The organism is Chitinophaga sp. CCNWYY40, from assembly GCF_037483205.1.
Taxonomy (GTDB): Bacteria; Bacteroidota; Bacteroidia; order Chitinophagales; family Chitinophagaceae; genus Chitinophaga; species Chitinophaga ginsengisegetis.
In genome coordinates, this window is sequence record NZ_JBBHLF010000005.1 from 580,115 (window position 1) to 695,457 (window position 115,343).

100 protein-coding genes and 1 tRNA gene are annotated in these 115,343 nt (G+C 46.6%); 62 read left to right on the plus strand and 39 right to left on the minus strand.

Translation table 11 applies throughout. The features are described 5' to 3' along the window. Nucleotides 1-135 precede the first annotated feature (135 nt). On the minus strand, nucleotides 136-1,059 hold the full coding sequence (locus V7S65_RS21375; RefSeq protein ID WP_336387685.1) for a hypothetical protein: 924 nt from the start codon (nucleotides 1,057-1,059) through the stop codon (nucleotides 136-138). Nucleotides 1,060-1,336: 277 nt separating this feature from the next. On the opposite strand from V7S65_RS21375, the gene V7S65_RS21380 reads away from it, so the two are divergent. Continuing rightward, the gene (locus tag V7S65_RS21380; RefSeq protein WP_336387684.1) at nucleotides 1,337-1,564 is read left to right on the plus strand and encodes a hypothetical protein; all 228 of its coding nucleotides are present in this window, start codon (nucleotides 1,337-1,339) and stop codon (nucleotides 1,562-1,564) included. A gap of 59 nt (nucleotides 1,565-1,623) precedes the next feature. Beyond that, nucleotides 1,624-1,902, plus strand: a complete 279-nt coding sequence (locus tag V7S65_RS21385; protein ID WP_336387683.1) for a hypothetical protein — start codon at nucleotides 1,624-1,626, stop codon at nucleotides 1,900-1,902. Nucleotides 1,903-2,074: 172 nt separating this feature from the next. On the opposite strand, the gene V7S65_RS21390 is transcribed toward V7S65_RS21385, so the two are convergent. Next, nucleotides 2,075-2,148: transfer RNA gene (locus tag V7S65_RS21390), tRNA-Ile, on the minus strand. Nucleotides 2,149-2,264: 116 nt separating this feature from the next. Here V7S65_RS21390 and V7S65_RS21395 point away from each other — a divergent pair. Continuing rightward, nucleotides 2,265-2,894, plus strand: a complete 630-nt coding sequence (locus tag V7S65_RS21395) for an HAD family hydrolase (protein ID WP_336387682.1) — start codon at nucleotides 2,265-2,267, stop codon at nucleotides 2,892-2,894. A 46-nt stretch (nucleotides 2,895-2,940) separates the two neighbouring features. Here the strand turns inward: V7S65_RS21395 and V7S65_RS21400 are convergent, their stop codons facing one another. Genes V7S65_RS21400 through V7S65_RS21410 form a run of 3 tightly spaced genes read right to left on the minus strand, consistent with a single transcriptional unit; the run spans nucleotide 2,941 to nucleotide 3,924 of the window. Further along, on the minus strand, nucleotides 2,941-3,231 hold the full coding sequence (locus V7S65_RS21400) for a DUF4834 family protein (RefSeq protein WP_111577169.1): 291 nt from the start codon (nucleotides 3,229-3,231) through the stop codon (nucleotides 2,941-2,943). Nucleotides 3,232-3,266: 35 nt separating this feature from the next. Next, nucleotides 3,267-3,617 carry a TM2 domain-containing protein gene (locus V7S65_RS21405; protein ID WP_079471574.1) on the minus strand — a complete coding sequence of 117 codons (351 nt, stop codon included), beginning with the start codon at nucleotides 3,615-3,617 and terminating at the stop codon, nucleotides 3,267-3,269. Between the two features lie 10 nt (nucleotides 3,618-3,627). Next, complete coding sequence (locus V7S65_RS21410) at nucleotides 3,628-3,924, minus strand: DUF2752 domain-containing protein (protein ID WP_336387681.1); 297 nt, start codon at nucleotides 3,922-3,924, stop codon at nucleotides 3,628-3,630. A gap of 166 nt (nucleotides 3,925-4,090) precedes the next feature. Here V7S65_RS21410 and rimP point away from each other — a divergent pair, with 166 nt between their 5' ends. The 6 genes from rimP (at nucleotide 4,091) to V7S65_RS21440 (ending at nucleotide 13,931) form a co-directional block, all read left to right on the plus strand. Continuing rightward, on the plus strand, nucleotides 4,091-4,555 hold the full coding sequence (gene rimP / locus V7S65_RS21415) for a ribosome maturation factor RimP (RefSeq protein WP_227024441.1): 465 nt from the start codon (nucleotides 4,091-4,093) through the stop codon (nucleotides 4,553-4,555). 16 nt (nucleotides 4,556-4,571) lie between these two features. Continuing rightward, nucleotides 4,572-5,819 (plus strand): transcription termination factor NusA, encoded by a 1,248-nt coding sequence (gene nusA / locus V7S65_RS21420; protein WP_079471571.1) that lies wholly within the window; start codon nucleotides 4,572-4,574, stop codon nucleotides 5,817-5,819. 130 nt (nucleotides 5,820-5,949) lie between these two features. Then, nucleotides 5,950-9,621, plus strand: coding sequence for a translation initiation factor IF-2 (gene infB / locus V7S65_RS21425; protein ID WP_111577439.1), 3,672 nt, complete (start codon nucleotides 5,950-5,952; stop codon nucleotides 9,619-9,621). Nucleotides 9,622-9,840: 219 nt separating this feature from the next. Next, on the plus strand, nucleotides 9,841-11,223 hold the full coding sequence (locus tag V7S65_RS21430; protein WP_159454384.1) for a peptidylprolyl isomerase: 1,383 nt from the start codon (nucleotides 9,841-9,843) through the stop codon (nucleotides 11,221-11,223). 274 nt (nucleotides 11,224-11,497) lie between these two features. Beyond that, on the plus strand, nucleotides 11,498-13,225 hold the full coding sequence (locus tag V7S65_RS21435) for an amidophosphoribosyltransferase (RefSeq protein ID WP_227024442.1): 1,728 nt from the start codon (nucleotides 11,498-11,500) through the stop codon (nucleotides 13,223-13,225). A gap of 211 nt (nucleotides 13,226-13,436) precedes the next feature. Then, nucleotides 13,437-13,931 carry a SixA phosphatase family protein gene (locus V7S65_RS21440; protein ID WP_079471568.1) on the plus strand — a complete coding sequence of 165 codons (495 nt, stop codon included), beginning with the start codon at nucleotides 13,437-13,439 and terminating at the stop codon, nucleotides 13,929-13,931. On the opposite strand, the gene proC is transcribed toward V7S65_RS21440, so the two are convergent. Then, on the minus strand, nucleotides 13,928-14,725 hold the full coding sequence (proC, locus tag V7S65_RS21445) for a pyrroline-5-carboxylate reductase (protein WP_079471567.1): 798 nt from the start codon (nucleotides 14,723-14,725) through the stop codon (nucleotides 13,928-13,930). The two genes, V7S65_RS21440 and proC, sit on opposite strands and share 4 nt — an antisense overlap. A gap of 88 nt (nucleotides 14,726-14,813) precedes the next feature. Here proC and V7S65_RS21450 point away from each other — a divergent pair, with 88 nt between their 5' ends. Beyond that, a complete protein-coding gene (locus V7S65_RS21450) occupies nucleotides 14,814-18,104 on the plus strand; it encodes an AAA domain-containing protein (RefSeq protein WP_336387680.1) in 3,291 nt (1,096 codons plus the stop codon). 104 nt (nucleotides 18,105-18,208) lie between these two features. On the opposite strand, the gene V7S65_RS21455 is transcribed toward V7S65_RS21450, so the two are convergent. After that, complete coding sequence (locus V7S65_RS21455; RefSeq protein ID WP_079471790.1) at nucleotides 18,209-18,778, minus strand: NUMOD4 domain-containing protein; 570 nt, start codon at nucleotides 18,776-18,778, stop codon at nucleotides 18,209-18,211. Between the two features lie 43 nt (nucleotides 18,779-18,821). Next, nucleotides 18,822-19,889, minus strand: a complete 1,068-nt coding sequence (dusB, locus tag V7S65_RS21460; protein ID WP_336387679.1) for a tRNA dihydrouridine synthase DusB — start codon at nucleotides 19,887-19,889, stop codon at nucleotides 18,822-18,824. 183 nt (nucleotides 19,890-20,072) lie between these two features. Between dusB and V7S65_RS21465 the strand changes: the two genes are divergently transcribed. The 5 genes from V7S65_RS21465 to V7S65_RS21485 all read left to right on the plus strand — a co-directional run bounded on the left by V7S65_RS21465 (nucleotide 20,073) and on the right by V7S65_RS21485 (nucleotide 23,285). Next, complete coding sequence (locus tag V7S65_RS21465; RefSeq protein WP_336387678.1) at nucleotides 20,073-21,020, plus strand: type II CAAX endopeptidase family protein; 948 nt, start codon at nucleotides 20,073-20,075, stop codon at nucleotides 21,018-21,020. A 29-nt stretch (nucleotides 21,021-21,049) separates the two neighbouring features. Then, nucleotides 21,050-21,301, plus strand: a complete 252-nt coding sequence (locus V7S65_RS21470; protein WP_079471563.1) for a putative signal transducing protein — start codon at nucleotides 21,050-21,052, stop codon at nucleotides 21,299-21,301. A 112-nt stretch (nucleotides 21,302-21,413) separates the two neighbouring features. Continuing rightward, nucleotides 21,414-22,298, plus strand: coding sequence for a phosphatidate cytidylyltransferase (locus V7S65_RS21475; protein WP_079471562.1), 885 nt, complete (start codon nucleotides 21,414-21,416; stop codon nucleotides 22,296-22,298). 87 nt (nucleotides 22,299-22,385) lie between these two features. Next, nucleotides 22,386-23,039, plus strand: coding sequence for a phosphatidylserine decarboxylase family protein (locus V7S65_RS21480; RefSeq protein ID WP_111577174.1), 654 nt, complete (start codon nucleotides 22,386-22,388; stop codon nucleotides 23,037-23,039). A 27-nt stretch (nucleotides 23,040-23,066) separates the two neighbouring features. Beyond that, nucleotides 23,067-23,285: a hypothetical protein gene (locus tag V7S65_RS21485; protein WP_079471560.1), complete on the plus strand. Its 219-nt coding sequence runs from the start codon at nucleotides 23,067-23,069 to the stop codon at nucleotides 23,283-23,285. Nucleotides 23,286-23,324: 39 nt separating this feature from the next. Here the strand turns inward: V7S65_RS21485 and V7S65_RS21490 are convergent, their stop codons facing one another. Next, nucleotides 23,325-24,020, minus strand: a complete 696-nt coding sequence (locus V7S65_RS21490; protein WP_336387677.1) for a YjjG family noncanonical pyrimidine nucleotidase — start codon at nucleotides 24,018-24,020, stop codon at nucleotides 23,325-23,327. A 95-nt stretch (nucleotides 24,021-24,115) separates the two neighbouring features. On the opposite strand from V7S65_RS21490, the gene V7S65_RS21495 reads away from it, so the two are divergent. The 3 genes from V7S65_RS21495 (at nucleotide 24,116) to V7S65_RS21505 (ending at nucleotide 27,710) form a co-directional block, all read left to right on the plus strand. After that, a complete protein-coding gene (locus V7S65_RS21495; protein WP_336387676.1) occupies nucleotides 24,116-24,817 on the plus strand; it encodes an SDR family oxidoreductase in 702 nt (233 codons plus the stop codon). Nucleotides 24,818-24,964: 147 nt separating this feature from the next. Further along, a complete protein-coding gene (locus V7S65_RS21500; RefSeq protein ID WP_336387675.1) occupies nucleotides 24,965-26,908 on the plus strand; it encodes a BatD family protein in 1,944 nt (647 codons plus the stop codon). A gap of 19 nt (nucleotides 26,909-26,927) precedes the next feature. After that, entirely contained in the window at nucleotides 26,928-27,710 is a 783-nt protein-coding gene (locus V7S65_RS21505) for a tetratricopeptide repeat protein (protein ID WP_336387674.1), read from the plus strand. Here V7S65_RS21505 and V7S65_RS21510 read toward each other — a convergent pair. The 7 genes from V7S65_RS21510 to V7S65_RS21540 all read right to left on the minus strand — a co-directional run bounded on the left by V7S65_RS21510 (nucleotide 27,705) and on the right by V7S65_RS21540 (nucleotide 33,500). Beyond that, complete coding sequence (locus V7S65_RS21510; protein ID WP_111577177.1) at nucleotides 27,705-28,451, minus strand: LytR/AlgR family response regulator transcription factor; 747 nt, start codon at nucleotides 28,449-28,451, stop codon at nucleotides 27,705-27,707. The genes V7S65_RS21505 and V7S65_RS21510 overlap by 6 nt on opposite strands. A gap of 118 nt (nucleotides 28,452-28,569) precedes the next feature. Next, the gene (locus tag V7S65_RS21515; protein ID WP_336387673.1) at nucleotides 28,570-29,376 is read right to left on the minus strand and encodes a sensor histidine kinase; all 807 of its coding nucleotides are present in this window, start codon (nucleotides 29,374-29,376) and stop codon (nucleotides 28,570-28,572) included. A 226-nt stretch (nucleotides 29,377-29,602) separates the two neighbouring features. Next, on the minus strand, nucleotides 29,603-30,313 hold the full coding sequence (locus V7S65_RS21520; protein ID WP_079471554.1) for a response regulator transcription factor: 711 nt from the start codon (nucleotides 30,311-30,313) through the stop codon (nucleotides 29,603-29,605). A 62-nt stretch (nucleotides 30,314-30,375) separates the two neighbouring features. Continuing rightward, nucleotides 30,376-31,395 carry a sensor histidine kinase gene (locus tag V7S65_RS21525; protein WP_079471553.1) on the minus strand — a complete coding sequence of 340 codons (1,020 nt, stop codon included), beginning with the start codon at nucleotides 31,393-31,395 and terminating at the stop codon, nucleotides 30,376-30,378. Then, a complete protein-coding gene (locus tag V7S65_RS21530) occupies nucleotides 31,392-31,880 on the minus strand; it encodes a gliding motility lipoprotein GldH (RefSeq protein WP_336387672.1) in 489 nt (162 codons plus the stop codon). The genes V7S65_RS21525 and V7S65_RS21530 overlap by 4 nt, the downstream gene beginning before the upstream one ends. A 15-nt stretch (nucleotides 31,881-31,895) precedes the next feature. Then, the gene (locus V7S65_RS21535) at nucleotides 31,896-32,771 is read right to left on the minus strand and encodes a YicC/YloC family endoribonuclease (RefSeq protein WP_079471551.1); all 876 of its coding nucleotides are present in this window, start codon (nucleotides 32,769-32,771) and stop codon (nucleotides 31,896-31,898) included. A 132-nt stretch (nucleotides 32,772-32,903) separates the two neighbouring features. Further along, nucleotides 32,904-33,500 carry a pseudouridine synthase gene (locus tag V7S65_RS21540; RefSeq protein WP_079471550.1) on the minus strand — a complete coding sequence of 199 codons (597 nt, stop codon included), beginning with the start codon at nucleotides 33,498-33,500 and terminating at the stop codon, nucleotides 32,904-32,906. Nucleotides 33,501-33,554: 54 nt separating this feature from the next. Between V7S65_RS21540 and V7S65_RS21545 the strand changes: the two genes are divergently transcribed. From V7S65_RS21545 to V7S65_RS21610, 14 genes are all read left to right on the plus strand, one after another. Then, nucleotides 33,555-34,265, plus strand: coding sequence for a Crp/Fnr family transcriptional regulator (locus V7S65_RS21545; RefSeq protein WP_079471549.1), 711 nt, complete (start codon nucleotides 33,555-33,557; stop codon nucleotides 34,263-34,265). Between the two features lie 97 nt (nucleotides 34,266-34,362). Further along, complete coding sequence (locus V7S65_RS21550) at nucleotides 34,363-34,914, plus strand: hypothetical protein (RefSeq protein ID WP_336387671.1); 552 nt, start codon at nucleotides 34,363-34,365, stop codon at nucleotides 34,912-34,914. Next, nucleotides 34,914-37,352, plus strand: a complete 2,439-nt coding sequence (locus V7S65_RS21555; protein ID WP_336387670.1) for a heavy metal translocating P-type ATPase — start codon at nucleotides 34,914-34,916, stop codon at nucleotides 37,350-37,352. The genes V7S65_RS21550 and V7S65_RS21555 overlap by 1 nt, the downstream gene beginning before the upstream one ends. Before the next feature lie 193 nt (nucleotides 37,353-37,545). After that, complete coding sequence (locus V7S65_RS21560) at nucleotides 37,546-37,836, plus strand: cupin domain-containing protein (RefSeq protein WP_168771268.1); 291 nt, start codon at nucleotides 37,546-37,548, stop codon at nucleotides 37,834-37,836. Between the two features lie 6 nt (nucleotides 37,837-37,842). Further along, nucleotides 37,843-38,001, plus strand: coding sequence for a cbb3-type cytochrome oxidase assembly protein CcoS (gene ccoS / locus V7S65_RS21565; RefSeq protein ID WP_079471545.1), 159 nt, complete (start codon nucleotides 37,843-37,845; stop codon nucleotides 37,999-38,001). A 30-nt stretch (nucleotides 38,002-38,031) separates the two neighbouring features. Further along, on the plus strand, nucleotides 38,032-40,176 hold the full coding sequence (gene ccoN, locus V7S65_RS21570; protein WP_336387669.1) for a cytochrome-c oxidase, cbb3-type subunit I: 2,145 nt from the start codon (nucleotides 38,032-38,034) through the stop codon (nucleotides 40,174-40,176). A gap of 11 nt (nucleotides 40,177-40,187) precedes the next feature. Next, nucleotides 40,188-40,367, plus strand: coding sequence for a CcoQ/FixQ family Cbb3-type cytochrome c oxidase assembly chaperone (locus V7S65_RS21575; protein WP_111577181.1), 180 nt, complete (start codon nucleotides 40,188-40,190; stop codon nucleotides 40,365-40,367). Nucleotides 40,368-40,377: 10 nt separating this feature from the next. Next, nucleotides 40,378-41,445, plus strand: coding sequence for a cbb3-type cytochrome c oxidase N-terminal domain-containing protein (locus V7S65_RS21580; RefSeq protein WP_159454383.1), 1,068 nt, complete (start codon nucleotides 40,378-40,380; stop codon nucleotides 41,443-41,445). Beyond that, a complete protein-coding gene (gene ccoG / locus V7S65_RS21585) occupies nucleotides 41,414-42,841 on the plus strand; it encodes a cytochrome c oxidase accessory protein CcoG (protein WP_336387668.1) in 1,428 nt (475 codons plus the stop codon). Before V7S65_RS21580 ends, ccoG begins: the two co-directional genes overlap by 32 nt. Before the next feature lie 37 nt (nucleotides 42,842-42,878). Then, nucleotides 42,879-43,316, plus strand: a complete 438-nt coding sequence (locus V7S65_RS21590) for a FixH family protein (RefSeq protein WP_336387667.1) — start codon at nucleotides 42,879-42,881, stop codon at nucleotides 43,314-43,316. 38 nt (nucleotides 43,317-43,354) lie between these two features. Next, complete coding sequence (locus V7S65_RS21595) at nucleotides 43,355-44,083, plus strand: sulfite exporter TauE/SafE family protein (RefSeq protein WP_336387666.1); 729 nt, start codon at nucleotides 43,355-43,357, stop codon at nucleotides 44,081-44,083. After that, complete coding sequence (gene hemN / locus V7S65_RS21600) at nucleotides 44,067-45,425, plus strand: oxygen-independent coproporphyrinogen III oxidase (RefSeq protein WP_111577185.1); 1,359 nt, start codon at nucleotides 44,067-44,069, stop codon at nucleotides 45,423-45,425. The genes V7S65_RS21595 and hemN overlap by 17 nt, the downstream gene beginning before the upstream one ends. A gap of 594 nt (nucleotides 45,426-46,019) precedes the next feature. Continuing rightward, complete coding sequence (locus V7S65_RS21605) at nucleotides 46,020-46,967, plus strand: UDP-3-O-(3-hydroxymyristoyl)glucosamine N-acyltransferase (RefSeq protein ID WP_111577186.1); 948 nt, start codon at nucleotides 46,020-46,022, stop codon at nucleotides 46,965-46,967. A 67-nt stretch (nucleotides 46,968-47,034) separates the two neighbouring features. Further along, nucleotides 47,035-47,709 carry a hypothetical protein gene (locus tag V7S65_RS21610; RefSeq protein WP_111577187.1) on the plus strand — a complete coding sequence of 225 codons (675 nt, stop codon included), beginning with the start codon at nucleotides 47,035-47,037 and terminating at the stop codon, nucleotides 47,707-47,709. Between the two features lie 173 nt (nucleotides 47,710-47,882). Here the strand turns inward: V7S65_RS21610 and V7S65_RS21615 are convergent, their stop codons facing one another. The 3 genes from V7S65_RS21615 to pheS all read right to left on the minus strand — a co-directional run bounded on the left by V7S65_RS21615 (nucleotide 47,883) and on the right by pheS (nucleotide 50,900). Beyond that, entirely contained in the window at nucleotides 47,883-48,878 is a 996-nt protein-coding gene (locus V7S65_RS21615; protein WP_336387665.1) for an NAD-dependent epimerase/dehydratase family protein, read from the minus strand. 51 nt (nucleotides 48,879-48,929) lie between these two features. Then, on the minus strand, nucleotides 48,930-49,781 hold the full coding sequence (locus V7S65_RS21620) for a 3-hydroxyacyl-CoA dehydrogenase NAD-binding domain-containing protein (protein ID WP_227024444.1): 852 nt from the start codon (nucleotides 49,779-49,781) through the stop codon (nucleotides 48,930-48,932). A 90-nt stretch (nucleotides 49,782-49,871) separates the two neighbouring features. Next, nucleotides 49,872-50,900: a phenylalanine--tRNA ligase subunit alpha gene (gene pheS / locus V7S65_RS21625; RefSeq protein WP_079471535.1), complete on the minus strand. Its 1,029-nt coding sequence runs from the start codon at nucleotides 50,898-50,900 to the stop codon at nucleotides 49,872-49,874. 102 nt (nucleotides 50,901-51,002) lie between these two features. Between pheS and V7S65_RS21630 the strand changes: the two genes are divergently transcribed. Next, nucleotides 51,003-51,839, plus strand: coding sequence for a sensor histidine kinase (locus V7S65_RS21630; protein ID WP_336387664.1), 837 nt, complete (start codon nucleotides 51,003-51,005; stop codon nucleotides 51,837-51,839). On the opposite strand, the gene V7S65_RS21635 is transcribed toward V7S65_RS21630, so the two are convergent. Next, the gene (locus V7S65_RS21635) at nucleotides 51,836-52,522 is read right to left on the minus strand and encodes a response regulator transcription factor (RefSeq protein WP_079471533.1); all 687 of its coding nucleotides are present in this window, start codon (nucleotides 52,520-52,522) and stop codon (nucleotides 51,836-51,838) included. The two genes, V7S65_RS21630 and V7S65_RS21635, sit on opposite strands and share 4 nt — an antisense overlap. A gap of 17 nt (nucleotides 52,523-52,539) precedes the next feature. Further along, nucleotides 52,540-53,979, minus strand: coding sequence for a sensor histidine kinase (locus V7S65_RS21640; protein ID WP_159454382.1), 1,440 nt, complete (start codon nucleotides 53,977-53,979; stop codon nucleotides 52,540-52,542). 191 nt (nucleotides 53,980-54,170) lie between these two features. Here V7S65_RS21640 and V7S65_RS21645 point away from each other — a divergent pair, with 191 nt between their 5' ends. After that, nucleotides 54,171-54,962 (plus strand): GLPGLI family protein, encoded by a 792-nt coding sequence (locus V7S65_RS21645; RefSeq protein WP_111577191.1) that lies wholly within the window; start codon nucleotides 54,171-54,173, stop codon nucleotides 54,960-54,962. A gap of 43 nt (nucleotides 54,963-55,005) precedes the next feature. Then, on the plus strand, nucleotides 55,006-57,873 hold the full coding sequence (locus V7S65_RS21650; RefSeq protein WP_079471530.1) for a TonB-dependent receptor domain-containing protein: 2,868 nt from the start codon (nucleotides 55,006-55,008) through the stop codon (nucleotides 57,871-57,873). A gap of 72 nt (nucleotides 57,874-57,945) precedes the next feature. On the opposite strand, the gene V7S65_RS21655 is transcribed toward V7S65_RS21650, so the two are convergent. Then, a complete protein-coding gene (locus V7S65_RS21655; protein WP_079471529.1) occupies nucleotides 57,946-58,227 on the minus strand; it encodes a hypothetical protein in 282 nt (93 codons plus the stop codon). Between the two features lie 240 nt (nucleotides 58,228-58,467). On the opposite strand from V7S65_RS21655, the gene V7S65_RS21660 reads away from it, so the two are divergent. Both V7S65_RS21660 and V7S65_RS21665 read left to right on the plus strand, forming a co-directional pair. Then, nucleotides 58,468-59,334, plus strand: coding sequence for a hydroxypyruvate isomerase family protein (locus V7S65_RS21660; protein WP_336387663.1), 867 nt, complete (start codon nucleotides 58,468-58,470; stop codon nucleotides 59,332-59,334). 58 nt (nucleotides 59,335-59,392) lie between these two features. Next, a complete protein-coding gene (locus V7S65_RS21665; protein ID WP_079471527.1) occupies nucleotides 59,393-60,847 on the plus strand; it encodes an amino acid permease in 1,455 nt (484 codons plus the stop codon). On the opposite strand, the gene V7S65_RS21670 is transcribed toward V7S65_RS21665, so the two are convergent. From V7S65_RS21670 to mqnC, 3 genes are all read right to left on the minus strand, one after another. Continuing rightward, complete coding sequence (locus V7S65_RS21670; RefSeq protein ID WP_079471526.1) at nucleotides 60,844-61,386, minus strand: GNAT family N-acetyltransferase; 543 nt, start codon at nucleotides 61,384-61,386, stop codon at nucleotides 60,844-60,846. The genes V7S65_RS21665 and V7S65_RS21670 overlap by 4 nt on opposite strands. A 138-nt stretch (nucleotides 61,387-61,524) precedes the next feature. After that, nucleotides 61,525-62,148, minus strand: coding sequence for a hypothetical protein (locus V7S65_RS21675; RefSeq protein WP_079471525.1), 624 nt, complete (start codon nucleotides 62,146-62,148; stop codon nucleotides 61,525-61,527). An 858-nt stretch (nucleotides 62,149-63,006) separates the two neighbouring features. Beyond that, nucleotides 63,007-64,131, minus strand: a complete 1,125-nt coding sequence (gene mqnC, locus V7S65_RS21680; RefSeq protein WP_079471524.1) for a cyclic dehypoxanthinyl futalosine synthase — start codon at nucleotides 64,129-64,131, stop codon at nucleotides 63,007-63,009. Between the two features lie 163 nt (nucleotides 64,132-64,294). On the opposite strand from mqnC, the gene V7S65_RS21685 reads away from it, so the two are divergent. From V7S65_RS21685 to V7S65_RS21715, 7 genes are all read left to right on the plus strand, one after another. Then, nucleotides 64,295-65,497, plus strand: a complete 1,203-nt coding sequence (locus V7S65_RS21685) for an aspartyl protease family protein (RefSeq protein ID WP_079471523.1) — start codon at nucleotides 64,295-64,297, stop codon at nucleotides 65,495-65,497. Nucleotides 65,498-65,510: 13 nt separating this feature from the next. Next, nucleotides 65,511-66,428 carry a retropepsin-like aspartic protease gene (locus tag V7S65_RS21690; RefSeq protein ID WP_079471522.1) on the plus strand — a complete coding sequence of 306 codons (918 nt, stop codon included), beginning with the start codon at nucleotides 65,511-65,513 and terminating at the stop codon, nucleotides 66,426-66,428. A 69-nt stretch (nucleotides 66,429-66,497) separates the two neighbouring features. Continuing rightward, nucleotides 66,498-67,736: a M16 family metallopeptidase gene (locus tag V7S65_RS21695; RefSeq protein ID WP_079471521.1), complete on the plus strand. Its 1,239-nt coding sequence runs from the start codon at nucleotides 66,498-66,500 to the stop codon at nucleotides 67,734-67,736. A 43-nt stretch (nucleotides 67,737-67,779) separates the two neighbouring features. Further along, nucleotides 67,780-69,060: a M16 family metallopeptidase gene (locus V7S65_RS21700; RefSeq protein WP_079471520.1), complete on the plus strand. Its 1,281-nt coding sequence runs from the start codon at nucleotides 67,780-67,782 to the stop codon at nucleotides 69,058-69,060. A gap of 115 nt (nucleotides 69,061-69,175) precedes the next feature. Then, nucleotides 69,176-69,982, plus strand: a complete 807-nt coding sequence (locus V7S65_RS21705; protein WP_336387661.1) for a class I SAM-dependent methyltransferase — start codon at nucleotides 69,176-69,178, stop codon at nucleotides 69,980-69,982. 1 nt (nucleotide 69,983) lies between these two features. Next, nucleotides 69,984-70,388: a lysozyme inhibitor LprI family protein gene (locus tag V7S65_RS21710; RefSeq protein ID WP_336387660.1), complete on the plus strand. Its 405-nt coding sequence runs from the start codon at nucleotides 69,984-69,986 to the stop codon at nucleotides 70,386-70,388. Between the two features lie 65 nt (nucleotides 70,389-70,453). Beyond that, nucleotides 70,454-70,855, plus strand: a complete 402-nt coding sequence (locus tag V7S65_RS21715) for a lysozyme inhibitor LprI family protein (protein WP_111577196.1) — start codon at nucleotides 70,454-70,456, stop codon at nucleotides 70,853-70,855. 45 nt (nucleotides 70,856-70,900) lie between these two features. Here V7S65_RS21715 and V7S65_RS21720 read toward each other — a convergent pair whose 3' ends face one another. Both V7S65_RS21720 and V7S65_RS21725 read right to left on the minus strand, forming a co-directional pair. Beyond that, nucleotides 70,901-72,040: a formimidoylglutamase gene (locus V7S65_RS21720; protein ID WP_079471516.1), complete on the minus strand. Its 1,140-nt coding sequence runs from the start codon at nucleotides 72,038-72,040 to the stop codon at nucleotides 70,901-70,903. A 119-nt stretch (nucleotides 72,041-72,159) separates the two neighbouring features. After that, on the minus strand, nucleotides 72,160-72,408 hold the full coding sequence (locus V7S65_RS21725; RefSeq protein WP_079471515.1) for a hypothetical protein: 249 nt from the start codon (nucleotides 72,406-72,408) through the stop codon (nucleotides 72,160-72,162). Between the two features lie 371 nt (nucleotides 72,409-72,779). Between V7S65_RS21725 and V7S65_RS21730 the strand changes: the two genes are divergently transcribed. After that, nucleotides 72,780-73,874, plus strand: coding sequence for a glycosyltransferase (locus V7S65_RS21730; protein ID WP_079471514.1), 1,095 nt, complete (start codon nucleotides 72,780-72,782; stop codon nucleotides 73,872-73,874). A gap of 72 nt (nucleotides 73,875-73,946) precedes the next feature. On the opposite strand, the gene V7S65_RS21735 is transcribed toward V7S65_RS21730, so the two are convergent. Then, on the minus strand, nucleotides 73,947-74,276 hold the full coding sequence (locus tag V7S65_RS21735) for an arsenate reductase family protein (protein ID WP_079471513.1): 330 nt from the start codon (nucleotides 74,274-74,276) through the stop codon (nucleotides 73,947-73,949). Between the two features lie 99 nt (nucleotides 74,277-74,375). On the opposite strand from V7S65_RS21735, the gene polA reads away from it, so the two are divergent. The 3 genes from polA to V7S65_RS21750 all read left to right on the plus strand — a co-directional run bounded on the left by polA (nucleotide 74,376) and on the right by V7S65_RS21750 (nucleotide 79,136). Beyond that, on the plus strand, nucleotides 74,376-77,189 hold the full coding sequence (polA, locus tag V7S65_RS21740) for a DNA polymerase I (RefSeq protein WP_336387659.1): 2,814 nt from the start codon (nucleotides 74,376-74,378) through the stop codon (nucleotides 77,187-77,189). A gap of 149 nt (nucleotides 77,190-77,338) precedes the next feature. Beyond that, the gene (locus V7S65_RS21745) at nucleotides 77,339-77,863 is read left to right on the plus strand and encodes a GNAT family N-acetyltransferase (RefSeq protein ID WP_079471511.1); all 525 of its coding nucleotides are present in this window, start codon (nucleotides 77,339-77,341) and stop codon (nucleotides 77,861-77,863) included. Nucleotides 77,864-77,990: 127 nt separating this feature from the next. Then, nucleotides 77,991-79,136, plus strand: coding sequence for a C1 family peptidase (locus V7S65_RS21750; RefSeq protein ID WP_336387658.1), 1,146 nt, complete (start codon nucleotides 77,991-77,993; stop codon nucleotides 79,134-79,136). 204 nt (nucleotides 79,137-79,340) lie between these two features. Here V7S65_RS21750 and V7S65_RS21755 read toward each other — a convergent pair whose 3' ends face one another. Together V7S65_RS21755 and V7S65_RS21760 are read right to left on the minus strand one after the other, a co-directional pair. Beyond that, nucleotides 79,341-79,709, minus strand: coding sequence for a hypothetical protein (locus V7S65_RS21755; protein ID WP_079471509.1), 369 nt, complete (start codon nucleotides 79,707-79,709; stop codon nucleotides 79,341-79,343). A 4-nt stretch (nucleotides 79,710-79,713) separates the two neighbouring features. After that, on the minus strand, nucleotides 79,714-80,331 hold the full coding sequence (locus V7S65_RS21760) for an L-threonylcarbamoyladenylate synthase (RefSeq protein WP_079471508.1): 618 nt from the start codon (nucleotides 80,329-80,331) through the stop codon (nucleotides 79,714-79,716). A 75-nt stretch (nucleotides 80,332-80,406) separates the two neighbouring features. Here V7S65_RS21760 and mtgA point away from each other — a divergent pair, with 75 nt between their 5' ends. Next, nucleotides 80,407-81,123 (plus strand): monofunctional biosynthetic peptidoglycan transglycosylase, encoded by a 717-nt coding sequence (mtgA, locus tag V7S65_RS21765; RefSeq protein ID WP_079471507.1) that lies wholly within the window; start codon nucleotides 80,407-80,409, stop codon nucleotides 81,121-81,123. On the opposite strand, the gene V7S65_RS21770 is transcribed toward mtgA, so the two are convergent. From V7S65_RS21770 to V7S65_RS21785, 4 genes are all read right to left on the minus strand, one after another. Beyond that, entirely contained in the window at nucleotides 81,124-81,648 is a 525-nt protein-coding gene (locus V7S65_RS21770; protein WP_336387657.1) for an ATP-binding protein, read from the minus strand. Continuing rightward, nucleotides 81,645-82,268 (minus strand): nicotinamide riboside transporter PnuC, encoded by a 624-nt coding sequence (gene pnuC / locus V7S65_RS21775; protein WP_079471786.1) that lies wholly within the window; start codon nucleotides 82,266-82,268, stop codon nucleotides 81,645-81,647. Before pnuC ends, V7S65_RS21770 begins: the two co-directional genes overlap by 4 nt. Before the next feature lie 70 nt (nucleotides 82,269-82,338). Next, nucleotides 82,339-84,036 carry a PNGase F N-terminal domain-containing protein gene (locus tag V7S65_RS21780; protein ID WP_336387656.1) on the minus strand — a complete coding sequence of 566 codons (1,698 nt, stop codon included), beginning with the start codon at nucleotides 84,034-84,036 and terminating at the stop codon, nucleotides 82,339-82,341. A gap of 113 nt (nucleotides 84,037-84,149) precedes the next feature. Next, nucleotides 84,150-84,746, minus strand: coding sequence for a NifU family protein (locus V7S65_RS21785; RefSeq protein ID WP_079471504.1), 597 nt, complete (start codon nucleotides 84,744-84,746; stop codon nucleotides 84,150-84,152). A gap of 154 nt (nucleotides 84,747-84,900) precedes the next feature. Here V7S65_RS21785 and V7S65_RS21790 point away from each other — a divergent pair, with 154 nt between their 5' ends. The 4 genes from V7S65_RS21790 (at nucleotide 84,901) to V7S65_RS21805 (ending at nucleotide 89,467) form a co-directional block, all read left to right on the plus strand. Beyond that, nucleotides 84,901-85,416 carry a ferritin gene (locus V7S65_RS21790; protein ID WP_336387655.1) on the plus strand — a complete coding sequence of 172 codons (516 nt, stop codon included), beginning with the start codon at nucleotides 84,901-84,903 and terminating at the stop codon, nucleotides 85,414-85,416. A 48-nt stretch (nucleotides 85,417-85,464) separates the two neighbouring features. Next, entirely contained in the window at nucleotides 85,465-85,917 is a 453-nt protein-coding gene (locus tag V7S65_RS21795) for a methylglyoxal synthase (RefSeq protein ID WP_079471502.1), read from the plus strand. A 49-nt stretch (nucleotides 85,918-85,966) separates the two neighbouring features. Further along, nucleotides 85,967-87,835 (plus strand): mechanosensitive ion channel family protein, encoded by a 1,869-nt coding sequence (locus V7S65_RS21800; protein WP_336387654.1) that lies wholly within the window; start codon nucleotides 85,967-85,969, stop codon nucleotides 87,833-87,835. Between the two features lie 90 nt (nucleotides 87,836-87,925). Continuing rightward, entirely contained in the window at nucleotides 87,926-89,467 is a 1,542-nt protein-coding gene (locus tag V7S65_RS21805; protein WP_079471500.1) for a glycoside hydrolase family 10 protein, read from the plus strand. Between the two features lie 18 nt (nucleotides 89,468-89,485). Here V7S65_RS21805 and V7S65_RS21810 read toward each other — a convergent pair whose 3' ends face one another. Further along, on the minus strand, nucleotides 89,486-90,565 hold the full coding sequence (locus V7S65_RS21810; protein ID WP_339546368.1) for a hypothetical protein: 1,080 nt from the start codon (nucleotides 90,563-90,565) through the stop codon (nucleotides 89,486-89,488). Nucleotides 90,566-90,918: 353 nt separating this feature from the next. Between V7S65_RS21810 and gltB the strand changes: the two genes are divergently transcribed. The 6 genes from gltB (at nucleotide 90,919) to tamL (ending at nucleotide 106,614) form a co-directional block, all read left to right on the plus strand. Continuing rightward, nucleotides 90,919-95,448: a glutamate synthase large subunit gene (gene gltB / locus V7S65_RS21815; protein WP_079471498.1), complete on the plus strand. Its 4,530-nt coding sequence runs from the start codon at nucleotides 90,919-90,921 to the stop codon at nucleotides 95,446-95,448. Nucleotides 95,449-95,511: 63 nt separating this feature from the next. Beyond that, nucleotides 95,512-96,987: a glutamate synthase subunit beta gene (locus V7S65_RS21820; protein ID WP_079471497.1), complete on the plus strand. Its 1,476-nt coding sequence runs from the start codon at nucleotides 95,512-95,514 to the stop codon at nucleotides 96,985-96,987. 252 nt (nucleotides 96,988-97,239) lie between these two features. After that, complete coding sequence (locus V7S65_RS21825) at nucleotides 97,240-97,851, plus strand: hypothetical protein (protein WP_336387652.1); 612 nt, start codon at nucleotides 97,240-97,242, stop codon at nucleotides 97,849-97,851. Between the two features lie 108 nt (nucleotides 97,852-97,959). Beyond that, nucleotides 97,960-98,790 (plus strand): DNA damage-inducible protein D, encoded by an 831-nt coding sequence (gene dinD / locus V7S65_RS21830; RefSeq protein ID WP_336387651.1) that lies wholly within the window; start codon nucleotides 97,960-97,962, stop codon nucleotides 98,788-98,790. Between the two features lie 269 nt (nucleotides 98,791-99,059). Then, nucleotides 99,060-104,144, plus strand: a complete 5,085-nt coding sequence (locus V7S65_RS21835) for a translocation/assembly module TamB domain-containing protein (protein WP_336387650.1) — start codon at nucleotides 99,060-99,062, stop codon at nucleotides 104,142-104,144. Continuing rightward, nucleotides 104,128-106,614 (plus strand): translocation and assembly module lipoprotein TamL, encoded by a 2,487-nt coding sequence (gene tamL / locus V7S65_RS21840; RefSeq protein WP_168771271.1) that lies wholly within the window; start codon nucleotides 104,128-104,130, stop codon nucleotides 106,612-106,614. The genes V7S65_RS21835 and tamL overlap by 17 nt, the downstream gene beginning before the upstream one ends. A gap of 46 nt (nucleotides 106,615-106,660) precedes the next feature. On the opposite strand, the gene V7S65_RS21845 is transcribed toward tamL, so the two are convergent. Next, complete coding sequence (locus V7S65_RS21845; protein ID WP_336387649.1) at nucleotides 106,661-108,397, minus strand: thiamine pyrophosphate-dependent enzyme; 1,737 nt, start codon at nucleotides 108,395-108,397, stop codon at nucleotides 106,661-106,663. 150 nt (nucleotides 108,398-108,547) lie between these two features. Between V7S65_RS21845 and V7S65_RS21850 the strand changes: the two genes are divergently transcribed. After that, on the plus strand, nucleotides 108,548-108,937 hold the full coding sequence (locus tag V7S65_RS21850) for a septal ring lytic transglycosylase RlpA family protein (RefSeq protein ID WP_336387648.1): 390 nt from the start codon (nucleotides 108,548-108,550) through the stop codon (nucleotides 108,935-108,937). 37 nt (nucleotides 108,938-108,974) lie between these two features. Here the strand turns inward: V7S65_RS21850 and V7S65_RS21855 are convergent, their stop codons facing one another. Continuing rightward, complete coding sequence (locus V7S65_RS21855) at nucleotides 108,975-109,571, minus strand: type 1 glutamine amidotransferase domain-containing protein (protein WP_336387647.1); 597 nt, start codon at nucleotides 109,569-109,571, stop codon at nucleotides 108,975-108,977. 266 nt (nucleotides 109,572-109,837) lie between these two features. Between V7S65_RS21855 and V7S65_RS21860 the strand changes: the two genes are divergently transcribed. Together V7S65_RS21860 and corA are read left to right on the plus strand one after the other, a co-directional pair. Continuing rightward, on the plus strand, nucleotides 109,838-111,097 hold the full coding sequence (locus V7S65_RS21860) for a DUF3472 domain-containing protein (protein ID WP_336387646.1): 1,260 nt from the start codon (nucleotides 109,838-109,840) through the stop codon (nucleotides 111,095-111,097). Between the two features lie 291 nt (nucleotides 111,098-111,388). Beyond that, nucleotides 111,389-112,495, plus strand: coding sequence for a magnesium/cobalt transporter CorA (gene corA, locus V7S65_RS21865; protein WP_336387645.1), 1,107 nt, complete (start codon nucleotides 111,389-111,391; stop codon nucleotides 112,493-112,495). Here corA and V7S65_RS21870 read toward each other — a convergent pair. After that, on the minus strand, nucleotides 112,492-112,998 hold the full coding sequence (locus V7S65_RS21870) for a DUF2480 family protein (RefSeq protein ID WP_079471491.1): 507 nt from the start codon (nucleotides 112,996-112,998) through the stop codon (nucleotides 112,492-112,494). The two genes, corA and V7S65_RS21870, sit on opposite strands and share 4 nt — an antisense overlap. Nucleotides 112,999-113,138: 140 nt before the next feature. After that, a complete protein-coding gene (locus tag V7S65_RS21875; protein ID WP_111577209.1) occupies nucleotides 113,139-115,229 on the minus strand; it encodes a SurA N-terminal domain-containing protein in 2,091 nt (696 codons plus the stop codon). Nucleotides 115,230-115,343: the final 114 nt, after the last annotated feature.

The following is a 115,343-nucleotide window of genomic DNA, read 5'->3' on the forward strand; positions in this document are numbered from 1 at the left end:
GCGAGCGATGTGTTCAGTATTAAAGATTATAATTTCGTTATCTCCCAATAACACTGCGAATGTACTAAAATTTCAAATATCTCAAAAATTCAGGTGCCGCATTGGATTACCCGAACTCAAAATTTATATTGCCAGTTACCTCAACTTATTTATTTTCAATCTATTAAGCCTTTCAGCATGCTTGATAAAACTATTATCCTGTCTAAATTCTGAGAGAAATGAGCTGAATTTAGCAATACTATTCCCACTGTAAGTGAAATAAGCCTCAAATACCTGATCTAACGAATAGGCTTGCACGAAATAATTGCGTTGGTAGAAGAAATCGATCATGGCAGCAATGCAGCCATTAAAGCCATGCGGGTTCCTATTATCCTTTGATTTCTTAACTGGTAGAAATATATCAAACCGGAATTCTGCCTCCAGTAACCTGTCTTTAATGAATTGTAGCGTTTCGAGTGTACTACCATTTGTAGGAACAATCATATCTAAGAGGGTAGGGGCTGAATTTACCTCCTGGACTAAACTTTCCTGTTCGGATAGCGTTGGGGCAATGGCCCTTTCTTCCAAAGCTAATTTAATCGCCTCTCTGTTCTCCTGGTCAAGGCGATACATCTCCTCATATTTTTTCGATTCCCGTAAAGATTTATCCTTCAGGAAGCAAAATTGCAGCTCCTCATCTGCCTCTGGAAGCCTAGCCTTATCATATGGGAGATAGTTCTCTGTCAAAAGCTGTAAACTATGACCCAACACTGTAGAAGATAATATAGGGATCTGCTGGACAAGCTTTATTCTGAAGCTCTTATTAAATGTCCAGAAAATGTATTTGGCAATATCTTCGAAGTAATTAATATTCCAGAAAGAGTCTACTGTAATAGAGTAAGGGTTACTAAGTAGGGTTATGCAGTTACCGGTTCTTATTATTTGTGCAGCATATAGGTCATACCAACCAATTTTGAAGTTAAACTTACTGGTCGCTTTTCCTTCAACAGGAACTTCATTTAGGTAATGATGATTGGATAAGAATTTTGTTGGGTAACTAACTTTAATACGGTTTTTCATGGAATTCAAATATTACTTATTACGATATTCCTTTAAATCAATATCCGTTTATTTTAGATTAAATATAGACAGAAAAAACCTAAATATTAAGGGCAAACAGGTTCCCAATACTCTGTTTGATTTAATCTTACATGCAATTATTTTTGCGTGGATAAGTCACGTTAACATCCACTAAACATATTGCATATACTAAATGCTGATCTTACGCGTCCAGTAAAAGCCACCGGTTATATCAAAAAGATAAACAATTCAGCATTTATCATAAAAAATATACAACATGTGTACAATCAAAGAATTAGAAGGTCTTAGAATGGATCTCCTGAAAAAATTAGGCGATCTGCTTAAAATTGAAACCGAACTCTACTTAGGAAGTAAAGGTCTATTAGATACCGTAATATTCGATAATTATAGACAGGCAAAATATAATCATCTTCAGGCCCAAAATAGATATGATGAATGCTTTTCTAAGCTGTTAAACGATGGCAGTTTTAATAATAATAGGTAATCACTATATTCAAACCAGATTACAGCTTTAGAGGATTTTAACTTAAAAAAATTTTTTTTATGGCACAAATCAATATTACGATAACGGATAGCAATGGAACTAATGGCAAAAGTTATGTTACACTTAATTCAGAAGTTCCTATAGGTCCCAATGGTATTGATTACCCAATTAATTGGAGTGGTCACATTAATAATGAAGAGGTTACGGTTATCCAAAAAGATAGTTTGAGTTGGTCTCCTAATTCATACGATTTTGCGGGAACACCCAAAAAATTTTCTCACCTTCAGAAGCATATAATAGACTCAATTAGTAATTACATGGATAGTATGTTAAATTAAGTCGTAGTTGTTTTGGCGTAAACTGAATGAATAGATTTAACAATTGAGGGCCTCGTATTGTCAAACTCTGGTAAAATTAACTTTTCTCCAATTTTCAAAAACATGTATCAAAACATGTATCAAATGAAAAAAGGCTTCCCGCGTCAATCCGCTGAAAGCCTTTCCTACTGCGTGGTCCCACCTGGGCATGATCCAGGGACCCCCTGATTATGAGTCAGGTGCTCTAACCAACTGAGCTATAGGACCTGTTCCGAAGAACCAATTCCCCTTTTCAGGGGACGGCAAAATTAATTATTTTATTGAATTAACCTAAATTTTTTTTTAATACCAACGCTTACGCATATACTTAATAAATTTGCGGCATGCAAGGCATAAAGAACATTATTTTCGACCTGGGTGGCGTTATTCTGAACATCAACTACCAGCTTACCAACGACGCATTTGTTGCTCTTGGCGTGAAGAACTTTAATGAGTTGTATTCACAGTTTCATGGTTCCAGCCTATTTAACGGCCTGGAAACGGGGCATGTTTCCGTGGAGGAGTTTTTGGCGGAAATGCAGCGGCACGTGCCGGAGGGGATTACAGGTGGGCAGATAACGGCAGCATGGAATGCGATGTTGCTGGATTTTCCGTTACAGCGGCTGCAGTTATTGCAGCAGTTGCGGCAGCATTATAACCTGTATTTGCTGAGTAATACCAATGCGATACACCTGGAAGCTTTCAACCGGTTGTTGCAGGAAAGCAGGGGAATTCCTTCGCTGGGCAGCTTTTTCGACAGGGCTTATTACTCGCACCTGATGGGTTACCGCAAGCCGGATAAGGAGTCGTACCTGATGGTGATGGAGGAGAATGGGTTATTGCCGGAAGAAACATTGTTTATAGATGATACGCTGCCAAATATAGAAGGAGCGAAGGCTGTGGGGTTGCAAACCATTCATTTGCAGTCGCCCCGAACGATTATGGATATTTTTCAGCCCAAAAAGGCGTTATAAAAAAGGCCGGTGATGCACCGGCCTTTTTTTATTTAATTTCTTCTTTTTATTTAATTTCTTCAAAATCGATGTAATCTCCCTTATCCACATTTTTGGGTTGTGGGGTGGGAGGAGGTGGTGAACCTTTTTGTCCGCCGTTTTGCTGTTCATACTGCTGACGCATATGATCCTGCATATCGCTCATTTGTCTGCGCACTTGCTTGGTAACTCTGTAGCCTGGTATGATCAGGTCGAATACCAGTTTGTACAGCAGCCAGGCCAGAAATATAGAAATTATAAATCTTAACATAATGACACGAAGGTAGCGGAATATACATTCCGACTTCCTGAAAATCACCTCATTTTAAGGTTTTTTTAACTTTCAGGGAGAGATTAAAGTCCGAGTAAAGCTGCGGATGCCAGGGCTTCTTTTTTATTGAACTGCCAGGTCATTTTGCGGGCGTTGATGGCGTCTATAATGGTGCCGATGCCGCAGAAGCCGAGAGTAATGAAGTATACAATTCCCATAGCGATCTGGTCTACCAGGAAGCGTTGTACGCCGGCTACACCCAGGAAACCTATGAGGCTGCAGATAAGAATTGTTTGGGGATCTTTACGTCTGCCCTGGTATACGGCCAGAAATCTTTGCTTGTTTTCGGCGGAATAGCCCTTGGTAAGTTCCTGTAGCCACATCATTTCCTCGGCTTCGATTCCGGGGAGCATCGCAAATGAAAAGTCGTTCATAGTGTTGGGTTTATGATTGTTTGAAATCAGCGTATTGATACCGGGCCAGTTGAAGGATGCGATACAGCAGCACTGCTACTACCAGGGGAGCAAGCCAGTGGTGTTGGATGGAGGCGGCCCATTGTCCGTGTAAAAAATAATGAATACCGTGACCTAATCCGCAGCCGGGGCAAATGGGGATACCTATATTTTTGAACAAACACAGGCTGCCTGCATTTTCGTCGGGCTTCATCACATACAGGAGGGTAAGGCCCAGGGGCCATGCCAGCAGTTCGGTATTTATTTTTCGCCAGAAAGCGGCGGTCACGTCAGATATTTTAAAAATACATATGAATGATGGCAGAGCATCTTACACAAAGATTTAGATACAAGTTAAAGAAATAGTTTTTCAATCAAAATAAAATCCTAATTTTGTAGAAGGAAAAATGATTCAAACGAAGGGGACGAGATATTGTCCCCTTCGCGCTTTTTGTATGGCAAACGAACACGTGATAAAAACTATCCGGGAGATGGCAGAAGGACTGCTGGCGAATGATCCCGACAATTTTTTGGTAGACATCAGAATTAAGCCCACTAACAATATCAAGCTCTTTCTGGACGGGGATAAAGGGGTGCCGGTGGCTACGCTGGTGTCATTCAACCGTCAGTTATATCCTTTGCTGGAAGCGGCTGAACTGTTCCCAAATAACGATTTCTCCCTGGAAGTTTCGTCCGCAGGCCTGGATGAACCGCTCAAACTGCACAGACAATACCTTAAAAATATTGGACGCAAAGTGGAAGTTACCCTGCTGGATGGCTCTGTAAAAGAGGGCACCCTCCAAACGGTAACCGAAGATGCTATTAATATCGAGGAGCTGATTGGCAAGAAGAAAGAAAAGAAATCAACTGATTTAAAACTTAATGAAATAAAGCACACAAAGGTGTGCATCGTGTTTTAAAATATAACAACTAAACATGGCTAGTATTAACTTGATTGAGTCATTTACCGAGTTCAAGGAGGCGGAAAACATTGACCGTCCTACATTGATGAAGGTCCTGGAGGATGTGTTCAAAACGCTTCTGCGGAAAAAGTATGGCTCAGATGAGAATTTTGACGTGATTGTAAATACCGAAAAAGGTGACCTTGAAATATTACGCCGTCGAACCATTGTAACGGATGGGGAAGTAGAAGATGATAATGCCCAGATTGCCTATTCCGAAGCTATTAAGGTAGAACCGGATTACCAGGTAGGCGAGGATTTATATGAAGAGGTAGAGATCATGGATTTCGGCCGCAGGGCTATCCTGGCGGCGAAACAAACTTTATCTGCCCGTATCGGCGATCTGAAAAAGAACATCCTGGTAAAGAAATATGCCGACAAAGCAGGTGAAATTGTAAATGGTGAAGTATACCAGGTTTGGAAAAAAGAAGTTTTATTGCTTGATGATGAAGGGAATGAGTTAATTTTGCCTAAATCTGAACAAATCCCCACAGATTATTTCAAAAAAGGGGAGAACGTAAGAGCGGTGGTGAAGAAGGTGGAAATGAAAAACAACGCACCACTCATCATTCTCTCCCGCACACATCCATCCTTCCTGGCTAAATTGCTGGAAATTGAGGTGCCTGAGATCTTTGACGGGCTTATAGTGATCAAGAAAATTGTTCGTGAACCAGGAGAAAGAGCCAAAGTGGCTGTTGAATCCTACGATGACCGTATAGATCCGGTAGGAGCCTGTGTGGGTATGAAAGGAAGCCGTATTCATGGCATCGTACGCGAACTGAGAAATGAAAATATAGATATCATTAACTTTACCACCAACATTCAATTGTTGATTCAGCGTTCATTAACACCCGCCAGGATCAGCCGCATGGAAGTGGATAACGAAAACAAATACGCTTCCGTTTACCTTAACCCCGACCAGGTATCACTGGCTATCGGTAAAAAAGGAGTAAACATTAAGCTGGCTTGTGAACTGACTGGTTTTGAGATTGATGTATTCCGTGATGAAGCGCAGGAACAGTCTGAATTTGATATCGATCTGGAAGAATTCTCGGATGAAATCGAAGAATGGATAATAGATGAGCTTAAACGAATAGGTTGTGACACTGCCCGCAGCGTATTGGAGCTGACCGTTGAAGAACTGGTTCGCCGTTCCGATCTGGAAGAAGAGACAGTGCAGGATGTAAGAAGAATATTACAGGAAGAGTTTGACAAAGAATAAAGCCGAGCCACAACCCTTCCCAGGTAAAGGCCTTATTAGAAAGGGAATTGATTTTTTCGAGTTATTGTTTAAACGTAAAAAAACATCCCGTTTTGAAGAAACGGGAAACAGGGGAGGCCCGAAATACGATATGCCTGAAACAACAAACAACACACCACGATTGCTGGCTGCAGCCAAAGAGTTTAATATTGGTAAGGAAACCCTCATCGATTTCCTTGGCAATAAAGGCTTTGATATGGACGGCTTTGGTTCTCCCAATGCCCGTCTTACGGCTGTTATGTACACAGCACTGCAGTCGGAGTTCCAGCAGGACAAGGCTAACAAGCGCAAAAGCGACCAGATAGCCCTGCCTAAAGGAAGCGTGTTAGAAACGATGAAGAAGAAAGAGAAGGAGGAAGCGGAAGCGGCGGCTAAAAAGAATACCACTAAAGAAAAAGAAGAGGCAGCTCCTGCTCCTAAACAGGAAGCAAAACCTGAACCTAAACCGGAACCAGTTAAGGAAACTCCTAAACCGGAACCGCAACCACAGGCGAATGTTGCCCAGGCAACCCCGCCTCCCGCAAAGGAAAAAGCTGAACCGAAGCCTGAACCACCCGTTGTTACAGCTCCCCCTGTTGCGGAAGTTCCCAAAGCACCGGCAACGCCTCCTCCGGCAGAACCAGACGCAGTGAAGAAAACGGATTCGCCGAAAATCAACGGCCCTAAAGTAATCACCACTATCGATCTGGACGCATTAAACCGCAATAAAAAACCAGTTGCTAAAAAAGCAGACCAGGAAGAAACCCCGGCTCCGCAACCAGAAGCAGTGAAACCACCGGTAAAAGAAGAAAAACCGGCTCCCGTTACACCCGCTCCTCCCGTTGCTGAAAAACCGGAACCTAAACCCGTTCCTGCCCCTCCCGTACAGGAAGCAACTACAGCACCAACTGAGAAACCAGTTGAAAAAGCTGATAAAGCTGATAAAGTGGAACAGGCCCCTAAAGCCGAAACCACTCCACCGGCAGAGAAAGTAGCGAAAACAGATAAGACCGATACGACAGAAAAAACGGAAAAAGCCGCACCGGTTGAAGATAAACCTGTAGTTAATAAAGTGGAAGAAGTATTACAAGAGGCAAAACCGGCTGCAGTCAAAGAACCGGCGCACATTCCTGTTAAACATGTCGTAAAGACGGAAAATCGCAAACCCTCTACTGCCGAAAACACCCCACCAACACCTCCTCCCGCAGCCCCACAGGCACAGGACGAGGCATCTGGTGCTGCTGTGATTGAAAATATCCAGGCCGAAAAATTAACCGGCCCTAAAGTAATCGGCAAAATTGAGCTGCCAGTTCAGTCTGACAGACGCGATAATAATAAGAACAGCAACTTTAGCAGGGACGAGAAACGCAAACGCAAGCGTATCATCGTAGAAAAGAAACCTGAACCCGTTCAGCCTAAAGACTTTAAAGAAGGTGACCGCAAAGAAGGCGGCGCCCCAGGCGAACATCGCCCGCATCAACATGGTGGACAAGGCGGCAACCGCCCTCACCACAATGATAACCGCGGAGGTGGACATCAGGGCCAGGGCGGCGGAAATCGTCCGCAAGGCGATAACCGTAACCATAACCGTCCGGGCGGCGCCAACACAGGCACCGGCGGCGGTAACTACAACAGACCTGCCGGACAAGGCCAGGGTCAGGGCGGAGGCTATAACAGGCCAGCCGGACAAGGCGGTCCAGGCGGCGGAGGTAACAGACCAGCCGGACAAGGTGGCGGTTACAACCGTCCAGGCGGCGGACCAGGTGGTGGTGGCAACAGACCCGGACAAGGCGGAGGCTATAACAGGCCAGGCCAGGGTCAGGGCGGCTACAACAGACCAGGTCAGCACCGCGGTGAGGATAAACGTACTACCGAAGAAAAAGAAATCGATAAGAACGAGATCCAGAATAAGATCAAGGAAACAATGGCCAAGCTCGGTGGCGGCGGTCGCGGTAAAAACGTGAAAGCTAAACACCGCAGAGAAAAACGTGAAGAAAGAGCCAACCAGAAAATTAACCAGGGCGATGGAGACAACAAACTCCAGGTAACAGAATTCGTTTCTGTATCCGAACTGGCTAACCTGATGGATGTAAGCTTCGCGGAAGTTATCTCTAAATGTATGGGCCTCGGTATCATGGTATCTATCAACCAACGCCTCGATGCGGAAGTAATAGAACTGGTGGCCGGCGAATTCGGATACGAAGTTGAATTCATTGGTCTGGAAGATGCAGAAGAAACCGATGATGAAGACGAAGTAGACGATCCTGCAGATCTGGAACCACGTGCACCGATCGTAACCATCATGGGTCACGTCGATCACGGTAAAACCTCCCTGCTCGATTACATCCGGAGTGCAAACGTGGTAGCCGGTGAAGCCGGTGGTATCACCCAGCACATCGGTGCGTACCAGGTAACAACTGCCAGCGGCAAAAAAATCACCTTCCTGGATACTCCGGGTCACGAAGCGTTTACCGCAATGCGTGCCCGTGGTGCCAAAGCAGCAGATATCGCTGTAATCGTGATCGCTGCTGATGATGCTATCATGCCGCAAACAAAAGAAGCAATCTCCCACTCACAGGCGGCCGGGCTGCCAATGGTATTCGCTATCAACAAAGTGGATAAAGAAGGCTCCAACCCTGAGAGAATCAAAGAACAACTGGCCGGCATGAACCTCCTGGTGGAAGACTGGGGCGGTAAATACCAGAGCCAGGAAATATCTGCCAAAAGCGGGTTAAATATCGATGTGCTCCTCGAAAAAATATTACTGGAAGCGGAACTGCTGGAATTGAAAGCCAATCCCGACCGCGAAGCCTCCGGAAGTATCGTGGAAGCTACCCTGGATAAAGGTCGCGGTTACGTTGCCTCCCTCCTGGTACAAAATGGTACCCTCCGTCAGGGCGATACCATCGTATCCGGCTCCTTCTTCGGAAAAATCAAAGCCATGTTCAACGAACGCGGCCAGAAAATGGAAGAAGCAGGACCATCCATGCCAGTACAGGTACTCGGCCTGAATGGTGCGCCACAGGCAGGTGAGAAGTTCAAGATGTACTCCGAAGAATCTGAAGCCAAAGAAGTGGCTAACCGCAGAGCACAAATCGTTCGTGAACAAGGTATCCGTACCAAGAAACATATCACCCTGGATGAAATCGGCCGTCGTTTGGCACTGGGTAACTTTAAACAGCTCAACCTCATCATCAAAGCCGACTTTGATGGTTCCGTAGAAGCGTTGAGTGACTCCCTGCAGAAACTGTCTACCGAAGAAATCGTGATCAGTATCGTTCATAAAGCAGTAGGTCAGATTACAGAATCCGACGTATTGCTGGCAACCGCTTCTGATGCCATCATCCTCGGATTCCAGGTACGACCTTCCTCCCAGGCTGCCAAGCTCGCAGAGAAAGAGAATATCGAAATCCGTAACTACTCCATCATCTATGACGCGATTGATGAAATCAAGAGCGCGATGGAAGGGATGCTGGAACCAAAAATCGAGAAGAAAGTGGTGTGCAACGTTCAGGTGCGCGAAACTTACAAATTCGAGAAGGTTACCGTGGCAGGTTGCTTCGTTATCGATGGCAAGCTGACAAGAAACACCCGTATCAACGTGGTGCGCGACGGTATCGTGGTTCACACCGGCGAACTCGGCTCACTGAAACGTTATAAAGATGATGTGAAAGAAGTGGCCGCCAACATGGAGTGTGGTTTGAGCGTTCGCGGATACAGTGACCTGAGACCTAACGATAACATCGAAGGGTTTGAAGAAGTAGAAGTGAAGAGAACTTTATAAGAAGCCTGTAGCCCAAAACTACCCGCTTTAGAATAACATACAGCGAAGAAAAGAACGATCCGTAGTGTAAAACCTATCATCGTTATTTTCTTCGCTGTTTTTTTGGCTAAGATGCTTATGGCTAAAAGGCGGCAGCTTATCTAAACTTTTGTTAAATCCATCGACATTCCCTATGCTACTGACTTTTAAATGGTTATTTTTGGTTTTTACCGCTTTTGTATGAAGAAACTTTTAGCATTATCCGCAGGCGCTTTGCTGCTATGGCAGGCTTCTACGGCCCAGAAACTGGTGGCAGACAAGATTATCGGGGTTGTAGGGGATAAAATTATCCTCAAATCCGATATGGACGGAGCACTCAGCGATCAGCAACACAACTCGCCCGATGGCAATCTGGCGCCCGATGCTGCGTGCAAAACACTGGAAATGCTGATTTCCCAGAAAGTAATGGTGTTACAGGCGGAAAGAGACAGTTTACCGGTAAGTGACGGCGACGTGGAAGCCCAGATGGAAAACCGTATCCGCTACTTTGAATCCATGTACGGCAGTAAGGAGAAAATGAAAGAAGTTACCGGCTACTCCATTTACCAGCTCCGCGAACGCTTCCGTCAGCCTATCAAAGAAGGTTTGCTGGCCCAGGCAATGCGCAACAAGATCATTGAACCGGTAAAAGTAACGCCATCAGAAGTAAAACGCTTCTTTGACGCCATCCCGAAAGATAGTCTTCATTTTTACGAGTCAGAACTGGAAATAGGTACCCTCGTGTTGCAGCCAAAAGCTACCCGCGAAATGGACCAATACGCCATCGACCGCCTCCTCGATTTCAAAAAACGTGTTCAGAATAAAGAATCCGATTTCGGCTCCCTCGCTATCCTCTACTCCGAAGATCCGGGCGTAAAAGATAACAAAGGCGTATACACCCTGAACCGTAACGATAAAAATACCTGGGATCCCGACTTCCTGGCATCCGCTTTCCGTTTGAAAGAAGGAGAAATTTCCTCCCCGGTGAAGTCGCAACACGGATACCACCTGATCATGATGCTGAAACGCTCCGGCGATAACGTTACTGTACAACACATCCTCGTAAGAGCCGCAGTAACCAAATCCGACCTGGCAGGCAATACCGCCAAACTGGATTCTATCCGTAAAAGCATCGTGGCTGGCAAAATCACTTTCTCGGAAGCAGTAGCCAAATACAGCGACGCGCCAAGCGCCAAATTTGATGGCGGTATGATGCAGTCCAAAACAGGCGACGGAAGCACCCTGATCACCATCGACCAGCTGGATGACCCTACCGAAAGGGATATCGTAATGATGCTCGATACCCTGAAACCAGGTCAGATTTCCGCCCCGGTACAGTTTACAGATGAAAACGGCCGCACAGCAGTACGGATCGTGTACCTGAAAACACGTACCCAGCCGCACCGCGAAAACCTTACAGATGACTATTCCCGCATCCAGCAGAGAACTCTGGATATTAAACGCGCGGAAGCCATCAATAAATGGCTCATCGAAAAGATCCCGACCTTCTACGTACACGTAGACGATCAATACAAAGAATGTAATCATATCAGCCAGTGGATGGCTGCACTTGCCAAGCAATAATCAAACTATTTATATAAAGCGGAGATAGGAGCAGGAGCTTTTATCTCCGCTTTTTTTATGCCCTGATACTGAATAGGCAAAGGCTGATAGCTTTACCAATCGCTTTCTGGTTTTCTCCTTTTTTGGCGTACCTTTGCGACTTCAATTTTCTGCCATGAGTGATGCGATCAAACATGAATGCGGTCTGGCATTTATAAGATTAAGAAAACCGTTTTCCTACTACCAACAAAAATATGGGAGTGTTTTCTATGGGCTGAACAAACTATACCTGCTCATGGAAAAACAACATAACAGGGGCCAGGATGGCGCTGGTTTGGCTACCGTGAAACTGAACACCGAACCAGGCGTTCCCTTTATGCACCGCATCCGCAGTGCTGCTCCGCAGGCCATCGGAGATATTTTTGCGAAAGTACGTGACGAAATACAGGAGATAGAAAAATATCAGCCGGAAATCACCAAATACCCCGGCCTGATGAAAGGCCATGTGCGTTTCCTTGGTGAACTCATGATGGGACATATCCGTTATGCCACCCAGGGTAAAAACAACGTGGAACTCTGCCATCCTTTTGTACGCTACAACACCATTCCTGCCCGCAACCTCGCTATGGCAGGAAACTTTAACCTGATAAACACCGATGAACTGTTTGAGTTTTCCAAGGCACAACCTGGTGAAGTTCACAAAAACAGTGATCTGGCCGCCATGCTGGAAGTGGTACACCATTTCCTCGCCAAAGAAGACAATGAAGGCAGCAACGACCTCGATATCAAAAAGATTCTCCAACAGGCATTTTCCATGTTCGACGGAGGGTACCACACCTGCGGCCTGATCGGCTCCGGTGATGCTTTCGTGATCCGCGATGCACACGGTATCCGTCCTTCTTACTATTATATTAATGACGATGTAATTGTAGCTGCCTCAGAAAGGGCCGCGATCCGCACTACCTTCAACGTAGGCGAAAATGAAGTACTGGAACTGATGCCGGGTAATGCGCTGATCGTTAAAAACAACGGCGACTACTCCATCGAACAAATTCTCGAACCCAAAGAACGTAAAGCCTGCAGCTTTGAAAGAATTTACTTCTCCCGTGGTAACGATGAAAAAATATACAAGGAACGTACTGATCTGGGCCGTCACTTATCCGGTACCGTATTGAAGGCCATCGACAATGACCTCCGCAATACTATCTTCTCCTTTATTCCAAATACTGCTGAAGTAGCCTTCTATGGCCTGTTAAAAGGACTGGAAGAATATCTCAACAAAATAAAAGTAGAACGCATCCTCTCCTGGGGTAACGATTTTGATGAGGAAAAGCTCACCGAAATGGTGAACCGCCGGATCCGCATCGATAAAATAGCTACCAAGGACGTGAAAATGCGTACGTTCATCACCGAAGACTCCAGCCGTAATGAAATGGTACAACACGTGTACGATATCACCTACGGTAAGGTAAGACCCGGTATTGACTCGCTCGTGGTAATTGATGATTCTATTGTACGTGGTACCACCCTGAAGGAAAGTATCGTGAAGATGCTGGATCGCTTAGGACCCAAAAAGATCATCATCGTATCTTCTGCCCCGCAAATCCGCTACCCGGACTGCTATGGTATTGATATGAGCAAAATGGGCGATTTCGTAGCCTTCCAGGCGGCCATTGCCCTCCTGAAAGACCACGGCAAGGAACATATCCTGAATGAAGCCTATGGCCTCTGTAAGGAACTGCAGCGTACCAACACCCTTCACGCACAAAACGTAGTGAAGAACATCTATAAGCCGTTTACCCCGGAACAGATCTCTGCCAAGATTGCGGAAATCCTTAACCCTGGCGGTATTAAGGCCGAAATAGAAGTAATCTACCAATCTATCGAAAGCCTCCACCTGGCTTGTCCGAACAACCTGGGCGACTGGTACTTTACCGGTAATTACCCCACTCCGGGCGGCAACCGTGTAGTGAATAAAGCATTCATGAACTATATGGAAGGCAAAAACGAAAGAGGATATTAATCGTATAAATAATCAGAGATCTGGTCATTTAGCTATCAGAAGAGTCCTTCTTTTGAGCTGAATAATCAGATCTCTTATTATTTAAATGACTAATTGTTTTCATGTTAATTTTATCTTAAATAACCTCCCGTATTCTGACTGTATAAGTCTAACAAGTTAACTTCCTGTAAAATCTGTATTTTCGTTATAGTTAATTATAGGTTTTCAGCCCATGAAAACATTACTACTTATACGTCACGCTAAATCCAGCTGGACCGATCCGGACATGGATGATTTCGACCGGCCCCTCAATAAACGGGGAAAAGCGAACGCGCCCGAAATGGCGCAACGCCTTATTACCCGCGGCATGGTGCCGGAATTAATTATTTCCAGCCCCGCCAAAAGAGCCAGATCCACCGCTAAAATAATGGCAAATGAGTGGAGCTATCCCAAACAGGCTATCCTGCTGGAAGAAGAACTGTATCTCTGCTACGCTGCCACCTTTCTGAAGGTGATTACCAAAATTGATGACGACTTCGGCGCCGTGGCCATCTTTGCCCATAACCCAGGCATCACCGATTTTGCCAACTACCTCACCGAAGAAATCAGGATAGATAATGTACCCACTACCGGTATCTTTGGTATCCAGGCAGATACCGATAGCTGGAAAGATTTTGACCTGGCAAAGAAAAAGTTCCTCTTCTTCGAGTATCCCCGTAAAGATTAGTCTTTCACAATTTTATTGTAGGAAGCAGTAATTCCCTTGATCAGGGAAGAACTGAAGCCCTGGTGTTCCATTTCGTTGAGACCGGCAATAGTACAGCCTTTGGGCGTGGTTACCTTATCGATTTCCTCTTCCGGATGACGGCTTTCGCGGATCAGCAGCTCTGCGGCGCCTTTTACCGTTTGTGCGGCAATTAAACTGGCAGTACGCACATCAAATCCAATTTCAATTCCTCCCTGGATATTTGCGCGGATGTAGCGCAGCGCAAAGGCAATACCACAGGCGCCCAGCACCGTAGCAGCATCCATCAGTTTTTCATCAATGGCTACTGTAGCGCCCAACTGGTCGAACATCGTTTTCACATACCGGATCTGCTCTTCGGTGGCATGTTTGTGGGCAATACAGGTGATAGATTCCTGGATGGCAATGGCCGTATTAGGCATAGCCCGCACTACCGGCATGCCGGGTACCACATGTTCCAGGTCGTCGATGCTAACACCGGTAACCACGCTGATCAGTATATGTTTTGCCGGGTTAAAGGAACCCTTGAACTCCTGCAATACCTCCCGCACATTGTACGGTTTTAAAGCCACCACAATTATTTCCGCTTCGCGGATGGCAATATCATTATCCGTTTCTATCCGCACACCTGCGTCACGCAGGTCGGTAAGGGTACTGGTGTTACGCTTGGTAACGATGATATCGCCAGCCTTTGAAAACCCGCTCTTCAGCAATCCCTGGGCGATGGCCGATCCCAGATTTCCTCCACCTATAATGGCTATTTTTTTGGCTGACATAAAAAATGAAGATTACATTATAAATCGTAAGAAAGGTATAACAAATGCTGCATCCATGCAAACGGCAACGATTCATTAACTTGCGGACATGCAGGCATTACAGACAGCAACTGCGTTTTACGCCAGGATAAAAGAAGCCCACAGCATTCCGGATACGGAAGATAAAACCCGTCACTATAAACAGATCCTGGAGATCCTTTTCCGGGAACTGACCCGCAAGGAAACCCGCTCTTTCGGGAACCTGTTTGCACGCATGCAGTTTTATTTCGACCGGCAATCCGTTCCGCCGGACATCCATCAGCAGCTGACAGCACTACGCATACTAACCAACAAGGCTACACGGGGTATGTTTCCCCTGCAGGACGCAGAACACCTCCTGTGTATCAAAGCCCTTACAGAATCTGTTGCCTGGTGCTATCAGGCAACTCCGCCGGCAGAGCTTACCGCGCTGTACGCCCCCACGGGATCACATAAATTATCGCTCGCGTGGCAACACCGCCCCGGCAGCCTGGCACTGCTGAAATGCATGGTTACCACCGTAGGCACACTTACCACCAACACACTGGGAAAATACACCCTGCTGCTGGATGTGAAAAATGATGAGCAGGGCGATTTTCAACTGCTGCTGGAACATATGGATCCTGTAGCAGTAGTATCCCTGCATGGCCTGCTGCGGCCTTACGACACCATTCATGTGCTCCACTGCCGCCAGGGCGCCAGCGGACACGAATACACCACCACCAGCGAAAGCCAGGTGGTGCTGGAGCCGGATCTGCTGATAGATATCAGCGACCTGGCGGAATGCTTTACCCATAAAGGACCTAACCGGTTATTATATCTTGTTAAAAAACTCACTCCCCAGCAATCCAGCCCGGCGGCATTTAAAGGAAACCTGGTAAATGCCCTGCTGGATGAAATGCTCCGCAACAGGGAAATAGATTTCAAAAGCTCATTTGTGGAAGCAGTGGCCGAAAACGTGCTGCAGGCTGCTGCTTACGGCCGGGAGAAGATCAACGAAATGTTCCGCGATATCCGGCAACAACACTGGGGCAACCTGCATAATACCGTAAAGGAACTACAGGATAAACCGGTGAGGATAGAACCCACCTTTTTCTCCGCCCAGTACGGCTTGCAGGGGCGACTGGATCTCATGGCGGAAGATGATACCGATGAATACCGGAAGGAAATTTTTGAACTGAAAAGCGGGAAATGCCCCGACTTCAACACCTGGAAGAACCACGAAATGCAGGTAGTGGGCTATAACCTTCTGCTGCGCTCTGCTTTTGGCCGGCAACGCAAGGGGAGTTCTGCCATCCTGTATTCAGCCGCTGCCACCAATCCGCTGCGGAACGTGAGCAGTACCCATCACACCGAAAATGATTTACTGCTGTTACGCAACGAAGTGGTGGGGATGCTGCTGCGGCTTGCAGGAGGGGAGTTTGAAATACTGTCCGCCATCACCACCACAGCGGCGCTTGGCCTGCCTTCCTTCAGCGCGGCGCATTTCACCACTTTTGAACAAGCCTGGCAAACGGCGCCATCCGTAGCAAAAGCCTACTACCACGAGTTCCTGGCCTTTATGCTGCGGGAATATCTCCAGGCAAAATGCGGGATGTTTTCAGAAATTAACCGGGAGGAAGATGCCGACGGCTTTGCAGCGCTATGGCTGCAACAGGAAAAAGATAAACTTTCCCGCTTCAATATTATACCGGGGTTACGCTTCCGGGAATTTGACACCGTTAACAGTTCCGTGTTATTTGATATAGTCGTTCCCGTTAGCCATAACTTCCGCAGGGGAGATACCGCTATCATTTATCCGCGTACCAGCACGGAATTACAGCCTTTACAACAACAGCTGCTGAAGGGCAGGATAGAAGATCTCGGAAAAAACCAGCTGAGCTTCTCCCTGAATAACCGGCAGATGACGCTCGACTTTTTCCGCCAATTTGATGAGTGGATCATAGAACATGATATTTACGAATCCAACTACTGGATAGCGGCGGCTTCGCTTTTCCATGTGATTTCCCCGCTTTACCGGGAGCGTACCAATATGCTGCTGGGCCTCGCCACGCCCCGCTGGTACCCTTTGCAGCACACCACACCGGCCATGTTTAACCCTAACCAGGAACAGCTGGTGAAGCATGCCCTGGAGGCGCAGGATTATTACCTGTTACAGGGGCCGCCGGGCACCGGTAAAACATCTTCCATGCTTACAACTATAGTGGGGGAGATGGTAAAACAGGATCACTATGTGATCATTGTTGCCTTTACCAACAAGGCAGTAGAAGAAATATGCCATAAGCTGACGGCTAAAAATATCACGCACCTGCGTATGGGCGGACGTAACTCAGACGCCTCGCTTACCCTCCGGCAATATTGCCTGGAAGGCTCGCTGGATGAAGCGCGCAATTATATTACCAGTCACCGCGTATTTGTTGCCACGGTAGCCACTATGGCTACCCGGCTGGAGCAGCTCACGATGATGGGGATTCCTACCGATACCTTAATTGTGGATGAAGCTTCGCAGTTAACAGAGCCACAGCTCCTGGGGCTGCTGATGCCCTTCCGTAAATTTATCCTGATAGGGGATCAGAACCAGTTGCCGCCGGTGGTGGCGCAGGAAGAATATTTCTGCCAGGTGAAAGCGCCTTGTTTACAGGACCTGGGTATCCGGGATTTGCGGACCTCTATTTTTGAGCGGCTGATACAACGCTGCAAAACCAGCCACTGGCGCCATGCCTGGGGTATGTTGAATACGCACTTCCGGATGCACGACAACATCGCAGCATTGGTAAATCATTACTATGCGGGGCAGTTATCTTCTGGAAGGGAAGAGCAAAAAGCCGGTTTCGATTTGTATGCCGGTCATGAAAATTTGGGATGGGAGCGGGTTTTGTCTTTAGGAAGAAAAATATTTATTGGCAGTCCGTATGAGCCGAGTTCCAAGATGAACAGAACGGAGGCGAAGTGGGTGGTATCGCTGCTGCATCACCTGAAGGAGCGTTACGGCGCGGGTTTCAGCAAAGATACGGTGGGGGTGGTTACGCCGTGGCGAACACAGATCAGTCTTATCCGGGAGTTGATTGCGGATGATGAAGCACTGCAGGACATCAATATTGATACAGTAGAGCGGTTCCAGGGTTCTGAAAACGATATTATCATTGTATCGCTGGCGGTATATCATGCGGCGCAGGTGCAAACATTGCAATGCCTGGGGCAGTTTAACTGGGAAGAAGAGGTGATAGAGGTAGACCGGAAGTTGCTGGTAACGTTGTCGCGTGCACGAAAACAGGTGATATTGCTGGGATATGAGCCGGTGTTGCAGGATAGCGCCCATTACCGGAGGGTATTGGGGGAAATGAGCAGAGGCGTGCTCTAACGGTGGACACTATACGTAATACGCTGCCAAGTAACAATGGCCATACGGTTGGTATGGCCATTGTCAGACAACATCATATATGATCAGTCCTGGTAAACCAGGCTTTAATCCAGTGTAACGTGCCCCCAGTTTTCACCGCTTTTAATGCGGTAGAGCTGCATTTCACTGATATCGAACTGTTCAGCGATTTGCTTCATTGTTTTCTTGCCGGGTTTATTCAGCAGGCGTTTGATGCTCTTTACTTTGGTAACATTCAGTTTGAGTCCTTTCACGCGGTTGCGTTGCTTTTCCTTATAGGCAAGCTTGGCGGGGCTTTTTTGCTGATGTTCTTCCATTTCCTCTTTGGTGGCCCATTGGAGGTTGGAGGCTTTATTATTCTTTTTATCGTAGTCCAGGTGTATCACATATTTATGTGCCCGTCCTCCTTTTTTGCTGAAAAGTTTCGCCACTTCCCGGTGAAGGTAGAGTGACTGGTAGCTATCTGCAGGCTTTACGTTTAATACCGTATAGCCTTCTACGGTAGACCCCGTGAGCAGCTTACCATCTTCGGTACTTTCATGATAACTGATCACTCTCCCCATGTTTGAAACGGCGTATTTTTTACGCAGGGCAGATTTGTTTTTAATCTGTAAGTCTTTCCAGACTTCATTTTTCAGATTTTTAATTGTGGTCATGTGAAAGTAATTTTTATTTTTTTTATATCCTGGGGTAATCCGTTTATCCGTAAACGTCACAACCGGCCATTTCATTATCAGCCGGCAGAAAATCGTGTGCAGCTAATTGGGGAGCGGCCCTCTCGAATATATGGTCCTTGTATTGTAACACAACTGCGTCTAGTACTTCTTCAATCTCAGCTAATGTATTGTAAGTTACTAATTGTTGTCTGAATTCCTTTATATGCGGCAAACCTTTGAGGTAATTTGTATAATGCCTGCGCATTTCCAGTATGCCTACTACTTCACCTTTCCAGGCAACTGACTGGTGAAGGTGTTTTTTGCAAACTTCTACTCTTTCCAAAACAGTTGGCAGGGGTAAATGTTCGCCCGTCTTCATAAAATGCTTGATCTCCCTGAAAATCCATGGATAGCCGATGGCGGCTCTTCCGATCATAACACCATCCACGCCATATTTCTGCCTGGCAGCAATTACCTGTTCCGGCGTACATATGTCACCGTTACCAAAGATAGGAATTTGTATGCGCGGATTGTTTTTTACTTTTCCGATGAGGGTCCAGTCGGCGCTGCCTTTATACATCTGAGTACGTGTACGGCCATGAATGGTAAGGGCTTTGATTCCTACATCCTGGAGCCTTTCCGCTACGTCTTCAATATTTTTGGTGTCGTCGTCCCAGCCGAGGCGGGTTTTAATGGTTACCGGCAACCTGGTTGCCTTTACTACGGCGGCCGTAAGTTTTACCATTTTAGGAATATCCTTCAGGATGCCGGCGCCGGCGCCTTTACAGGCTACCTTTTTAACCGGGCAGCCGAAGTTGATATCCAGCAGATCAGGATTAGTGGCTTCCACAATTTGCGCGGCCAGCGACAGGGATTCTTCATCTCCGCCGAAAATCTGGATTCCTACCGGACGTTCGTAGTCGAAAATATCCAGTTTTTTGCGGCTTTTGATGGCGTCACGTATCAGTCCTTCCGAAGATATGAACTCTGTATACATGAGATCAGCCCCATTATCCTTGCACACCGCACGAAAAGGCGGATCGCTCACATCTTCCATGGGCGCCAGTAATAAAGGGAATTCTCCCAATTCAATATTTCCTATCTTCACCATAATTTATATAACCACAGCAGCTTTTGCCGGAGTTATTATTTTAATATTTTATATACTATTTCTTTTACAAGCAGGATTTCTTTGCAGTAACGGCTATCGTTCAGCAGTTGCGGTAAGCGGTAAGCATCTGCAAAAACTTAATTTCGCGCTGTAAATTTACGCAAAAAAATACAGTATCTTCTTATGTCCGGTTATCTGAAGCAGTCGCCCGTTTCATTACAGTTTGTCTCTTTCCTGGGCTTTTCCTTTGGGTTCTTTGCCCTGTACCTTTATGCGCTTCAGGCGATTACGCCGGGTGTTACCGGTCAAACGCTGGAAGCGCTCCAAACCGGTACGCTTACAGACCCTAACTCGATCGGCTATCTGAAAATAACACAATTCCTCTATACCGTAGTCGCCTTCTTTGTACCAGCGGCGCTTTTTGCCTACCTGTGGCAGCCTTATCCGCTGAAATACCTGGGGCTTAAAACGCCTGGCGGGTTGCAGGTTATACTGGCGCTGCTGGCCATGTACGGTAGTTTGCCCTTAGCCAGCCTCCTGGGTGAATGGAACGAAACCTGGCCGATTTCCCAATCAGCCCGTGACCTCCAGGATATGGCGGAAAAACTGCTGGGCGTTATGCTGAAGATGCCTACCCTGAAGGATCTTTTCATCAACCTGGTACTGGTGGCCATTGTACCGGCTATTGCGGAAGAACTGTTTTTCCGCGGCGTTTTACAACGGCTCATTATTAAAGCTACCGGGAAGGTATGGCTGAGTGTATTTATCACTGCTATCTTATTCAGCGCCATCCATGGCGAAATGCTGGGTTTTCTGCCCCGCGTGCTAATGGGTTTTGCACTGGGCGCTATCTATGTTATCAGTGGCAACCTGTGGTTAAGCATCTTCGCACATATCCTGAACAACGGGCTGCAGGTAACCCTGCTGTACCTTTTCCAGCACGGCATGATAAAGGATGACCCCATGAAAAACACACCCGTGGCATGGTATTATATTGTCTTAAGCGTTCCTGTAACCATTGGGCTGTTTTGGGCGTTAAGTAAAAAATCAACGCCCATGCTGATGACAGACCCGGTGAGTAAAAAAGATGGGGAAGAAGTAGACGAAATTGGAACAGACGAAAATTTGTAATCTTAATAAAAGACACTAAAACAATCATTATGGAAAAAGGCTGGGTTAAAATTTTTTCGAGCGACAGGCCCTTTGAAGCCGAAATAGTAAAAGGTATGTTACTGGATAATGACATTGAGGCAGTGCTGCTCAACCGTCAGTCGTCTTCTTACAATATCACCCTGCCGGGACAGGTGGAACTGTATGTGCATGAATCGATGGAAAAATTGGCCAAAGACCTGGTGCACAATCATAACAATCTGCCTACCGGCGATCCTAACCAGATAGAAGGGGAAGAATAAGTGACAGCACCCGCGGGTGGCGCCCTCCCGGCAGTTCCCTGAACGGGATTTGCTCCGTAGGGTATTTTTATCCACTTTTGCGGGTAGAACTTAATCAACAGATATAACCATAATGAAGACATTTTTCACCCGCACTGCCTCTGCGCTTGTGTTTGTGGCAGTAATGCTGGGAGGGATCCTATGGGCCGACTATACTTTTTTCCTGCTTTTCTTCCTGATAGGCTGTTTTGCCCTCCAGGAGTATTTCAGGTTGCTGCGTGGAATAGATGCCGATTATGCCGGTGTTTCATCCTGGCATAAATGGGGCGCTACCATTGCAGGAGCCGCCATCCTGCTTACTTTTACCGGAGATAATTTTCAGATAGGGGGCATTCCCACCGGGCTTATCGGCTGGTGGACAGCCGTTATTTTCCTGTTGGTGATGCCTTTGGGAGAAGTGCTTATGAGTAAAGATTTCTCTTTAAAGAATATCGGCTACTCGGCTATCGGGTTACTGTATGTGATCATCCCGTTTGGGTTGCTGATCCATATCCGGATGAATGCTATCAACATTCACTATACCCCGGAAAACGTAGGTACCGCTCCCGGCTGGCTTATTCCTTTACTGCTCATCATATTCATCTGGATTAACGATACAATGGCTTATATAGTAGGGTCGCTGATAGGGCGCACGCCTTTTGCCCCTGCTATTTCCCCTAAAAAAACCATCGAAGGCACGGTAGGGGGAATGATCCTCGCGGTAGCCACTGCCGGCATTTATGGCCACTTCTGGGGCTATCAGTACCTCGCGTTGCAACACTGGATAGCGCTGGCCCTCATTGCCGCCATATTCGGTACCATCGGCGACCTGATAGAATCCAAACTGAAAAGGATGGCCGGCGTGAAGGATTCCGGCCGGATTATGCCCGGCCACGGCGGTTTCATGGACCGGTTCGATTCACTGCTGCTGGCTGCTCCCTTCGCCTGGATCTACGTTCAGTTCTTTATGATGCACTAACGTAACATTCGTATGCGAAAAAAAACTGAATTGAAGTAACTTCGCATCAAGATTAAACACATAAATCAATCATCTAATAAAAAAACAATGAAGATCCATCGTGAAGGATTTGCTACCATTTCCCTTGTATTCCTGGTACTGGCGTTAATAAACGGAGCAGTATTTTATTGGTTCGGTAACGCGCCGGCGCTGTGCTGGACGGTATCCATTATCTCCATTGCGTTCTTCCTGTTCATCGTTTCATTCTTCCGTATTCCCTCCCGCCAATATACAACAGGTGATTCGCTGGTGGTTTCTCCCTGCGATGGTAAAGTAGTGGTAATTGAAGAAGTATATGAGCCGGAGTATTTCAAGGATAAGCGTTTGCAGGTGTCTATTTTTATGAGCCCTGCCAACGTGCATGTAAACCGGAACCCTATCAGGGGTACCGTGAAGCTGTCGCAATACCACGCCGGTAAATACCTGGTGGCCTGGCATCCAAAGTCTTCCACTGAAAACGAAAGGCATTCCGTGGTAATCGGCAACGGTAAAACGGATATCCTGGTAAGACAAATTGCCGGCGCACTGGCCCGCAGAATTGTGAACTACCTGAAACCAGGCATGGAAGTAAGTCAGAATGAAGAAATGGGCTTTATCAAGTTCGGCTCCCGTGTGGATCTTTACCTGCCTATCGGTACGGAAGTAGCGGTACAGCTGGAACAGGTGGTACAGGGCGGTATTACAGTTATTGCCAAAATCTAGTATCTTTAATAGCTAAACGGCATCATTATGATAAAGAAAGCTTTTACCGGTATAGCCGCATTACTGCTGATAGCAGGCGTAGCGCTGGCACAGGAAAAAACCAAAGCAGCTGCCAAAACGAAAAAGGATTGTTCCGCTGCCTCGTGTAAAACTACTGCCAAAGGTAAAAGCTGTTGTCAGCAGCCGTCTAAAACCGCCAGCCTGAGAATGGCTGCCGCTACCAAAACAAAAGCGAAAGCACAATAAAGAAAGAAGGAGATGCGGTTATCCACATCTCCTTCTTTTTTACAGAATATTTCTCAGCTCCCGAAGGTGCCCGATCACATAAGTAGGTTGAAAATCCACCGGTGGTTTAGCCGGGTTAAAATATACCTGGTCCATTCCCACACCGTGGGCGCCCTTGATATCCAGCTCCATTGCATCTCCGATCATAATACTCTCTGTAGCGCTGGTATTGGCTTTGCCGATGGCATAATCAAAAATCTCCCGGTAAGGCTTTAAGCTTCCCGCCACTTCTGATGTAACGATGTGTGTGAAATAGTGATCAATTCCCGCATTTTTCATTTTCAGCAACTGTGTTTCCTCGAAACCGTTGGTGATCATGTGCATGGGGTATTCTTTTGCTGCCAGGTATTCCAGCGTTTCCTTTGTTTCGGGGAATAATGCTTTTTTATACGGCAGTATTTCCAGGAATTCATCGCTGATTTTCTGGGTCAGTTTTTCATCTCCTATTTTAAAATCGATCAGCGTAAGACGGAAGCGTTTATCGCGCAGTTCACGGCGGGTGATAAATCCTTTGCGGAAGCGATCCCACAGGCGTTCATTATGCTCCACATAAGAAACGGAAAACGCCTCAAAAGATGGTATTCCCCTGCTCTCTAAAGCATGGCTGTTGTACAGCTCCAGCAAAGTTTCGTGTTCATTTGTTTCAAAGTCCCAGAGGGTATGGTCCAGGTCAAAGAAAAGATGTTTGTATTTCATGACTGCGCAAAGGTACAAAATACCTCAGAGATGGTTGAAAGGCGCCGGTGTATTCAAAGTAAATTCCTTATTTTACTGCATTAATGAAAGAAACTATGAATGCAGTAATTACGGGCGCCAGCAAGGGGATCGGAAAGGCTATAGCGGAAAAACTGGCGCTGGAAGGATTTAATGTGGCCATTTGTGCGAGACATGCAGATACCCTGGCTTTGGCCAAAGCGGATATTCAGCGGAGAAACCCGGCGGTAAGGGTGCTGGCAGAGGTGGTGGATATGGGAGATAAAGCACAGGTACTGGCTTTTGCAGATAAAGTTAACGCAGCATTTCCGCAGGTGGATATACTGGTGAACAATGCCGGTATTTTTGTGCCGGGCGCCCTTCACCAGGAAGAAGAGGGGCTACTGGAAAAGATGATGGCGGTGAATGTATACAGCGCTTATCATCTTACCAGGGCATTATTACCCGCTATGATCGCCCGGCGTAAAGGATATATTTTTAACATGTGTTCCACTGCCAGCTACCGTGCATACCCCAACGGCGGTGCTTACAGTATTACCAAATACGCCCTGCTCGGTTTTACAAAAAACCTGCGGGAAGAGCTTAAGTCGCACTACATCGGGGTTTCGGCGGTAAGTCCGGGCCCTACTTTAACCGCTTCCTGGGAAGGCTTTGACGCGCCTCCCGACAGAATGATGCCCCCCGAAGATATTGCCAGCGTAATATGGGCCGCCTGGACAATGGCCAAACAAACAGTTGTTGAGGAAATTGTACTGAGACCCATGTTGGGAGATATTTAAACATCTTATTATATTGGCTTTTTAGTGGGTAGAAATTGTTCTTTCTCCAGATAACTAAATAAGAACATATTAAAATGTTTTAACTAACTTTTAACGGGGCCTTACAGCGCTTCCGGCGCGGCTTTGGTTAAATTTGTTGACATAATTATGATGTACAGATTTTGCATAAGGAAGTGTATTTACGCCATTTTGATTTGTATAGGACTGGTAGCTTGTGCCCACGCACAGGAATTCCGCTTTACTACCACTGTGAGCAATAATGCCGTGACGCAGGATGAACCATTCCAGATCCAGTTTATGCTGGAAAACGGCGTAAACGTCTCCAGCTTTACTCCCCCCAGTTTCAAGGATTTTGAAGTACTACAGGGCCCTTCTCAAATGCAGGGTCAATCTATTTTCAATGGAAAACGGTCTGAATACATTGCACTAAGTTACCTGCTGCAACCCAAACATGTGGGCAGCTTTACCATCGCCGGCGCCCAGGCCCGCGTAAATGGAAACATCGTTAAATCAAACCCGGTTTTAATTGAAGTCAGAAAAGGCAATGCACAGCAACAGCAGCAGGCGGCGCCTCCCTCTGCCGGCTATCCGCCACACCGCGGACCATCCGGTGGTAATGAAGATATCCAGGAAGGTATCCTGAAGAAAGGAGAAGACATCAATGAAAAACTAAAGAAGAATATTTTCCTGAAAGTTGAAGTAGATAAAACCAATTTATACGAAGGCGAGCAACTAACGGCCACGTATAAACTTTTTACCCGTCTCCCTACCAATTCCAGTGTCACCAAAGTACCCGCATTCAAAGGATTTTCCGCCAAAGATATTGAGCTGCCAAACCCGCCACAGGCTACTGAAGAAAGGGTAAACGGCATTCCGTATAAAGTATTTACCATCCGCAAAACATTGCTCTTCCCCCTGCAATCAGGCGCCCTGGAACTGGATCCTGTAGAAGTGGATAACCAGGTACGTCTTGTGAAAATGGTGAGCAAAAAAGGCGGCAGCAGGGGCAGGGATCCTTTTGAAGATTTCTTCAATGACCCGGCATTCAGAGATCCTTTCTTTGATGATTTCTTTAACCGTCCGGAAGTGGAATACCAGGATGTTCCCTACAAAATTCAGAGCAACCCGATAAAGATCAATGTTAAACCCGTTCCGGTTGACGGGCGCCCCCTCAGCTACAATGGCGCAGTGGGTAAATTTAACATGACTGCCGTAGTGGACAAAAAGAAACTGACCACGGATGACGCCCTCACCCTGAAGGTTACCATCAGCGGACAGGGTAATGTAAACCTGCTGAATTCCCCTAAGGTTGAAACACCTACAGGCTTTGAAAAGTATGATCCGAAAGTAACCGACGACATAGAAAAGAACAGCAACCCGCTTTCCGGCAGCCGTACTTTTGAATATGTGCTGATGCCACAGGAAGCCGGCGATCATACCATCCCGGCAGTAGAATTCTCTTACTTCGATCCCGCAGCCAACACCTATAAAACACTCCGTTCCCAACCTTTCGATATCCATATCGAACAGGGCAAACATATTAAGCAGGATAAACAGGATTATGGCACCGGTAAAAATGAACTGGTGAAAAATGAAACCGGTATCCTCGACTGGACACGTAATCACAGCTGGTTTATTCTCAGCCCGTGGTTCTACATCCTGCTGTTATTACCGCTGCTGATAGCCGCAGGGATTATTTTCTACAAACGCCGCAGGGACTATAATACCACCAATGCAGCAGTGCTGAAACACCGCTATGCCAATAAGGTAGCGCTGAAAAGACTGGAACTGGCCGCGCGCTATCTGAAAGAAGGGAAGGACAAAGCATTTTATGAGGAAACTTCCCGCGCCGTTTGGGGGTATCTCAGTTCCAAATTGAAAATCCCAATGGCCGATCTCAGTAAACAACTGATACAGGATAGGCTGAGCGCCCGTCATATCAACGGCAGCAATACGCACGACCTGTTTGCCCTGATCGATAATTGTGAAGTGGCCTTATATGCACCCGGACAGGATAACCGTAAAATGCAGGGTACATACGAACAGGCGGTGAGCATCATCACCAACCTGGAAGATGCGTTGAAGAACTAACTACTTAACGAAAGGCGAAATGCTGAACTACAGAAAAATAAAACCGGTATTATTGGCTGCTATATGCCTGCTCTCTTTTACCCTGAGCCGTGCACAAACGCCGCCACAGAATCAGCAACAACGGTTTGAAGATGCGAACAAGCTCTTTAACCAGAGTAAGTTTACAGAAGCCGCCAGGGTTTACCAGCAGTTGCTGGATGAAGGTCATACACAGAAAGCACTTTACTTCAACGCCGGTAATGCCTGGTATAAAGCAGGTAAAACCGGACAGGCTGTTTATAACTATGAGAAAGCACTGCAGCTGTCGCCAAACGACGCTGCGGTGAAACATAACCTCGCTATTGCCAATCAGAAAGTGAATGGTTTTGTGGAAGAGTTGCCGATGGTATTTTTTCAGCAGTGGTGGTTACAGCTCCAACATCTTCATAAAGCCAATGGCTGGGCAGTAGGCACCATCCTCTTTTTCTGGCTGTTTATTGCTGCTGTTATGCTCAATGTATATATCCCCGGATGGAGAAACAAATTTTTACGCTGGGGCACTTATGTGTTGGGAGTATTGTGTGCGTTATACCTGATCATGTCTGTAGATACTTACCTGTGGTCCAATAACCATGAAGCAGGAGTTGTAATGAATGGTAACATCCGGGCGAAAACATCGCCAGACGAAAACAGCAAGGATGCTTTTGAGGTGGGAGAGGGCATGAAAGTGCGTATCACAGATGCCACGCGCGACTTCTGCAAAATTGAACTGGCCGATGGAAAAAACGGCTGGATCAGTTGTAATTATATCAAACGGTTATAGTTTTTCGATGCGTTGCAGAAAATCCTGTTTCTTATCCCGTGCCAGTGGCACACTGTAGCCATCAGACATGATGATCTCCCCGCCATCTCCTTTAATATATTTCTCCATAAAAGACAGGTTGATAAGGAAGCTGCTGTGCACGCGGAAAAATCCTTTATCGGCCAGCCATTGCTCCATTTCCACAAGTGTGCGGCATACCATCACGGGCTTCTCCGGCTCCTGTAAATGCAACCGGGTTTGCGTGCCGGCGCCTCTGCAATAAATAATATTCTTCGCAACCACCATGCGCAGGCCATCTGAGGTAGGCAGTGCCAGTCGTTCGTCCTGGTTGAGGTGCTGTTGCAAAAAGTGGAGGAGGTCATCTACTTTTCCCGCGGTAACTAGGGTCGATTGGGAGCCGGCTTTTTCCACCGCATCTTTCAGTTCCTGGCTGTCGATAGGTTTCAGGAGATAGTCTAACGCGCTGTGATGAATTGCCTGCAAGGCATATTGATCGTAAGCAGTAATAAAGATAACGGCAAAGGAATGATATTCACAGGCTTCCAGCACCTGGAAACCATCCATTCCCGGCATTTCGATATCCAGGAATACCAGTTCGGGATGTAGTTCATGAATGGCAGTCAGGGCTTCAGGACCACTGCTGCAAACGGCTTGTACAGAAACGTGCGGGCAATACCTCTCTAACATCATGTGCAGTGCATCCCGACTATGCTTCTCGTCGTCCACGATAATGGTACGCATTTGAGATCAGATTATGAAAGGTAGTTTCAGATTTACTGTTGTAGGAAAGTATATGGTCATTGATTCTATTAAATCCATGTAGAAATTAAGCAATTTAGCGGACATTTCCAATTTAAGCCTACCCGGCCAGGGATTGGCGGGCGGCTACATGTTGCATGCTGATAATAAGGCGGTTGCCAGAGGGTTCGCGCTCTTCATCATACATCTGCAGGGCTTTTATACTGGCCTGCATCTGATATTTCTCGCTCATCATATAAAGCCGTTCCGAAGCGATATCGATACCGGAAGCCTGTCGTTCGCCGGTGCCGTCCAGCATTTCGGTGATCAGTATGCCATTATCTTCCAGCTGGATCTGGAGCCGGTCATTTTCTTTGGAGATGGTGATCCGGAGTAGTCCGCCCGATTTCTCGGGGCGTAGCAGGATCCTGTGCCAGATGGCATATTGCACATAGGGCTGGATGATCAGGGGTGGGATGAGGGTAAACTGCCGGTTTACTTCCGGCGTTACGATGAGCTGGTACTTGAATTGTTCATCAAATCGCAGCTGTTCCAGCTGTATATATAGTTCCAGGGCATCCAGTTCATCCTGGAGGGAGATCCATTCTTTATTGAAATTACCGATCATGAGGCGCATGAGGCGGGAAAAGCGGGTAAGATAAAGGGAAGCCATGTCCGTACTGGTGGTAAGGATATAGTGGTGAATAGCGTTGAGGCTATTAAAAATAAAATGCGGGTCCATCTGCGCCTGGAAAGCATGGAGTTCCAGGTTAATCAACGCATGGTTCTTGGTGATTTCTTTCGCTGAGGCTCTCCTGATTCTTCTTTCCCGCAGGGTAAAAAATACTATTAGGGTAACGAGACTTAACAAAAAAAACAGCCAGAAGGGCCACTCCGCAGCAAAGACGATATCGGTATAATGTGCCACTAACTAGGTTTATAGGAAGTATACTTCTTCTCTACTCTTATAAGCCCAATAAATATCGGCTAATTAATCTCCAATATAAAGTGGGATTTACTACGAGGTCGGATTTTACAGGAAAGTGGGGAGAATAAGGTGAAAAGTGGCTGTTTGCTATTAGCATTTAGCGTTTAGCAAATACAGCAAAGATGCTTATACTTATCTACTGCTGCATTTGCCAAATGCCTGGTATCTAGGCTTCCGTAAACTTATAGCCTACCCCTCTTACGGAGTGGAAGTAGCGGGAGTTCCGGCTATCTTCTTCAAAATATTTACGGAAATTGAGGATAAAGTTATCGATGGTCCTCGTGGTAGGATATACGTTATAACCCCAAACCACCTGGAGGATCTTTTCGCGGGTAACTACTTCGCCCTTGTTTTCGATGAGCAGTTTCAGCAGCATGGCTTCTTTCTTACTCAGTTCATAGTGTTTACCATCTTTACCAACGCATTCCTGTGCGGCGAAGTCGATTACATTATCGCCGAAGCGGTATACGTTGGGTACGCTGTCTTTGTCCTGGATTTTTTTATTTTTTACGATGAGTTTTTCCACCCTTAACAGGAGTTCTTCCAGGTTAAAGGGTTTGGTCATATAATCATCGCCGCCTTTTTTGAGACCCAGTACGCGGTCGGCGCTGCTGTTTTTGGCGCTCAGAAAAAGGATAGGAATTTCATTATTCTGAATACGGATGTTTTCGCATACTGCGATGCCATCCATTTCAGGCAACATAATGTCCAGTATAATGAGATCGAAATATTCGTTTTTTACTGCTTTGAGAGCAGCAGTGCCGTTGTCCACTGCGGTGACCTCGTAACCTTCCAGCTCCAGGTTCAGCTTCAGGGCTTCCTGGAGATTTTCTTCATCCTCCACCAGCAGTATTGATGCCTTTGTCGCTTCCTTCATGTGTTATTGTTTGATTTTTACATCGAATCCGGATTCCGGTATTCATCAATCCGTCATCTAATTTACGCCGTTTGCACGGAATATTCAGGCCAGGATATTTCAAAGCAGCTACCAGCAGGTACATTGTCTTTCACTTCAATGCGTCCGTTGTGCTGTTCCACGATTTTGGCGGTCAGGAACAGGCCCAGGCCGGAGCCTTTTGCCTTGCGGGTATTTTCGTTGCCCACGCGGTAAAATTTCAGGAAGATCCTGCTTTTCTCTTCTTCCGGTATTCCCGGGCCTTCGTCGATCACCTGTAATTTCAATTGCTGATTGCTTTCAAACAGTTTTACAGAGATGGTGGTGTTTTTCGGGGCATATTTCGCGGCATTCTCCACCAGGTTGCTCAGTACAATTTGTAAAGTCAGCTTATCGCCGTCCATCCACACATGCGGTAAAATATCCGCGATGATCTGATGGGTACCAATGCGGCCATCAAGGTCTTTGATACTGTTTTCTATCAGGGCTGAAAAATCCAGGTATTCTTTAAACACCTGGTATTTGTGTGTTTCCAGTTGCGCTGCCAGCAGGATGTTGTTGCACAGCTGGTCGAGGCGGTTGGTTTCACGGATGGTATTATTGATCAGCTTCAGTTGTTTTTCTTCGTCGAGTTTATGCTTGCGGATAGTTTCAAGGTTCAGTTTAGCGGCAGCGATAGGTGATTTTAATTCATGCGTTACGGCCATCATAAAATTCTGTTGCTGCCTGCTGAGCTTCATATACTTCCACACGGCCCTGTAAACAAAAAGTGCGCCGAGCAAAATGATTCCTAAAAAGATGAGACCTTCGCCCAGGTATTTAAAAGAGCGCATGTGCTCTTCTTTGTTGATCCGTTCCAGTTGCAGCTGATGTTCTACCGGTTGTGCGAGGCTGTCTACCCGCAAAGAAAGGTTTTGTTGTTCAAAGCGGCGGATCTGTTCACTTTGTCTGAACAGCAAAATGCCCCACCAAACCAGTGCGGCAATTGTGTACGCCATTACTAAAAAATAAACGAAGGAAACGGATTTCCCTTCCTGCATTTTATTGAAAATTCTTTTCATCATGGCCTTGTGCCGGCTTTCTCAATCCGCAAGCCAACATTCATTACATGGGGGAGCGGATTTTGCCGCATATTTTGTTCAAAGGTAAACCTGTAGGTACCTGGTTTATTAAAAATAGCACGTTGCTGAATGAAGATACGGTGTTCATAAATATCATCCAGGCCGGTACCGGACCATTTGCCGGTTACATCTGCGAGTGGCAGTTCTACCCGCTGTTCCTTTGATATGCTGTCGCCAGGGTACTGTGTACCTACCAATAACCAGATATTACTGTAAGGATAAGCATCGGTATGCCTGACGTTTACGCAGATATTGTAAAGGTACGCAGTATCTTCCGGTTGTATTTTTACTTCAAAAGATGGTTTATAGTCATATGTCCACTCATGCCCGGGAATCTCCAGGTTCTTTTCGTAAGTGTCCATTTTAGGTGGCATGCAGGCTGCAGCCAAAAGTAATAAGCCTGCTGTGGCCAGGAAAAGTTTGTTCATACGGTATTCGCCTTACTATAAAACGTTTAATACTTGTTCTTTGGCTTTTTCCAGTTCATCTTTCATCAGCACCACCCATTGCTGTATACCGGCGTCGTTGGCTTTGGAACCGGTAGTATTGATTTCACGGCCTATTTCCTGCAACACAAAACCCAGCTTCTTGCCTTTGGCAGAATCATTGTCTTTCAGGATTTCCCTGAAATAACGCAGGTGATTTTCCAGGCGGGAGAGTTCTTCTGAGATATCCAGTTTTTCCAGATAGAAGATCAGTTCCTGTTCCAGGCGGTTGCCATCTACATTTTCTTTTCCTACATGCTCGGCCAGCAGTCCTTCGAGGCGTTGACGGATACGGTCTTTACGGAGCGGATCCAGTTCACGTACCTTCTGCATATAGGTATCGATATTATCAATGCGTTGCTGCAGATCGGCCTCCAGCATCAGTCCTTCATCCTGGCGATGCGTATCCAGGTCTATCAGGGCTTCGCGCAGTGTGTCTTCCACATCTTTCCATTCTTCTTCGGTCATTTGCTCTGACGCCGGACTTACCACTTCCGGTAATTTCATCAGCACGTTGAGCATATCTCCCTGCGGGAGTTCCAGCTGGTTGGCCAGCATAGTGATGGACTGGTAATAATATTTTGCAAGGTCTGTATTGATCACTACCGGGCGGGTGGCGCCGTTCTGGCGGATATTGATTGTTGCATCAAGGGTGCCGCGCTGCAACGTTTGCTGCATTAGGGTACGGATGTCAAATTCATAGGGTCTTAACAAAGGAGAAAACTTCAGATTCACCTCAAACTGCTTTCCATTCAGCGATTTGATCTCCACTACGATACTAGTTTCGCCTCTTGCGCTTTCTGCCCTTCCGAAGCCGGTCATTGATTTCAGCATAATAGAAATTTGTAGGTGACAAACCTAGTTAAAAAAGCTGAAAGCATAAAGCTTAAAGCAAAAAGCAGGGGAGGGCGGCGGGCAGCTGCGGCCCAACCCGGAGGATACTGCCATGCCAATGGGCCACAATGGCTACTTTGTCCTTAGCTTTAACTTCCGGTAGATCTCTTCCCGGCTCAGTTCTACCATCTCTCCTGATTGCATGCCCGCAATGGTGATATCTTCCATACGATAACGGACAAGCCTCAACGTAGGAAAGCCTACGGCAGCAGTCATCCGGCGCACCTGCCTGTTTTTGCCTTCCTGGAGCACCATCCTGATCCAGGGCGCAGGAATGCTTTTACGGAAACGGATGGGCGGGTTGCGTGGCGGCAACAACGGCTCTTCCTCAAATATTTCCGCCCGGCACTGTTTGGTGCGGTATAACTTACCATCTACATTGATCTGTACCCCTGCTTCCAGGCGCTGCACAGCTTCTGCGGTTATGGCGCCATCCACCTGCACCCAGTACTCCCGTTCATGCGCATGTTGCGGCAACAACAACTGCTGGTTCAACGTCTTATCATTTGTAAGGATCAGCAAACCCTCACTATCATAATCCAGTCGCCCTACAGGATACACATCTGAAGGCACTTTAAAATAATCTGCCAGGCACGCCTTGTTACCTTCAGGTGTGAACCGGGTTAATACCTCATATGGTTTATAAATAATATAATAATAAAGAGCCACGAATGCTTTTGCTTTGGTTAAGGAGCCGTAAATTAGTACTTTTGCAAATTGATTATGGCTACATCGTTCCACAATCCTTCATGTCATCATTGCAAGGATCGCTTCTCATCAATATTCTGCAAGGCGGAACAATGCAATCTCGATCAGATTGCAGAAGCCAAAGTATGCTCAGTATACAGAAAAGGACAGGTTATTTTCCATGAAGGAGCTTATCCCTTTGGCGTGTACTGTGTAAACGACGGCAAAATAAAGCTGTCGCACAGCGGCGATGATGGCCGGGAACAGATCATACGCCTGGTGAAAGCCGGCGATATCATGGGCTACAAAGCCCTCCTGAGCAACGAAAGGTACACCGCTACCGCTACTGCCCTCGAAGATTCTTCCATCTGTTTTATACCTAAAGATCTGTTTCTCAATATTCTACAGAAAGATGCGTCCCTTTCTTTTGAAATGATGCGCATCTTATCAAGCGAACTGCGCAAAGCAGAACTGAAGATAACCCACCTGGCGCAAAAGCCGGTAAGGGAACGCCTCGCAGAAACATTGCTCTTTATCAAAGAAACTTACGGCCTCGAAGAAGATGGCCATACCCTCAGTGTGCGCCTCTCCCGCGAAGAAATTGCCAACCTCGTAGGCACAGCCACCGAATCCGCTATCAGGCTACTTTCTGAATTCAAGAAAGACGGCATGATAGAACTGGAAGGCAAAAAGATCCGCCTGCTCGACCTCCCCGAAATTGTCAGAACTGCAAACCTGCAGGAGTAGCTCCAATCCTGATAAATATCATATCCTCCCTTGACGCATATCATTGCGCCCCTCTGCTGCGACCGGTACTTTTGTAATAGTTCAAAAGACCATGTTCATGCTCGCTTATTCTATTATCAACTTTCATGAATTAACACCCGGCAATTTATGCAATGTGATTGCCAGCAAATTCCATCTCCCCATCAGCCATCAAACAGAACAGGTGATGACCTACTTTAACCTGGACCGGCAGGAAGACCACACCGCCCCGCCGGCCGCAGATCTGCAACAACTCCTGTTCGGGAAATTACAAGCCGAAACAGCCCAGCTGATACGAAAAGAATCAACAGTGCTGTTCCCGGTAATCCGCAATTCATCTGCGCTTAATAATAACAAAAAAAATATACCACAAACTGTTTATAACAGCATCCAGCAATCGTTTCAACAAGTGTTGCTCCTGCTTCAGAAAATCCGCCAGGTTTCCGGCAATTACCAGTTGCAGGCACAATGGAGTCCGGCATACAAATTATGTATAGGCGATCTGTTCATCACAGAGCAGCTCATACAGCAATGGATATACGTAGAACAAAATATCCTTTACCCCGCCGCCATTCCCGGCCATACCATTGTAGTAACCGAACATGAAATTAATAACGTAATTATTGACTGATGGCCGTTTCTTCGCAAACCAATACCAACACTACCTGCTATCACTGCGGGGAAAACTGTACTGACAACGATATCACACTATCCGATAAAGTATTCTGCTGTACGGGATGTAAAACCGTATATGAAATACTGAACCAGTACGACCTCTGTGAATATTACGACCTTAACAGCAAACCCGGTATCAGTCAGCGGGTAGCGGTGCGAAGCGATAAATTTGCCTTCCTGGACGACGAAAAAATTGCGCAGCAACTCTATCTTTTCAGGGATGATACCCAAACACATGTTTCCTTCTATATCCCGCAAATTCACTGCAGCTCCTGTTTGTGGCTGCTGGAAAACCTGCACCGGCTGGAGAAAGGGGTACAGCGGGTAACTGTTAATTTTAGCAAGAAAGAAGTACTGATCATCTATTCACATACCGGGACTTCCTTAAGAAGGGTTGCAGAAATATTAACCGCCATCGGTTATGAGCCATACATCAGCCTGCAGGACCTGCAGCGCAAAAAGCCCGCTGTTAACAGGCAGCTGGTGTACCAACTCGGTGTAGCCGGATTTTGTTTCGGTAATATCATGCTGTTGAGTTTCCCCGATTACTTTGCCAGTGCGGGCGGTCTTGATGAAACATTTAACCGCCTGTTCCGGTACATGAACCTGGTACTTGCCCTGCCGGTATTACTTTACAGCGCGCAGGCGTTTTATAAATCGGCCTGGAGCGGGTTAAAACATGGATTCCTCAATATCGACGTGCCTATTGTGCTTGCCATCTTCGTTACTTTTATACGCAGCTTTGTAGAAGTGGTCAATGGTCAGCCGGGATATTTTGATTCCATGACAGGCATCGTATTTTTCATGCTGATAGGAAGGGTATTACAAGACAAAACTTACCAGGGGCTTTCGTTTGACCGCGACTATACCGCTTACTTTCCCATAGCCGTGAGCGTTATAAAAGAAGATAAGGAAATCCCGACCACGCTTCCTGAGCTGAAAACCGGCGACACCATCCGTATTCATAACAATGAACTGGTACCGGCAGATGGTATTATTGTGAGAGGAAAAGCACTGATAGATTACAGCTTCGTAACCGGGGAGTCGGCGCCCGTCAGCAAATCGATCGGAGAAATTATTTATGCCGGCGGCAGGCAGCTCGACGGCAACCTGGAAATATTGACCATTAAAGAAGTAGCACAGAGTTACCTCACCAGTTTATGGAACCGTGATGAACTAAGGAATAAAGAAGAAAAGCAGGTGTCTTTTGTTCACCTGCTGAGCCGTTATTTTACGTGGGCAGTGCTGTTTATTGCAGCGGTTACTGCAACTTACTGGTGGGTACATGAACCGGCGCGTATATGGCCTGCCGTTACGGCCATCCTGATCATTGCCTGCCCCTGTGCATTGCTGCTGGCCTCTTCCTTTACCAACGGACATATTTTAAGGATCCTCAGCCGGCACCGGTTTTACCTGCGTAATGCACAGGCCATTGAAAACATGGCTAACGCCACACATATTGTATTCGATAAAACCGGTACCCTCACCGGTAAAACAGGCAGCTCCGTTATCTATTACGGCGATGTGCTTACTCCGGGGCAGGAAGTAATGATAGCTACGCTGGCCGCACAATCCACTCATCCTTTAAGCAGGGCAATTGTTCAGTATTGCGGCGATCCGGTGTCGCGGCATATACACGACTTCCAACATTTTACGGGTAAAGGCGTATGCGGATGGGTAGATGGATTCTTTATCCGCCTGGGCAATGCAGCGTTTACCGGCGCGCATCGTAAAAATGAGCAGGAGGGCAGCATGGTGTATGTATCCATCAACGAAAAGCTCTGCGGGTTATTCACAATCCGCAACAGCTACCGGAGCGGCTTACGGCAGTTGATGCAACAATTGCAATCTGTTTATCCCTTATCTGTACTTTCAGGAGATAATAATCATACTATCACGCAATTAGGTCAGCTGATGGGCAACAATGCCACACTTCTTTTTGAGCAACAACCGGCAGATAAACTCGCTTATATCATCTCCCTGCAAAAAAAAGGAAAAAAGGTAATGATGATAGGTGATGGATTAAATGACGCCGGTGCACTGAAACAAAGTGATATCGGGATTTCACTGACAGAAGACAGTAACAATTTTACGCCAGCCAGCGATGGCATACTGCATGCGGATCAGCTGCCATTGCTGTTCTCTTTTATCCGGTTGTGTAAAGCTAACAAACGTATTATCCTCATCAGTTTTATATTATCGCTGCTGTATAATATTACCGGCTTATACTTCGCAGTACAGGGAATTTTATCGCCGTTGGTAGCGGCCATACTGATGCCGGCCAGCTCTATCAGCATTATCCTCATCACTTTCAGTTGCAGTGAATGGCAGGGCAAAAGGCTTTACAGCAAAGCATTACAGCAAATGACTGATAAAAGTCATATTCCTGATTGAGTAAAGTCATAGTAGTAAAGGTAAGCTACTGTTACCTTTGCTATTACACGAAACATACACAGTAAATCTAAGCAAAACCTCAAATGAGCCCGAATGAAATGGGCGTGTAAACAGCCACTGAAAAAGGCTGTTTACACGCAACGGGTGAGGCATGCCGGAAAGGAAGTATGTATTACATCACAATACACCATCCATGAAAGGAATGAACGTAATGCAGGTAGCGGGAAATGAAAAAGTGAAGAGTTGTGCTATACTGAAAACCAAACGCTTTGATGCCACCCTGCTCATTATGCAGCAGGGACACCAGATTCCGCCGCATACATCGCCGGCCCAGGCCATGATCCTGATACTGGAAGGGAGAATTGCATTTATGCTGAACGACGAAGTTACCATCCTGGAATCCGGTGACGTTTTTTCCTTTGGCGCCAACGAAATACATGCGTTGCAGGCATTGGAAACAGCCCGGTTTATTCTCATAAAATAAATAGCCATGAGCGTTATCATCATTTTACTCGGTGTTAGTTTGCTGGTAGCCATAGGCTTCCTCGCCGCCTTTATCTGGTCTGTAAAAAACGGGCAGTTTGAAGATGATTTTTCACCGGCACACCGCATCCTCTTTGAAGATAAACGGGATAACGTTAACGAATAAACGCATTTATCAACACCTTTAAATACCACTATGTCACTCGAAAAATTTTATTACGACAACCGCACGGTGAAATGGTTTGCCTACGCTTGTGTGTTCTGGGGGCTGATAGGCATGCTGGCCGGGTTATGGGCAGCGCTGGAACTGGTGCTCCCCGGCCTTAACGCTGGATTTGCCCCTATTACCTTTGGCCGGTTAAGACCCGTACATACCAACGCCGTTATTTTTGCATTTGTGGGCAATGGTATTTTCATGGGGGTATATTATTCCCTGCAACGGCTTTGTAAAGCCCGTATGTTCAGCGATCTGCTGAGTAAAATACATTTCTGGGGCTGGCAGGCTATCATCGCCGGAGGCGCCCTCACCCTCTTCCTGGGCTACTCCACCGGTAAAGAATATGCAGAGCTGGAATGGCCGTTTGATATTGCCATTACCCTCATCTGGGTAGTGTTTGGCGCCAATATGCTGGGCACTATCCTCCGCAGGCGCGAATCACATTTATACGTAGCCATCTGGTTCTACATTGGCACCTGGGTAGCCATTGCCATGTTACATATTATTAACTCTTTCGAATTCCCTTTATCCCTGTTCAAAAGTTACAGTTGGTATGCGGGCGTACAGGATGCGCTGGTACAGTGGTGGTATGGACATAATGCGGTAGCGTTTTTTCTCACTACGCCTTACCTGGGGCTGATGTACTATTTTGTACCTAAAGCCGCCAACAGACCGGTGTATTCCTATCGCTGGTCCATTATCCATTTCTGGTCGCTGATATTTATTTATATCTGGGCCGGCCCGCATCACCTGCTGTACACCGCTTTGCCTGAATGGGCGCAATCGCTGGGAACAGCATTCAGTATTATGCTTATTGCTCCTTCCTGGGGAGGTATGCTCAACGGCCTGCTTACCCTGCGCGGCGCCTGGGACCGGGTAAGGGAAGATGCGATCCTTAAATTTTTTGTGGTAGCGCTGACCTGTTATGGCATGGCCACTTTTGAAGGACCGATGCTGTCACTGAAAAATGTAAATGCCATCAGCCACTATACCGACTGGACCATTGCGCACGTTCACGTAGGAGCGCTGGGCTGGAACGGCTTCCTTACTTTCGGCATCCTTTACTGGATGATCCCACGCATTTTTGGCACCCAACTTTTTTCCCGCAAATGGGCGAATACCCACTTCTGGATCGGCACACTGGGCATTATCTTTTATGTAATTCCTCTTTACTGGGCCGCCTTTACGCAGAGCATGATGTGGAAACAGTTTACGGAAGAAGGACAACTGAAGTACCAGTTCATGGAAACAGTTACCACTATCGTTCCTATGTATGCGCTGCGTGCAGTGGGCGGTATGTTATACATCAGCGGCCTGGTACTGATGATTGTTAACCTTACCAAAACAATCCGCAAGGGGGTGTTTATTCCCAACGAAGCAGCGGAAGCGCCTGCGTTACCAAAAGAAATTGTTACACACGGTAAAGCACACTGGCATAACTGGATAGAACGCCGTCCTATACAACTGGTGGTATTCAGCCTGGTTGTGGTAGCCATTGGCGGCCTGCTGGAAATGATGCCTACCTTCCTGATCCGCAGTAATATTCCTACTATCAGCAGTGTAAAGCCATATACTCCGCTGGAACTGCACGGACGTGATATTTACCTGAGAGAAGGTTGCTATAACTGTCACTCACAAATGATCCGTCCTTTCCGGGATGAAGTGGCCCGCTACGGCGAATACTCTAAAGCCGGGGAATTTGTATACGATCATCCGTTTCAGTGGGGATCCAAACGTACCGGTCCGGATCTGGCCCGCATCGGTGGCAAGTATCCGGACTCCTGGCACTTTAATCACATGCTGGATCCTACCTCCATGACGCCGGGTTCCATTATGCCAGCATATCCGTGGCTGTTCGAAGAAAGAGTGGATAAAGGTAAAACACCGGCCATGATCAATGTAATGCGGAAGCTGGGTGTACCCTATGCGGCAGGTTACGAACAACAGGCCATTGCCGATATGGAGAAACAGGCACAGGGCATTGCAGCATCCCTGCAAAAGGATAAGCTGCCCATCAAAGCAGACCGTGAAATTATTGCATTAATAGCCTACCTGCAAAGGATGGGAAAAGATATTAAATCCGCTCCCAAATCTGCACCGGTAGCCGATAACGCTGAATTTTAAAACGCAATCTCATGAAGTTCATTAATTACCTGGGATCTATAGCCGGCATCAGTGTTTACCCGATGGCATCGCTGCTGTTGTTTACCACTTTTTTTGTGGTGGCCTCACTATGGGCTTTTAAAGCCGATAAGAAAATGGTGGATCATATCAGCCGTATTCCTTTAGATAATGACGACACAAATGCCCAATAAAAGAAAAACAATGAATAAGCAGTTTATACAACTACTTGCCGGCAGTTTATTATGCAGTATCCCCGCCTTTGCGGATGGTGGAGCAAAGGCGCCTTCAGAATTATCTGACCCGGTAGCCCTGGTATTACTGGTAGTAGCAGGAGGATTATTACTGGCCATCGGCATCCTGGCCAATGCAGTACTGGGCGCTATGGATATTTTCAGGGAGAAGATGAAGAAAGATGCCGGTAAAGCTTTACTGGTTGGTGGTATTGTTATGCTGACACTCATGAGCAACAGCGCTTTTGCACAAGAGGCTACCACTACTGCCAGCACTTATTTTACAAGGCTGTCGCAAACCTCTTTCTACCTGTTAATATCCGTTATTATACTGGAGCTGGCGGTAATCATCAGTCTTTTATTCCTGCTGCGCTACCTGGTAGGCATCAAAAGAAAACGTAAACCGGCGAAAGCAGTGGCGCCTGGTAAACCCAGGGTGTCGTGGCTGGAAAAAATCAATAAAACCCGGACGATAGATGCAGTGGCAGAAGCAGAAGAAGACATGGGCCATGATTTTGATGGCATCCATGAACTCAATAATCCTACACCTCCCTGGTGGAAATGGGGATATGTATTTACCGTTTGCTTTGCCATCGTATATTTCTGGCGTACAGAAGTTTCCCACTCTGCGCCCAGCCAGCTGGAAGAACTGGCGGTGGCAGAAGAAAAAGCAGCCATTGCCAAACAGGAATACCTGAAAAAAGCAGCCAACAACATCGATGAAAACAATGTAACCATGCTTACCGATCCGGCTGATATAGCTGCAGGGCAAAAGATATTTGTTTCCAGCTGTGCGCCTTGTCATGGCCCTCAGGGACAAGGTGTGGTAGGCCCCAACCTTACCGACGATTACTGGTTGCACGGCGGCAAACTCAATGATGTGTTTAAAACAATTAAATACGGCGTGGCAGATAAAGGAATGAAATCCTGGCAGGAAGATTTTTCGCCCAAACAACTGGCGCAGATAGCCTGCTATATCAAAACCTTACACGGCACTAATCCGCCGAATGCCAAAGAACCACAGGGACAGAAAGAATAAAGCAGCCATTATGACCAACAGCACATTCAGAGATACAATAGCTACCGTTGACGGGCAAGGCAAACGCAACTGGATTTATGCAAAGCAACCAAAAGGCCGCTGGTATAATATCCGGAGTTGGGTGAGCCTCCTGTATTTTAGTGTTTTTTTCAGCCTGCCGTTTATTTCAATAAATGGCAGGCCCTTGTTTATGCTGAATGTGGTGGAGGGGAAGTTTATACTTTTTGGCGCCATCTTCTGGCCGCAGGACTTCTTCATTTTCGGACTGGCAATGCTGGCGTTCATTCTTTTTATAGTAGTGTTTACAATGGCCTTCGGAAGGCTTTTCTGCGGATGGATGTGTCCACAAACCATTTTTATGGAGCTGCTGTTCCGCCGGCTGGAATACTGGATAGAAGGAGATGCGGCGGCGCAAAAAATGTTGCAGCAGTCGCCCTGGAACACCAATAAAATTGTCCGGAAAACAGGCAAGCACCTTGCCTTCTATGCACTGTCTTTTCTCATTGCCAATATATTCCTGGCCTATATCATCGGGGCCAAAGCGCTGGGCAGGATTATCACCGAACCCCTGTCTGCTCATACCGGTGGCTTTATTGCCATCATCGTGTTTTCAGGGGTGTTTTATGGCGTATTTGCCTTTATGAGGGAGCAGATCTGCACGATTGTATGCCCGTATGGCCGTTTACAGGGGGTATTGCTGGACAGGAACTCCATTTTGGTGGCTTATGATTATGAAAGGGGAGAACCCCGTGGAAAGTTCCGTAAAGACGATTCCCGGGCACATGGCGACTGTATCGACTGCATGCAGTGCGTAAAGGTATGTCCTACGGGGATAGATATACGGAACGGCACCCAGCTGGAGTGTGTAAACTGCACGGCCTGTATTGATGCCTGCGATTTTATGATGGAACAAACCGGCCGGCCGAAAGGACTGATCCGGTATGCTTCCGAAAACGGCATCGCCAGCAAACAAAAGCTGCGCTTTACACCCCGGCTCAAAGTATACTCTTCAGTACTGGTGGTACTACTCACTGCCATCGGCTTTATGCTGGGCAGCCGGAAACCGGTAAGCGGCACTATTATGCGCACAGCAGGTATGTTGTACCAGGAAAGAGGTGCCGATAGTTTGTCGAACCTGTACCGTATTAAACTCCTCAATAAAACCGGCCGGGATATTCCACTCGGGTTGAAACTGGAAGATGAAAGCGGCGTGGTATCCATGATAGGCAATGCCGTGATCCATGTAAAGGCCGAAGGACAGGGAGAAGGTACTTTCTTTATTGTATTGCCAAAAACAGCTGTACACCAGCGTAAGTCAACTTTATATATCGGGCTGTATGAGCACAACGAAAGAATTACCCGTTTACGCACCACGTTTCTAGGACCGGTGCAATAAACAGGACAGGGCGTTCACATCTTAAAAAATTATTACCATGAACTGGGGACATAAGATCATCATAGTGTTTGTAATATTCGCCGGCGGCATTTTAACGCTGGTTACCAAAAGCATGCGTACCAGGGTTGATATGGTAACGCCTGATTACTACGGCGAGGAATTAAAATACCAGCAGGTAATTGATGGAAAAGAAAATGCCGGGAAATTATCCGCTCCTGTTGCTGTATCCCAGGAAGATACCGCTGTGCTGATCTCTGTTCCAGTTGAGCTGCGGAACAAACAAATCACCGGTAAAGTAACCTTTTACCGGCCTTCCGATTCAGGCAAAGATATATTCATGCCGCTTCAACCCGACCAATCAGGCAGGCAGTTGGTTAGCCGGCAGCTATTCATCAGGGGACAGTATAAAGTGAAGATAGCATGGACCATGAACGACCAGCCATATTACCAGGAACAACTGGTAAATATTAATTGAGGATAGTTATTTAAAAAATTACAAAAGATATACGCATTATGATCGCTTCATTTATACTGGGGTTTGTGGGCAGCTTTCACTGCATAGGAATGTGTGGTCCTATTGCATTAACGTTGCCCGTACAACATCTTAACGGTAGCCGGAAGCTAGCGGGCATCCTGTTATACAACGCCGGCCGCATCAGTGTCTATGCCATTCTCGGATTAGTTTTTGGCTGGCTGGGCAGACAGTTATACCTGGGCGGTTTACAGCAATGGTTATCGATTATCATCGGCAGCTTACTGCTTGTGTTGGTAATATTGAAATACACCGGCATAAGATTAACAAAAGGCAGGCATCTCCCGGATATTTTCACTTCAAAAATAAAATCCCGGCTGGGTAACCTGTTACGGCAACAGCGCTTCCATACTTTATATGCCATTGGCTTTCTGAACGGACTCCTTCCATGCGGGCTCGTATACCTCGGTATTGCCGGTGCAGTTGCCTCCGGCGATGTGCTGAAAGGCATGTTGTTCATGGCTGCCTTTGGTGCAGGTACTTTACCTGCTATGGCCGGTGTTAGCTATTTCAGTCACCTCATCAGCATACCGGTACGTAACCGGATGCGCAGCATGATACCGGTTGCAATCAGTATCATGGGTGTGTTGCTGATCCTCCGTGGGCTCAACCTGGGCATTCCTTACATCAGCCCGGTGATGACGCCCCATAGTGAACATGTTGTTGAAAATTGTTGTCATAAACCATCAAATCATGAGCCTCATCAGTAAATATAACGTGGCCGCACCGCGGTACACCAGTTACCCTACTGTTCCTTATTGGGAAGAGCAAACTTTTCATCCGGAGAAGTGGAAGGCGCTGTTGAAGAAATCATTCCTGGAGTCGAATGGTAAAGACGGGATCAGTATATACATTCACCTGCCTTTCTGTGAAAGTATGTGTACGTATTGTGGCTGTAATAAACACATCACGGTTAATCATGGAGTAGAGGGCCCTTATATTGAAACCCTGCTGAAGGAGTGGCAGCTGTATGTGGATACCTTCGGCGGGCGCCCCCGTATCCGGGAAATACATCTCGGCGGAGGCACGCCTACCTTTTTCAGTGCAGCGCACCTGGCCATGTTGCTGAATGGTATTTACCGCACTGCCGAGCTGCTGCCTGATGCCAGTTTAAGTTTCGAAGGTCATCCCGGCAATACCACACCGGAACATCTTCAGTCGTTGTACAACCTCGGCTTCCGCAGGATCAGTTTAGGTATACAGGACTTTGATATGCGGGTGCAGGAAATCATCAACCGCTTACAACCTTTTGGAATGGTGGCATCCGTAGTAGAGAACGCCAGGAAGATTGGATTTACCTCCATCAACTTTGACCTGATCTATGGCTTACCGTTGCAAACGCTTACAAGTATGCAGCATACAATTGATAAGGTTGTCCGGTTACGCCCCGACAGGATCTCTTTTTACAGTTATGCACATGTGCCCTGGATAAAAGGAACCGGTCAGCGTCGTTATACAGAAGCCGATCTGCCAAAGGATGAAGAGAAACGGCAGTTGTATGAACTGGGTAAGTTATTGTTCGACAGTAATGGTTATACAGAGATTGGTATGGATCATTTTGCACTGCCGGAAGAGGCGTTGCACAAAGCTTTCCAACAAGGGCGGTTGCACCGGAACTTCATGGGTTATACAGATTCTCCCACATCGCTGCTGGTTGGCATGGGAGCATCTTCCATTGGCGACAGCTGGTATGCTTATGCACAAAATGAGAAGAAGGTGGATGCTTACCAGGAACTGGTGAACAAAGGTGAGTTTCCGGTGGTGCGCGGTCATATACTGAACGAAGAAGACGGACTACTGCGGAAGCACATTCATGAGCTGATGTGTCATTTTGAAACTACCTGGCACAAGGCAGATACACAGTGTGATGCGATCATTGATGGCCTGCAGCGATTGCAGGAGCTGGAGAGGGATGGGTTGGTGCAGGTACTGCCTCAGAAGGTGGTGGTTACGCCTGAAGGAAGACCATTTATCCGCAACATCTGCATGGCTTTTGATGCAAGGCTGTGGCGACAAGTACCACATTCACAATTGTTTAGCAGCGCTATATAAAGTCTTTTGTTTTTTGTGTTCCACACAATTAAACTGATTAAGCTGATTACATGGATTTACTTTTTTGATTTTACGGATACGCGCAGAAGGCAGGCAAAAATAAAATTCATGTAATCAGCGTAATCAGTTTATCCCGGACAGGAGATTTTTTTTGCTTTTTGGGGCAGAAAAACCCAAAAATTGAAAAAACGGGGGTGTTGCCCGGGTTATGCATTTACCGGGAAATGGGGATGAAAAAAAGGAAGGTGTAGTGATGAATTTTAGTGAGATAAAAATGCGATCTGCTGTAACGCTTTATTCATGCGGGTTTCAGAGGCAATAAAAAAAGTCTGACCGTTGGAACAATCAGACTTTCTTGTTATGTGAATGGGTTAGTAAGTACAGGGAAACAAAATTCCCTACACAATATTAAAAAGAATTTCATCACAAAAGAAAAAATTTACAAAAAATTTTATTCACACTACTAAAATAATTGTGGATAACAGCAGATTGAAACTTTCTGATCGTCGTTATCATGCCTTCATATTTTGATTGTTGCAATCGCCGATTTACTACCTTTGTTGCTCTTAAACATTATTCAATAATTCAGAGTATATGAAGTTCGAAGCACCTGTTGCAGTAACGGAAATAGCAGCATATATAGGCGCAGAGCTGGTTGGCAACAGCCAACTGATGGCCACTGGCATCAATGAAATACATAAGGTTACACCGGGAGATATTTCCTTTGTTGACTTTGAGAAATACTATAACGCCAGTCTGCAATCGGCAGCAACAATCATTATCATTAACAAAAAGGTAGATTGTCCGGAAGGCAAGGCAATTCTGGTGCTGGACGACCCCTTCAGTGCATATGTAAAACTGGTTAAAAGATTCAGGCCATTTGAGGCGGCAACCAAAGCCATCAGCGATAGTGCCGTGATAGGAGAAGGCACTGTTATTCAACCCAACGTATTCATTGGCAATCATGTGCGCATTGGCCGCAACTGTCTCATTCATCCCAACGTAACGATTTATGACTACTGTGAAATCGGAGACAACGTAATTATCCACGCAGGAACAGTACTCGGATCGGATGCTTTTTACTTTAAGAAAAGAGCAGAGCGCGAAGTGATGTATGATAAACTGGAGAGTTGCGGAAGAGTGATCATTGAGAGTGATGTGGAACTGGGCGCCGGCTGTACCATCGACAAAGGCGTAAGTGGCGACACCATCATAGGCCGCGGCACCAAACTGGATAACATGATCCATATTGGTCATGGTACCGTTATCGGTAGAAATTGCCTCATTGCTGCACAGGCAGGCATCGCCGGCAAAGCCAAAATCGAAGACAATGTGATCCTCTGGGGACAGGTAGGCGTGAATAAAGATCTCACCATCGGAAAAGGCGCCGTTGTACTCGCACAAAGCGGGGTGCCTGCTTCCCTCGAAGGTGGTAAAACATACTTTGGCTCCCCGGTAGAAGAAGCCAGGACAAAAAAGAAAGAACTTGCCTGGATCAAACGCATCCCCGAAATGTGGGAGAAACTGAAAGAAACCAGGTAATCATCCAACGGCGGGAAGCAGCATCACTACTTCCCGCCGTTTCAGCATATTCAAAACCACCCGCTTCATGAAGTATTTGTTTGCCGCCTTACTCCCCCTGCTGCTGCTCTGGAGTTGCAGCACTACCAAGCCCGCTGCCGTTAAATCATCCCTATACACCAACGACCAGGAATGGCCGGTGAAGGTGAAAGACGGCTGGCTTACCGCTAAAACCATTTCTTTTGGCCTTTATTCCACTACTTCCCGTAAAAACGGGGTAGCGGAAGCTACCTTCATCAAAGACCCGAAAAACGCCTTTAATTTTTATCTGAACGGCAATGAGGAACACCTGTTGATACAAACCATGAACACTACGGCAATTGTGTTTTCCAACCGCGATTTACCGTCTTATTTAAGTAGTTTGCCGGCAGCTACGGACCTTCGCTATGCCTTGATCAACGGCACGAAGAATGAGCCGTTAAAACGCTGGGAAATGATCATTAAAAGCCCTCATTACCTGGAGCTGAATGAAAACAAACCGGCAGGCGTATTAAGGTCTACGGATACAGATATACGCATTACCGCCAATAACCGGTTCGGCAAGGTGAATTCCTACGAAAATGTGTGCTACGAATTTCAATACCGCGGGCAACCTGTGGCGGCAGTAATACCGGGCGAAAAACCACGGGTATGGATGAGCAGGGAAGTGTCTCCTGAAATCTCCAAAACACTGGCAGCAGCTATAGCGGCGTTCCTGTTTTGAGTGGAACAAGGATGTTATCTTACTCAGGATTAAACTGATTTTACTGATTTAGGGATTTTACTTTTTGGGATTTTATAAATGATTTGGGGAGATCTAAGCGGGTATATTCGCTTAGATCTCCCCAAATCATTTATAATCAAAAGTGATCAAATCCCTAAATCAGTAAAATCAGTTTAATCCTGAGAAAGACCAACTCCCCGTTCCCGGAGATAGGCGGCGGAAATATTCCGGATGGTTTCTTCCAGTGGCCGGAACTGAAACCCCGGTAAAGCCTTTAAGATCTTGTTGTTTTCGTAATATACTTTGAGCTGGGCAGTACGGGCCGTTTCTTTGGTGATGAGCGGATGTTTGCCGGTAAACATCGCCTTTACCTTTTCAAGGCGCCACACCGCTTCGGCCATCCAGGGCTTTGCCGCAATATGCGGCGGCTTCTTACCAAGCGCCTGCGCCATAGTGGTAAATAACTGCAGATAACTCCAGTTATCTGCTGCCAGGATAAACCGCTCCTCGTTGATATCGCTGTCCATTAACCGTATCATGACAGCTACCACATCCTCCACATCTACAAATCCATTTACACCCTGTGTGTAATAGGGAAATTCTTTCCAGGCATTTTTGATCAGGGAGCCGGAGCCTTCATCCCAGAAGCCCGCACCCAGGATAATGGCAGGGTTCACAATCACAGCATCCAGTCCTTCCGCAATACCTCTCCATACTTCCATTTCTCCCTGGAACTTACTGATGCTGTAACGGGAATTATTTTTACTGTCTTCCCATTCACATTCCTCATTTACGGCAGCACCAGGCTTTGCCCTACCGATAGCAGCTACTGAGCTTACATACAGGAGCTTTTTAACGCCTGCATCCAGTGCCATATTCACCACGTTGGCAGTGCCTTCGGCGTTAATTTTCAGCAGGCGGTCTTTGTCAGCTGCCTGGAAAGAAACGACTGCAGCACAGTGATATACCTGTGTTACATCCGTCATGGCATCTTCCAGTGCGCACACGTCCAGGATGTCGCCTGGTACCCATTCTATTTTATCGGAAATATCCTGCAACCGGGGAGAAGGTTGTTTACGGTACAATGCCCTCACAGGTTTCCCTGCGGCAACCAATGCCCGGATTAAATGACTACCCAAAAACCCTGTACCGCCGGTGACTAAAATCATGAAGACTAAAATTCTTTTTTCTGAAAGAGGTTCAAAAATAACTAAAACCTGTTATTGTTCGTACCTGTAAAAACCCAATCCTGTTTTACGTCCCAGCTTACCTTCCTTCACCCGCTGTTCCTGCAGTACATTAGGTTTAAAGCGGGGCGCCTGCTCAAAAGCATCGTACAGCGATTGCGTTACCGCCAGGTTGATATCGTTACCTATCAGGTCCATTAATGCAAAAGGACCCATTTTAAACCCGGCTGCTTCCAGCAGCTGGTCGATGGTACTGAAGTCTGCCTGACCCTGTTCTGCAATATGCATGGCCTCCAGGTAATAATGCCTGGCCACCCTGTTCACAATAAAACCGGGAGAATCTTTTACCCTTACCGGCACTTTACCCATCTTCTCTGCCAGTTCATAGATGGTATCTGCTACTTCCGGAGCGGTTTCCTTTCCGCTTACCACTTCCACCAGTTTCATCAGGTGTGCAGGATTAAAGAAGTGCATGCCCACCACCCTCGACGGATGAACGCTGACAGCCGAAGCTATTTCAGAAACAGAAAGGGAAGAAGTGTTGGAAGCAAAAATGGTTTCCGCGGTATTGATAGCGGCCAGCTGGTTAAAGAGTGCTGTTTTGGCGGTTATTCTTTCTACAATAGCCTCTATGATCACATCGGCTACACAATCTTCGATAGCTGCGGTAAAACGGATCCGCTGCAGGATGCTGTCTTTATCTGCAGGGGTCAGTTTCCCTTTTTCCACGGCTACCGTCAGGCTCTTCTCAATCTGTGCTTTCGCCCTGTCCAGGCCGTCCTGCTGAATATCAAACAACAAAGTAGTAAATCCGCTGTAGGCTGCTATTTGTGCTATTCCGGCACCCATAGTGCCTGCGCCGCATACGGCAATAGTTTGAATCACTTTTTGAGGTTTTTCATCCGGTTATTACATAAATGCAGCGGAATATTCCGCTGCATTTATGTAATAACCAAATAGCCTGGTAATAAATATTTACACTGCTCCTTCAAATTGTTCCAGGAAACGGGTATCGTTTTCAGAGAACAGGCGCAGATCTTTAATCTGGTATTTCAGCATGGTAATACGTTCTATTCCCATCCCGAAGGCAAAGCCGGAATATTTTTCCGGGTCGATGCCACAGTTGGCCAGTACTTTTGGATGTACCATTCCGCAACCGAGTATTTCCACCCAGCCGGTTTGCTTACATACATTACAGCCGGTACCTCCGCAAATGAAGCATACGATGTCCATTTCCGCGCTGGGTTCTGTAAACGGGAAATAGGAGGGACGGAAACGGATGCCTATATTTTCGCCAAACATTTCCTGGACAAAGTGATACAGCGTTTGTTTGAGGTCTGCGAAAGAAACGTTTTCGTCGATGTACAATCCTTCTACCTGGTGGAAGAAGCAATGCGCACGGGCGGAAATGGTTTCATTACGGTATACTCTTCCCGGGCTGATGATGCGGATAGGCAGTTTGCCTTCTTCCATCACCCTTACCTGGGCGGAGGAAGTTTGGGTACGCAGCAGCCAATCCGGATTTTTGCTGATAAAGAAGGTATCCTGCATATCACGGGCCGGATGATTTTCCGGTAAGTTCAATGCTGTAAAGTTGTGCCAGTCGTCTTCAATTTCCGGCCCTTCGGCAATGGTAAAGCCCAGGCGCTCAAAAATGCGGATGATCTTATTCCTTACCAGGCTGATAGGGTGCCTGGTACCTAACCGGTGAGGGGCGGCAGGCAACGTATAATCTATATCGCCGGCATCTGCGCCACCAGCATCTTTCAGGTCACTGAACTGCTCGTAGCGGGATTCCGCGAGTTGTTTAAATTCGTTTAATATCTGCCCGAATTCTTTCTTACGGTCATTCGGTACCTGTTTCATCTCCCCGAAAAGAGCTTTCACGATACCTTTTGTACCCAGGAATTTTATGCGGTACTGTTCCAGATCCGCTGCGCCGGCAGGCGTAAAAGCCGCTATTTCTTCTTTGTAGGCTGCTATTTGCTGTACTAACTGTTCCATAAACAACAAAGATAAGCGTTTAGGCGTAAACTGAAGAGGTTTACCCCTTGCTCCTTTTTTGCCGGAAATGACGTATATTTTCATGAGCAAATCGAGGGGGTTATGCCTGTCACTATACACACTGTTATGCTGATACTGGCTGCAGCCGGCACCGCCATTCTTTTTCTCCTTTGTCTGCATTACCGTTCCCGTTACCTTCTTTTCAAAGGCAGTAGCGAAGCTATGATCCGGAATAGCCACCAACAGGAGGCTTCCCTGCTTCTTCTCCACAAGCAGCTCACCGAACTAAAACTGGTAAACCTGAAGTCACAGGTGAACCCACATTTCCAGTTTAATTGCCTCAACGGCATTTATACCGCCCTCATGACCGGGGAAACGGCGCTGGCACAGGAATATATTTCACGCTTCGCCGGCCTGCTCCGGAAGGTGTTAATGCTGGCCGATAAGAATTTCATCCCTTTACAGGAAGAAACCGACCTGCTGGAGCTTTACCTGAAACTGGAACAATTACGCACCAATAACGGGTTTGAGTATACGCTCTATACCGATCCCCAGATCTCTCCATCGGCCTTATATGTGCCCTGTATGCTGGTACAACCCTTTGTGGAAAACGCCATCTGGCATGGCCTCATGCATAAGAGCACAAACCGGCTGCTGCAGATCCAGTGGATGCAGCTGGCGCCGAACCTGTATGCCTGCGAAGTAACAGACAACGGCATTGGAAGGGTACAGGCCCTGCAATATCATCACGACGGGCTGAAAAGCAACAACCATCACTCCCGCGGCATGGAAATATGCATGGAAAGGGCCACCCTTTACCGAACCATGTACCATAAACAATTTAATATTGAAATCTCCGACCTGCCCGGAGTGGAGAATACGGTAGAGGGCACCCGTGTGTATATTACCTTTGAATCCGACCCGGCCATGAGCCGCTAAAAAATCAGTTTGTAACCCACTCCCCGGATGTTTACAATCTGTACGCGGGAATCATCTTTCAGGTACCTGCGGAGTTTCGTGATAAATACGTCCATACTGCGGGCATTAAAAAAATTATCATCTCCCCAAAGGTCCAGTAGTACAGCCTTACGCTCCATTACCTCATTTTTGTTATCGTATAACCGGCGTAAAATGGCCGCCTCGCGGTGCGACAGGAACTCGATGGAATTATTACGGGCAAGGGTTTGTTTGGTATAGTTAAAAATATACTGGCCAATGGTTACAGCGCCTTCTTCCATTTCACGGGTGCCGGGGTTATCGCCGAAACGTTTCAGCAGGGCCGTAATACGCACTATCAGCTCGTCCATGCTGAACGGCTTTTTCAGGTAGTCGTTTCCGCCCAGTTCAAAGCCTTTCACCACATCGGCCGTCTGGGATTTGGCGGTCAGGAAAATGATAGGAGTGAATTTATCCTGCTTGCGGATCTCTGCGGTCACCGAAAAGCCATCCATGTTGGGCATCATGATGTCCAGCACCACTACATCGGGATGTTCCTGCTGGTATATACGCAGCCCTTCTTTGCCATCGGCGGCATACAACATTTCAAATCCCCGCATTTCAAGGCTGTCTTTCACAATTTGTCCGAGCTGCACTTCATCTTCTATCAATAATACTTTGGGCATAAATCTCTTTTATATGGTTAAGCAGAAGGGATGATAATGGTAAATTCGCTGCCTTTATCCGGTTCACTTTGCACCTGTATGGCGCCGCCATGCATCTCCACTATTTTCCGCACGTAACTTAATCCCAGGCCAAATCCTTTTACATTATGCAGGTTGCCGGTAGGCACCCTGAAAAACTTATCAAAGATGCTGCCCTGGTATACCTTCGGAATGCCGATGCCATTATCTTTTACCCGGATCTTTAAGATACCGTTTTCCAGGCTGGTTTGCAGATATAATTGCACGTGTTCGCCGGAATACTTAATAGCATTATCCACCAGGTTGTTAATAGCGCTGGCCAGGTGCGTTTTATCAACAAACACGGTTTTGCCGGCCAGGTTATTATCATAACGTAGCTGTAGCTGTTTTCCTGCTTTAAGCTGGTGGTTGGAAAGGATGTTATCAATCACTTCATTCAGGTCTGTTTCTTCCCTGAATAATTCAATATCTTCTTTTTCTTCGGCAGCAATATGCAGTACTTTTTCCACGAGGTCTGATAAGCGCTGCAATTCATTTTTTGATATATCGAGATACGTTTGTGTTTTACGCTGATCGTTCAGAGCATTGAAATTCTGCAATGCCTCTACCGCTGCAGACACTGTTGCAATAGGCGTTTTCAGCTCATGCGTCATGTTATTGATAAAATCATTCTTTACTTCCGACAGCTTCTTTTGCTTAAGAATTGTTCTGAGCATATACATAAAGCTGAGGGTAGTAAGCACCAGTAATACCAGTGAGCTGAGCAGGGTCCAGATCATCTTCTGTAAAATAAACTGCAGGGGAGAATCGAAGCTGGCCTGTACGAATAAGTTGCTGGCAGGGTTAAAAGGAATTTTAGCCGTTTGCCTGGGTTCTCTCCGGCGGATGCTGTCCCTGAATGTTTCCCTTTCAAAGCCGCTGTAGTTCAGATGGAAGGTATCCAGTTCATAAGGCGTGGCTATCTGGCGGTTGGCCAGCTCCACTTTGAATACCGAATCCAGTTTTTTAAGATTGGTGCTATCGTCGTGTAAGTTGCTGGTAATGAGGAACTCAGAAATCTGCCTGGCCAGTGTATCCACATATATCCTGTTGGGTGAGTCGCCCGGGAAGGCAGTTGTCCTGGGCTGCCCCGGGTAGCGATCGTAATGCTGCCCCTTGAAGCGCCTGCCTTTAGGCATACCTATTTCTTCCAGCTGATCTGCAAGTCCGCGCATGGGTAGCTTCAGCGAGTCTTTATCTTTCCCGAAATAACGGATATAGCGGCGTACATCAGAAAACTGCTTATTGAACACGGCCATCCGCAGCGATTCGTTGATCTCTTTATTGAACTGTTCCTCTCTTAATTTGTATGAATTGTACAGCCAGTACCCCTGGAACAGAAATATGCCCAGGATACAGACAGACATGAGGATGAGAATATTTCTGATTCTTTGTCGCATGAAAGATTTTAAGATCCTTACAAAACTATCCATTCCACAGGGAAAACAAGACAATCCCTTAACAGTAATTAACAGTAAATAAGGAAGATTAACGCTTACAGACAGCCCTTAACAGTAAATAACAGTAAATAAAGCTTTTTAACCCAAAAAATGAAAGCGAAGATTCACATTTGCTGTAAAATCAATCAGGTATGAACCGAACTATCCGTTTATTCATCGCAGCAGCTACGCTGCTATCTGCTACCAGCCCTGTATTTGCACAGCAATCAGGAGTAATAGAATATGAAGTAACCGCCAAAACAGACCCCGAACGCATGCGCGGATTCCAGCGTGGTGGCGACGATGCTCCCGAAATTCCGGATGTCATCACCTTCAAACAGGTATTTACTTTCAGCAACAACCTCGGCAAACTCACTACAGAACGCCCTGAAGGCGGTGGCTTCGGCGGCAGAAGACAACGCCCCGAAGGAGATACCAGCACCCGTAATCCACGCAGACAAGGCCCCGGTGGCATGGGTATGGGCATGATGGGACGGGGAGGTAACGCACAGTATGTAGACCTGGCCAATAAGAAGTATGAACAGGTATTCAGCACCTTCGGCGATGATAAGAAAACTTATTATACAGAAGAAGATTTCATCTTTACCGCTAATAACAAGTCGTCCGACAAAACCAAAAAGATTGCAGGATACAACTGTAAAAAGGCCACCATACAGCTGAAGGACGATACCTACACCGTTTGGTATACCACCGATTTACCTTTCAGTTTCTCGCCGGTGAACGGATTATTGCCCGACAGCAACGCCGTAGTGCTTTCTGCTGAAGGCAGCAAACGCGCATTCACCGCAAAAAGCGTTAGCCTGAAAGCCGTAACAGATACGGATCTTAGCATTCCTGCCGGTGCAGAAAAAGTAACGCAGGAACAGATGAGAGAAATCAGGAAACAGGAAATGGAGAAATTACGTAAGCGGCAACAACAATAAATAAATTTCATCCTAACTTTCCCCTTTCCTGTTAAATTCATTTATGAAGAAACTTATACAACTCTTGCTGATACTGGGTTTGGGCATTATACATGCCCAGGCTCAGGCTCAACAAGGAAAGATTAAAGGCCAACTGACTGACTCTACCTCCAGGGATGCCATGCCCGCTGCCACGGTAGTGCTACTGAACGCAAAAGACTCCAGCGTTGCTACCACCACCATGACAGACAACAAAGGCAACTTTGAACTAACCAACATCGCCGATGGCGCATACCGCCTGTACGTAAGCTTCCTGGGCTATAAACCCATCAATAAATCAATACAGATTAACCAGGACCATAAAGAATTATCTCTCGGCAACATCCCAATGGTGCTCAAAGGAGTAAATCTGAATGCCGTGGAAATACTGGACGAGAAGCCACCCATTGTTGTTAAAAAAGATACCCTTGAATTTAATGCCGATGCATTTAAAACCCGTGAAAATGCAGTGGTAGAAGACCTTTTGAAGAAGCTACCCGGTGTTACTGTAGATAAAGATGGCGCTATTACCGCACAGGGAGAAACTGTTACCCGTGTACTGGTAGATGGTAAACCGTTTTTCGGCAACGATCCCAAACTCGCCACCAAAAACCTTCCGGCCAATATTATTGATAAAGTACAGCTGATAGACAGAAAATCAGACCAGGCACAGTTCACACAAATCGACGACGGGCAAACAGAAAAAACAATCAACATCACCATTAAGAAAGATAAAAAGAAAGGATTGTTTGGCCGCGCTACCGCAGGCTATGGCACCAACGATCGCTATGGCGTATCCCTCAGCTTAAACCGCTTCAGGGAAAACCAGCAGATGTCGTTGCTCGGCGGCGGTAATAACGTAAACAATATGGGCTATACCCAACAGGATGCGATGAGCTTCAGTTCTGCCGGTGGTGGAAGAGGCGGTGGTGGCCGCGGCGGCGGACGTGGTATGCAACAGCTCATGGGCGGCGGTAACAACAGCGGTATCACCCGCAACTGGAACACCGGTCTCAACTTCAACCAGGACTTCAGTAAAAACCTGATCGTTAACGGCAGCTATTTTTTTAATGATACCAAAAATAATATAGAACAAAAAACGGCAAAGCAAACATTCAGTACAGATAAACAAGGCAATGCCACCACCAACTACGATAACACCAATTCCACCTCCCAAACAGACAACAGCAACAACCGCTTTTCTGCAAGGGTGGAATATACAATCGACTCCTTTCATTCACTGATTTTTTCACCAACGTATTCCCTTACAAACGGCAACAGCTATAGTGTTACAGACAACCTGTCGCTGAACACCAACAAGGATACATTGAACAGGGGACTCACCTACAACGATGGCCAGGGCCACAATGAAAATTATGGTGGTACCCTGTTATTCCGCAAACGGTTCAAAAAAGCAGGCCGTACACTGAGCCTTAACTTTAGCTACAACAACAGTGATAATGATCAGGAGAACTACGTAAAGTCAAGTATCAATTACGTTTCTGCCGACAGTGTTGTTAACTTTAATCAGCGCAATCAAATAAATACCAATAGCCGTAATGAAGGTGTAAACCTTACCTACACAGAACCGTTGGGAAGGGACCGTTTCCTGGAAGCAAATTATGGCATCACGAAATACAACAGCAACAGTACCAAATACACCTACGATTATGATGATGCGAAAGGAGAGTACAATATCATGAACGACTCGCTGAGCAATTCTTTTACCAACAGTACATTGAACCAGCAGGCCGGCTTTGCCATACGCACCAACAAGCTGAAATATGATTACTCCATAGGATTAAATGTGCTGTTTAATAACCTGGAGAATAACACGTATTCATTCCTTACCGGGAAAGATAGTCTGATCACACAAAACACGGTCAACTTCTCTCCGCAGGCATCTTTTAACTATACCTTTTCCAAAAACAAACGGTTACACATAAACTACAACGGGAATACACAGCAGCCATCTGTACAACAGCTGGCGCCTGTGCCGGACAACAGTAACCCGCTGTATATCCAGCTGGGTAATCCGGACCTGAAACCATCTTTCACCAATAACCTCAGCGTTAATTACAACTCGTTTAACAACATCACCTTCCGGGGTATGTTTGCACGGTTGAACGGCGGTTATACCGTGAATAAAATTATCAATGCTACTACCCTTGATCCTGAAACAGGCAAGCAAACTGTGAGGCCGGTAAACGTAAATGGCAACTACAATATTTCCGGTATGGTGCACAACTCCATTCCTTTATCTAAAACGCCCGGACAAAACCTGAACACAGGAACTTCCGTGAGTTATAATAAAGATGTAATTGTGAGCAATGGCATTAACAGCAGTACCAATTCATTGCAGTTGTCGCAATCCGCCAACGTAAGCTATATGTACAAGGAGCTGTTTGATGTTTCACTGGGCGGCAGCGTTAATTTCAATGCCACCAACTATTCACAGGCCAGCGCAGGCGCCAATGATACCCGCTACCTGGATTACAACATTAACACCGACTTCAACATCAATCTGCCGCTGGGATTCATGATAGGCAGCGATATTACCTGTACCATGAACCGTGGCCGTCAGGCGGGGTATAACCTTACCTCTACCATGTGGAACGCCAACGTTTCAAAGTATGTATTCCCGAAAAAACAGGGGATGATCAAGATCCAGGGATTTGATCTGCTGAGGCAATATATCAGTGTATCCCGCACCGTGGCAGATAACTACATCCAGGATGTGCAGAGCAATGTGTTACAGCAGTACTTTATGGTGAGCTTCACCTACTTCCTGAATAAGTTTGGAGGTAATACCGGTAAGGGAGAAAGAGGCAACCGTATGATGGGTTTCCCTCCGGGAGGCGGCCGTGGCGGAATGCGACCAAGAGGCTTCTGAGTTAACCATTTATAGAAAAGGGCATTATTAATCTCTGTTGATTAATAATGCCCTTGTTATTTTAAGAATAATTCAGATCGACACCGTTCTTCTGGGGGCCCTTACCCGCTTCAATACCCAGGCGAGGGTAAAGGTGGGAATAAAATCGGTGCCTGGAAATAACTCTTCCATAAAGTTAAAAACACTACCGAAAGTACCAATAGTGCCGCCAAACATACGGTAGAAAATGATGGCAGAAATCGGGGCCCAGATAAAGTCACTGACGTCTCCTAATACCGGAACTGCGTAACTGGCGCATCCTAACAGGTCCATCAGGATGCAGATCCATAAACTGGGAGTATATTTTTTTTCCATATCAACCTCCGCTTTTCAATACTTAAACAAATTACTTACCAAAGTCTAAACTAACTGCAAGTTACTATATAAACGTGGGATGAGCGCGGTTGGATCTACGGGAAAAATAAAATCCGTATTTCCACGCTCTTTTCCTCCCAAAAAAGGCGGCGGGAGCTTGTAAGTAAACATAATTTCGCCTACATTGATGGCAGTTTTAAAGCAAACCTTTTTATGCATCAGGAAAACTCTCGCCGCGATATGATTAAGAAAGTGGCCACAATGGCCTTCGCGTCCACCGCGCTATCATCCCTCTCAACCAGGGTAGCTGCACACGATCTGGCAGTAGGTGAAAAACTAAAAGGCAAAATTAACCACTCGGTATGCGCCTGGTGTTACAATATCCCACTGGATAAACTGTGTAAGGCCGCAAAAAAAATAGGCATTCATTCCATCGACCTCGTTGATCCGAAAGACTTCGACATTCTGAAGAAGAATGACATGATCACCGCTATGGTAGCCAGTAACGGTCCCGATTGGAATATTGGCAAAGGGTTCAACACCGTTGCCCACCACGATAAACTGGAAGAGTATTTTAAGCATTATATAGATGAAACAGCAAAAGCCGGTTTCACCAACCTGATCTGCTTTTCAGGCAACCGTAACGGCATGAGCGACCAGCAGGGCATTGAAAACTGCACCAAAGGTCTGCAACGCGTTATCGGTTATGCAGAAAAGAAGAAAGTAACGCTGGTTATGGAGCTGCTGAACAGCAAAGTAGATCACCACGACTACCAGTGCGATCATACTGCCTGGGGCGTAGAACTGTGTAAATCAGTGGGTTCTCCCAATTTTAAGCTGTTATACGACATTTACCACATGCAGATCATGGAAGGGGATGTAATCCGTAACATCCGCGACCACCACGAATATTTTGCGCATTACCATACCGGCGGAGTACCGGGCCGTCATGAAATTGATGAAACCCAGGAGCTGTACTACCCGGCTATTATGAAAGCGATCTACGAAACCGGCTTTAAAGGCCATGTGGCCCAGGAGTTTATTCCTGCCCATAAAGACCAGATCGCATCGCTCCGCCAGGCGATAGGAATCTGCGATCTGGCTTAAATTCATAAATATATCCTACTTTCGCGGACCAGTCTACTAAAACAGTAGGGTATACAACATGAATCAATCTTACAAAAAGCCTTTATCATGGCTGCTCAACGAGTCGGCCAGTGAAAGTAAAGATACCCTCAAACGCACGCTGAATGGCTTTCAGCTGCTGATGCTGGGCCTGGGTGTTATTATCGGTGCTGGGTTATTTTCCCTTACGGGACCCGCAGCCGGCAATAACGCCGGGCCGGCAGTTACGCTTTCCTTTATAGTGGCAGGTATTGGCTGTGCTTTTGCCGGTCTTTGCTATGCTGAATTTGCCTCCATGATCCCCGTGGCGGGGAGTGCATACACCTACGCCTATACGACGATGGGGGAGCGGCTTGCCTGGATCATCGGATGGGACCTGGTGCTTGAATTTTCCGTAGGAGCCGCCACAGTGGCCATTAGCTGGTCTAACTACCTGGTAGCCTTCCTTGCAGGATACAAAATTTACATTCCGGCGCAGTTTTCACACTCCCCGTTTGAAACCATAACCCTCGCAAACGGTGTCACCACCCACGGCTATTTCAATCTTCCTGCAGCATTGGTCATCATCCTCATGTCGGCTATCCTGATGCGCGGCACCAAAGGCTCGGCCATCTGGAACGCAGTAGTGGTATCGCTCAAAGTGGGCGTAGTGCTTGTTTTTATTGCCCTGGGCTGGAAGTACATACAACCGGCTAATCTCACTCCATATATTCCTAAAAACACAGGCACCTTTGGAGAATACGGCATATCCGGTATTCTGCGGGGAGCAGGGGTTATTTTCTTTGTATACCTCGGTTTTGATATTGTGAGCACCGCGGCGCAGGAAACTAAAAATCCGCGGCGCAATATGCCTATAGGCATCCTCGGATCGCTGGCTGTTTGCACGGTTCTTTTCATTCTTTTTTCTCATGTGCTCACCGGACTGGCGCCCTATAAAGAGTTTAAAAACAGTGCGGCGCCGGTGGCTATTGCCATTGCACACACGCCTTACAAATGGCTGGGGCAAATGATTATCCTGGCCATCATAGTAGGTTATACCTCCGTGATCCTGGTGGATCTCTGGGGACAATCGAGGGTATTTTACAGTATGGCTAAAGATGGGCTACTGCCAAAGATCTTTTCGGATGTTCATCCCCGTTACCGTACCCCCTGGAAATCGAATATCCTTTTCTGTGTGTTTGTAAGTTTGTTTGCGGCACTGGTACCGGTAAGGGTAGTAGGGGAGATGACCAGCATTGGTACCCTGCTGGCGTTTGTGATCGTATGCGCGGGGGTTTGGATCATGCGGTATTCTATGCCGGACGCACCGAGGGCATTTAAAACACCGTGGGTTCCCTTTGTACCGCTGATGGGCATTATCACCTGCGCGGTGATGATGGCGTTCCTTCCATGGGATACCTGGCTGCGTCTCATCGTATGGATGGCAATAGGTATGGCGATCTATGAATTTTACGGTAAGAAACACAGTAAAGTACGCAACCAGCTGAAAAGCTAATATTTCCAGTCCTGCCGCAACACGCCCATTACCACCATATCCACATACTGCCCATGCAGTTTGGCGCTGTGGCGAAGGGTTCCTTCTTTGGCAAATCCCAGTCTGATCGGGATTTGCCCGCTACGTTCGTTTTGCAGCACAAAGCGGATCTCTATTTTATTCAGGTGGAGTTTTTTGAAGGCAAAGGAAATGAGTCCTTTGCATGCAGCGGTGGCAATGCCTTTCCGCTGAAAATCTTCTCCTATCCAATACCCAATTTCTGCTTTCTGCAACTGGTGATCCCATCCATGAAGATCAATAACACCGCAAAACTCTTCTTTGTACCATACGCCCAGTGCGATGGCTTCCTGTTCTTCGGCTTTGCGTAACATCAGCTGTATAAAACGGAGGGAATGTTCTTCGTTGGTATTATAATCTACCCAGGGTAAAAATCTGCGCAGGCTTTTACGCGATACATCCAGTTGTTTATATACCAAAGGGGCATCCTGCACCTGTAGCTGCCGGAGGTATATGTCTTCATTAACGGTTACTTCGAACATAACTGGATTTAAAAGGGCGTTAAACTTACATCGATTTCCCGTAAAATCCAACCAGCTCGCAGTAAATAGCCGCTGACCTTTAGTTTTAGTGTACAAAAACTAAAAGCCCGCGGCTGTTTATTCTCTATTTATTACCGTTTACTGTTTTGCTAACAACTGTTGTTTAGCCATATCTTTTACTACCTGCTGGGCGTATAATACGGCCATTCTTTCCGTTGTTGGCGGGTCGAAAGACTGTGACTGTACGGAGTACAGCATTTGTCCGCTTTTCATATCATACAGGTTAGCTTCCCACTGATACTTGGTGTTGTAGGTATAGTATCCCGGTGCGTACATCCTGGACGACCACATAGAGTAATAAGGCCAGAAGCCATAGTAGCCGTAAGGTGAATAACTGGGAACAAAGTTTCTTTCCCTGCCTTTATCCAGCATTACAATGGTCATGATCTGGTTTACATCACTACCCTGTAATTGCTTCAACACCTGCTTTTCATTCATTTTAGCCATGTCGTTGGGGCCGTAGGTCTGGAGTGCAGATACGGCATTATATCCCTTTCTTCTCAGTTCCGATACGGTATAATTTTCCATCTGGCTGCGCAGGGTACGGTCTCTCTGAGGTACCAGCGCCATTACCATTATTTTGTTATCCTTTTGCAGTTGCTGTGCATCATTGGAACGCCAGGAAGACGTTACTTTGGTGCTTGAACAGGCTGCCATGACGATCATTGCAAATCCCGCCATGATAAGACCCAGCTTTTTCATATTCCCTCCTTTAGTTTAATTAGTTAGTTTGTACCTGTTAGACGTAGAACAAGACGATTTGTAACATGTACACGATAGTTTTAACAAATCTTTGAGACTTGTTAATGATTTGCTAATGAATGGTTTATGCACAATAAAAAAGTGTTTGCCCTGAAATGCTTAGCGGAGGTTGTCCTGGGACACTGATTACACTGATTTTACTGATTGGCTTTTGTGATTTTGAGGGATTTGGGAAGATGAGTACACTCGTCAGATTTTAATTTCTGCATTGATATTTCTCTGGAAAATTGGCTTTATTTTCGCTTTTCGTATGATTTCCGGAAAATTCAGTGAATTTGAACGGCTTTTCTCCATCACCATTCTTTAAATAGTTTAAAAAGATGAGCCCGTTTAAGGGCAGGGGTTTATTGAATGCCGTTCACTCACTTTCGCTGGTATATCAGGGTACTGTTTCACTTATAGGGCAGTATTGCGCACAACGGCCCGAATTTTTTCGTCTGTAATGCACTGTGGTAAACGATCCTGGGATCAAGTCCACGTCCCCTCCACATCACCTCCGCGTTATCTCCATGTAATAAGCATGTGCTAAGTATCTGCTAAGTATTTGCTAAGCGTATGCTATGCAGGAACGAAGCATTCTAAAAGCAATCTTTAAAGGCAATTTTTATTCAATCCCTATTATCCCCTTCGTCAATCTCTCAAAATCCAAAATCACAAAAAGCCAATCAGTAAAATCAGCGTAATCAGTGTCTCAGGACAACCTCCGCTAACCTTCGCTAAAATCACAAAACCCTGATCAGCCAATCAGCATGATCAGGGTTCCGGGACAACCTCTTGTTTAAGTTAATATTTTTCTTATCAGTAGTTGATCACCTGTTCTTCAATAGCGGCAGGCAGCTCTCTGAATTTGTACAATTGTGTGCGTAACTGTGGTTCAAAACCGGCTTCACGGATCGCCTCCTGCATAGACAGGTAGGTGAAACGATGCGGCGCTCCGGCGGCGCTTACCACATTTTCCTCGATCATGATAGAACCAAAATCGTTGGCGCCGGCGTGCAGGCAAAGCTGCGCCACCTGTTTACCTACGGTTAACCACGATGCCTGGATATTTTTAATATTCGGCAGCATGATGCGGCTCATGGCGATCATACGGATATATTCTTCTGCGGTAGTCATGTTGTGTACGCCACGGATCCTTGCCAGCAAGGTATCCACATCCTGGAAAGTCCAGGGGATAAAGGCAGTAAAGCCATAATTTCCTTCCGGCTTTTCGCTTTGTACCTGCCGGATATCCACCAGGTGTTCAAAACGTTCCAGCACCGTTTCCACGTGACCAAACATCATGGTAGCGGAAGAGGCAATGTTCAGTTTGTGCGCTGCACGCATTACATCCAGCCACTCCTGCGCACCGCATTTTCCTTTGGAAATGAGGCGGCGTACGCGGTCGTTCAGGATCTCTGCGCCGGCGCCTGGAAGACTGTCCATGCCCGCTTCCTGCAGGGCGCGGAGCACTTCTATATGCGTGCTTTTTTCCAGTTTGGTGATATGTGCTACTTCGGGGGGCCCGAGGGTATGTAATCTTAATGCAGGATATAACTGTTTCAGTTCCCTGAAGAGATCTACGTAAAAGCTGAGGCCCAGTTCCGGGTGGTGTCCTCCCTGTAACAGCAGCTGGTCGCCGCCATACTTAAGGGTTTCCTCGATCTTCTTTTTGTACTCTTCAATTGGCGTAATATAAGCCTCTTTGTGGCCGGGAATGCGGTAAAAGTTACAAAACTTGCAGTTGGCCGTGCATACATTGGTGGTATTTACGTTCCTGTCTATCTGCCAGGTTACCTTTCCATGTGGAACCTGTTGCTTGCGTAACTCGTTGGCTATTTCCATCAATTCTGCCAGTGGAGCATTTTCAAACAGGTAAACGCCCTCTGCTGCTGTCAGAAACTCAAAGTTCTGCGCCTTTTTGTATAAATCCTGAAGTTCCATATGCTGTGTTTCTAACCCTGAATAACTTCAGCAAAGGTAGTATTTAGGCAATTAACCGCCTGTAATAAAAATATTTTATACGAACACTATTTAATGTTAAATTTATAGCAATACACATCCCCTGCATCAACCAAGTATGCTTAGACCAATTCTGTTACACGTTATGCTGCTTCTGGCAGCCGCCGGTATATCGATGAGCACCCAAGCCGGAAATGCCACGTTCGATAACGATAGTACACGCGAAGCTATGCTGCTTACGCGCTTCCACTTCAAGCAATACTATGGGGGAGTTGTAGTGATCCAGGCATTGGTCAGCAATTATCCTGATACCCTTCAGTTCATCCTCGATACAGGCAGTGCAGGCATTTCACTGGATACTTCTACCTGCGTGCGACTGGGAATAAGCATGGAACCATCAGACCGGATCATTAAAGGTCTTGGCAGCTCCAAGCCGGTGTCTTTTGCGCGGCATCACTCCCTGAAGCTGCCCGGGTTAAAGGTCGACAGCCTCGACTTCCACATCAACGACTATGAGCTGATCAGCCAGGTGTATGGCATACAGGTAGATGGCATCATTGGCTATAGCTTGCTGAGCCGGTATATTGTGACGATAGATTATGATACCGAAGAAATTATTATTTATTCCAAAGGAAAATATACTTATCCCAAAGGTGGTCAACTATTGCGACCATCCCTTACACAGATCCCGCTGATATCCGCCCCCCTGAAGAACTCCGTGCGCACCATCACCAACCGTTATTATTTCGATACCGGTGCCGGTATGTGCCTGTTGTTGTCGTCCCAGTTTGTAAACGACAGCAGCGTATTACAGGGCAAAAGACGCCGCACCAAAAAGATCATACAAACCGAAGCCCAGGGCCTCGGAGGAAAGATGACCATGTCGCTCACCACCGTCAATGAATTCCGCATCGGCAACTACAGTTTCCGGAATGTGCCCACTTATGTGTTCGATGATAAAAGCAACGTTACCGCTTATCCTTTTCTTGGCGGAATGATAGGGAACGATTTGCTCCGCCGTTTCAACATCACACTCAACTACGGCAAAAAGGAAATATACATGCTGCCCAACACGCATTTCCGTGATATGTTCGACTATTCCTACACAGGTCTGATCATCTACCTGATCGACGGAAGGGTTGAAGTAACCGATATTATCAAAGGATCGCCGGCAGAAAAAGCAGGCTTCAAAACAGGCGATATTATCATGGGCATCAACAATAACCTGGGCCCAAACCTCCAGCTGTTCCGCGAATTACTGAAAAACATAGGCACCAGGGCCACCTGCCTGGTAAGCCGGGATAAAGAACTCCTCATTAAAAAATTGCCAATAAAAAGTATTCTTTGACGTTATTTGTGTCATGTGGCGCTTTTTATTGACAGTAACCATCGTATTCAGCTATGCCCTAATGCCTGCCCATGCCCAGCGCAGAGGCTCATCAGCAGCAGCAACGGATAACAGCAAACCAGTAGCCGTCATTCCCTTCCAACTGGTAAACCGGCAGGTGATCATCCCTGTTGCGGTTTCCGGCAGTTCAGATACCCTTCATTTTATTTTTGACAGCGGGGCAGAAGTAACGGTGATGAACATCGCCACGGCCGCCAAACTACAGCTGAGAAATGCCGGGAATGCCTTCTTAACCGGCACCAACAATGCAATGGCCAAAACGGAACTGGCTACCCTGAATGCCCTCTATCTCAAAGAACTCCGGTTGCCTTATGTGAAAGTATACCTGGAAAACCTCAGCAACCTGGGGCCGGTAGACGGGATCATAGGAATCGCTTTGCTAAAGCTTTACATCGTAAAAATTGATTACCGTTCCAAACAGCTCGTACTGTATAAATCCGGGAAAACGCCCGTTGGCAATACCGGCCGGCTGCTGCATTTTCAGCTGAATTTCAGCACACCGGTGATTGATGCCTCCATCCAGCTGCCCGATGGCCGCCGCTTACCCGGTCACTATCACATCACCACCGGCGGCGACTATGGCATCCTTTTTAACTGGCCCTATGTAGATAAATACAAACTCAATACCCTGCTTCCCACCATCAATACAGACCGCGTACAGGATATGCTGAAGGTATTGTACTACATCAATAGTTCGGTGCCCTCACTGGAAATGGGCGGCCGCAGCATCCCCAATGTGCCGGTGAGCTACAGCAAGGATATCGACGACCTCGGCGTATTCACAGAAGTAGCCGGCTCCATTGGTTATGATATCTGGAAAGACTACACGCTTACCATTAATTACGATAAGAAGGAACTGTACCTCGAGTAGCTTTTTGTTGCTTTGAGCTGAAAGCTTACCGTAATTCCCTATTTTTACCATATTGACCAATAAAAAGATATGATCCATTATAATAAGTTTACGCTGGCAAACGGACTGAGGGTAATTGTTCACGAAGACCATACTACGCCAATGGCGGTAATAAATGTACTGTATGATGTAGGAGCGAGAGATGAAAATCCGGCACAAACCGGCTTTGCCCACCTGTTTGAACACCTGATGTTTGGCGGATCCATCAATATTCCCTCTTACGATGAACCATTACAAATGGCTGGTGGCGAAAATAACGCGTACACCACCAGTGATCTGACCAACTACTACATTCAGCTTCCGGCAGAAAATATTGAAACCGGTTTCTGGCTGGAAAGTGACCGCATGCTCTCCCTGGCCTTTGATGAAAAAAGCCTGGATGTGCAACGCAAAGTAGTATCAGAAGAATTTAAAGAACATTACATCAATAAACCTTATGGAGATGTATGGCATAAAATGCGCGAGCTGTCGTACACTACCCATCCCTATCGCTGGATGACCATCGGTAAAGAATTATCACATATTGAAAATGCTAAACTGGAAGATGTAAAAGCATTTTTCTTTAAGTATTACCGGCCCATAAATGCCATTCTTTCCGTAGGCGGTAACGTTACGGTAGACCAGGTGAAAGCGCTCGCAGAAAAATGGTTCGGCGACATTCCTTCCGGCGAAAAATACTATCGCAACCTGCCGGTTGAACCCGCCCAAACTGCCGCGCATAAACTGGAAGTAAAAGCCAATGTACCCCTGGATGCATTGTATAAATGCTATCACATGTACGCCCGTACGGACAAGCGTTATTATGCGGCCGACCTGATCTCCGACATCCTCGGCGGAGGCAGCTCCTCCCGCCTGAACCAGGTACTGGTAAAAGAAAAAAAACTATTCAGCAATATTGAGTGTTATCATTTTGGCAGCCTCGATGCCGGCCTGCTAACCATAGAAGGCAAACTGGTAAAAGGCGTAAAGATGAAAGATGCAGAAAAAGCCATTCAACAGGAACTGGAAAAACTGCAACAGGAAGTCATTTCAGAAAGAGAACTGCAAAAAGTAAAAAACCGCGTGGAAAGTTTGCTGGCTTTTGAAGACATGAGCCTGCTCAACCGCGCCAATAACCTGGCGTTTTATGAACTGCTGGGCGACGCTGCTCTGATGAACCGCGAATTTGAAAATTACGAAGTAGTAACCGCAGCAGAAATACATGAGGAAGCGAAACTCCTTTTTGATGAGAAGAATTCAAATACCATTTACTATTACGCTGCCAACTAAAGCAGTGACTTGTTTTCGGCCCTCACCCTTTAAATAAGACACGATGAACAGAACTATTGCCCCTCCCATTAAAGATGCGGTGGATTTCGATATAAAACTGAAGCCATATGAACAGTTCACCCTGGACAATGGCATCCCGGTATATGTAATGAAATCTGACGAACAGGAAACATTACAGCTGGAGCTGGTATTTCCTGCAGGCAGCTGGTATGAAAGCGAAAGCCTGGAAGCCACAGCCACCAACTTTCTCATGAAAAATGGTACCAGCAAACATACGTCGCAGCAAATCAACGAAAACGTAGATTATCACGGCGCTTACCTGAACCGTAATGCGTACCATGAAAACGCCACCTATACGCTTCACTGCCTCACCAAGCATACGGAAGTACTCCTCCCCGTGCTGCAGGAAGTGATCCTGGACCCAATATTCCCGGAAGAGGAACTGAACCTGTACAAGCAGAACCAGAAACAAAAACTGGCAGTAAACCTCCTCAAATGCGATTTTGTAGGGAACCGTTTTATTGATAAATACCTGTTCGGGGAATTCCATCCATATGGCCGCGTAAGCTCCATGATGGCATATGACGCCCTACAACCCGAAGGATTGCAGGCGTTTTATAAGAAGCACTATACTTACAACAACTGTAAGATCTTTGTAGCCGGCAACCTGCCGGCCAACATGATCCCGCTGCTGAATCAATATTTTGGTACCACCAAATGGAACGGAGATACACACCTGGTTAAACTCGATCTGCCAATACAACCGGCGGAAGAAAAAAAATTCAGGATCTTCAATGATGAAAATGGCGTACAGGGCGCAGTACGCGTGGCCCGTCATTTTCCAAACCGTTACCATCCCGATTTTCCGAAGATGCTGGTGTTAAACACTATTTTTGGCGGCTACTTTGGCTCCCGCCTGATGAGTAACATCCGGGAAGAAAAAGGTTATACCTACGGCATCTATTCACAGTTGTATAACTTCCGTCAAACCAGTGCGCTGAACATCCAAACGGAGGCCGGCCGCGATGTTTGCGAAGCCACCATCGATGAAATTTACAAGGAGCTGCTACGCCTGCAGAATGAACCTGTTCCGAAAGAAGAACTGGACCTGGTTCGTAACTACATGATAGGTTCCATCCTGGGCGACCTTGACGGCGCTTTCCAGCTGATCCAGCGCTGGAAAAACCTCATCCTGAACGACCTGGATGAAAACTACTTCTACAATAACATCAAAACTATCAAAACCATTACCGCTGAAGAATTGCAGCAGCTGGCGAAACAGTACTTTACGCCAGGCGATTTTTATGAACTGGTAGTGATTTAAAAAGATATATGCCGACAAAAAAATAAAAGGTTTCCATTAACGGAAACCTTTTATTTTTGGATAACCTGTATTATCCCCATCCACTGGAAATCAAAGTACCTTAAACACTGTACTCATGGAACCATTACCTGATTATCTTTCAACAAATAAAGAGCTATGGAATAAGCGTACAGGCGTTCACGTACGGTCTGATTTTTACGACCTTCCCGGCTTTCTTGATGGCAAAAATTCCCTGAAAGAAATAGAACTACGGTTACTTGAAACGGTACAGGATAAGCAGATCCTTCACCTGCAATGCCATTTCGGGCAGGATACCCTGTCTCTTGCCAGGATGGGCGCCACCGTAACAGGAGTGGACCTTTCCGACGCTGCCATTACGCTGGCAAATGAGCTGGCGATTCAATCCGGGCTTGAGAAAAAAGCCCGCTTCGTTTGCTGCGACCTCTATAGCGCGCCCAATCACCTGGACGGCGTTTTTGATACGGTATTCACCTCTTACGGAACTATTGGCTGGCTACCGGACCTTGATAAATGGGCAGCCGTAGTGAATCATTTTCTGAAACCGGGCGGGTCATTCGTGATGGCAGACTTTCATCCCGTTATCTGGATGTTTGATGACAACATTAAAGAAATCATCTACAGCTATTTTAACACCCAAACCATTGTGGAAGAAACTACCGGAACCTACACCGATGGAGGCAGCGATATCCGGCATACTTCCTATTCCTGGAATCATCCGCTGAGTGAGATCGTTTCTTCATTAACCGCGCAGGGATTGCAGCTCCGGGTATTCCAGGAGTTTGATTATTCTCCCTATAACTGTTTTAGTAACACCGTTGAAAAAGATGGCCGTTTTTATATCCGGGGAATGGAAGGAAAACTGCCAATGGTATATGCTTTTAAATTCTTCAAACCTTTATAACATGAAATCTCTTGTTCTATTTCTTTTACTGGTTACAGGCAGCATGACCGCCTTTTCACAGTCACAGTCAGAATTAAATAAACAGGCCGGCCAGGAATATAAAGAGGCCGACAAAAAGCTGAATGATATCTACCAGCTGATCCTGAAAGATTATGCTGCCAACAAAGCATTCATTAAAAACCTGAAAGATGCGCAGCGGATCTGGATACAATTCCGTGATGCACAGGTACAGGCAATGTATCCTGCTGCCGCCAAAAGCTATGGCAGTGCATTTCCTATGTGCCGGGCCGGTTACCTCACCGAACTTACAAATCAGCGTACCGAAGCCCTGCGGGTTTGGCTGAACGGACTGCCACAGGGAGATGTTTGCACCGGCTCTATCGGCGATAAACTGGGCAACCAATAAGAAGGACTACTGATATTAGTATTTTATTAAATATATTTTGTATATTTGATGATCACACAGTCCCTATGCGAAACCTGATCATCCTTCTTGCGTTATTCCTGTGTTCGAAAGCGTATTCACAATCACAACATACAGCGCTGGACACACTTGAAATCCGCTACCAGCAGTGCCTTGGCAATAGCCACAATATGTATAGCTGCGCAGTTACCTATTATAAACAGCTGGACAGTTTACTTAATACCACTCTCCGCTACCTCTATTCCAGCCTGAATACCGGGCGGCAGCAAAAGCTGCAGGAAGAACAGCTGGCATGGGAAACAAAGAAAGAAGAATATTTTAAGAAGATAGATGAGCGGGTGGAGAAGATGCATAAACGCACGATGGAAGGATTGGATGATGAAATGATTTCCACCGATAATAAGGCTGCTTTCATCAAAGAGCGGTTAACTACCCTTCTCAATATTTGATATTGTCTCCGTACAATGATGTTCATTGTACGGAGACAATAACGCTTAAAGTCTTTCCTGGTGGCGCAGCCAGCGCTCCGGCATTTCATTGTTGCTGGCCATCAGGTAATCGTTATACGCACATGGTACAAATTCGCGGTCGGGGAGCTGCATCCACCAGCGGCCTGTTTTCTTGCTTTTCAGGAAAACGGTTTCTATATCGGAGAAGGCTATATGAAATTCCCAGAAAGCATCGCGGTCGTCCAGCAGGGCTTCTTTATTTTTCACAGCGCGGCCATCCATAAAGTACCACATCATCTGGGAAATTTGCCGGGCGGTCAGGTGTTCTTTGTCTTTTTCTGGGCGGTAGCCGTAGATACCAAAAGAGGAGAGGCGGCTGCTCATACCGGCGTACCTGGCCAGGGAGCAGGCTTCTTCACCGCTGAAGCCATTGGGCGAAAGCTGGTTGGCCGGCGCATCTGTGTGCCGGATAATATTGATATCAAGACTGAATAAATCTGAGTGGCGTAATACCGGTTCTGCTTCTTCCATATTTTCACGGATGCGGCCAAGGCGGTAGCAGTCGAAGCGAAGCTTATCCAATGTTTCTAACATCCGCGGATGTACGAAATAACTCTGGAAACCGATATGATTGTAATGACGCAGGTAGTTGGGTTGCTCAGTGAGGATGTCCATTAAAAAGCGTTCGCTGCGTATACTGGAGTCTTCTTTCAGGTCGATCAGCGCATCGGCAACAGTGGCTTCAATAATTAATTGCTGCGACGCATAGGCTTTATATTGCGGGTAGGTAAGATCATGCGAACCGCCCAGGATGATCACGGTTTTATTGGCGGCTAATAATTCTGCAACAACTGTTTTCATCGCAGCATATGCATCTGCGAGAAATGCACCTGGCAGCAGGTTGCCAACATCCGCGAGTTTGATATCGCGGTGCCAGTTGTACAAGCGGAAAAATTCGCGGCGAATAGCATCAGGACCGTGTGTATCCGTTTTGCCGGATTCACTGCCTCTTTCTTCTCCTACACCCAGCAAAATAATATCTGCTGCGTCTATATCCGGATGGTGATCATCTTCGTATGCGTCAATTACACCGCCCACCTGGAATGGATCGTATTCCTGGTCATCGTTTAAAAATGCCTTTGAAACAGGATGTAGGAAATCCTGCAGATGCGAAAAATCTGCCATCAGTAAATTGCGTTTATTTGATGGCAAACGTACAACAAGAATTTAAAAAAAAGCAAAACCAGGCAGATAAGGGCAGCGGGTCAAAGCTACTATAACGGGAATTTGTAGAGGTAAGGCTACTAGTTCTTGTGAATAATAAATTCGAAAGGCTTATGCGACTTACGTGAAATTGCTTTTTCCAGCACGGTTCGTTTGCTGGTAATCCGACTCTTGTTACAATCCATAACTTCCATAACTGCACAGAGATAATCCATCGTCTCAATCAACGAAAGCATTTCGCTGATTTGTCTCACCGCAGATTGGATCTGCTGTTCCGTGTACCTATCTTCATGTAGCAGGATTAATAAATCTCTATCTACAGGTTTCATGAATAAAAAATTTGACTGTTCCCCGAAATATTGTTTGGCCAGGTATCAAAGGATAGTTCAAAAAGATAAGGCAAAAATTGTTTAGTTGTCAGTCGTTGTCAAAGTCGTCGTTGCTATCAAACAGATCGTCTTATTTAGTGCATTCTTTTTTTATTCATGGTAGGACAACCGCAATCGTTTTTCTTAAAAACTTTACACCCTTCCATCATCAGGCATCCACAAAGAAAAATGACTACGATCCATTTTATACTTTTCATACTACTATACTAATTATATACTGGCTATTTTTGAATACCTTCCTTAAGTGTTTACCTTTTCTTAACAATGCCCTTTTGTAATTTAAGCTAAATTCGTAAAAAATATTAAAATATTTGTCCACAATTATTGCGTCCCGAAAAATTTTAATCGTTCCCCTGGATTGGGGCCTTGGACACGCCACCCGGGATATTCCGCTCATCCGTGAAATGCTAAACGCAGGTTGTCAGGTTTTTATTGCAGCGGAAGGCAAACACGCAGCCCTGCTACAGCAGGAATTCCCGCAACTGACCATACTTCCACTGCCTGGCTACCGCATTCAATATGCACAAAAAGGACAGTTTTTCGGACTGAAAATCATCCAGCAAATACCCAAGATTTTCCGTGCCATAAACTATGAGCAGAGATGGTTGAAGAAGATAGTCGCTGAGTATCAAATCAATGCAGTTATTTCAGACAACCGCTTTGGCTTATATCATAAAAATATTCCTACTGTTTTCATTACCCACCAGCTCCTCATTAAAACGCCTTTTGGTGGTTGGATAGAGCGGACCCTGCAAAAAATAAATTATCGTTTTATTAACAAATACAGCGCCTGCTGGATTCCCGATTTCCCCGGCAGCAACAACCTCTCCGGCGAACTGGCGCATCCCGGCCAATTACCTGCCCATACCACCTATATCGGTTGCCTGAGCAGGTTTGAGCCCAAACCCGGCGTGGAAAAAAAGTACGATCTGCTGGTGCTCATCTCCGGACCGGAACCACAGCGCTCCAACCTGGAAAAGCTGATCCTGGACCAGGTTAAATCCTTGTCCATCACCGCACTGATCGTCAGCGGAAAGCCCGGCACGCCGCAACACGAACAGGTAGCCCCGGGCGTTACACAAATTAATCACCTCAACGCCAGCGAATTAAACGAAGCCATGCTGGCGTCAGATATGGTATTGAGCCGCTCCGGGTATACTACCCTGATGGATCTGGCCAAACTGAATAAAAAAGCAATCCTTATCCCTACACCCGGACAATCAGAGCAGGTATACCTGGGCGAATACCTGATGGAGAAAGGGTACTTCTATTCCCTTCCACAGGAACGCTTTCATCTGAAAACAGCGCTGGACGAAGCATCCCGCTTCCCGTTCCGGTCTTTTCACCATGAACAGGATATGAACCAGTACAAACAGGTAGTACAACAGTTTGTACAGTCACTCTGAGCTTATTTAAAAAAAGGGATGTCTGAAAAACTCAGACATCCCCTTTTAGTTCCATATCGTTAAAAAAGACTGCTAAATATTTTTCACGTCTGCACCGGCATAAATCTTTCCACCTGTAATAGCCACCGGGCGCTTCAGAAATGAATACTCCTGTAATATCAGGCTACGGTAATCATCTTCCGTTAACGTTTTTTCATGTAATCCCATTGGCCGGTACTGCTGCGATCTGCGGCTGAATAAAGATTCATAGCTGCCGGAAAGCGCCTTCATTTCATCCAGCTGCTCCGGCGTGATTTTGTCTTTCTTAATATCCTGCAAAATAAATCCGCGCTCCTTTGCCTTCGTTTCTTCCAGAATTTTCTTACAGGTTCCGCAGGTCGACAAATGATAAATTTTATTCATTCTTTTTTGTTTTTTTTTATTTGTAAAGTTACATCCTCACCGTATATGGTAGTACTATCTTAATTTTGCAGATTCAAATTAAATCTTGTAGGTTTAGCAATGGAAAAGAAATTATTTTTACTGGACGCCATGGCACTGATTTACAGGGCTTATTACGCCCTGATCAGGAATCCCCGCATCACCAGTGCGGGTCGAAATACCAATGCGCAGTTTGGTTTCACCACTACTTTACTGGACCTCATCAATAAAGAAAAGCCTACTCATATAGCCGTTGCGTTTGACACGCACGCGCCTACTGAGCGTCATACCACTTATACTGATTATAAAGCCAATCGTGAAGATGCACCGGAGGATCTGCTGGATGCATTACCGGATATCAAACGGATCATTGAAGGTTTCAATATCCCTGTAGTAGAACTGGATGGCTATGAAGCGGATGATGTAATCGGTACGCTGGCATGGCAGGCCGCTGATGCAGGCTACACCGTTTATATGGTAACCCCGGATAAAGACTACGGACAGCTGGTTCGTGATAATATATTTATCTACAAGCCACCATACATGGGCAACAAGGAAGAGATCATGGGGCCAAAGGAAGTGTGTGAAAAGTGGCAGATCAAAGATGTACACCAGGTAATTGATATCCTCGGCCTCATGGGTGATGCAGTGGATAATATCCCCGGTATTGCCGGCATCGGCGAAAAAACGGCGATGAAACTACTGGCACAATATCATACCCTCGAAAATGTGCTGGATAACGCCGATACCATTGGTGGTAAAATGGGAGAGAAGATCAAAGCAGGTCGTGAAAATGCCCTGCTGTCCAAAGAACTGGCTACTATCATCACAGATGTACCGGTTACCTTCCATGAAGAAGATTTTTGTATCAAAGATTGTGATAAAGGAAAGCTCACCGACATTTTCATGGAGCTGGAATTTAAAACTCTTGGTAAAAGAATACTGGGAGATGGTTTTGCCGGTAGCGCCAGTGTGGAAGCTAAAGCGCGGGTGGTGCAAACAGATCTCTTTGGCACCGTTGTTACAGAAGAAGTAACCGTAACCACCGAAACAGTGGAAACCGGCAACATCCTGCTGGCAGACAAAAATATTCACAATACCCCTCATGAATACGAGGTAATTGATACGCTGGAAAAAAGAACCGCCCTGTTGCAGCAGTTGCTGCAGCAGTCTGAGGTATCTTTTGACACAGAAACAACCGGCACCGATGCCAACGATGCGGAGATTGTAGGCATGAGTTTTTCCTTCAAAAAAGGCGTCGCGTACTACATTCCCATGCCGGCAGATAACACTGCTGCACGCGCCATCATTCATGAATTTACACCGCTGTTCCAGCACTCGTCCATTATACTCATCGGTCAGAATATCAAGTATGATATGCTGATCCTGAAATGGTACGGCATGGAAATTACCACCGCCCTGTTTGATACCATGCTGGCGCATTACCTGATTGAGCCGGAAGGCCGCAGGAGCATGGATGTGCTGAGCGCGCAATACCTCCAGTATGAACCTGTTTCCATAGAATCCCTGATCGGTAAAAAAGGAAAGGGACAAGGCAGCATGCGGGATGTGGAGATAGAAAAGATCAAGGAATATGCTGCGGAAGATGCCGACATCACATTGCAGCTAAAAGAAAAATTTGCGCCGATGCTGCCTGAAAAGGCCGTGGACAAAGTATTCTACGATATTGAAAACCCGCTGGTGAAAGTACTCGCCGACATGGAGTACGAAGGCATTGCCCTCGATACAATGGCACTGGCCGACTATTCAAAAGAGCTGGAAATAGAAATTAAACGGGCAGAAGAAAGTGTATACGAACAGGCCGGCGTACGTTTCAAACTGGCCTCGCCAAAGCAACTGGGAGAAGTGCTGTTTGAAAAATTACAGCTGGACCCCAAAGCAAAGAAAACACGTACCGGTCAATATGCTACCGGTGAAGATGTGCTGCAAAAGCTTTCCAACAAGCATAAAATAGTAGAGGACATCCTCATTTTCAGGGAACTGAGCAAACTGAAATCTACCTACGTAGATTCGTTGCCGTTATTGCTGAATAAACGCACCAACCGCATACACACATCCTATAACCAGGCAGTGGCGGTAACCGGTCGTTTAAGTTCCAATAACCCCAACCTTCAGAACATTCCTATCCGTACAGACAGGGGCCGCGAAATAAGGAAAGCCTTTATTCCGCGCAATGAGGAGTTTGTGTTATTATCGGCCGATTATTCTCAGATTGAGTTGCGCATTATCGCCGCCATCAGTGAAGACAAAGAAATGATGGCCGCCTTTCAGCAGGGAATAGATATCCACGCGGCTACTGCGGCAAAGGTATATAACGTACCCCTGGAAGAAGTTACCTCCGATATGCGCCGCAATTCAAAGAGCGTAAACTTTGGAATCATCTATGGCGTAAGCGCCTTTGGTTTGTCGGAGAACCTGGGTATTCCCCGCAGTGAAGCCAAAATGCTGATTGATAACTATTTCGCCCAGTATCCATCTATCAAAAAATATATGGACGACCAGATAAAATTTGCGTCAGAAAAGGGGTATGTTCAAACCCTGCTGGGACGTAAGCGCTGGTTAAAAGACATTAACTCATCTAACGCGGTAGTACGTGGCTTTGCCGAAAGGAACGCCATTAACATGCCTATCCAGGGTACTGCGGCAGATATGATCAAACTGGCAATGATTGCTATACATAAAGCGTTCAAAGAACGAAACCTCAAGTCCCGCATGCTGTTGCAGGTACATGATGAATTGGTTTTTGATGCGCATCGTTCTGAACTGGAAATTATTAAACCCCTTATATTAGATCTTATGCGTAATGCCTTGCCGTTGTCTGTTCCCGTTGAAGCGGAAATGGGTACCGGTAATAACTGGCTGGAGGCGCATTAAAATTTTGGCTGTGGCAATTGGCTTTTAGCAGGTAACATCTGATCCGCGGGAATATTTTCCCCGGCAGGATTGTTAAATGCTAAAAGCTAATGAATTAAATGCTAAAAGCTGCTATTGTATTTCCCAAAACAGTTTACTAGTTTTCAAACATGATCCAAACACCTCGACTACAATTGTTGCCGTGCTCACTGGAGCATTTCGAATTGCTATTACAGGGCAACGATCACCTGGCCGACCTGCTTGGCATTTCTATCCCGGAAGGTTGGACAGAGTATCCCGAAATGGTACTGGTGGCATATGATAAGTTACGCAACGACCCCGCCATGCTTGGCTGGTTCTTTTACCTGGTAATTCACCGCGCCGACAAACGCCTGATTGGCGCCGGCGGCTTCAAAGGCAAGCCCAATGAAGACGGGCTCGTGGAAATGGGCTATGAAATAACAGCCGCCTACCGGGAAAAAGGGCTGGGCACCGAAATGGCCGAAGGGCTTATCCGCTTTGCCTTCGGACATTCTTACGTTCACCGGGTGATTGCCCACACCGAAGAAGAGTATAACGCCTCCGTTAAAATATTACAAAAAGCGGGGATGCGATTTGTAGGTACATTTAAAAATAAAGAAGGAGAAGATCTCTGGGAATGGGAAATTACCCGTAATCATTACCAGGAGAAATAACTGTAATTCGCGTGAACAATCATTAAAAGAAGCTGTAGCAAGCCCCGTTCATCCATCTTTTCGTCCGTCAAATACCCACTTTCCCTTATTTTTGGTCCTTGTTTTTAAACCAATCATTGATATACTCATGAAGAAATGGATAATGTGTGCAGCCATGCTTTACAGCATAGGCGCGTATGCACAAAACAGTACCAACGTAGAGGGAAGCCGCTATCAGTTTACCGTTTTAAAGAACCTGGATGCAGGAGATGTACAGAACCAGGGACGTACCGGCACCTGCTGGTCTTTTTCCGGCCTGTCTTTCTTTGAATCAGAAATACTCCGTACCGGTAAAAATAAAGGACTGAACCTCAGTGAAATGTACGTGGTACGCAAAATGTATCCGTTGAAAGCCGCTAACTATGTACGTATGCATGGAAAAGCCAACTTCGGCGAAGGTGGCGGGTTCCCGGATGACCTGCTCTGCCTCCGTGAATACGGCCTGGTTCCACAGGGTGCATATGATGGCAATAAAGGTAAAATGTACAACCATGCTGAAATGGAAAGCCTCCTGGAAGGTATGGTGAATAAAATAGGTAATGCACAGGGCACTATCAACCCCGACTGGGCAAAAGCTTTTGATGGCGTGCTCAATGCCTATATGGGCGACGCTCCGGAAAAGTTCCAGTATAACGGTAAAACATATACGCCACAAACCTTTGCAAAAGAACTGGGCCTGAACGCCGACGATTACGTACTGATTTCTTCCTTCACCCACCACCCGTACAACTCACAGTTTGTACTGGAAGTTCCGGATAACTGGAACTGGGAAAAAGTATATAACGTAAACCTGAATGACTTTACCAACATCGCTGAAAATGCTATCCTGAATGGTTACTCCATTGCATGGGCTGCTGATGTAAGCGAAAAAGGATTCAATTTCAAAGACGGACTGGCCATTGTTCCTGAAAAAGACTGGGCCGATATGTCTGCTGAAGAGAGAAGAAATGCTTTCCTGGAACCAGGCAAAGAAAAAACAATCACACCTGAGGTACGCCAGCAGGCTTTCGATAACTTCGAAACGCAGGATGATCACGGTATGCACATCGTAGGATTGGTGAAAGATCAGAACGGTAACAAATACTTCCGCGTGAAAAACTCCTGGGGCACCGACAATCCGGGTCAGGGATATTTCTACGCTTCTGAGCCTTACTTCGCGTATAAAACCACCTGCTACATGGTAAACAAAAAAGCGTTACCGGCAGATATCGCAAAGAAACTGGGAGTTAAATAATTTTTTTAAAGAGATAGGAAAGAGGATTTGCCTGCGGGTAAATCCTCTTTTTTATGGGGTTCTTTTAACCATCAGATTGGGTGTTTAATGCACTTTCTCTCACAGTTAATCATATTTATCTTTTTAAAATATATTTGCTTTGATCAACTAATTATCATTGACTTTGGCAAATATTATCTTCCAGAATAAATACAGTAAAAGAGATCAACGTTTTCCTTCCTGTTGCTGGGCATAAGAATAGCTTCCTAAACGGAACTTGAGAGGCACTCCTGTTTGTTTCTGCCAAACCCATTCTTTCTTACAAAAAAAACCAAAGTGCTGTTGGTAATAAGCATCGGCTGCAAGGCGGTAAACCGGTGCAGCTACGGGAACCGGAGCGGGGAATTTCCGGGCGGAAGAGGAAAGTAACGTGGCTGGCTTTAATGTGAAGCCAGCAGTATCAGACAGCATAAAAGGCAACGGCTTCACCGTTACCAACGACACCGGCGCTACCGGTTTCAATATAACCGTTTGCGCCCCGGCCATCATGCCGGGGAATAAACAAACCACACTTATCCACCACCGCTTTTGCATATGATCAGGATATTTCTTCAAAACTTCCAATGCCCTCGCGGATCAACACCGGCTCTGCACCGGTACAATCCACCACGGTAGAAAAACCCATACCGCCGGGGCCACCATCTATTACAATATCTACCTGGTTGCCAAACTTCTCATAAATAATCTCCGGGTCCGTGTATTCTTCCACGTAATCCTCTATCGGCAGCGTGGTACTCATAATAGGATTGCCAAGTTCTTTTACAATGGTGCGGCAAATATTATTGTCGGGCACCCTGATACCCACGGTATCCTTTTTCGTTTTTAATAACTTGGGCACCATCCTGCTGGCCGGCAAAATAAAGGTATACGGGCCTGGCAATGCCTTTTTCAACATACGGAAAACGGGCGTATCCACACTCTTGGCGTAGTCGGACAAATGACTCAGGTCGTAACAGATAAATGAGAAATTTGCTTTTTTCGGATCTATCTGTTTAATCCTCGCAATACGCTCTATGGCCTTATGTTGTGTAATATCGCAGCCCAAACCATAAACCGTATCGGTTGGATAAATAATAATTCCTCCGTCTTTTAAACATTCAATGATCGTTTTTAAATGACGGGGATTCGGGTTATCCGGGTGTACGTTTAATAGCATATATAAAGTTAACGATTGTGTTTCACTTTCAGGTTTTTAGCCTACCTTTCGTCCCGATTTTTCTAAACCTACGCGATGAATTTAAAAGGCATTGTTCCCAGAACGTGGAGGAGATTGAAGAGAGTAGTACTGGTTTTAATTGTTGCACAATTTTTATACATCCTCTTATTGAAATGGGTGAACCCGCCTATTACCATTACAGAAATCGGCAGCTGGTTCAGCCTTTGGGGAACAGATAAAAAACTACAGAAAACGTGGGTGAGCTACGATGAAATATCCCAACACGCCAAACTGGCTGTAATAGCCAGCGAGGACCAGCTTTTTACGGATCATAATGGCTTCGACTTTAAGTCCATCGAGAAAGCGATGAAGCATAACCAGCAAAGCAAAAAAATAAAGGGTGCGAGTACGATCAGTCAGCAGGTAGCTAAAAATGTTTTCCTCTGGCAGGGCCGCAGCTGGCTGCGCAAGGGGCTGGAAGTATACTTCACTTTCATGATTGAAAAAATATGGGGCAAGCAGCGTATCCTGGAAGTATACCTGAACGTGGCAGAAATGGGAGAGGGCGTGTTTGGAGTGGAAGCCGCGTCCCAGGCAAACTATCAAAAAAGCGCCGCCAGTCTGAACAGGGAGGAAGCCGCCATGATTGCCGCCTGTTTACCCAACCCGCTTAAATATACCATCAATCCGCCTGCGCGGATCACGGCTTACCGTCAGCGTAAAATACTGGTACAAATGCGTAACCTGGCGCCGGACCCCGATATCATGGAGTTGGTTACCGGCAGAAAGTAATCAGGTTCTGTTCAGCAACTCCTGCACCGCGGCTATCGCCAGGGCTTCGCGCTCTTCATAACTGCCCCTGATATCTTTCCATGCAGCACCGGAATTAGCTACTATCTCCCGGTAGATATTATAAAAATAATGGCGCATTTCCGGATCGGGATATTCCCGCTGCGGATCTTCTTCCCATGGCAGATCAATATAGGTGAGCAGGTACAGATCGCACTGCTGGCGGGCAATCTGCTGTAAGATACGCGGATCGCAGCGGCCGTATTTATGTTCGCTCCACACTTTAATCACATACAGATCAGTATCGCAGATCAGCACGTTGTTAGCCTGCCGCGCCATATGCTGCTCCAGCGCTATCTGGCCGGCGGCAATTTCCAGCAGATCGGATTCTTCGTATGGCCGTTGGAGTTGGCCAATATACTCACGGGCATACTCCGGCGTCCATACCGTACTAAAATGCGCCGCCAGCTTTTCGCTGAGGGTGCTCTTCCCGGTAGATTCAGGCCCTATAACAACTACTTTCTTCATTTATGAGACATTTCTCTTTGCAGCACTTCTTTTCTCCAGCTAAGATATCCGAATATGGCAATGGTAAATAAAAAGACGGTTAACCCGGCAGTAAGATACAGATGCTTATATAACAACAGCGGGATGGCTACAAGGTTGGAAATATTGAGCAGTATCCAGTTTTCCAGTTTGCGCTTGGCCAGCAACCACATACCCGCGCAGGCCGTGGCAGATACAAAGGCATCCATCACCGGAACATTGGAATCGGAAAAACGGCTTAACAGGAAATAGAAAATTCCCCAGCCTGCCAATGCAATGAAAACGGCGGTAGTCAGCTCTTTACTGTTGCTGCGCATCACCGGCGTTGCCGGCTGCTCCGGGCCCTTCTTTGCCCAATAGATCCAGCCGTATACGCTCATCACGAGGTAATACGCATTCAGCGCGGCATCGGCATACAGCTTGAAATGTTCCCTCGACAGGAGATAGGTATAAATACCCGTGCTCACAATGCCGGTAGGATATACCAGTATGTTATTATTTTTTTGAAAGATGACCGATAAGACAGCAAAGAAAACGGCTACTGCTTCCAGCCAGGTCATCTGGTGAAGACCTTCTAATATGCCCTGGTATAAATCGTTCATAGTGCGAAAGTGGATAATTAATTCCGGATTATCACATCCGGGATGCAGCAGATGCTGCATCCCGGAAAAATTATTTCTTTTCTCCGATCAGTGTACCGGATACATTCCAGAAACTCTGGCTGCTGCCTTCCGGCTTTCCCTGCGGAATAGCCACCTGTATGGTATGTTGCCCGGGGGTAATATCAGGTAAAGAAATGAATACCGGCGAGGTAAGCGTACCCGGGCACCAGTTGGAACGGCTCAGGTCAGAAGAAGAAAGCCCGTTGCCAAAGTTACCGGAAGCTGGGTTGGATAAACGATAGGTAGCGCAATCTGTGCGCCACGGAATAAAATGATACACCCGTTTTCCATCTACAAAAATTTCATTCTGCTTAGGATTAAACTCATCGCCTCCGCCCCAGCCACCGTGGCCGGTAGTCAGGAACCTTAACTGAATATTTTTAACTCCTTCCGGAATGGTAACGGTTACCTTCAGGGAGTCTTTGTCAAAGAGGGTAGCATACTCCTGCCCGGCCATTTCCATCAGGTTGGTGGTATTGAAAACCGGGTATATCCAGTTGGCAGCCGGGCGGTTTTCATCTTCCGGATCACCCGGATAATATTTAAGGCTAAGGCTTACTTTATGGCCGCCTTTATCGTAGTTGCCAATATATACTCCCAGCCACACATCGCCCTGAAGGCGGCCATGCAGCTCTGTGATGTCTTGCTTATAGATGACGGAATCCGCCCAGTTGTAACCGGCAATCTTAACCTGGTTGTTAAACTGCCGTACACCGAAGGGCGTAAAGAAGCGCAACACTTCCAGTGCAGGCAAATAATTGTCCGTGGCCACCATGCCCTGGTATTGCCTCCCGTTTTTAGCGGTGAATAACGGTAATGCCCCAACGCCCTTCTGCAAACCATCCAGGAAAGAGGTGGCTTTATCTGCCGGGATCATAAATACAGAGCCGGTTCTGTCGTACGCATCCCCGTTGGAGTATTGTGTGAGTTCCGCAAACAACGTCTGGCCCTTCTTTACAGCTGGCAGGCTTACCTTTTTCAGGATCACGGTGCCTCCTGCAAAGTGATAGGTTTGGTTTAGTTGCCCGCCGGAGGGGTTAGGCGTGTTGTTACCCCAGCTGATCTGTTCCTGGTTAAATACCGGCAAGGTAGTATAGCGGCTGTCTATTACCTGCCGTGTATACGCGGCATCGTTTACCAGCGCGCCGGTGTTGGACGGCCAGGCCAATTCGGCATCTGTAATTTTGCGCCAGGTAATTTTCTTTGCCACTGTTTCACTGTTGCCGTTGCGCACCGTTTTAAGCACCAGGCCCAGGCCGGGCGCGAGAGTAAGATTGGGCGTGCCTTTCAGCGGGAGATCGTTGGTGTACCATACTTCAATGGTATTTGAACGGATAAAGAGCTTTGCTTTTTTACACACATATCCGAGGATGGTAGCAGTATCCGGCAGTAATTCCGGGGTGGTATATTCAGAGAAGTTTTTTTTCAGCGTATATACTTCCCCGTTGGGAAGACTTAACACCTGCAGGGTAGCCAGTTCCTGCAAATCCAGGAACTGCTGTTCTTTTTGTTTGTTGCCGCCGGGAACGATGTGTGCCCGGTGATGGTCAATCATCAATTGCAGTTCGTTGCCGGGGATGGCTTTCCCGTTGCTGCTGAAGCCATAGGTAATAACGGCCGATGCGCTGTCCACATTCTTCTTCCTTTGCGCCTGTACCGGCTGCAGGGCGAGCGCCATGCCGGTAACGATCAGTAGTAATCTTCTCATTGTAGCTGTTTGCTTTGTGTTGTATAGGTGGAGCGGCTGGCATTTACGCTAAAAAAAAGCACAGCCATAAAGACTGTGCTTTCGTTTAACACTATCATTCACTCAACTATGGCTTATTCTGCTTCTGCCACAACTTCCTTCACTTCTGGGATCATGCGCTTCATCATGCCTTCAATACCGGCTTTCAGCGTGATCATGGAGGAGGGGCAGCCTGAGCAGGAACCTTGCAACATCAGTGTAACCGTACCATTTTCATAGTCTTTGAACTGAATGGCGCCGCCATCCATTTCAACCGCAGGTTTCACATAGTTTTCAAGTAATTCCTTAATTCGTTTTACCACATCTGTATCGTCTGCACTCACTTCATTGCTCGCAGTAGATTTGGTAATAACTACCTCATCTTCGTTGATAACAGGGCGGGAGTCTTCCAGGTATTCTTTCAGGAAGGCCTTAACAGTAGGAATTATATCGTTCCAGTCAGTTTCGCTGGTTTTTGTAAGCGTAATAAAGTTAGCCATAATAAATACGCCCCTGATGAAAGGGAAGCTAAACAGCTCTATGGCTAGAGGAGACGGTTTGGCACTGGCTTCATCCGGGAAATCAATGCTCTTGCCTGGGTACAGAAGCTTGTTTGCCACAAACTTCATCGTTTCCGGGTTTGGCGTCATCTCCGTATATATGCTGATGATTGGATTTCCTGTTTTAATCATTTTATCCTAATTTACTTATGCAAAGGTAGCATTTTTCAGGCAGATTTCCGGGACGCATCTGAATGTAGTCTATCGAAATTTACGATCCCGGTATAGTTCCCGGTGATATCCCCGTCACACCTCGATCTTCTTCATATTATACAAATTTTTCATTATGTTATTGAAAGAACTCTCTCCAAAAATTTATGACGCACTGAACCAACAGGTGGAAATGGAAGCGGCCTCCTCCCAATATTATCTTGCAATGGCCTCCTGGGCTGAGGTGCAGGGGTATAATGGCGTAGCCCAGTTCCTCTACCGGCATTCTGATGAGGAAAGGGCCCACATGCTGAAGCTGCTGAAGTTTATCAACGAAAGAGGCGGTCATGGCCTGGTTCCGGCACTGAAGCAGCCTACCGTGAAATTCAAAAGCATACATGCCATTTTTGAGCAAGTGTTCAGCCATGAGCTGCTGGTTTCCAAAGAAATCAACAACCTCGTGGATATGTGCCTGAGCGAAAAAGACTATGCCACCCACAATTTCCTGCAATGGTATGTAACCGAACAAATTGAAGAAGAACGCCTGGCCCGGCATATCCTCGATAAATTAAAACTGATAGGAGAGGACAAGGGCGGTCTTTACATTTTTGACCGGGACCTGGCCGTGCTGGACAGCAACGACAAACACTAAACATTAGATTTAATTATTGCGCGTCACTTATTACTTTTGTGATCATATATGCAAACATCAAAAGTTTTAAAAGCCCGCAAAAGAATTGCCCTTATTGCTCACGACCATAAAAAGGCGGAGTTAATTGAATGGGCCATCTATAATAAAACAGTACTGAGCCGGCATGAACTATATGCAACCGGAACAACCGGCCTGCTGATAGAACAGGCGCTGGATGTATCTGTAAGAAAACTCCTGAGTGGCCCCCTGGGCGGCGATCAGCAAATTGGCGCCCTGGTGGCCACCGGAGAACTTGATGTAATCATTTTCTTCTGGGACCCGATGGAAGCGTTGCCTCATGACCCGGATATCAAAGCCCTGCTGCGTTTAGGCGTGGTATGGAATATTCCGATGGCCAGCAACCGCGCGTCTGCCGACTTCCTCCTTACATCCCCCCTGATGCACCAGGAGTACGAAGCCAGTCTGCCGGATTACAGCCAGTATACAAAAAGGAAGATATAGCCGCCTGCTGCTACCCGAATTTTCCGTACTTTAAACAAAAGCTTCGGGAATGAAAATTGTTTTTACCCTCTACTTTACTACCATTCTGACTGGTTGGGCTTTGCTATGCAATGCGCAAAACGATAGCAGCAAAGCTACCCGCGACTCCCTCACCGACTCACAACTGATCCTGACCACCCGCCTGCTCCGGGAAAGCGATTCCCTCCAGAAAGCAGATAATGAACAGAAAAAACAACTGCAGCAACAACTGCTGCTGATCACCAACGACAACGATAACCGCAAAAAAGAACTGCAACAGAAGCTCTCCGCTTTTGAACAGGCCGATTCACTGAAAAAGGCAGCCGCCCGGCAGCGCATCATCCAGCTGAAAGCCACTAACAAAGGCATTCCGGTTGTTCCTTTCCACCGCGACACCCTCTTCTATATTTATAATAAACTGGGACCACTGCATCCCAGCGACCGGGCTGCGAACATTGACCACAAATTGGCACAGCTGGCCGACGATCCTTTCTTTGCCCCCGATTCCATTAAGGTTATACCAAACGAAAACAATATAGACGTTACCTATAATGAACTGGTGCTGTTAAGCGTAACGGATGACGACGCCCTGTGGCTGGACCACGACAAAGCAGAGGTAGCGCAACAATATGCTGCCGCTGTACGCAAAGCAATACTACAGGAAAAGGAAGACAGCAGTTTGCAGAATGTTCTCCTCAGGATAGGCTGGTTACTGCTTATCATCGTTGTTTTTTCCGCTATTGTATACGGCATCAACCGCTTGTTCAAGCGCCTGCGCAAAAGGATTGTCCGGGAAAAAGACCGCTACTTTAAAGGCGTAAAAGTAAAAGACTATGCGCTGCTGAACCAGCAAAAGCAGATAGGTATTGTTTTTAACGTATTGCGTGTAGTACGGATCGTAGCTATCCTTCTCGTCTTTTATATCACACTTCCCTTTGTATTCAGCATCTTTCCCTGGACAAAAGGGATCGCCGATAAGCTGATCAACTGGACATTATCTCCCATAAAATCCATCCTGCTAAGCTTCCTACACTATCTTCCCAAATTACTCACGATCATCGTGATCTACTTTGTAACGCGGTACCTCGTAAAACTCGTGAATTACCTCGCCGAAGAAGTGGCTGCCGGCAACCTCTCCATCAAAGGCTTTTATGCCGATTGGGCCAGGCCCACCGGAAGCGGTATCAAGTTCCTGCTGTATGCTTTTATGTTCGTGGTAATATTTCCTTACTTACCCGGATCGGATTCAAAAATATTCCAGGGCGTTTCAGTTTTCCTCGGCATCCTGTTTTCATTAGGCTCTTCTTCCGCCATTTCCAATGTGATAGCGGGTTTTGTAATTACGTATATGCGTCCGTTTAAGATCGGTGACCGGGTGAAAATCGGGGAAATTACGGGAGATGTGATAGAAAAGAACCTGCTGGTAACCAGGCTACGCACAATTAAGAACGAAGAAATTACGGTACCCAACGCCAGTATATTAAGTGGCCATACCATTAACTTCACCACATCCAGTAAAGACCTCGGCCTCATCTTACATACTACTGTTACTATCGGCTATGAAGTGCCCTGGAAAAAAGTACATGAAATGCTGATCAAAGCAGCTATAGATACGGATGGCGTTATGAAAGACAAACCTCCCTTTGTTTTACAAACCAGCCTGGATGATTTTGCCATCGCTTACGAAATCAATGTGTACACCGATCATTCCCATAAAATGGCAGTTATCTATTCTGATCTCCACCGGCATATCATCGACGAGTTTAATGCTGCAGGTATTGAAATTATGTCGCCGCATTTCATTGCCCACCGCGATGGAAATATGACCACGGTACCAACAGAATATTTACCCGAAAATTACCTGGCGCCTGCCACAAAGTTGAAGATGGAGAAGGATTAGTTTCGCCTATCTTCATAAGAATCACATATTTGTATCGGATCAGCCTTGCTTTTTGCTATTTTCGCATCTTACGGTTAAAAAGTCAGGCTGATGTTGAAGCAATTTATAGCAGGCGCAATACTATTGATTATTGGAATGCAGCAGGCATGGGCGCAATTGCCCCCTAAACGCGAACTGAGAGCGGTATGGATCGCCACTGTAGAAAATATTGACTGGCCATCGCGGCGCGGGTTAAGTACAGAACAGCAAAAACAGGAGTTCATTGCTCTACTCGACCAGCAACAGCGAAATGGTATGAATGCAGTAGTGGTACAGGTGCGCCCGGCTACCGATGCCTTTTATCCTTCCCCTTATGAACCCTGGTCCGAATACCTCACCGGCGTACAGGGGCAGGCGCCAAATCCTTACTATGATCCGTTACAGTTCATGGTGGAAGAAACACATAAACGCGGCATGGAATTTCACGCCTGGTTTAACCCCTACAGAGCCGTATTTAATACAAGCCGCAGCAGCGTGGCGGCCAATCACATCACCCGTCTGAAACCACAATGGTTCGTTACCTACGACAATAAAAAATATTTTGATCCGGGCATTCCGGAGGTGCGGGAATATGTAACGATGGTTATCCGCGATGTGGTGAAACGCTACGATATTGACGCCGTGCATTTCGATGATTATTTTTATCCTTACCGCGTTCCCGGAAAGGAATTCCCGGATAACAGTTCCTACCGCCTGTATGGCAATAATATGATGAAAGATGACTGGCGCCGCTCCAATACAGATGCCATCATAAAAATGCTGAGCGTTGCCATCAAAGCAGAAAAGCCCTGGGTTAAATTTGGTGTCAGTCCTTTTGGCGTTTGGCGTAATAAGGACAAAGATCAGGAAGGGTCTTATACCAAAGGCGGTCAAACCAACTACGACGACCTGTTTGCCGATATCCTGAAATGGCTGAAAAACGGCTGGATCGACTACGTAGCGCCGCAAATCTATTGGGAGCGCGGACACCGGCTGGCCGACTACGAAATATTACTGAACTGGTGGAGCCAGCATGGCTATGGTCGCCAGGTGTATATTGGTCACGGCGTATACCGGATTGGCAGCAATGCTGCGTGGAAAAACCCGAATGAGTTACCGGCACAAATAGAAGAGGCCAGAACACTGAACACTATCCAGGGCAGTATTTTTTACAGTGCTGCCTCTTTCCGCGGCAACCCGCTGGGCATTGAAGATGCGTTGCGTACCCGCGTTTATAAATATCCCGCACTACGGCCAATCATGTCGTGGCTGCCAAAGGAAACACCGGAAGCGCCTTACTTTATTGATGCATTTGAACGGCCGGGAGGATTGGAAATACACTGGGCGGATGATGATACCAGCGGCCATACCAAACAATATGTACTGTACCGGTTTGAGCAAAATGAAGCAATTAACGTCAGCGACCCTACGAAAATTATCAGCATTCTGTCACAGTCTTCCGATCCCGAATTTAAGGACCTCACTTATGTGAAAGGAAAGCTGTATACCTATATAGTAACGGCACTCGACAGGTTGCAGAATGAAAGTCATATCAGCGAACCGCTGCGTATGCGGCAGGTAAATGGTAAGGTACAATTCCTCTTTGAGCCATAGCTGCGGGGAACAGGCGCATTAAAAAATCAGTGCGCCTGTTTCCATATCTATCGCGGTAGCTTCTGCGGGCAGTTTTAATTCCGGGAAGGCATCTGTATGCTGCAGGGCAGTAGTGGATCCAAGCAAACCGCCGGCAACCCCTCCAATTAAAGCCCCGCCAATGATGGCTGTTTGTCTTCTTTCATATGCCGACAGGTAAGACGTGATCACATAACCATGACCGCTCCTGGATAATTCTATCAGCGATTTGTTGGTGTACTTGAATACCGCTCCGTTTTTTACCATGCCCCATAACGCGGGAATAATTGTTTTCTGACCGTCGCCGGGAATCGCATACACCTTCACTTTGCCGGCTTTTCCCTTTGTTTCAAATTGCAGGATATCCGGCTTATTTTCCAGGAAACTGGCAAAAGACAGGTACACCCCGTCGTTCATCACCGGAGCTTTCAGCGCCGGCAGCTCCCGTTTTTTTGCATAAACATCTGTGATACCGGCGTAGGAGAGCCCTGGCTGTGTGTCGGCCAGCACGGCATCTATAGTGTCTATACCTGCTGTATAAAATTCCTTAAAGGCATTTGAGATATTGTTCCGGTGTTGATGGGTTACATCAAAGCCGTTGTTCAAATGCACTATATCCATGACTTTCAGCAGTTTGTAAGTATCCTCCCCGGCTTGTACATAGGCGGTTGCCTTTACGCGGACGTAGGCTTTTTCACCCATCATCTGGGTACGTTCTCCAATGCGCAGGTCCTCCACCACCCATATCAGCCGGGGTTTACCAGGAGTAAATACGCCTCCGAAGGTGTTATTCACATATTCCTGCAGGTATTGGCCCATTTCCTTATCGGGGATGGCTTCCGCCTTATTATTGAAAAGCCCGGTTTGCAGAAACCCGATGCGGCTGGTATCCCATACTGCATTGACGATGGCGATCCCGGATACTTTAGCCTGCAGGCTGTCTGTAAAGGGAGAGGCTTTACCCAGGCTTACTTTTTTTTGTGAGATGGTAGCCGGTGCTTCGGCGGCGTCCTGTGCGCGGGCCGGCAGCAGAAACCCGGCAGACACTAAAAACGCACTTATGAATAGCTTCTGGAGCATAAAATTGGTATAGGCGTTCATGTTGGTAAAGGGTATCATTCAAATATAATACACAGTGGCTGAAAAAAGTACCCCGCATAAAAGTGTTATAATCAGGGGCGCCCTTAAACCTGTCAACCTGAGCCTTAAAACGGGGCCAATTTGTCGTGAGGGAGCAGTCATTTTTTCAAAAATTCTAACAATTAACCTCCTCTTTTTATATTTTTCTAAATTTTAACCGTCTGACAAAAGTTTATACAAAAAATACCGCGTTCCTTTAGTATCTTTAAACCGTTCCCGAATTATATCGTACACCATCACCCGCGGCGCAAGTCAGAAGGGAAGGGTGTGCCAAAGCAAAAAATCTAAACCAAATGGATGAAGTGAAGCAAACGCAAGGTTTATACCGTCCGGAATTTGAACATGATGCCTGCGGAACAGGTTTTACTGCCCACATCAAGGGTCGTAAATCCCACCATATTATACGTGATGCCTTAACCATGCTGGAAAACATGGAACACCGCGGAGCCTGCGGTTGTGAGCAGAACACGGGAGATGGTGCAGGGATACTGTTTCAAACGCCCCACGAGTTCCTGTATGACGAATGTCTGAAACTGGGCATCGCCTTACCGGAATTTGGAAAATACGGTGTAGGCATGGTCTTCTTTCCGAAAGAACCACGCTGGCGTGAAGAATGCCGCGAGATATTTCAACGCAGCGCAGAGAAACTGGGCTTGGAAATTCTTGGCTATCGTAAAGTACCGGTACGTCCGGATGGCATTGGTGAATCTGCCCTTTCTGTAGAACCGGAAATTGAACAGGTATTTATCGCCTGTCCTTATCATATCAGCGATCCGGAAATTTTTGAGCGCAAACTGTTTGTGCTCCGTAACTACGTTTCCAAAACTGTTCGCAATACCGTTCCAAAAGAGAAATCGCTGTTTTACATTGCGTCCCTCTCTTATAAAACAATTGTATACAAAGGTCAGCTGACCACCTACCAGGTGCGTCATTACTATACAGACCTGAGCGATGAGAAAATGGTGTCCGCCTTTGCCCTCATCCACTCCAGGTTTGCTACCAACACGTTCCCTAGCTGGAGATTGGCTCACCCTTACAGGTACATTGCCCACAACGGTGAAATCAATACCCTGAAAGGTAACCTTAACTGGCTCCGCGCCGGCGAAAGGGACTTTATTTCCAAATACTTCAGCAAAGAAGAGATGGAAATGCTGCTTCCCATTGTGGAAGAAGGCCAGTCCGACTCCGCCAGCCTGGATAACGTGATTGAACTGCTCACCATGACAGGCCGCTCCCTGCCGCATGTAATGATGATGCTGGTACCGGAAGCATGGGATGGCAACGAAGACATGGGCGAAGAAAAGAAAGCGTTCTATGAATATCATGCCTCCCTCATGGAGCCATGGGATGGTCCTGCTTCCATTTCTTTCACCGATGGTAAAATCATTGGCGCTACCCTGGATCGTAATGGTTTACGTCCAAGCCGCTTCGTGGTAACAAAAGACGATCGCGTAATCATGGCTTCTGAAGCCGGTGTATTACCCATCGATCCAAAGAATATTAAAGAGAAAGGCCGCCTGCAACCCGGTAAAATGTTTATTGTAGACATGGACCAGGGCCGTATCATAGGTGATGAAGAGCTGAAACAACAGATCTGCTCCCAGCAACCTTATGGCGAATGGCTGAATAAATATAAGATCCGCCTGGAAGAACTGCCGGAACCAAGAGTAACCTTTACTCACCTGGAACACGACCAGATCTTTAAATACCAGCGCGCATTCGGTTACAGCACAGAAGACCTGGATCACATCATTGCCCCAATGGCAATTGATGGCAAGGAACCTGTTGGCTCTATGGGTACAGATACCCCGCTGGCAGTACTGAGCAATCAGCCACAACATCTCTGTAACTATTTCAAACAATTGTTTGCACAGGTAACCAACCCACCGATTGATCCTATCAGGGAAAGACTGGTGATGTCGCTGGCTACTTTTGTAGGCAACAACGGCAACCTGCTGGATGAAGATCCGCTGCACTGCCACGGACTGGCGTTGCGTCACCCGATTCTCAACAACCACGAGCTGGAAAAGATCCGTAGTATCGATACCGGTTTGTTCCAGGCCAAAACATTACACACTTATTTCAAGGCAGACGGTAAGCCCGGCTCCCTGGAAAAAGGATTGGCCCGCTTATGCCGCTACGCGGTAGATGCAGTGGAAGATGGTTTTGAAGTGATCATTCTTTCTGATCGTGCTATCGACTCAGAACACGCCGCTATTCCATCTATCCTGGCAGCATCTGCAGTTCACCACCACCTGATCCGTAAGGGTTACCGTGGCCAGGTAGGACTGATCGTGGAAGCCGGTGATGTTTGGGAAGTACACCACTTTGCCTGCCTGTTGGGCTTTGGCGTAACCGCCATCAACCCGTACCTGGCACTCAGCACCATCCGCGATATGAAGCTGAATGGCAAACTGGACACCGCTCTCGATGTAGATAAACTGAAGAAAAATTATATTAAAGCAATCTGTGATGGCCTTCTGAAAGTATTTTCCAAGATGGGCATCTCCACCCTGCAATCTTACCAGGGGGCACAGATCTTTGAAATATTGGGTATCAACCAGGCAACTGTTGATAAATATTTCACCGGCGCCGTTTCCCGTATACAGGGATTGGGCCTCGATGAAATTGCCCGTGAAACACTGGCTAAACACTGGATGGGCTACGGTCGTAAAGAAACTCCGGTTCAGCGTTTAACAGAAGGTGGTGTATATCAGTGGAAACGTAAAGGAGAATTCCATCTCTTTAATCCCACTACTATTCACTATCTGCAACTGGCTACCCGCATGGGCGACTATGCTGCTTTCAAAAAGTATTCAAAGGCAGTAAACGATCAAAGCGAAAAAGCAGCCACTTTACGGAGCCTGTTTACGTTTAAAAAGAATCGTCCATCTATTTCCATTGATGAAGTAGAACCAGCTTCCAGCATCTTCAAGCGTTTCGCTACCGGTGCCATGAGCTTCGGATCTATTTCCCACGAAGCACACTCCACACTGGCCATTGCCATGAACCGCATCGGCGCAAAAAGTAATACCGGTGAGGGTGGGGAAGATGAGCTGCGTTATGAGCTGCTGGAAAACGGCGACTCTATGCGTTCTGCCATCAAACAGGTTGCCAGCGCCCGTTTCGGGGTTACCAGCTACTACCTGACCAATGCCGACGAACTACAGATTAAAATGGCGCAGGGTGCAAAACCCGGCGAAGGCGGGCAGTTGCCCGGCCATAAAGTGGATGAGTGGATCGCAAAAGTAAGGCACTCCACACCAGGTGTGGGCCTCATTTCTCCGCCTCCTCACCACGATATTTACTCTATTGAGGATCTGGCACAGCTGATCTATGACCTGAAAAATGCTAACCGTGCCGCCCGTATCAGCGTGAAGCTGGTATCTAAGGCTGGTGTTGGCACTATCGCAGCCGGTGTTGCAAAAGCACACGCCGATGTGGTACTGGTTTCAGGTTTCGATGGCGGTACCGGTGCTTCTCCGGAAAGCTCTATCAAACACGCAGGTTTGCCGTGGGAGCTGGGCTTAGCAGAATCACACCAGACCCTCGTAAAAAATAAGCTCCGCAGCAGGGTAGTACTGCAAACAGATGGTCAGCTGAAAACCGGCCGCGACATTGCGATTGCTACCTTATTGGGCGCTGAAGAATGGGGTGTTGCCACCGCTGCCCTCGTGGTAGAAGGTTGTATCATGATGCGTAAATGCCATGTAAACACCTGTCCTGTTGGTGTGGCTACCCAGGACCCTGAACTGCGCAAACGCTTCACCGGCGATCCGCAACATGTGGTAAACCTGTTCACCTATCTCGTGGAAGAACTCCGCGAAATCATGGCTGATCTGGGCTTCCGCACCATCAATGAAATGGTGGGTCAGGTAGAATGCCTCCAGATGCGTGATAACATCACCAACTGGAAAACACAAAAACTGGATCTGTCACCGATCTTATATAAAGAAGAAGCTTCTGCCGAAACCGGCCTGTACAAACAGGAAGAACAGGATCACGGCATCAGCGAGGTAATCGACTGGCAATTGCTGAAGGCCGCACAGCCTGCACTGGAAAAGAAAGCCAGGGTATATCAGCAGTTCCCTGTAAAAAATACAGACCGTACCATCGGTACTATCCTGTCTAACGAAATATCCAAACGCTACAAGAGCGAAGGATTACCGGAAGACACCCTGCACTTCAAATTTATCGGATCTGCAGGCCAGAGCTTCGGCGCCTTTACCACTAAAGGTTTAACGCTGGAACTGGAAGGAGAAGCCAATGACTACTTCGGTAAAGGTTTGTCTGGTTCCAAACTGATCCTCTATCCACACGGAGAAGCGGGATTCAAGGCGGAAGAAAATATTATCGCAGGTAACGTTTGTTTCTATGGAGCTACTTCCGGTGAAGCTTTCATCCGCGGTAAGGCAGGCGAACGCTTTTGTGTACGTAACTCCGGCGCTACAGTAGTAGTAGAAGGAGTAGGTGATCACGGATGTGAATACATGACCGGTGGTAAAGCGGTGATACTGGGTGAAACCGGCCGTAACTTCGGAGCAGGTATGAGCGGTGGTATCGCTTATGTATACGATGTGAAAGGAACTTTCGCCAACTACTGCAACAGGGATATGATCGACCTGGATCCGCTGGATCCGGCAGATGTAGCACTGTTACAGGATCTGATCACTAAACATCATGCTTACACGAACAGCACTGTGGCGAAGTTTATCCTGAAAGACTGGGAAAACCAACTGCGTCATTTTGTGAAAGTATTCCCGAAAGAATACAAGGCAGCATTGAAATCAGACAAAGTACAGGGTCAGAAAGTAGGTCACTAATTGAACAATTAACATTCATCATCAAAATATCCCTTGCAGGTAAGGGACTTGTGGAGGAAAATTATGGGTAAACCTACAGGATTCCTGGAATTTACACGCGAGCTGCCCGGGAAAGCGGATCCCCGGGAAAGGGTTGGTCACTATAATGAATTTGTAGAACGCTTCCCCGATAATAAATTAAATCAGCAAGCGGCCCGCTGTATGAACTGCGGGGTGCCTTTTTGCCACAGCGGATGCCCGCTGGGCAATGTGATACCGGAATTTAACGATGCCGTATACCGTCAGGATTGGAAAGAAGCGTATGATATACTGTCCTCTACCAATAACTTCCCGGAATTTACCGGACGTATTTGTCCTGCTCCTTGCGAAAGCGCCTGTGTGCTCGGTATTAACCAGCCCCCGGTAGCGATCGAGGAAATAGAGAAACATATCATTGAAGTAGCATTCGATAAAGGTCTGGTACAGGCGAAAGCGCCCCGTATGCGTACCGGCAAAAAAATCGCTGTTATTGGTTCCGGCCCCGCCGGTTTAGCCGCAGCAGCACAGTTGAACTATGCAGGCCACACCGTAACCGTGTTTGAGCGCGATGATGCACCAGGTGGACTTTTACGCTATGGTATCCCGGACTTCAAACTGGAAAAATGGGTAGTAGACCGCCGCGTGAAACTGATGGAAGAAGAAGGAGTGGTGTTTCAATGCAATGCCAACGTAGGCGTTAACGTTAGTACCAATGACCTGCTGAGAGAATACAACGCAATTGTACTGGCTGGTGGTTCCACCATTCCACGCGACCTCCCGATTCAGGGCCGTGAGCTGAAAGGCGTACACTATGCAATGGACTTCCTGAAGCAGCAGAATAAAAGAGTTAGCAATATTGCAGTAGAAGGCAGCGATATATTGGCTACCGGCAAAAATGTAATTGTAATTGGTGGTGGTGATACGGGCTCCGACTGTGTGGGAACCAGTAACCGCCATGGCGCCAACAGCGTTACGCAGCTGGAATTATTACCAAAACCTCCGGGTGAACGTACGCCGTATATGCCATGGCCTACCTACCCGATGGTATTAAAAACATCCTCTTCCCACGAAGAGGGAGCAGACCGTAAATGGGCCATTGCTACCAAATCCTTTATCGGAGATGACAACGGCCACCTGAAAGCCCTGCGCCTGGTAGACCTGCAATGGACCGCCAGCGCCGACGGCAGACCGGCAAAATTCACGGAAGTTCCCGGTTCCGAAAGAGATGTACCCTGCGAGCTGGCCTTACTGGCTATGGGCTTCGTACATCCCCAGCACACCGGTTTACTGGATCAGCTGGAAGTGGAAAGAGATGAACGCGGTAATGTAAAAGCTACCGAAAAAGATTACCTGACATCCATCCCTAAAGTGTTCACTGCCGGCGATATGCGCCGCGGACAATCACTGGTGGTATGGGCTATAAGCGAAGGTCGTGAGTGCGCAAGAAAAGTGGACGAATTCCTGATGGGTAGCTCCCAGCTGGAAAGCAAAGACCATTCATTGCAGGCAATGGCTTTATAATTCAAATAGTAAATCAAATTTTTTCTCATAAGCAGGTTTAGATTTTGTTGTAACCTTCAGCCGGGCCGGGTTTTTACCCGGCCTATATTTTTTTAAAAAGACAGGATCCTCTCCCAGAAATAGCCTGTTCCTGTTCAATACCTCCTTTCCTCCGGGTTTTAAAGACATAATTCAAACATCAGCAGAAACAATGCAGGTGTTCAGCTATTTCCAGGTATCGCCACTCCCTAAACCCAATACATTTGTTAAATTATGAAACAACTGTTGTGTTTTTGGAGCCTGCTGTTGCTGGGCATCTCCGTAACGGGGCAAAATGTGCTGATTACCGATGCCCCTCAACTAAAGAAAGGGCTGTACAAGACCTTTGAGGAATTTCAATCAAATAATCCTTCGGAAGAAGGGGACCTGGTAATCAAAAACCGCAGCTCCGCCGCGCAGATCTACCTGTTGGCCAACAGAAATGAACTGGTGCTCCGGGATGGCGCCGGCCAGGAACACAAACTGAAAAATTACTGGGGCTTCTGCGACGGGAAAAATATCTATATCAAAGACAACGGTCTCAATAAATTACAGGAAATCGGTTACTACTGCATATATGCTTTACATGGCATTCAACCCTCACGCGGCTATATTAATCAGGCCGATATGACTACCAACAGCATCAATACACCCGTGGTGCTCAAAAAAGTGCTGAATGTGGTGACTGGTCAGATCCTGGAACTATCTGCCTACAATCTCAAAAAATACATCCTTCCACAGGATAGCGTGTTGCTCGATGAATTCAGGGCCGACAGGGAGAAGAAAGATCAGCTGGAATATTACATTTTCCGTTTTAACCAAAGGAACAAGCCAGAAATAAAGTAATTAAATTTCTTCCAAAATGAGAGTGTTTAAGTTTGGTTAACCTGCTGCTGTTATGGCTTCGGTATATCGTGCGTATCACAATATTGTGAGATGAATAAACACTTTTTCATGAAAAAAGAATTGATTGAAGCACTGTTTAAACAATTTGAGCAGGCTTGTTATGAACACAAAGGTATTGAATGCTGGAGCGCCAGGGAATTGCAACAAATTCTTGGATACCTGAGATGGGAAAACTTTTTCAAAGTCATTGAAAAGGCCAAAAATTCCTGCGAAAACAGTGGAATTGTCGTCTCCGATCATTTTCGTGACATCACGAAATCGATACCTGTTCCTAAAGGTGGCCAAAGACAGCTTCAGGATATCGCCCTTACCCGTTACGCCTGCTACCTGATTGCTCAAAGTGGCGATACCCAAAAAGATCCGATTGCATTTGCACAAACCTACTTTGCCGTACAAACCCGCAAACAGGAAATCGTTGAAAAAAGATTACTGGATATTGACCGCATCAATGCCCGGGAAAAACTATCGAAGTCAGAAAAGGTCCTATCTGGTATTATTTACGAAAGAGGAGTGGACGATAAAGGATTTGCCGGGATCCGGTCCAAAGGCGATGAAGCCCTTTTCGGCGGATTTACCGCCCGCGATATGAAGAGAAAACTGATTGTTCCGGAAAACAGAGCCCTGGCAGATTTCCTTCCCACCATTACTATTAAAGCAAAAGACCTCGCAGCAGAAATTACCAGCCATAATGTAGTAGAGAAAGATCTGAAAGGAGAAGATGATATTACAGAAGAACATGTCGATAACAATACTGCCGTCAGAAATGTACTTCTCGAAAGAGGTGTAAAACCGGAAAGTCTCCCACCGGCAGAAGATGTGGATAAAGTTAAAAAACGAATTGAAAAAGAAGATAAAAATGCCCTGAATCAGGATAACTAAATAATAAAAACCAACCCGTCCAATCCATTTTCTTTTCGCCAATCTGTGCATATTACTACTCACCCCATTCTGTTTCTGCACCAAAAAAAGTATGTCCGTTACCGTATTTAATGTATTCTTGCAATTACTATTTATTCCCGGTACTCCTGAGGTATGGATTTTGTTGTACCCCGCAGGCAAGCGCCCGGTTGCACTATCCTGCCGGTAAAGTAAACCATAAGCACGCTTTTGCGTTTATATTCAGTAATTTACTTTTGTAATATATCATAGTGACAGAACCAGCAGAAACCGGAGAAAAACACGGCCGCCCCTGGTGGCGATGGCTTATATGGATTATTGTTGCGGTGCTCTTATTGCCCGTAATGGCTGTTTTATTATTACAACTGAACGGCGTCCAGAATTATTTAAGAGAACAGGGAGAACTATACCTGCGGAAGAAACTGCACACAAAAGTGCAGATCGGCTACCTGCGCGCACGTGGCTGGCAGTACCTGGAACTGCGTAATGTATATGTGGCCGACACCTCCAAACAGGCCCTTTTTTACACCGGTTCCCTCAAGGTACATTACAACCTGCTGTCACTGATCAGTAATGAACTGAAAATAGATAAACTGGAATGGGACACCTTACTGGTAAACGTATACCGGCATCCCGGCGATTCCACTTTTAATTACCAGTTTGCGGTAGATGCGTTTGTGACACCCTCCGGTAAAAAAGATACCCTGGCGCCGGAAACCGGTACCACCTTACAATATCGGCTGAAAGACATCTCATTCCGTAAAGTGAAAGTAAGCTATGCCGATGCACAGGGTGGCATGTCTGCCATACTCACCTGGGATAGCTTGCATGTTGATCCGGACGACCTGCTCATAGATGATGGCATTTACGCATTCAGGGGTATTACCCTCGATGGACTGAAAGGCTTTTTCCGGCAACAATATATACCTCCGGCTATTACATCAGCCGCTCCGCCGCCGCCACCTGCTGATACCAGCAGCGCATCCCTGCACCTGCTCCTGAAAAAACTACAGATCAATAACAGTAATTTCCTGTATACAGATGAAGGCTCCGGTATTACCACCGCCTGGAAAATAGGCGCCCTGCAATTACGGAACAGCAACCTGGACCAGGACTCCACCCGGATACAGGTAGGAGATCTCTCCATCAGCAATACCACCGGTTTGGTGATGATGGTGCCCGGAAAAGATTCCGTTCCTGCCACACCAAACGACACCACACCAAATACATGGCAGGTATTTGCCACCCAGGTAAATCTTGATAAGCTGGCTTTACGCTACGACAATGGCGGCCCGGCGCCAAAGGCCGCAGGACCAGATCCTGACTATAATCACCTGTTCCTGACCCGGTTCTCCAGTAAAATCAATAATATCCGCTATAAGCCCGATAGCATTATGGTGGGTATAAAGTCATTAACTGCCCGGGATAAGTCCGGCTTTACGATCCGCAAAGCCAATATGGACGTATTGTTTACGCCGTATACACTGGCGCTGCGCAATTTCCTGCTGCAAACCAATAAAAGCATCTTCCGCAAACAGATCATTGTAACAGTCCCTTCCTGGTCAGGCATTTCCGACCACCTCGATCAACTCGGACTGGATGCCAATCTCGATTCTGTGCATATAGCACTGGGAGAGTGGCTGCCTTTTGTTCCTGATGCCCGCAAAAATAAATCATTCGACCAGCTCTGGAATAAACAACTAACGCTGGCGGCTATACTAAAAGGAAACCTGGGAGAACTGAATATTAAACAGCTTTATGTCAACGATCACGAAGGCAACCTGATTAAAACAGACAATGGCCAGGTGTTCCATGCTACAGATCCGGACCGCCTCAGTGCCAATCTTCCTACACTGCATATACAAACAGGAAACAAACCATTGCGCGCCTGGCTGCCGGCCGGTACACTGCCAGATACACCACGCCTGCCGGAAAACATGCTGATTACCGGTATGTTCAAAGGCGGCATGAAAGACCTGGTTACCCAACTGCAGCTGAAAAGCGAAACCGCCAATGCGAATATCAATGCGCATCTCGTTAATATCACCGACAGCATCCGCAGCAGCTATACCATCAGTATTCCCTACTTCCGGGTAAACCCCGGCGCTATGCTATACGATACCACCTACGGCTGGATGTCCGGAAAACTGAGCGCTACCGGTGAGGGCTATACGTTAAAACAAATGGTGGCCAAAGCTACCGCACAACTGGATGAAGCTACCTATAACGCCTATACGTATCATGATGTAAGTGTAATTGCCGGTATCAACAAAGGCGACTTTGAAGCACAGGGCGAAAGTGCTGATAGTAGCATCACCGCCACTTTCGATATCAGCGGACAACTGGAGGATACTACCATCCAGGGGCTGAAAGTAAATATGGAAGTGGCTAAAGCCGATCTTTATGCTACCCACTGGTATACAGAACCATTAACTATACAGGGAAATCTCCTGGCAGATTTTAACAGTATAGAACCACAGCGCATTGAAGGCAACGCCTTTTTAACAAAATGGCAGATCGCCACACAGGGACAGGTATTTCCGCTGGACAGTATCTCCCTGATAGCCGAATATAAAGATCAGCAATACCTTACTTTAAAAAGTCCGTTTGGCCTGATCAGCGCCAACGGCCATATCGATTATACAAAGGTGGGCACTGCATTCGCCAACATTATCAGCAAGCCATTGCTGCCAGCCGATTCGGGCGTTATTGTGCAGGTTCCCGGCGGACAATCACTGCAATGGAATGCTTCTTTACAATGGCCAAAGAGCTTGCAGCAGATGATCCCAACACTGCGCATGGAAGTGCCACTGGTGATGAATGGCCGCCTTAACAGCGACAGCAGCCTGCTCATCGCCAATGCATATCTTCCGAAAGTTAATTATGATTCCCTGCAGGTCGACAGTCTGCGTATGGGCGTTTCTATCCTGGATACTTCTATGCGGCTTGGGGTTTCCCTGGCCCGTATGGCGCATCCATCCTTCCCGCTGCAACACACTTATCTCACAGCGTATGCCAATACCGGCGTGGTTGATTTTGACGTTGTGCTGGATGATATTAAAAGGCAGCCCAAATATAAACTGGGCGGCATTTTCACCTTCCTGAAAGAGAATGCTATGCAGCTGTCCCTTAAACCCGGACTGCTGCTGAACAAACAGGAATGGACGGTAGCAGAAAACAATATTCTCCGGATGAAGAACGGCGCGCCGGATACCGCAAATATCAAACTGTCGCAGGGCGATCAGTCCATCCAGATCGTGACCCGGCCGGATACCAGCACGGTTCCTGCCCTCCAGGCCAACATTGCCAATTTCAAATTATCTACTATTACCGCGCTGCTGGCAACAGACACGCTGCTGGCCAACGGTACCCTCAATGCGGAAGCCACGGTCAGGAACTGGAATCAGTCGCCACTGATCCACGCCACACTGAAAGTAGACAGTCTAACGGTGAAGAATACACGCATGGGAACACTGGATGCCAATGTAGAAAACAGTGGCCCCGGTCAATATAAACTTACTGCCGGATTAACCGGTAACGATAATGATATAAAAGTAGATGGTACCTACGACACAACCATCAACGCCCAGCTTGATATCAATAAACTAAGCATTGCCTCACTGGAGCCTTTCACGATGGGCAGCGTGACTAAAATGTCCGGCAACGCTACCGGGCAGTTCAATATTACGGGTACTCCTTCCGCCCCCAAAGTATTGGGAAGCCTGCACTTCGATAATGCCGCCGGCATGGTAACCATGATTGGCAGCACGTTCCACCTGCCGGATGAAGATATTGTGATAGACGAAAGAGGCATCCTGCTGAATAACCTGGTAATAGCCGACAGCGCCAATAACGAGCTGGTAGTAGATGGCCGCATCAATACCAGGAACTTTACCCGGTATAGCTTTAACCTCGATGTTACCGCCGATAACTTCATGGCGCTTGGTCGTCAACAAAGCCCGGATCAATGGATTTATGGCCCTGCTTATATAGATAGTAAAGTGAAGATCCGCGGTACGCTTGATCTGCCAAGAATTGATGCCATCGTAAAGCTGCGCGACAAATCCAGCGTTACCATGACGCTCCCGCAGGAAGAACCGGGACTCGCCAACAGGGAAGGCGTGATAGAATTTGTGGATAAATCCAATCCTGTCGATTCCGCACTGCTGGCCCGTGAAGACAGCCTCCGGTTTAAAACCACGCGGTTGAAAGGCATGTTCCTGTCCGGCAACCTCGATATTACGCCGGAATCTGTTCTTAAAATTATTATCGACTCACAAAATGGTGATTATGTACAGGCGAAAGGTACCGCCAGCATCAACGCCACGCTGGATCCCAGCAGTAAATTAAGTCTTACCGGCCGCTATGAAATAACGGAAGGTAAATATGAGATGTCGCTGAACCAGCTCATTAAACGCTCCTTCGATATAGAAAAAGGCAGCTTCGTATCCTTCAATGGAGATGCTACCAGCGCCGATCTGGATATCACCGCCAAATACACAGTGAATGCTCCGGCGTACGATCTCGTGGCAGACCAGCTCCAAAGCATGTCTGCCGAGCAACGCAATACCTATAAACAACGGATGCCATTCCAGGTGTACCTGATGATCAAAGGCAACCTGATGAAGCCGGATATCAGCTTCCGCCTGGATCTGGCAGAGAAAGACCGGAATACGCTGAATGGAACACCGTATAACCGTCTGAAACAAATTAACCAGGTGCCTTCTGAGCTGAATAAACAGGTGATGGGACTGCTGGTGCTGAACTCCTTTATTCCGGATGATCCTATGAATACACTCGATGGCGGCACCGGCGGGGGAGTAGGACAGGCGGCGAAAAACAGTGTGAGTAAAATACTTTCACAACAGCTCAATAACATGGCGGGCAACCTGATCAAAGGGGTGGACCTCAACTTCGATTTGCAGAACCAGGAAGATTATTCCACCGGCACTGCACAGGAGTCCACCAATCTGAAAGTGGGCGCCTCCAAACAGTTATTCAACGATCGTTTAACCGTTTCTGTTGGTTCCAATATCATGTTGCAGGGAAACCAGCAAAACGCCAGCTCCCTGATCGGCGATATCTCTGTGGAATATAAACTTACCCGCGACGGACGTTACCGGATAAGGGTATATCAGCGCAATGATAGCCAAACTGTGCTGGAAGGACAGGTAGTGGAAACAGGAGTAGCTTTTGCACTGATCATGGACTACGATGAATTCCGTGAAATTTTGCAGCGGTCTAAATCTGAATCTAAAAAACAGAAACTCCGCGACAACAAAAAAAATAAGAAAGACGATAAAAATACGACAACGCCTGATGCGAAAAGTAAATAGCCATATCATCATTTGCTGTAGCCTGTTTTGCCTGGTATACCTGGTAATCAGCTCCTGCAGTACCACGCGTACCGTACCCGAAGGAGACCGGCTATATACTGGGAGCGAAGTAAAATGGATCACTGATAGTATTGCTAAAAAAAGACCGAAGGATTATAGTTCCCTGATGGAAGGAATGGATAAAAGAATCCGTCCCAACAGGAACCGTAAATTCCTCGGTATGCCCATAAAACTGTGGCTCTATAATTTAGGCAATGAACCTAAGGGAAAAGGATTGAATTACCTGCTGCGCAAAAAGTGGGGGGAACCGCCCGTTTTACTAAGCCAGGCCAAACCCGACTACACATCACAGGTGCTGGAAGAATACCTCGTGGATAACGGCTATTTCCAGGCCGGGGTTACTTCTGCCGTTAAATTATCCGGTAAGAAAAAAGCTTCCATGAAGTACACCGCTACGCCCAATCACCGGTACACTATTAAAAGCGTCACCTATTTAACAGATAGCAGCGCCATCGGCAAAACGGTTACTTATACCAAACCGGAAAGTTCATTGATCATCGGCGCCAATTATTCGCTCGATTCAATCAAGGCCGAACGGGAACGTATACACGCTGCATTAAAAGAACAAGGCTATTATTATTTTACTCCCGATTATTTACTGGTACAGGTAGATAGTACCAATAGCGGTACCGTAGATCTGTTTGTGAAGATAAAGGACAACACCCCCCTGGCAGCGCTTCGCCCTTACAGGATGCACGACATAGTGCTGTTCCCTGACTACTCGCTGGACAACGACTCCGCTTCTACACAGGGAACTCCCATAAGATACAAAGGCATTTATATTGTGGATTCCGCCCACCGGTTCAAATCATCCGCATTTGACCGGTCCGTGTTTTTACGGCCGGATAGTTTGTATCGTCTGAGCTCACATAATATTACGTTGCAAAGGCTGATTAACCTGGGCGTATTCAAATTTGTAAAAGGACAGTTTTCGCCGGTACGCGATACCTCTGTTCACAACCTGGTAGGAGGCAGCCCAAATGTTACCAGCACCAGGGACAGCTCCCGTCGACGGGATGCTTCCGGCAGAAATTTGAACCGGCGCGATAGCACCTATTCCCGTGATACTTCCCAGGCCAGCAACTACAGGGCGATGGTGAATAACCGGGTGGCGCTCGACAGCGGCTGGCTCGATGCAAAGCTTTTCCTCACCCCCTATAAGCGTCGTTCTCTTCAAACAGAATTACGCGGTACGTCTAAATCTAACGGGTTCATTGGATCACAGATACAGATAACCGCTAAAAACCGCAACTGGCTGCATTCTGCGGCATTGCTGGAAATCGGGTTACGTGGCGGGTTGGAGTGGCAAACCGGCAATAAAAACGCAGGCGGATCTAATTCATATGGCCTCGGCGCAGAAGTAGCCGTTACTTTCCCGCGGTTCATTACGCCTTTCCGCGGACTGAATATCCGTACCCCCTATGTGCCTAAAACAAGAATAAGCGCCAGCTATGAACTGTACAGCCGTGCAGACCTGTATAACCTTAACGCGTACACGCTGCAGCTGCAATACCTCTGGCAACGGACACAATACCTGAGTCATATCTTTGCGCCGGTGGCGCTTACATATGTGCTGCCTACCAAAACAACACCGGCATACGACAGTATCCTGGCAAACGATCCGAGTCAGCGCAACGCTATTGAAAAACAATTTATCCTGGGCGGCAACTACACCATCACCTACAATAACCAGCAGGCCAACCGGGTGCACAGCTTCTACCTGAGTGGGAATATAGATATCTCAGGCAACATAGCCGGGTTAATCATTCCAAAAAATGATACCGGGCAAAAAACATTACTTGGAAATTCATTTGCGCAATATGAACGATTCACTGCGGAAGCGCGCCACTACTGGCAGTTGGGCAAAGGTAAACAATGGGTAAACCGCCTGTTACTTGGCTATGGTTTACCATACGGTAACTCATCCACCCTGCCTTTTGTAAAACAGTTTTTCACAGGTGGTAGCAGCAGCATCAGGGCGTTCCGGGCACGTACTCTCGGCCCTGGATCATATCACAATCCTGCCGTGGATACTTCAGCCCTGCTGGCCAATGAAGCCGGCGATATCAAGCTGGAATTCAACTCCGAACTGCGTGTACACGTAGCCAGTGTGTTCAATGTGGCAGCCTTTGTAGACGCGGGTAACATCTGGTTGCAGAAAGATGTACCAGATAAACCAGGCAGCAAATTCGCCTTCAATACTTTTTATAAAGACATTGCCGTTGGCGGTGGTGTGGGCCTACGCATAGATGCTTCTATTGTGGTAGTACGCCTCGATCTGGCTATTCCCTTCCGCATTCCTTACCTGCCGGAAAATGAACGCTGGGTGTTTGATAAAATAAATTTTGGCGATCCCGACTGGCGCAAAAAGAACCTTATTCTCAACATTGCCATCGGGTATCCATTTTAATATTACGGGGAGATGGTCCTGAAATCATCTCCCCGTAAATTCATACTCAGAGCACATCTTTCAGGTGCTTGTAGTTAGATTTCACTGCATCAAATACATCTTCATATCTTCCGCTGAGAATTAGTTTTCCCATCCACAGGGCAAATCCCTTCATCTGGGCAAACTCCACTTTCGGCGGCATTGCCAGTGACTCCGGATTGGTAAATACATTTACCAACACCGGCCCCGCTGTTTCCGCTGCCTGGGATAAAATGCTTTCCACCTCTTCCGGCTTACGGATGGTAAACGCCGTGAAGCCCATTGCCACAGCCACCGCTCCAAAATCTGGATTCACCATATCCGTTTGCCAATCGGGAAGTCCGGCTACTTCCATTTCAAGCTTCACCATGCCCAGCGCCCGGTTATTAAACACAATTACTTTTACCGGCAGTTGATATTGTTTAATGGTCATCAGGTCGCCCAGTAACATCGTTAATCCTCCATCGCCGCACAGCGCAAACACTTCCCGGCCCGGTTGCGCCAATGCTGCGCCAATAGCCTGCGGCATGGCGTTGGCCATAGAACCATGATTAAAAGATCCCAGCAACGTGCGTTTACCGGTGCCTTCGAGATAACGTGCCGTCCAAACATTCGTCATGCCGGTATCTACAGTAAAAATGGCGTCATCGGCTGCAATTTTATTGAGGGTAGAAGCCACAAACTCCGGGCTGATGGCGTTTTCCTTGCCGGTATCTTCCACATAGGTTTGCATTTTCTTTTGCACTTCCTGGTAAAACGCTACCATCTCATCCAGAAATTGCCGGTCGGTATTTTCTTTCAGCATTGGCAAAAGCGCCTTCAGCGTATCCGCGATATCCCCACACAGCCCCAGCTCCAGTGCCGCCCTGCGGCCAAGCCTTTCCGGCTGGATATCTATCTGGATAATCTTTGCCTTCTCAGGAATAAATGGTGTGTAAGGGAAATCTGTTCCCAACAGGAGCAATACATCTGCTTCATGCATACTTTTATAAGCCGATGCAAGCCCCAGCAAACCGGTCATGCCTACTTCATTGGGGTTGTTATACTGAATCCCCATTTTTGCCCGGAACGAGTATGCAATAGGCGCTTTTAACAACTGGGAAAGGGCCACTACTTCGTCGTGCGCTTCTACGGCGCCCAGGCCGCAATAGATCGCAATTTTCTTCGCATCTCCGAGCAAGCCGGCCAGCTGCTTTAATTCCGGAACAGAAGGACAAATAACGGGTTTAGGATGATACAGCTTCGTGGCAGTAGGAATTTCCTTTGCATCAGCGGCGGCCACATCTCCCGGTAATCCTAAAACCGCTACACCATGCTTATGCACGGCATGTTGCAAGGCCGCCTGCAACATGCGGGGAGCCTGTTCTGCAGTTGCAGCTACCTGGTTATAATGACTGCAATCATCAAACAACTTAATGGTATTGGTTTCCTGGAAATAGTCGCTTCCAAATTCATTGGTAGCACAGGTAGATGCAATGGCCACCAACGAAGCGCCCGACCGGTGTGCATCATATAAGCCGTTGATCAGGTGAACGTGTCCTGGCCCGCTGCTGCCGGCACAACAGGCCAAACCATTCAATTGTGCTTCCGCACCTGCGGCATACGCGCCTACTTCTTCATGCCGTACGTGAATCCATTGGATCCGGCCATCGCGGCGCACGGCATCGTTAATGTGATTTAAACTATCGCCGGTTACGGCATAAATACGCTTGATGCCGGCGGTTGCCAGCATATCTACTAATTGATCCGCTACAAGTTTTGCCATAAATAATTTGTTAGAATGAATGCCTGATAAAAACAGCTGATCTCTTACATTGTTCAGCTGTCTGCCATTCATCAAATTCCCCGCCACCGGTCACTGAAAGCCTCGGAAAATTGACTTATTTTTAGGTCATTGTCTAAATCGCTATCCGCCATGTGTATCCCTGCACCCTTACAACGCAATTGGGTATTGCTGTTCATTATCCTGATAATGACAGGTGCCTCTTCCTGTAGCCGGAAAATTACCGAAACCGGAAAAGCTTCCTATTACGCCAACTCTTTCGATGGAAAACGTACCGCAAGCGGTGAAACCTTCCACCAGCGGTCGCTTACGGCCGCACATAAAACGCTCCCTTTCGGTACTCGCGTTACCGTTACTAATGTTGCCAACGGAAAAAGTGTAAAGGTCCGGATCAACGACCGGGGGCCGTTTGTAGCGGGGCGGATTATTGATCTTTCGCATAAAGCAGCCTCCAAAATAGGCATGCTGAATACGGGTGTTGCCAATGTGGAAGTGAAATACAAAAAGAAGAAAAAGAAATAAAAGCAGGAGTGAGGCGCCTCACTCCTGTATGTGGTAATTATCCTAATTGGTGTACTCCTCCTTTACGTGCTTCATTGCCTCGCTGATCGTGCGGGCCTTCGGCAATTTCTTCAATCATTTTCTTGCAAAACGCCGGCAAATCCTTTGGTGTCCGGCTGGTAACCAACCCTTTATCGGTCACCACTTCTTCATCCACCCATAAAGCGCCTGCATTTTCAAGATCCGTTTTTAATGATGGATAAGACGTCACCCTCCGGCCATCAAGTTCATCGGTTTCAATCAATGTCCACGGACCATGACAAATGGCCGCTATAGGTTTGCTTTCGTCGAAGAAACCGGTAACAAAAGCAACTACGCGGTCGTTGGTGCGCAAACGATCCGGATTTATTACGCCTCCCGGCAATACCAGCGCATCATAGGAAGATGCCACCACATCTTTTATATCCTTGTCTACCGGGTAGTCCTTCCCCCAGTTTTTTTCTGCCCAGGCGCGAACGGTTTTCCCTTCCGGGGAAACAATATCTACTGTAGCGCCTGCATTCTTCAACGCTTCCAGGGGCTTTGTCAGTTCTACTTCTTCAAATCCATTTGCTACTAAAATAGCTACCTTCTTATCTTTTAATTGGTTTTCCATAAAATAATGTTTTATATAGTTTTTGGAAATATCCTGCCTCCGGCAGATAAATACCGCGGCAGCATACTTATCTGCCACAAAAACAATTCCCTTTGTCTTCCCTTAAGCGCACAGTACTTCCCACAAGATCAGTACGTTTCTGCCCTGTATAAATTAATGCACATACCGTTGATTGTATGGGAATCTCATTCGATTGTAATTTTTTTCCCGCAAAATTGCATTTGGAAACAGATGCTGCTTTATTTGTTGACATACAATTAAGAACAATGAACAAGAAAACACTCCTCGCAGCATCGCTGGCTATTGGCTTTGCTGTAAACAACGCCTTTGCACAGGCGCGGGTGGCTGAGCTGCCTGGCTTTGCCGCCTATGCCGATCCGGTAGAAGAACATGTAGAGATCAGTGAACGCGACGGCGTTGTACACTGGACTGATAACAGCAACACCGTTAATTTCTATTTTCATGTAGCCACTCCCGGCTCGCTCAAAGTATCACTATCAGCGAAAGCCGATGCTGAAAGCAAAGTATCTGTTTCGGTAAATGGTACAGAAAAAATAGTTAGCATTCCTTCCAATACTGATTTCGTAAATATTCCTGCCTTACAAACAACTATTAAAAAAGCAGGCTTCTATTGTGTATCATTAAAAGGAGTGGAGAGGAAAGGAAATGTATATGCAGATGTAAAAAATGTAACCCTTTCCGGCACGGCTGTCAAAGATATTCAGTACAACGCCAAACCCTGGCGCCGTGCGGCTTCTGTACATTTAAACTATCCTGTTCCGGAAGGTAAAAATGTAGAGTGGTTTTATGGAGAAATTAAAGTGCCGGAAGGAGAAGATAAACTGGGCACTTATTTCATGTCCTGCGGATTTCACAGGGGTTACTTTGGCATGCAGGTAAATTCTCCTACCGAAAGAAGGATTATTTTTTCCGTATGGGACGCTGGTGGGGAACCGCAGGAACGCAGCAAAGTAAAGTATGAAGACCAGGTGGTAATGCTTGCAAAAGGAGATAGTGTGGATGCCAGCGGGTTTGGCGGCGAAGGCACCGGTGGGCATAGCCATTGGGTATACAACTGGAAAGCCGGAGATACTTATCGTTTCCTGATGCACAGTGTACCAACAGGCAATACCACTACTTACACTGCCTATTTTTATGTACCTGAACACAAAGAGTGGAAACTGATTGCTAGCTTCAGGGCTCCTAAAGACGGGAAGTATATGGGACATCTTTATTCTTTCCTGGAAAACTTCTCTTTTGAAAATGGTCACCTCGGCCGCAAGGGATACTTCGGTAACCATTGGATCAAAACCAATACCGGCGAGTGGATAGAGCTTACCAAAGCAAAGTTCTCCAATGATGCTACCGCTAAAGCAAAAGACAGGCTCGACTATGGCGGGGGCTCAGAAAACGGATGGTTCTACTTATGGAACAGCGGCTTTAAACCTGCCAATGCGCAGTATGGCGATTTGTTTGAACGTCCTGCCACCGGTACTCCTCCGGTTATTGAGCTGCCCAGGTTCTAAGCACTTACATAATTCATCATATTTAATCCTTGTCGCCCGGCTCTAACAATGCCGGGCGATTTCTTTTTTTTATCTCTCAAAAAAATAATCCCTTACCTGGCTCAAACAATTAGTCCACATACCCCATAGGATTTAAGTTGCGCATTTATTTTCAGCCTTATGCGACTCGTTTCCGGCAAAAGCCGGGGCTAAACAGCTTTCCTCCAACAGGTATAATTATTAATACATAGCAGGTATTCTGACCGATTTTTACTTTAAATTCGGTAATCAATCCTGGTAACATCAGCACATATGGCCTTCAAAAATAAATTGCCTATTCCCGGCGTAGTACAAGTACTAAACCCATTCAAGGTGAAGAAGCAACGCATCATGAACTATAATCCGGCGGAAGGAGTAACCACCCGCAAGCCGGCGGCAGAGACCAAGATCACCGTTTTTGATTATAATATCAGTCTTTGCTCAGAACTGGTGCTGAATAAAATAGAAGAAACCTTCAAGTATGCAAACGCTCCGCAATTAAGCTGGATCAACATTGATGGTATCAGGAAAGAGGAGGTGCATGCCGTATGTGAACAGTTTATAATCCACCCATTATTGGAAGATGATATTCTGAGTATAGGGCAGCGGGCAAAAATGGATGAAATCAATGACCGGATGTTTTGTTTACTTCCAATGATTTATTTCAACAGCGAAACTTCTTCTATTGATCTGGAGCAGGTGAGTATTGTACTCGGCAGAAACTTCGTAATCTCTTTCCAGGAAGATCCCGCCCGGGACGTATTTGATCCGGTACGGGCTAAACTTTTAATAGCAGGATCCAGGATCCGCAACGGTGGCGCGGATTATCTCTGTTATTCATTACTGGATGTAATTGTCGATAACTATTTCATCGTGATGGATAAACTGGGGGAAAGGATTGAAATGATGGAAGACCTGGTTCAGCATCAGCCCAATACCCGTACCCTGGCGCGGATTAATTATTTACGCCGCCAGGTTTTCCTGTTCAAACGGGCTATTGCACCGGTAAGAGAACTGGTGAACGGTTTTCTGAAGAGTGAAAGTGATCTGCTGGATGATAAAGTGACCAAATACTACAAGGATGTATACGATCACATCATTCAATGTAATGATCTGGCAGATAACTACCGGGATATGGTGCTGAATTTACAGGAAATGTATCATACCCAGTTGAATCTGAAGATGAATGAAATCATGAAAGTGTTGGCGGTGGTTACTACGTTAATGGCGCCGCCAACACTGCTCGCTGGTATATATGGAATGAATTTTCACAACATGCCCGAACTGGCATCTACCAACGGTTATTATTATACCCTGGGAGGCATGGGCATATTATTGGTGCTGATGATAATGATATTCCGGAAAAGAGGCTGGTTTTAGCTCTTCTTCTTATATACGGGTACAGTAGAGCAGGGCTCTCCATACATAATACTCTTTACTACCGGGCGTAGCAGGCGGGTAATTTCCGCATAGGCAATTTCTCCTACCCGTTTGTCACCACATCCTTTAATAACAATCCTTTTGTCAGCAAAAGCGGAGAGGTCAATTTCTCCCAGGTTCCTGAGGTACAATGTGTTGTGTATAAATTCAGCGTCACCGAAAGCCGCATAGGCCGCTACCGGTTCCAGGTTGGTCATTACCAGCATATAAGCCCATAAAGGAATAACGGCATCTGCAGAACATACTAACCCCACATTTTTTCCACGGTACTGCTCCCAGTCGTGCGATTGCATAGCTGCCCGGAAATCCTTTTCTTTCAGGATGAGTCCCATAAACAGGTAATCCTTCATATCAAAAACAACAATTTCCCCCTTTGGGTAAAATTGTTCCAGATCAATGGTTTCCAGTCCACTCTGCGCTACTTTATTTATGATTTCTTCCATTTTATCCCTATTTAAGGATACAAATTTACGAATATCGACGCAGGAATAGGAATAAGGGGGTAAAAGGCAGGAGAAAGGGGAACAAAAAAGGGAAGCAGTAGTGCTTCCCTTTTTCTTATGTCAGTAAAAAATGTAGTGGTTTAGAAGAATTTACCACGGGTATCCTTCACGTCACTTTTCTTTTTCAACACTTCAAACAGTTGCTGATCCAGCATGGACTTAACACCCTGTTCGTAAGCAGCCTGTTGGGAAGCGATATCCTGAGCCGGTTGAGCAGACGGCTGGAAGCTATCTACCTTAATCACATATACACCTGCATTTCCTTCAATTGGAGCGGATACGGTTGCAGTACCCCATTTCTTATTGAAAGATGCGCCAGCAACACGTGGCTCAAAGCCCAGGGAAGCGATGAACGGAGTAGCGAAAGAAACGCCTTCCGCGTTCAGCACCGGTTGGTTGGTTGCTTTTGCTGCAGCATCCAGCGAAGCCGGAGTTTGCAGTTTAGCCATAATCTGTTCTGCTTTCTTATGTTTCTTAACTTCAGCTTCTACCTGAGGTCTGACATCTGCAAGCGGAGCAGTACCTTCTTTACGTACATTGGTTAAAACGGCCACTACGTATTTATCATCGAAGGTAAATACTTTGCTTACATCACCTTGTTTGGATTCGTAAGCCCAGCGTACCAGTTCGCGTGATTGTCCGATGCCGGGGATCACGAAATCCATTGGACGCACATTATCAGCGATTCTTTTATTCAGCTTTTCCTGTTGTACTGTTTTTTCAAAAGCTGCAGCATTACCGCTTTTACCGGCAAAACCGCTCGCAGCACTAAATGCGTTGTTATTAGTTTCTTTGCTGGCTTCTACAGACTTACCGAGATAAGCTACCTTAATAGCCGGACCAATATTTTTCTGATCCAGTATTTCCATAACGTGGTAACCAAACTGCGTCTTCACCACTTTTACCTGGCCTTTTGAACCATCGAAAGCGAAGTCTTTGAATTCAGGAACAAATTGGGAAGATGGAGTCAGTTCATATTCACCACCGGTTTGTTTGCTACCCGGATCATCAGAAAACTGGTTAACCAGTGCTTTGAAGTCGGCCCCGCCTTTTACAGCCAGTTCGAGGCTATCTGCACGTTTTTTAGCAATAGAGTCCGGTAAACCACCCTGAGCGCCGGAAGCGATGAGGATGTGACGAACTTTTACGCTATCTGGCATATTCTTACGATCTACCATTTTCGCAAAAACGATCAGGTTATTATCGTAGTATGGTCCGAAAACGGTTCCTACAGGCAGATTCACGATAGAATCTTTCATAGGAACTTTCGCTTCGTTCCTGGAAATATATCCGTCGTAATATTTAATATCTGAATTACGGTTAATAAAACCGGCGATGTTATCTTTTGTAGTATCCAGTTCCAGCTTCATTGCCATGATCTGCTGGATAGCAGCAGCTGAATCGGCGGCAGAAGGGATCGCATCAAAGGATACATATTCAATTTTACGGGATTCTTCTACTTTAAACAGTTGCTTGTGATCCTGGATAAAGCGATCAAGTTCCGCGTCTGTTACTTTAATAGTGGAATCGGCAATGGTAGCATAAGGAACGCTTACATAAGATACAGTTGCTGTTTGGCTGTTATCTTTCTGTTGTTGTTCTGCCAGCCATTTTGGATAGTAGATACCTTGTTTAACAAGGGTTACATATTTCAAACGCTCCTGGTATTTGGCAATATAACTTTCCAGCTGGTGTAAACCTTCGCGGATCTGCGGGTTGCTGCCTGCCTGTGAAATAGCCTGTTGCAAAGCATTGCGGTCAAACTGGCCATCACGGGTAAATTGTTGTACAACTACCGGGTTGGGGTTTTTACCTTTGATTTGGTCTACAACTTCTGCCTCAGTTACGTCGATACCCAATGTTTTGTATTGAGCCTGCATAATTTGTTCATTCAGAAACTCGTTCCAAACCTGTTCGCGGATATACTGACGTGTTTGTTCGTCAATATTGGGCATTTGCTGACGCGCGTTGTTTTCTGCGTCCTGAATACGACGTTGATACTCTGCTAAATCGAGATCTTCACCATTTACTTTACCCACGCTGGTATCGCGACGGGATAGAGAACTTTTGCCAAAAAAGGCATCCTGCAACAGGAAACTAACAATAGCCAGGCAAATCACTACAACGATCATGACGGCGTACTTGTCCCTGATTTTCTGAATTACTGACATATATTATATAGTCTACATTTTTAAGGATAGCAAAAATAGAATAAATAAACTGTAACTGCAAAAGAGTATTTTTTGCTCTAAAACTCAATACAGTAAAGGGTTTCAGGTGCTTAT

Excerpts from the sequence above, each read along its gene's own strand:
- V7S65_RS21375 (WP_336387685.1), bottom strand. The coding sequence starts at position 1,059 with ATGAAAAACCGTATTAAAGTTAGTTACCCAACAAAATTCTTATCCAAT.
- V7S65_RS21380 (WP_336387684.1), top strand. The coding sequence starts at position 1,337 with ATGTGTACAATCAAAGAATTAGAAGGTCTTAGAATGGATCTCCTGAAA.
- V7S65_RS21385 (WP_336387683.1), top strand. The coding sequence starts at position 1,624 with ATGGCACAAATCAATATTACGATAACGGATAGCAATGGAACTAATGGC.
- V7S65_RS21395 (WP_336387682.1), top strand. The coding sequence starts at position 2,265 with ATGCAAGGCATAAAGAACATTATTTTCGACCTGGGTGGCGTTATTCTG.
- V7S65_RS21405 (WP_079471574.1), bottom strand. The coding sequence starts at position 3,617 with ATGAACGACTTTTCATTTGCGATGCTCCCCGGAATCGAAGCCGAGGAA.
- rimP (WP_227024441.1), top strand. The coding sequence starts at position 4,091 with ATGGCAAACGAACACGTGATAAAAACTATCCGGGAGATGGCAGAAGGA.
- nusA (WP_079471571.1), top strand. The coding sequence starts at position 4,572 with ATGGCTAGTATTAACTTGATTGAGTCATTTACCGAGTTCAAGGAGGCG.
- infB (WP_111577439.1), top strand. The coding sequence starts at position 5,950 with ATGCCTGAAACAACAAACAACACACCACGATTGCTGGCTGCAGCCAAA.
- V7S65_RS21430 (WP_159454384.1), top strand. The coding sequence starts at position 9,841 with ATGAAGAAACTTTTAGCATTATCCGCAGGCGCTTTGCTGCTATGGCAG.
- V7S65_RS21435 (WP_227024442.1), top strand. The coding sequence starts at position 11,498 with ATGGAAAAACAACATAACAGGGGCCAGGATGGCGCTGGTTTGGCTACC.
- V7S65_RS21440 (WP_079471568.1), top strand. The coding sequence starts at position 13,437 with ATGAAAACATTACTACTTATACGTCACGCTAAATCCAGCTGGACCGAT.
- proC (WP_079471567.1), bottom strand. The coding sequence starts at position 14,725 with ATGTCAGCCAAAAAAATAGCCATTATAGGTGGAGGAAATCTGGGATCG.
- V7S65_RS21450 (WP_336387680.1), top strand. The coding sequence starts at position 14,814 with ATGCAGGCATTACAGACAGCAACTGCGTTTTACGCCAGGATAAAAGAA.
- V7S65_RS21455 (WP_079471790.1), bottom strand. The coding sequence starts at position 18,778 with ATGACCACAATTAAAAATCTGAAAAATGAAGTCTGGAAAGACTTACAG.
- dusB (WP_336387679.1), bottom strand. The coding sequence starts at position 19,889 with ATGGTGAAGATAGGAAATATTGAATTGGGAGAATTCCCTTTATTACTG.
- V7S65_RS21465 (WP_336387678.1), top strand. The coding sequence starts at position 20,073 with ATGTCCGGTTATCTGAAGCAGTCGCCCGTTTCATTACAGTTTGTCTCT.
- V7S65_RS21470 (WP_079471563.1), top strand. The coding sequence starts at position 21,050 with ATGGAAAAAGGCTGGGTTAAAATTTTTTCGAGCGACAGGCCCTTTGAA.
- V7S65_RS21475 (WP_079471562.1), top strand. The coding sequence starts at position 21,414 with ATGAAGACATTTTTCACCCGCACTGCCTCTGCGCTTGTGTTTGTGGCA.
- V7S65_RS21480 (WP_111577174.1), top strand. The coding sequence starts at position 22,386 with ATGAAGATCCATCGTGAAGGATTTGCTACCATTTCCCTTGTATTCCTG.
- V7S65_RS21485 (WP_079471560.1), top strand. The coding sequence starts at position 23,067 with ATGATAAAGAAAGCTTTTACCGGTATAGCCGCATTACTGCTGATAGCA.
- V7S65_RS21490 (WP_336387677.1), bottom strand. The coding sequence starts at position 24,020 with ATGAAATACAAACATCTTTTCTTTGACCTGGACCATACCCTCTGGGAC.
- V7S65_RS21495 (WP_336387676.1), top strand. The coding sequence starts at position 24,116 with ATGAATGCAGTAATTACGGGCGCCAGCAAGGGGATCGGAAAGGCTATA.
- V7S65_RS21500 (WP_336387675.1), top strand. The coding sequence starts at position 24,965 with ATGATGTACAGATTTTGCATAAGGAAGTGTATTTACGCCATTTTGATT.
- V7S65_RS21505 (WP_336387674.1), top strand. The coding sequence starts at position 26,928 with ATGCTGAACTACAGAAAAATAAAACCGGTATTATTGGCTGCTATATGC.
- V7S65_RS21510 (WP_111577177.1), bottom strand. The coding sequence starts at position 28,451 with ATGCGTACCATTATCGTGGACGACGAGAAGCATAGTCGGGATGCACTG.
- V7S65_RS21520 (WP_079471554.1), bottom strand. The coding sequence starts at position 30,313 with ATGAAGGAAGCGACAAAGGCATCAATACTGCTGGTGGAGGATGAAGAA.
- V7S65_RS21525 (WP_079471553.1), bottom strand. The coding sequence starts at position 31,395 with ATGATGAAAAGAATTTTCAATAAAATGCAGGAAGGGAAATCCGTTTCC.
- V7S65_RS21530 (WP_336387672.1), bottom strand. The coding sequence starts at position 31,880 with ATGAACAAACTTTTCCTGGCCACAGCAGGCTTATTACTTTTGGCTGCA.
- V7S65_RS21535 (WP_079471551.1), bottom strand. The coding sequence starts at position 32,771 with ATGCTGAAATCAATGACCGGCTTCGGAAGGGCAGAAAGCGCAAGAGGC.
- V7S65_RS21545 (WP_079471549.1), top strand. The coding sequence starts at position 33,555 with ATGGCTACATCGTTCCACAATCCTTCATGTCATCATTGCAAGGATCGC.
- V7S65_RS21550 (WP_336387671.1), top strand. The coding sequence starts at position 34,363 with ATGCTCGCTTATTCTATTATCAACTTTCATGAATTAACACCCGGCAAT.
- V7S65_RS21555 (WP_336387670.1), top strand. The coding sequence starts at position 34,914 with ATGGCCGTTTCTTCGCAAACCAATACCAACACTACCTGCTATCACTGC.
- V7S65_RS21560 (WP_168771268.1), top strand. The coding sequence starts at position 37,546 with ATGAAAGGAATGAACGTAATGCAGGTAGCGGGAAATGAAAAAGTGAAG.
- ccoS (WP_079471545.1), top strand. The coding sequence starts at position 37,843 with ATGAGCGTTATCATCATTTTACTCGGTGTTAGTTTGCTGGTAGCCATA.
- ccoN (WP_336387669.1), top strand. The coding sequence starts at position 38,032 with ATGTCACTCGAAAAATTTTATTACGACAACCGCACGGTGAAATGGTTT.
- V7S65_RS21575 (WP_111577181.1), top strand. The coding sequence starts at position 40,188 with ATGAAGTTCATTAATTACCTGGGATCTATAGCCGGCATCAGTGTTTAC.
- V7S65_RS21580 (WP_159454383.1), top strand. The coding sequence starts at position 40,378 with ATGAATAAGCAGTTTATACAACTACTTGCCGGCAGTTTATTATGCAGT.
- ccoG (WP_336387668.1), top strand. The coding sequence starts at position 41,414 with ATGCCAAAGAACCACAGGGACAGAAAGAATAAAGCAGCCATTATGACC.
- V7S65_RS21590 (WP_336387667.1), top strand. The coding sequence starts at position 42,879 with ATGAACTGGGGACATAAGATCATCATAGTGTTTGTAATATTCGCCGGC.
- V7S65_RS21595 (WP_336387666.1), top strand. The coding sequence starts at position 43,355 with ATGATCGCTTCATTTATACTGGGGTTTGTGGGCAGCTTTCACTGCATA.
- hemN (WP_111577185.1), top strand. The coding sequence starts at position 44,067 with ATGAGCCTCATCAGTAAATATAACGTGGCCGCACCGCGGTACACCAGT.
- V7S65_RS21605 (WP_111577186.1), top strand. The coding sequence starts at position 46,020 with ATGAAGTTCGAAGCACCTGTTGCAGTAACGGAAATAGCAGCATATATA.
- V7S65_RS21610 (WP_111577187.1), top strand. The coding sequence starts at position 47,035 with ATGAAGTATTTGTTTGCCGCCTTACTCCCCCTGCTGCTGCTCTGGAGT.
- V7S65_RS21615 (WP_336387665.1), bottom strand. The coding sequence starts at position 48,878 with ATGATTTTAGTCACCGGCGGTACAGGGTTTTTGGGTAGTCATTTAATC.
- pheS (WP_079471535.1), bottom strand. The coding sequence starts at position 50,900 with ATGGAACAGTTAGTACAGCAAATAGCAGCCTACAAAGAAGAAATAGCG.
- V7S65_RS21630 (WP_336387664.1), top strand. The coding sequence starts at position 51,003 with ATGCCTGTCACTATACACACTGTTATGCTGATACTGGCTGCAGCCGGC.
- V7S65_RS21635 (WP_079471533.1), bottom strand. The coding sequence starts at position 52,522 with ATGCCCAAAGTATTATTGATAGAAGATGAAGTGCAGCTCGGACAAATT.
- V7S65_RS21640 (WP_159454382.1), bottom strand. The coding sequence starts at position 53,979 with ATGCGACAAAGAATCAGAAATATTCTCATCCTCATGTCTGTCTGTATC.
- V7S65_RS21645 (WP_111577191.1), top strand. The coding sequence starts at position 54,171 with ATGAACCGAACTATCCGTTTATTCATCGCAGCAGCTACGCTGCTATCT.
- V7S65_RS21650 (WP_079471530.1), top strand. The coding sequence starts at position 55,006 with ATGAAGAAACTTATACAACTCTTGCTGATACTGGGTTTGGGCATTATA.
- V7S65_RS21655 (WP_079471529.1), bottom strand. The coding sequence starts at position 58,227 with ATGGAAAAAAAATATACTCCCAGTTTATGGATCTGCATCCTGATGGAC.
- V7S65_RS21660 (WP_336387663.1), top strand. The coding sequence starts at position 58,468 with ATGATTAAGAAAGTGGCCACAATGGCCTTCGCGTCCACCGCGCTATCA.
- V7S65_RS21665 (WP_079471527.1), top strand. The coding sequence starts at position 59,393 with ATGAATCAATCTTACAAAAAGCCTTTATCATGGCTGCTCAACGAGTCG.
- V7S65_RS21670 (WP_079471526.1), bottom strand. The coding sequence starts at position 61,386 with ATGTTCGAAGTAACCGTTAATGAAGACATATACCTCCGGCAGCTACAG.
- V7S65_RS21675 (WP_079471525.1), bottom strand. The coding sequence starts at position 62,148 with ATGAAAAAGCTGGGTCTTATCATGGCGGGATTTGCAATGATCGTCATG.
- mqnC (WP_079471524.1), bottom strand. The coding sequence starts at position 64,131 with ATGGAACTTCAGGATTTATACAAAAAGGCGCAGAACTTTGAGTTTCTG.
- V7S65_RS21685 (WP_079471523.1), top strand. The coding sequence starts at position 64,295 with ATGCTGCTTCTGGCAGCCGCCGGTATATCGATGAGCACCCAAGCCGGA.
- V7S65_RS21690 (WP_079471522.1), top strand. The coding sequence starts at position 65,511 with ATGTGGCGCTTTTTATTGACAGTAACCATCGTATTCAGCTATGCCCTA.
- V7S65_RS21695 (WP_079471521.1), top strand. The coding sequence starts at position 66,498 with ATGATCCATTATAATAAGTTTACGCTGGCAAACGGACTGAGGGTAATT.
- V7S65_RS21700 (WP_079471520.1), top strand. The coding sequence starts at position 67,780 with ATGAACAGAACTATTGCCCCTCCCATTAAAGATGCGGTGGATTTCGAT.
- V7S65_RS21705 (WP_336387661.1), top strand. The coding sequence starts at position 69,176 with ATGGAACCATTACCTGATTATCTTTCAACAAATAAAGAGCTATGGAAT.
- V7S65_RS21710 (WP_336387660.1), top strand. The coding sequence starts at position 69,984 with ATGAAATCTCTTGTTCTATTTCTTTTACTGGTTACAGGCAGCATGACC.
- V7S65_RS21715 (WP_111577196.1), top strand. The coding sequence starts at position 70,454 with ATGCGAAACCTGATCATCCTTCTTGCGTTATTCCTGTGTTCGAAAGCG.
- V7S65_RS21720 (WP_079471516.1), bottom strand. The coding sequence starts at position 72,040 with ATGGCAGATTTTTCGCATCTGCAGGATTTCCTACATCCTGTTTCAAAG.
- V7S65_RS21725 (WP_079471515.1), bottom strand. The coding sequence starts at position 72,408 with ATGAAACCTGTAGATAGAGATTTATTAATCCTGCTACATGAAGATAGG.
- V7S65_RS21735 (WP_079471513.1), bottom strand. The coding sequence starts at position 74,276 with ATGAATAAAATTTATCATTTGTCGACCTGCGGAACCTGTAAGAAAATT.
- polA (WP_336387659.1), top strand. The coding sequence starts at position 74,376 with ATGGAAAAGAAATTATTTTTACTGGACGCCATGGCACTGATTTACAGG.
- V7S65_RS21745 (WP_079471511.1), top strand. The coding sequence starts at position 77,339 with ATGATCCAAACACCTCGACTACAATTGTTGCCGTGCTCACTGGAGCAT.
- V7S65_RS21750 (WP_336387658.1), top strand. The coding sequence starts at position 77,991 with ATGAAGAAATGGATAATGTGTGCAGCCATGCTTTACAGCATAGGCGCG.
- V7S65_RS21755 (WP_079471509.1), bottom strand. The coding sequence starts at position 79,709 with ATGCAAAAGCGGTGGTGGATAAGTGTGGTTTGTTTATTCCCCGGCATG.
- V7S65_RS21760 (WP_079471508.1), bottom strand. The coding sequence starts at position 80,331 with ATGCTATTAAACGTACACCCGGATAACCCGAATCCCCGTCATTTAAAA.
- mtgA (WP_079471507.1), top strand. The coding sequence starts at position 80,407 with ATGAATTTAAAAGGCATTGTTCCCAGAACGTGGAGGAGATTGAAGAGA.
- V7S65_RS21770 (WP_336387657.1), bottom strand. The coding sequence starts at position 81,648 with ATGAAGAAAGTAGTTGTTATAGGGCCTGAATCTACCGGGAAGAGCACC.
- pnuC (WP_079471786.1), bottom strand. The coding sequence starts at position 82,268 with ATGAACGATTTATACCAGGGCATATTAGAAGGTCTTCACCAGATGACC.
- V7S65_RS21780 (WP_336387656.1), bottom strand. The coding sequence starts at position 84,036 with ATGAGAAGATTACTACTGATCGTTACCGGCATGGCGCTCGCCCTGCAG.
- V7S65_RS21785 (WP_079471504.1), bottom strand. The coding sequence starts at position 84,746 with ATGATTAAAACAGGAAATCCAATCATCAGCATATATACGGAGATGACG.
- V7S65_RS21790 (WP_336387655.1), top strand. The coding sequence starts at position 84,901 with ATGTTATTGAAAGAACTCTCTCCAAAAATTTATGACGCACTGAACCAA.
- V7S65_RS21795 (WP_079471502.1), top strand. The coding sequence starts at position 85,465 with ATGCAAACATCAAAAGTTTTAAAAGCCCGCAAAAGAATTGCCCTTATT.
- V7S65_RS21800 (WP_336387654.1), top strand. The coding sequence starts at position 85,967 with ATGAAAATTGTTTTTACCCTCTACTTTACTACCATTCTGACTGGTTGG.
- V7S65_RS21805 (WP_079471500.1), top strand. The coding sequence starts at position 87,926 with ATGTTGAAGCAATTTATAGCAGGCGCAATACTATTGATTATTGGAATG.
- V7S65_RS21810 (WP_339546368.1), bottom strand. The coding sequence starts at position 90,565 with ATGCTCCAGAAGCTATTCATAAGTGCGTTTTTAGTGTCTGCCGGGTTT.
- gltB (WP_079471498.1), top strand. The coding sequence starts at position 90,919 with ATGGATGAAGTGAAGCAAACGCAAGGTTTATACCGTCCGGAATTTGAA.
- V7S65_RS21820 (WP_079471497.1), top strand. The coding sequence starts at position 95,512 with ATGGGTAAACCTACAGGATTCCTGGAATTTACACGCGAGCTGCCCGGG.
- V7S65_RS21825 (WP_336387652.1), top strand. The coding sequence starts at position 97,240 with ATGAAACAACTGTTGTGTTTTTGGAGCCTGCTGTTGCTGGGCATCTCC.
- dinD (WP_336387651.1), top strand. The coding sequence starts at position 97,960 with ATGAAAAAAGAATTGATTGAAGCACTGTTTAAACAATTTGAGCAGGCT.
- tamL (WP_168771271.1), top strand. The coding sequence starts at position 104,128 with ATGCGAAAAGTAAATAGCCATATCATCATTTGCTGTAGCCTGTTTTGC.
- V7S65_RS21845 (WP_336387649.1), bottom strand. The coding sequence starts at position 108,397 with ATGGCAAAACTTGTAGCGGATCAATTAGTAGATATGCTGGCAACCGCC.
- V7S65_RS21850 (WP_336387648.1), top strand. The coding sequence starts at position 108,548 with ATGTGTATCCCTGCACCCTTACAACGCAATTGGGTATTGCTGTTCATT.
- V7S65_RS21855 (WP_336387647.1), bottom strand. The coding sequence starts at position 109,571 with ATGGAAAACCAATTAAAAGATAAGAAGGTAGCTATTTTAGTAGCAAAT.
- V7S65_RS21860 (WP_336387646.1), top strand. The coding sequence starts at position 109,838 with ATGAACAAGAAAACACTCCTCGCAGCATCGCTGGCTATTGGCTTTGCT.
- corA (WP_336387645.1), top strand. The coding sequence starts at position 111,389 with ATGGCCTTCAAAAATAAATTGCCTATTCCCGGCGTAGTACAAGTACTA.
- V7S65_RS21870 (WP_079471491.1), bottom strand. The coding sequence starts at position 112,998 with ATGGAAGAAATCATAAATAAAGTAGCGCAGAGTGGACTGGAAACCATT.
- V7S65_RS21875 (WP_111577209.1), bottom strand. The coding sequence starts at position 115,229 with ATGTCAGTAATTCAGAAAATCAGGGACAAGTACGCCGTCATGATCGTT.